Here is a 115,343-nt window from a genome sequence, read left to right as displayed (position 1 = left end):
ATGAGCTGCGCCCATCCCGCGAGCCCCGCCCGTCACCAAAATGACTTTGTTGTTCACACGTCCCATGACGGATCCTTGCTGCCTGCCGTTGATTAGTGACGGTGCAGCGTCTTCCAGGCATCGAAGAGGACGCTGGGATCATGCTGGCCTTTGTAAAAGGGTGAGACCGGACGCTGGACGTCGAGTAGACCGAAAACAGCGATCTGCGCCGCGCGCACGGAATATTCGACGGTAAAGACTACGTCGTCGGGGACCTCGCAGAATTGGCCGATGAAGGCGAGATTGCGCGATCCGTTCGGAATGACCTCCGGTCGGTCAGACCTCGCGCGCGGCATGAACTGGGCCGTAACGTAAGGCATCAGCGACGTCATGACTCGCGAAGTGTCGAGAATGTGCGCAATGCTCTCTGTGAATCGCAGGTGCGAAAGCAACTCGGTGAGGATTTCACGCCCCGTGCACTCCGACATCGGCTTGTGCACGAAGTCACCCGGCTTGTCCGGGAGAAGTCCATATCCCCACCACACCCAGACATTCTTCGGCTGTTCGTAAAAGTGCGGTTGACGATTAAGGACAACGGTCAGTAGCCAACTGGAGTCTTTGATCGTTACCAGTCCGCCCGCGCCGGCTCGACTGCCGGAGAGGGCTTCAAGCCGGTTGAAGAAGCTCGAGTCGTCTGCAGTGACCGTAAATGATTCAAATTTGGACTGATCGATGTTGGAGACGAAAGCAGCGGGACGACCGAAGTCTGGGCTTTTGGCGGCCAGGCGCTCCCAAAGTTGGCAGGAGCCTCCGGCTCGCCGCGTGTTCAGCACCGGAACCGTGTCCATAGAACCGTAGCTGGTATCCGATGTCATTGACCCGATGGTGACGAACACAACATCCCGTTCGGCCAGTTCGATGGTGCAATCCTCACCGCCCTTCTGATAGTGCAACTGGGTCGCGGTCTTCTGCCCGCCCTCGACCACGACATCAATATCGGTCACTTCCGCCCTCATCTCGAGCCGCACGCCCCGCGCCTTCAACCATGCGACAATCGGGCGGACCATTGCGTCGAACTGGTTGAACTGCGTGCGGTAGATTCCCGCCATCGTATCGATCGTAGAGAACAGATGCAGGAAGCGTAGCGCTTGAACTCGACCGCACTATGCCAAGGTGCGAAAGCAAAGGTCGTGCACCAGATGAGCCAGAAGTTGCTGCGGAAGAAATGAGGTTTGAACCAGTCCTGGATTGTCCTGGCGCCGAGCACCGATTCTGGCGTCGCGCAAAGAGCGATCAGGTCGAGCCGATCTCTCTCGCCGAAACCCAGATCGGAGACGTCGACGATCTGGCCGCCGGAAACCAGGCGCGCCTTGTCGTTCCAGAAAAACTCCTGATGAAACTCCATCAGTTCGTCCTTGGCCGATTTCGTCGGGTCGGTAATAGAAGGAATGAAGGACAACAAATCGTAGGTGCAGCTGAACTTCTCCTCGAACATACGCCCGCCACGCATGACATATCCACCCTTCGGATCGCCATGTGCGTCGAGGCTTCCGCCGAACTGCTCCATTTGTTCGAAAAGGACGATATTTGGGCCCGACAGCCCGCCCTCCTTGAGGAGGTAGGCCGCTGCGGCTAAGGCGGCGATGCCTGTTCCTATCAAATAGGCGTTGCGAGGAACCGCCTGCTTCGTTGAATCCGGGCGGGAGAAGGAAGAGGCAGAGCACATAACTTTCTCCGGCATGTAGCGGTTGGAATATCAGTCAGTGCAATCGGCGCGCCGATAACGGCGCGCGCAAACAACGTTCGCGAAGCACAGCTCTGGGACAAATCACTGCAAAGATCATAAGTAGCAACTGCGCCGCGTTGATCGGGATCAATCAAAGCCATGTCAGCAGAGTTTTGCAGCACGCAACGGACCGATTGGTGGCCTTGCTTGAATACGGACTGGAAGCATGTCATGTCGGTTTTCCGACTTCACCGTCTCAACCGGACACGGGCGGCAAACCGACATCCATATACTGCCGGTGGCGCCTGTGCCGATAACTATACTAACGCTCCAGGGCGACCAGTTTGGCCGGTGCCGAGTAAGCCGGGATGTCGCCTATTCCTGCAACATTGCGCCATTGGGCGCGCTTACACCGAAGCGGCATCGCATACTAACTATCTGACGTTCCTGATATTGACTGCCTACAAGATTTGGCAGGGGCCTAGCTCCACCAGCTTATGTATATAGCCGAACCTCTCTCCCATATTTCGGCGCGGGGACAAGCGGCAGATAACGGAGGCCACAGATGGCGTACAAGAAACTTGTCAATCAAAGTGGGCTGACACTTACGGTGTTGCTGATCACGCGCGTCGGCTCAGAGCCGAACAAGTCCGGACCAATCGTCACAGCGGCGCTACCGGTGGGTGGCAAGCAGACGATTGAGTACGGTAATGCGCAGAATCCTTTCCTCAACGGGCTCGTAATTTCCTCATCGTCCGATGGCGCGTTTTCGAACGGGTCGCAGATCGTGACGATTCGAGGCAGCAGCTGGGATACCGTGCTAAACACGCACGATACCCTTACCTTTAGCGGAGTGGGTGGACTAAACGTGCTGGGCTCGAACACCTAACCCGTCACGCCCCGGCGATCCCGCAGCGGCGGCACTTGGCCGCTCGTGAATGACAAGCTGATGCTGGCGGCGTCACCGTCCTGCTCAAGTGGGTGTAGCAGATGGACGGAGAGGTACTCATGACCTTCGCACCCGTCCGCGGTGATCATCCGTACCGGCTGTTGATGGCCTTCGGCGAGGACGAGCCATGACGCCCTCACTTTGGCCGTACAGCCGGACGCCAGGGTTCTGAAGAAAGGCCGAAGAGTTCACGAAAGGACCGCGCGGCATCATTTTGGAATGACGGTATAGCATATGAGTACTAATCTTACGGTGCACGAGCCGCCCAACGCGCTGCGGCTGGTCACAGAGGCCTATACGAGCCTTCTCATCATCGGCCTCGCCCTGCTGCCCACTCAGTTCATCGCTTATCTTTATTTCCAGCAAGATCCCGCGCTGACGTTTGAAGATCACCTATTCCACGAGTTCGCCATTGCCGTCGCCACCCTTGAGGGGCTGTTCGTCACATATGTGACCTGGCGTTGCTACCGGTCTTCAGGCGAGCCCCTGTTGCGCTGGTTGACGCTTGGTTTTCTGGCGTTCGCGCTGATCTATTCGCTGCACGGTGCCTTCACCGGGATGGCACACCGCAATATTTGGCTATTTCTGCTCTATGGGCCCGCGTCGCGTCTGGCGATGTCGATTTTGCTCTTCGTCGGCCTGCTCAGCTACAATCAGCCGTCAGACGAGCTCGAGAAGCGTTCGGACGCACGCGCATGGCTGATGTGGATTGGCCTGTTCCTAACGATGGACATCGCCGTCGCTCTGCTTGCCTATTCTTCATATGCAGGGCACCCGGCAGTCCGCTTGTCCATGGAGGGCGGCGCATTGCTATTCAGTGTGCTGAACGTCTTGGTCATGCTCATGAGACGGATTCACTCGCCGCTCATGCTTGTTTTCGGCGTTTCCGTCGCGTGGTTTGCGCTATCGTCGCTCGCGTTCATTCTGGCGGCGCCATGGAATCATATGTGGTGGCTGGCCCACGCGATCTTTGCTGGCGGGTTCTTTCTGCTCAGCTATGGCGTTGTCCAGGCCTTCAGAACAACGCAATCATTCGCGACCATTTATAGCCAGGAAGAAATGACGGCTCGCCTCGCTCAATCGATGGCCGACACTCAAAAGGCGCTCCAGCAAGTGCAGCTGAGCAATCAAAGGTTGGAGCGGCTTGCCGCCACCGATCCACTGACTGGTGCCGGCAATCGGCGCCACTTCATAGAGCATATCGGCGCCGAGATCGCGCGGGCCAAGCGGACCGGTGCTCCATTGTCTCTGCTATCGCTCGATCTCGACCATTTCAAGGATATCAATGACTCACGCGGTCACAGCGTCGGCGATGAGGTCCTGCGCGTATTCGTGCGAAAGTGTCTGGAGGCGATTCGGCCTTACGACTCAGTCGCGCGCGTGGGTGGTGAAGAATTCATGGTATTGCTTCCGGGGGCGACGCTCGACGCGGCCAGTGCGGTAGCCGAGCGCCTCCGGTCCGCAATCGAACGCAGTGCATTCGACGTCGGCGCCGAACCGTCTGTTGGCGTCACCATCAGTGCTGGAGTGTCGGAGTTCGGGCGCGATGGAGACACGCTCGACGAGTTCTTGAACGTCGCCGACCAGCGGCTCTATCGCGCAAAATTTGAGGGTCGCAACCGTGTGGTTGTCGCTTAGGTTATCGTTGATCGCGCACTTCGCCTCAGAATCGCCTTGGCCCGACGCCGGTTCTCGCTGTCATTCTCCGAGTCAGAACCACAACGCTACCAACAACGGTCATGGTCCATCGATTGCACTGTTTGCAGGTGAGTTCGCACCGCCACAGGCTGCTGCCACTAGCCGCCGGCAGCTGCCATTCGTTGCTCGCAACGGGGCCGCTCGACAGCCTTTGGTCTGTCGAGCGCTTAGCTGGCGGTTGCCTCACCCGCCAAGGCGGCCCGGCCCGGGGGCGCGCCGCGATCACGACATCCGCTCGCCGGGGATTGCAGAAGGTCCGGATCATAGTGCACTACTCGCAGGAACCTAGTTGCACTGATCGTTATCGGCGTTCGTTGCGCGGCTGACCCAACTCGCACGCGAACTGGCGTTCGCTCTGGCCGCTCACGCTCCAGAGCGCTCGAAGTCTTGAAGCGGCATATTGAGGAGGTCACTCGTTGCTCCGGCTGTGTTAACGATACGCGAATTTGCTGGCCGCTCGAAAGAACTTTTTCATGCTACGGGTAAGAAGCTCACTGAACCAATCTGCATTAGCGAAGGTTCGACTGAGATGAGATTTTCAACACCACCATCGCGCATATTGCGCTTCGACTGGCGTAGTTCTGCTACGAGGGATTTCATTGCTCTCTTCGGCGGCCTCGTTCTCGTTTCAATCTTAGCGCATCACTATGAGCTCGGCCCTCGCCTGATTCAGCTGGGACGGGGCTTAGATTCGATATTCGACGATCTTGTATTCGTCATGCTCGTCGCGTTCTTCCTGAACGTTTCGCTTACAATCTTCAGTGTTCGGCGCTATCGAGAACTCGCCCGCGAAACTGAAGCACGAACCATTGCAGAAGGAGAAGCCCGCGATCTGGCGCGACACGATCCATTGACTGGCTTGCCGAACCGCCGCTGGTTTGATGAAGAACTTGATCTGTGCCTTGGCCTCGCCACCGAGACACACCAAATAGCCGTTCTGATGCTTGGCCTCGACGGCTTCAGGTCTATCAAGGACACGCATGGCCACGCAGCGGGTGACAAGGCACTCTGCGAATTTGCCAAGAGGCTTACCGACATCTTGCGCAAGGATGGCCTCCTGGCGAGGATCGGTGGTGACGAATTCGGGATCGTTCTGCCAAACATTAGCTCCCTCGAAGATCCCGCCAATCTGGCGCGCCGTATCGTGGCGTCCGCCGCCGACACTTTCGCGATCGAGAATGGCGCAGCCGAGCTCGGTGTTGGAATTGGCATCGCTATCGCTCCACTTGACGGCGTCAGTCCCCATGAATTGGTCAGGCGCGCAGAGCGCGCACTTTATCGCGCGCAAGGCGAAGGCAAGTCGCGTGTTCGCTTTTTCGAACCAGACATGGACATGCATGTCGAGCGGCGCATTCACATCGAACGTGAGCTTCGCAGCGCTGTCGCGGCGGATATTATCGAACCCCACTACCAGCCGCTGGTTTCACTTGAAAGCAAACGCATCGTCGGGTTCGAGGCCTTGGCGCGTTGGGAAAACAGGACATTTGGGCATATCCCGCCCGACTTGTTTATCCCGATCGCAGAAGAAACGGGCCTCATCAACGCTCTTGGAGATCAGCTTTTTCGCCGCGCCTGTTTTGATGCCAACGCGTGGCCGAAGACGTTTTCGCTTGCCTTCAACATTTCGCCTGTTCAATTGCGGGATTCCGCGCTTGGAGAGCGCATTCTATCGATCCTTGAGCAAACCGGTTTCAGTCCACGCCGCCTGGAGATTGAAATTACCGAGAGCGCATTCGTCGAGAAAACCGGCGTTGCAAAGACCGTGATTAACGAACTTCGTCAAGCCGGCGTCCGCATCGCGCTCGATGATTTCGGAACAGGTTATGCTACGCTTAGCCAGCTGCTTTCGTTTCGTCTTGATAAGATCAAGATTGACCGCAGCTTCGTGTCGCATCTCGGTGACCGTTCGGACAGCCGGGTGATCGTTCGTGCTATACTGGGCCTTGCTAAAGGATTTGGTTTGACGACCACGGCCGAGGGGGTCGAAGACGAAGGCCAGTTGGGCTATCTGGTGGCCAATGGTTGCACAGAAGGACAAGGTTACCTGTTCAGTGGTGCCGTTTCAGCCGCCGGCATCCCCGCGTTGCTCGATCGTGAAGCCGGCCGCGGAGCGGTTACTGAAGATGGACAAGAAGCCTACATGCGCCAGCCGACGCACTGAGTTCTTGAGGAGTTTATGCCACATGACGGTTTGCAAGCAAGTCATGCGCAATCTCCATGCGCAATCTCCTCCAAAGACATCTCCAGCGTGCTCGGAAAGCGCTTGACTTGTGGTTACGGGATCACCCTCCAGCCAGCCCGAGGCTCGGACATTGCACGAACGCTATCCGGTCGAGATGCTGCAGGAATCGCTGGCGGAAGGGATCGTCACCGGCCATCCGACCATATGCCCCAGTTCAGCTTCGAGCCGGACCAGGTGGACGACTTCATTCTGTTCTTGAAATCTCTCGAGCGGGGCCAAGCGGACCGTTGAGCCAGGTCAATGCGCGGAACGCACAAAGCCTCATTGTTCAAGCTTCAACACGGAGGTCCGACATGCGTGCGCATCAGATAATGACCAAGCATATCATCGCCGTCAGTCCGCACACGAAGATCCTGGATGCGGCCAATATCATGCTGCGATGTCACCTCAGTGGTCTGGCGGTGATGGACGAAGACGGCACGCTCAGGGGCATGGTGTCCGAGGGAGATTTCCTGGACCGCGCCGAGATCGGCACAGGACACAAGCGCTCGGCATGGCTGGAACTGTTCACCGGCGTGGGTCGCGCTGCGACCGATTTCGTGCACGAGCGCGGCCGCAAGGTCGAGGATGTCATGACGGCGAACCCGATCACCGTCGAGGAACAGACACCGCTCGACGAAATCGTGCATCTGATGCACAAGCATGGCGTGAAGCGGGTGCCGGTCGTGAACGGCAAGACCATGGTCGGAATCGTCACCCGGGCCGACATCCTGCAGGCCGTCGCATCGCTGGCGCGCGAAGTTCCCGATCCGACCGCCGACGACAGCCACATCGGTGAACGGATCCTTCGTGAAATTAACGCCACCGGCTGGCGGCCGGCCGGCTTCCAGGTCTGGGTACGCAACGGCGCCGTGCATCTGCACGGCCTAATCTTCGATGAACGAGCTCGCCAGGCCGCGATCGTCCTCGCTGAAAACACCGCGGGCGTCAGGGAAGTCCGCGATCATCTCTGCTTCGTCGACGGCTATTCGGGCTACTACGTCGAATCGCCGGAAGACATCAAGGCGGCCGGCTAGATCAGATCGAGGGGTCCAACATGGTACACTGCTTGTCGTCGCAGCCGTCTGTCTCATCTTTGCGCTCGTGCTCGCCGTGACCGATCGCAGCAGACGCGCTGGCTTCGGGAACAGGACGGGAATGGAGCCAGCACACGCGCTGCCTATCCCGACAAGAACGGGAGCTAGTCGGCTGTGAACAAGCCTGTAAGCGATTGAGCGGGAGTCTGTTTTTGGGATTTGACGTCGTTTGAGATTGCAGGGATTTGAGGCTTGGGCGCCGCAAACCTTGCAATTTCGTTTTGTGGATTCCTCTCCGTTGTGAACCGTGCTTCTGTGGCGCATCGGAGGGACGATGCGACCGAAGAAGCACAAGACGACGGGATCGAACGATCTGTTCCGGGCGCGACTGGACCAGATCATCAACATGAAGCACGAGCTGGTTCTGCTTGCCGGCAAGATCGACCGGGAATGGATCGACGCCGAGATCGCCCCGCTCTACAGCGAGAACGGCAGGCCGGGGATCGAGACCCGCTTCATGATCGGGCTGTTGTTGCTCAAGCACATTTACGGACTGTCCGATGAGGGGGTGTGCGAGCGCTGGGTGCACGATCCGTACTTCCAGTTCTTCACCGGCGAAGAGTTTTTCCAGCACGTTTTCCCGCACGAGCGTTCGGACCTGAGCCATTGGCGCAAGCGGCTCGGCGACAAGCTGGAGCGGTTGTTGGCCGAGAGTCTTCGGGTGGCGCACGAGGCCGGTGCGTTACGCAGCCAGGACCTCAAGCGGGTCACGGTCGACACCACAGTGCAACCGAAGGCGATCAGCTTCCCGACCGACGCTAAACTGCTGCATGCCGCGATCCGGGGGCTGAACCGCCTGGCGAGGAAGCACGGCGTCAGGCTGCGGCAATCCTGTTCTCGCGTGGCCAAAGCCGCGGCGATGATGGCGGGCCGTTACGCTCATGCCAAACAGTTCAACCGGCACCAGCGACAGCTGCGCATCCTGCACAGCCGGCTGGGCCGGATCATCCGCGACATCCGCCGCAAGATCGAGGGCCAGCCGGCACTGGAGGAGGCGTTCGCCCTCCCGCTTGGCCGGGCCACGCAGATCCGCTCGCAGCAGCAGCGCCAGCGCGGCTGGAAGCTGTATTCCTTCCATGCCCCGGAGGTGGAGTGCATCGGCAAGGGCAAAGCGGCCGCGCCTTACGAGTTCGGGGTGAAGGCCTCCATCGTCACCAACAATCGCCGCGCTCCCGGCGGCCTGTTCGTGCTGCACGCCAAGTCATTGCCCGACAACCCGTACGACGGTCACACCTTGCGGGACGTTATTGACCGCGCCGAGACACTCACCGGCTGCACGATCGAGCGGGCTTATGTCGACAAGGGCTACCGCGGCCACGACGCGCAAAATCCCCGCCGCGTCTTCATCTCCGGCCAGAAGCGCGGCATCTTCGGCGCCATCAAGCGCGAGCTGCGCCGCCGCTCCGCCATCGAACCTATCATCGGACATCTCAAAGCCGAAGGACACCTCGGCCGGTGCTACCTCAAAGGACGCGCCGGCGATGCCGCCAACGTCGTCCTCTCAGCCGTCGGCCGCAACTTCCGTCGCATCCTCGCCTGGTTCAGAGAACTTTTGTGCCTGTTGCTGGTCTCGCTATGGCGCACACTCAATTGTCCAGCTCGGCTTAATCCGCCTTCTTAACGGCCGACGAGCTAGCCTCGCCTCTCGACCAACGCGCCGAGCGACCCCTGGCGCGGCGGAGGCTCGTTGTCCGGCACCTACGTATAGATACGTAAGTGGCTTCTACTTAGGGGAAATATCCAAATTTCCCGATCCACGAGATGCGATCAATCTGCCTCCATCGATCTTCCCATTCATGGAGCGTCGCCATGCAGACCCAGAACGCCATTTCTTTCGAGAACAGCCGTCACCCGACCAGCATCCTCAGCCGGCGGGCGCGTGTTGAAGGACCCTTCGGCATGGTTGGGACGCCGATGCGGTTCGCCCGCAACAGCGAAATTTACGGCGAGGACGAGGCCGCGGAATACCTCTATCAGGTCGTTTCCGGCGCCGTCCGAACCTACAAGATTCTGGAAGACGGACGTCGCCAGATCGGCGCATTCTATCTGCCCGGGGATATTTTCGGCTTCGAGGCCGGCGAGACCCATATCTCCTCGGCCGAGGCCGTCTCCGAGACGCGGGTCATCGTGGTCAAGCGCGCCGCGCTCATGGTCCGTGCGACCCACGAAAAGGATCTGGCACGCCAACTCTGGGATGCGACGGCCCAGGAACTGCGTCGCTTCCAGGAGCATCTGATGCTGCTGATCTGCAGCGCCGAAGATCGCGTCGTCCGCTTCCTCCACGACATGGCCCACCGCGCCGTCAAGAATGCGGCGATCGAGCTTCCGATGTCGCGGCAGGATATCGCCGACTATCTCGGGCTGACGATCGAAACGGTGTCACGCACCTTTACCCAGCTCGAGCAGAACGGCGTGATCTCCCTTCCGACCTCGCGTCGGGTGGAACTGCGCAACCGCGCGGTGTCGAACCGGATCATGGCGGCGTAAGCGAAGGGCGAGCCAGGCTCCGATAATTGGCCGCAAGTGAGAGGCAAGGAATAGGATGCGGTCGAACCTGGCGATCATCTATGGGCAGGATAAACTGCCGCGCTACACCAGCTACCCCACGGCGCCGCATTTTTCCGCGGCGGTCGACGAGGCTGATTACCGGACATGGCTCAGGTCGATTCCAACTCGGCGGCCGGCCTCGATCTACGTGCATGTTCCGTTTTGCCGGTCGATGTGCCGGTACTCACCGCGTTGAGCCGTCCCAGAATGAACATGGCCATTGCGAAGGTGTTCAGTGAAATTCCAAGATCGCCCTGCTCGAGCCGATGAACCGTGGCTCGGGACGCCACCTTTTTGGCCGAGACCAGGTCGGGTCGCGTTGGCGAGTTGAGCTGGTTAGCTGTCATCTCAGAATCCTGGCGGCAAGTCGTGTGCAATGGGGCTACGGTTATACCGTGGCTTAAGAGGTCCGGGAGGGCACGCAAGTCCGCTATAAGGAACCCCATCGCGACACAACTGCGGATTGTAGGTCGGGTCCTCATTGAGCGTTTCCCTCCAACGCGCACGGAGTAGGTTGACTTCGCGCTGGAGGCGATCTCGCCGGTCGACCCGGTCGTCCTTGCCTCGACTAGCCGCTTCGGCGTGGATTAGCTTCGCGTGCGGCGTAAAGACGATGCGCTTGCCGGCTTGGCGTAACCGCAAACAATAGTCGACATCATTGAAAGCCACCGCAAAGCGCGCTTCGTCCATTCCACCTGAGTCTAGATAGTCGCTTCGTCGGGTCATGAGGCAGGCCGCAGTTACCGCGCCGCACTCGTGCGCTACTCGTAGCTGATCAAGGAAACCAGGATCACCACCCAGCCTGTCGGTAAAGGCGTGGGCTGCCGCAAAATTCATTCCCAACACGACACCGCCGTGTTGAACGACACCACCAGGCCAGGTTAACAATGCGCCGACCGCTCCGACATCTGGCTCGGCTAGCCGCGTGAGCATTTCTTCGAGCCAATCATCCGAGCTCGCCTCGATATCGTTGTTGAGGAGACATAGGACTTCGCTGTCAAGCATAGCGATAGCCTGATTGTTAAGCCTTGCGAAATTAAACGGGCCTTCAATCCGCAAAATCCGGATGCCACGTCGGGGCAGATTTGCCAGATAGTCAATCGTGCCTAGATCGGCGCTGCCATTGTCTACGACGAGGATATTGCCGCGGCTCCGCTGGACCGCGGGAGCAATGCTGTCAAGGCACACGCGCAAGAGCGACAAGCGGTCGCGCGTCGGGACAATTACGGTTACTCGCTCGCGAGGAAATGACCGTTTAATACGAACGGCTGGGAAGAGATTGCCCTGCTGCCGAGTCACTTCAGCCTCGATTCCACGAGCGAGGAGGTGCATGTGGCTTGCGGTAGCTAGGAGAGAGCTGGCAGCCGCTCGATTCAGCTTGGGCAACGTTGCCAACGCTCCCGGTAAGTGGAGGATGCGGGCCTGATGAGGGCCGGTGCGATCCAGCAGGCAATTGAAAAGACGATATAGATTGTCGGGGCGCGCCTCGAGCGCCATGAGCAGGACTTCTCGTCGGACTGCAAACAGGTGCGCGCAGTAACCCTGCTCAAGCATTCTCTCGTAGTCGAATGCTGGAAAGGCAATCGGCCAGAGACCACCATCATCGGTACGAAAATCGAGATCTCCGTACAACGCTGTAGTATCCGGATATCCATTGAAGGCAGCTCCGACGCGCGCTAAGGCGTGTCGCTCGAGCGAGACACCTGCCATAGTGACGACGACATGGTTCGCATCGGGTGCAGCATCTTCAAGAAATCCGACGATGGCGTCCCGATCAACGCAGAGCGGCTGTCCCTCGATCACACCAGCTGTCCAATGTTGATGGCTTTGCGTCGCTAATGTGGAGAGCGTTTGTTCAGCTCCGGCGGTTCCGGCAACAACTACAGCCAGTTGACCCGGACTTACGCGCGGCTCTGGCAGTGGGAAACGATCACGCCAATCCGCATAATCAGCAAGGGGGACGGAGGTAGGAACGAGCTGGTCATACAGTTTGGCACGCAGAAGCGCGGCACTATGGTCACCGGTGGTGCTGATTGTTTGTGCAAGACCATCGGGGAACGCGACAAAAACGGCCGTTGCAGGAACGTTGTCTCCGTCCTCTCTGCGCAGAGAGACTCCATGGACACGTCCGTCAGCAAACCGTTGGGGAACGTGGAAATCAAAGGCGCGGACATTGCGGTGTACTCGATCGCTAGCATCGCTGATCTGCGTCCAGGCCATAGTGCTGACCTGGACTACGACTTCCCCGTCAACGGACGCTTGAAGAACAGCAGTGGTTTCGCTGTCGATCCAGCCTTGGAAATGCAGTCCGCCCAACCAACGCAACTCGCATGTGGGGCGCCACTCGACAATAGTTGTTCGCCCGTTCTCCAGGTCGATTGGCTGCCCGATCGGCGTTTCTAGATTAGCCACGCGCGCCTCTAGAACGTTCGCGGCTCGGAGCAGATCTGGTTCAACGCTCACTGCAAAGCCGCAAGCACCATCCCCGCATTGATCCGAAAGTCCGGGGACGAAAACATCAGCATAGGCCGTTTGTAGAACCAAACCATCGAGCAGAACCTCGATAGTAAAGCGGCGCTCCGGAGTGCAAGGGTCGAACACGAAGCCCGACACCGTACAGTCGTGAGCCAACGCCAGCAGACTGACTAATTTCGAAGTGATCGACGGCTCTCTAGGTGTGTGACTAGGGGGCAACATGTTCACGCCCCTGCGATCCAGTTGACGACAGCGTCTACTAGTCCTAGCTCGTCTACATCAGCTGGAATGACAAGGTCGTCTTTGCGCGGCCTTAGCGATCCCCCTGCCCAGTCGCGATATGCGACAGGTCGCATGGCCCTTTTCACGGTCTCAATAAGCGGGTGGCCAAACACTGGTTGCTCAAAATCGGTAAGTAGCCAACCCGGATTATGTGGCGCCAGAACGTCGCCAAGCTCGTCGACTGCAATTTGCCCCGTTATGAAGACATTTGGGTACGACATCAGCCGATCGTCGCCACACGTTGCGCCGGCAATGATGACCGAAATCAACGGCTCGCGTCGGCGCAGACGATCTGCCAAACTTCGCATCAAGCAGAAGGACGAGGCAGAGGGGGTCAATGGCACGATGACGAGCGATTTGCTCGAATCGGATATCGGCGGCAGGCTGAGAAAACGAGGAGCCCATTCATCGAGGACGATCTTGCTTTTGGGCCAGTGGGCTTGAGCAAAGGCCTTTGCTACCTCATTTGGAACAAGAAGTTGCATGTCGCCCGAAACTGAGGTCGCGACTCCAAGGTTCCCTCTCACCACCCAGAAACTGACCTCAGAGGAGAGCTCTCTCATCAGTTTCATCAACACTGGCGGCAGAGTCCATTCCATGATTTCGATTCGCTTCGCCCCTAATCGCGCAAGAATTTCGGCGGCGTCCGCGATAGCTGCCTCGGTGCTGAGGCTCAAATCGAGTGCCTGCGGGATTGTTCCGTTGGCCGCTTTAAGCTGGAAGACATCGCGCTCCCACAGCAGGAGAACCACGCGCTCACCATGCTGGCTGAGATGACGCGCTCGCTCCTCGGCCATGGCAGAGCAAGTGCGATGATTCCCGACAATCAGAACGGATGGGTCTGACGACCAGGGCAAAGCGCGCTCAAGCCTCGCGCGCGCCGACCGCAAGGGATCGGCGACCTCAAAAGCACGGCATTCCGTTCGGTAGCTCGGAAATCGCTGATCCAGAAGCTCGAGATTGCGGAGCACCAAGCTACGCTTCTCCTGCTGGAACGATCGAGAGCCATGATGTCCGACATACACAGATGGTGCACAAACACTCCAGAAGCCTTTGGCTCGCGCCCGCAGACAGAGATCGACATCCTCAAGATAGCCCCGATCAAATGTTTCTGATAGCTGGCCGACGGCATCGAGACAGTCACGTGTGACATAGAGACAAAATCCGATGCCGCTCGGCACAGCAATTGCGTCGGCAGCATTGGCGATGGCCGCAACCTGATCGATCTCGAGCATTTGCTCATAACTTGGCATCGGATTGGACTCGTTCGGCCTCGGGAACGAAAAGATGTCGCCATTGTTGGAAAGGGGCGTGACCATCCCGATGTTCGGTGCTGAACGGGCTACCGCAGCCAATCTATCCGCGAAGCCTGGTGCTACAATGGTGTCGGAATTAAGCAGCACGACGTCACCGGCTGATACCTTCTTGAGAGCGCGATTGACCGCTCCTACAAAGCCTAGATTTATGGCATTTGACATGAGATCGATGTTGTTAGTGGCGGCAAGTTCGCGCAGATAACTCCGGATTTCCTTCTCTGGACTGGCATCATCGACGGCCAGAATTCGGAAGCTGTCTTTTCCAATCCCGCCCGCAGCCTTGGCCTTGGCTAAGCTTTCAAAGCAGTCGATCGTTGCGTGGAGGTCTCGATACACAGGAACGATAACGGTTGGCGCAATGGTGCTGGAGCGTCGTTTAGCTTTGGGACCGGCAACGTGTCGAAATTGTAATGGCTGCGATCGGTTGGGAGGCAGCCTTCGAGTGTGAAAGATCTCTTCGTCGCATTTCAACGTCAATGTCTGCGGGAGTCTGGATAGCGGACGCTTAAGGAGAAAGTTCTTTGCCCGGACGTCAATGCTGGCCAAGGGATGAAATATGTCGAGCTCCAATACGCTTGTTAGGAAGCTATCCTCAGTCGCAAGGGTGGCTTCGACAGTGGTCGCGTTGGTACAGGCGCCCCATCCAATCACGTGATTGTCAAACGCAGTGCACGCGGCCCATTGTCGATGCCCAGCCTGCCGGAGTTCCGCGATGGCAGCTCGAAGGATGGGCGGACTGCCATCGCGAGCAATTAGATTGAATGCCGCAGTTCGCCGCCGCTCGTCCGCGGCCCACGCAAACATCCGACGATTGGCACCAACATCGAGAGGGTCGACAATAAGCGCTTCGGCGAGATCGGCTAGCGCAGCTTGCTCGCGTCCAAGTCCCCAATTTGCTTCTGCTCGGAGAACGAAGCAGTGGGCGGCTGGCGGGATTCCGATGCGGCAGCGTCTGTCCGCGTATTTGAACGCCGCAATGAAGTCCCGAGCGGTGAGTGCCTGCGCTGCCAAGCGCTCAAGCACAATATCTGAACGAGATCCGACAAACGCAGGGGCAGCATTGCCCACGCTGCGGATCATGATGTCACCTGGCCAATTGTGGTCGCTTGCAGGCGGTCCTGAAGTCGCATTGTGCTGGTGGCTTTAGGAGGTTGAGCTCTCTTGGCGGAGCCGGCCGCGGAAGACCCGGAACCGCCGATATCCGGCGGGTCTTCGCCTCGTCGCGGAAGCTGCGATCTGTTCCGCGGCCGCCACTCGCTCGATGCCGATGCGGATACCTACTAAGGGTTGACGGTCGGTCGGCCTAGTCAGCACCACACGCTTGCCGACAGCTCGCATGATTGGTGAGTTCAAAAACGCAGCTTCTGCCACAAACTCCAGCTCCGCAGTACCATTCACTTCTAGGGCCAAGCCCGTGAGCGGCAGCGCCTGCCCGCGAGTACCGGCATAAGCACCGAGCGGCACCATTCCACCGCTACCCGTCTGGCCATCGGCGAATCGGACAGCATAGCGGATATCGACACCGATCGGCTTCTCCGGCCATTCCAAGGCGAGGCCCTCTACACGAGACGGTGCTGTGGGCCCCGCAATCCACGTATTGGGTCCAACAACGATGTCGCCGCGACTTGCCACGTGGCCAAGTACCTTTAACCGCTCGGTCGCTACAGTTGTATGCAAATCGGTGGACGCCTCTCGAGACCAGATCGGTTCGATTCGAAGCACGGCAGCCCGCGATCCTCCGGGCTTCATTTGCTGGACTTGGACGTGCAGCAAGCCCGGCGTATTGACTTTGACGAGCAAGCGGGAATTCGGCCCCCGAAGAACTGGTTCGCTGGTATCGGGGTGCAGGATGATTTCCATGCGATTTTCGTGGCCTGCGGCAGGAAACGCCGCTACCTGGGGTGGAGAGGCGGCGTCTTCCGCACTATGATAGTGCACGAAAAACAGTCCTCGGCGGAGGCCCACCGCTTTCACTTGCTCAGCATCGCTCATCATTTACCCCCGGGCAGATCCAGAACATTGCAATTCCTCTCAGCTTTCAACCGCCCGCTCTGCAAGAGCCAAGGCGGCGCCGTATCAAACCGGACCATGCTTCGCTCCGCGCGCAGAGTTCGCTGCGGGGCGTTGCCTCACGTCCACGCGGATTCCGCCGACATGCAAGGATCGGCTCTGCATAGCGGAATGGTGAGACTCCGATCTCAGGCATTTGCTTGTCATCTGGCATTACCGACCCTCGCGCCCCGAAGGCACATGCCGCTCGTCCCGTAGGCACATCCGCGAGATGCGCAACAACAACGTTCCGCGCGGCCGCTGACGTCACAAGTGTTTTTCCAGATTCCTTCCCAGCAGATCCTTAAGCGCCGCATTGTCGAGCATCGTATCCGTAAGCAGTCGCTTCAGCCGGCTATTTTCGTGCTCCAGCGTCTTCAGTCGCTGGACTTCAGAGACCTCCATTCCCCCAAACCTGGCTTTCCAATTATAGATGCTGCCATAGCTAACGCCATGCTTGCGGCACAAACTGGCGACCGACACGCCAGCCTCATGCTCCTTCAAAATTCCGATGATCTGCTCTTCCGAATAACGACGGCGCTTCATGGTCTAGTCCTCAGCCTGGATCAGAACGCACTTTCAAACCGGATTAAGCCGGCGAGACAGAGTCAGAGTCGTTCACCCCTGAAGCTGGCCTCTCTTCAGCCAAATACATCGTCGTCTTCCGCCGGATCGAGATAGAGCTGACCAGCCGCCTAGTTGCGGGCACACTGAGGCGCGGCCGGCGGGTCGGATTAGGTGATGAGCAGCACTTCCGGTAATCTTGGCCAAAGCAATGCAACAATCGTGCTACCTCCGGGCCGGACAGAACCCTACGCACCCTCCCCATGTCGCCAGCCTTCCAGCCGCGCGCGCACTACTTTCAATGGCAACGCGATCGGGAGTCAGAGATTAGCAGCGTCCACCCTTCGTCTTGTTTCCGACAGTGATTGACGCGTCCGGACCGCGATGTCTGATTTGCAGCACGCATTTTACGGTGCACTTCGCACAGCTCACTTTCTGCTGCTTTGCTTGGATTGAGCAACTGTTGGCACACCCGTTGCACGGCTCGTACAGCGCTCGCCCATTCGTTGCTCGGCTAGCTCAACCAACTTGTTCTGCTGGGCGAAGATCTAAACCTACACCGACAATATGAGGGCCCATGGCCGTAACATACTTAACCAAAACTGAGCTGGGGCAAGTCCTCCACCAAAACGGCAATCATATCGAGGCGAGCGTCAGAACAGCGCTGATTGACTCCCTTGAACGTAGTGGTGTTTTTCAGGATCATCCTGGGGATGGCACAAGAGCTTGGTTTCAGTCCGGGCCATTTCCTGGAGGCCAAGTCCCACCGACCGTCCAGATCCTCGACGTGTCGTCCTCCACGACGGTCGAGACTAATCCCGCTCTGAAAGCGATCATACTAGATGACGCCGGCGGCAGTACGCTAAATATCACCGGTGGCAATAACAGCGTGTTCGTCGCCTTGGGCCAAGGCTCCGATACTGTGAATTTATCCGATGCCGGCAACGATACCGTATACGGGGGGAACGGCGACGACGTTATCAATGCCGGTGCTGCGAACGGCAGCAACTTGCTGTTCGGCGGCGCTGGGAACGACAGCATCTATGGCGGTTCAGGCAATGACACGTTGGACGGCGGCGCCGGAAACGATTATCTGACGGCAGGAAGCGGTGCGCAGTGGCTTCTTGGCGGCGCCGGCGACGATAGTTTGTACGGAGGCACCGGGAATGACACGCTTGATGGCGGCGCTGGAAACGACAAGTTCTACATACAATCGCATACTGGAAACGACACGATCGTTGGTGGAACGGGCTACGATACCGTCATATTTGGAGATCGCTCATTCCATGATGCGACAATCGAGTTTGATGCGCGCACGTCGACCTACACGCTGGATTTTTATGATGACCAGACAATATCGGTGACGGAGGTCGAAGAACTCAGGTTCACGGATCAGGTTCTACATCTGCCTTAGTTGTTGCTTGGTTTGGTGCTCCCTTTTTGGCCGACATCCGCCACTACGGTATCGGAAGAGGCAGCGGCCTGCGCCGAGCAACTCGGCCGTAAGCTCGTGTTTTTGAGCGAGTATGCCAGAAATGGCACCAAGCTTGGTGCAGCTATCTGCGACAACGTGAACTGACATGGAAGCAGTCCGTCTATCTTCGTCGAAAGACTTCAACCGGCCGGCAATAGGTCCCGTCACCGCGGGCATCGATACATGGACGTGATCTTCAAAAGATACATGGACGTGATCTTCAAAGCGAGACTGAAAAGGTTTGTCGGCAACTCAACGCGGCAGGATGACTTACGGCGCCGAGGTCTCGCCCGATCTCATCAGCCGGGTGACCGACGCCGTCCTCGATGAGGTCCGAGAATGGCAGAGCCGGCCGCTCGACGCCGTGTACCCGACCGTCATTTTTGACGCGCTGCGGGTCAAGATACGCGACGAAGGGCTGGTCGAGAACAAGGCGGCCTACGTTGCGCTCGCCTACAACAGCGACGGCGAGAAAGACGTGCTCGGGCTCTGGATCGAGCAGACCGAGGGCGCCAAGTTCTGGCTGCGGGTCGTCAATGAGCTGAAGGCGCGCGGCGTCAACGACATCCTGATTGCCGTCGTCGACGGACTGAAGAGCTTCCCCGAGGCGATCACATCGGTCTACCCCTTCCATCGGACGCCAGCTGACGCCACACCCGCGGCTGCCGGAAATACCAGCCGAGGAATGCGGATTCGAGTCTGTGCGGACGTCGAAGGTTGGAAACTCATTAGATACAAAGTAGCCATCCACATCGTCCGACACGACGGCGAATGCGCCTTCGAACGACTTCAAGCGGCTATAGATGAATTGCCCAGACTTTATTCTGAAGAGCTGATCTGCCGCGATCTCCTGCCCGGAGACCGCCGCCCGCGCGATCATTCCGCGGCCGAAGCCGTAGATACCGGCGATCGGGTAACGCTGCTCTGGCAGAACGGTGTGCGGCTCTGGCGCGAATGACATCAATTCGCCAAGCGGCACCTTCGAGTGACCTGTCCTCATTTAGGATCGCTCCGCAAGCAACACCCGGAGCTCGTCGAGCATATTCAGTACCGCCTTCTCTTTGAGGAAAGCGCTTTCAATTATCTGATCTGGCGGGCGGTGATCTGCCCACGTCCAAAGCCCGCGGATTCTTCAGGTGTAGGTCGACGGCAGTCACGCGACCTTGCTCATCCCTCTTGATCAGATCTGGCCCGATGACTTTCCAGGCCCACGATCCTTCCTGCCGGTTTGACCACAAGGCACGGCAAGCTTGGAGCTCCTCATACTGGAGCGGGAGCGTCTTGGAGTATTTCCGTCGCCCCTCGGGCAAGGGCTGCTCCCATTACCAAATGTCACGCGTCGGGCCGGACGTATCGAAGAGAATGATGTTGGTTGGAATATCGGTGTACGGGGCGAACGTGCCTTCTGGCAGCCGAACGACCGTATGCAAATTGAACTGTTCTAACAGGTCGGCCTTGATGCGCGCCGCTATCCCATCCCCGAACAGAATGCCGTGCGGGACGACGACGGCGGCACGTCCATGCCCGCCGCGCTTCAGTCGGCGCATGATGAGCTGCAGAAACAGGAGTGCGGTCTCGGCCGTTCGGCGATCATCAGGGAAGTTTGTGAGAATGCCTGCTTCCTCTTCTCCGCCGAACGGAGGATTGGTCAGGATCACCTCGACGCGATCACGCTCGCCGATCTCTGTCAGCTTGAAGCGCAGCGCATTTCCGAACTCGATATCCGGCGCTTCCAACCCGCGCAGGAGCAGATTCATCTGCGGCAACAGCAATGGGAGCGATGAGCCCTCTCCGCCGCGCAATGTCGAGCGCTGCAGGACCTCGCGCTTCTCCACAGTATCGGCGCTGGGCCTCATGTGGTCGAAGGCAGCGGCAAGGAACCCTCCGGTGCCGCAAGCCGGATCGAGAACCGTTTCGCCCAGCTTCGGGTCGATGACCTCGACCATGAAGCGCACGACGGGCCGCGGCGTATAGAACTCTCCGTTCTGGCCCGCCGCGTCCCGCATCTCTCGCAGTAGCGTTTCGTACATCCGCCCGAGCGTCTGGATGTCCTCGGTGCCGTCGAAGTGGATGTCGCTGACGAGGTTGATCACGTCCCGCGGCACGTAGCCGCTCGTCGCGTAATTACGCAGGTCACGAAACACCGCTAAAACAACGTCACGGCGCTGTCGCCCTGCGCCATTCCCGCGAAGGCTCCGCAGATAAGCGAACAAGCCGGGGCCTTTCGTTCCGTCGGCTCGGATGGTCTGCTCCCCATTGATGAACGAAAGCAGATCCGGTCCCGTGATGCCCGCGGGATCGGAGGCCCAGTCCCGCCACCGGTATGGAGGGTCGATCAAGCTGCGATAGGTCTCGCCGGCAAGCACGGCCTCGTCTTCGTGGACCCGCTCCATGTCGTCCACGAACTTCAGCAACATCAGCCACGTCAGGGTCGGAAGGCGCGTTAGGTCGGTCTTCAGCTCGCGGTCCTTGCGCATCTTGTTGCGCGCGGACTTGATCACACTGTCGAGGCGCTGAGCCGTGATCTTCGGCGCCTTTTCCTTCTTTTCATGTGGCAGCATTCAGAGGTGCTTTCGTAAGCGGCATACAAGAGGCCGGACATTTCGTTCACGGCCGCGCGAAGCTTGTCCGGACCTCCGAAGCGTCGCGCGATTTCACTGGGATTGCCGAAGCCCGCAAGCGGCGGCACTTTCAAGATGCCGGGCAGCACGAACTGAGCCGCGCCATGGTCGGCATACTTCTGGAGCAGGGCTTCGAGCACGGCCCGTGCATCGGCACCGTACTGATCGAAGAAGTCCCGGCGGTCACGCTTGAGGCGTTCCGCACGCTCCCTTCGAGTCCTCAATGGCGCATTCCAGGCGAGTTGACAGAGCAGATCGAAGGCATCGTCGTCTGGACGGCCACCAGCAGCAGAAGAGCTTCGGCGATGCCTTCTACGAGAAGCACGCGCCCCCGAAAAGGAACGCCGGTTTGGTCATATCCAGATAGCGATCAATCTTGCGGCGCTCGATAGGATCGAGCGCTAGCGCCGCGAGCGGAATACAGCGCGTTTCGCTCCTCCCTCAACTGACCGGCAAAACCGGGTTCGGCGCAATCTCTGGCATGATCTCGGCAGGCACGCCGGCAAGCGGTTGCGGCCCCTCCTCGGCTGCTGCCGGCGCGGCTTCCGCTGGCACAGGAAGGAAAGAGCGGAAGAAGATGAGCTTCTTGCTTTCCACCCAGGCCGATAGATTTGGCGAATGGGTGGCCACGATCACCTGCAACTCACTCGCTGGTCCCTGGTGCCCAGCGCGCAGTTTGCGTGTTTTCTCCGCCTGCTCGTCAAGGAAGCTCAGCACTGCGGCCTGAAGCTGCGGGTGCAGATGCGCTTCCGGATCTCCTCCTTCGAGGAAGTGATTCAGAAGCGCGTAGATCCGGGTCGGATTGCCGGACGCCAAGGCGCGCTTCGCGTCACGCAACGGCGGCAGATACACATGCCGAACCATCTCATGGCAGCCCGGCTCCGGGCTTCCGTGCTGGTGTCCACCCCATAACATGGGCACAGGGAACCGGCCCGCGCTCTCGTCGTATTTAAGGCCAAGTATGCAGCCCGAAATTACCGCATCAGTCGCAGCCGAAATCATCCGGCCTCGCTGCGCAGGGTTCAGCTCTGTGAACGTAGCGCTCAGCTCAAACCTTCTGTTCGCACTTCCAAAGCGGATGTCCGTCGCTTCGCAATAGAGTTCACGGCGCCCGCCAAGGGGCGCCGTCAAGAGTCGTATCGCGTCGATGGCGTTGCTTTTGCCGCCGTTGTTTTCTCCGACCAGGATCGTCAGATCCTTGCAGAGCGGAATCTCTGACTGCCCGAATGAGCGAAAGTTATTGAGAACCAATTTTTTAAGATACATACCCCCTCCGGCCCCGACAAAACTACACCGAACGCCCCGAATCTTCGTGCTATTTGAACCGAGCCGTAGTCTATCGCCAACGGCAATCCACCTGAGAAATCACCGCGGCTGCCTATGTGGAGCCGACCGCACGTTCGACTGGCTGAAACCCCGTCCGCTGGTCTACCTGCGGTCAAGCTGAAGACTGCCCCGCTGGACCACCCCGCCATGAACAGCAAACCGCGCGTCCACCACTTCGTCGCAGTTCTGGATCAAGAAATTCATCAGCGCCGACGGCAAACTCGGGGGCTATGAGTGGAATGATGACCAGATCAAACAACGATCGTCGAAAGCGATGATGCAGGTCTTCGACCTGTACATGATTCAACCAGGCGGAGCAGATGATACGAGCTTGGAATCGAACGAACTCGGCATCGTTGACGCTGAAGGCGCCGGAGCTTTCGACCGTCTACTGAGTGGTGATCTTAGCGAAGCCACGAAGCTCGATCTCGCAACGTTCCTTGCTGCGCAGATCATGCGGGATCCCGGAACGCTTGCGACCTATCGGCCGCGCACCCAGGAATACGCCCTATTCCTGCTCGGCGCGGCAGACGCTCAAGACTACACCTCCTCCGCTGCGGACCTCAAAGCCCGCTTTCCCGGTGCAGATATTCGCGAGGATGCGGTTTCGGCCGACCCCTTCTGCGGGGCTAGCTGCCCCACATCGCCCCGCTGAGAGTAAGAGTGCGGTCGGATTTGCCGTGACGGGTTGAGGGCTGGGAGAGAGGCTCCCGGTGCCCGTCGCGGAGATCCGCGATGACCAAGCATCAGCGCAAGGCGGCTCACGATCGGGCGAGCCTCTACGACGACATCACCAAAGATCATCGGCGAGTTGGAGGCCGGCCGGCTGCCCTGGCTCCAGCCCTGGGGCACTGCGGCGGTGAAGGCGCCGTTGGCCATGCCGCGGAACGCCTCACCGGTCGGGCCTATTCCGTCGAGAACGATCGGGCGACGTACGTGACGCCCGTCATACATGTCGTCTTTCGACAGAGCGAATGCTTCCTCGGCCCAGTCGTCGGTTTTCGGGTTTTCCTGCTTACCGTTGCGTTTGCTGTTCCTTCGTTACGTGTCCAATGAGATCGGAGGCGATCGTCCGAGAATCCGGACCCAACCGGTCTGCGAATTCGGTGTCCCGGAAATGATGAAGATTGCCGACGCTCCCCCCCCCCCGCCGAAACCCACTTAGCGTCCAACGATCCGCATGACGAGCACGACTTTGGCAGCTTCGAGCTTGCAGGAGAGACGTTTTTCTGGAAGATCGACTGCTATGACGCGGCATGTGAAACGGGGTCGGAAGGCCCGGCCGATCCCCAAAAGACGACCCGTCTTGTCACGGTCATGCTTGCCTATGAATACTGATAGAACAAGAAGTAACCGCCGCCCGTCTAGGCACTACAGTCACCAACGAGACGATGAACGCGGCGCAGAGCAACGTAACGATGACATGATGGCTACGCTGCCACGATTTCATTCATCGCCACCCCCAACTTAAATCAGCCCGACGGGACGAGACCGATACAACGGTGTTGCCGCCGCATGGTTCATCGCCCCCGGTCTTGGTCGCTGCGGCGACGTCCATGGGCCGGCTAACATTTGCAGCCGGGCGGCATCTTGTCCGGAGCGACGGCATTCGACTTTCCGAAGGGCAGCAATGCTCGTTGAGGCGACGGCCGGAGGGCGTGGGGCAGATCGACGAGCTCCTGGTCGTGGTGTCGGGCACCCCGTTCATTTGAGCAGACCGCCTATCCGATCTCGCTCAAGAGGCCTTCATAATACTGGCGAAGATTCGCCGAACGCCGCATCGCCATCCTGCGCCCTGTCCGCGTACAGAAATTCTCGCCCAGGCCGAGAAGCTTGGTCCGGAAATGGTCCAGGGCATAGGAGATGTCATCGAGCTCCCTGCGGGTGCCCGCTGGGTCGTCGATGTCGTAGAGCGCCGTCTTCCGCAGGCCGGCAACGTAGAAGCACCGCGCCATACCGATACAGCCGATTGCATCCAGCCGGTCCGCGTCCTGAAGGATTTTCGCTTCGAGGCTGATGGGAGGAATAGCGGCGCAAAAGCTGTGCGCCTCTATCGCATGACGAACGCGGTCCTTGCGATCATCCGACCAACCGAGCGCGGCAAGAAGTTCGCTGGCTTTGTCCGCGGCGAGCCGCGACGCCTTGCTTCGTTCGGCCGACGCCTTGTCGACCCATACGCTATCGTGAAGAATGGTGGCGGCGACAAGTATTTCCGTGTCCCCGCCCTCGCCATCTGCGATTTTGACGACGTTACGCCACACACGCAGCAGATGCGCCTCATCATGCGCTCCATCGCGGACGTCGAATGCGTGAGGAAGCAAGGCCACAGCCAGTTCGGGATGAAGGAAGTGCTCGTGCAACATTGCGAATCTCGTCCGATGGTCCGTCGTCTCCTTAGCAGGTACCATCGCGTCGCAGATAGCCGGCATTCGGAGCAAGCCGGACGGTAGGCCGAGGGCAGCTTCAATGAACGCGATCGGCCTCGGTCGGGCTAACCGCTCGGCCCTGCTTGGCGGTGCTTTTTGCGGCCGGTGAATCCATCTCATGTGCGCGATTTACCTATGGCCGTCGGGTTCGAACTTGCTCGGTGACGATTGAAAGCGCTACGGGGACGCCGTCGCTTCACGGAGTAGGCCGCGCAGCTTCGGCGGCGTCAACGGCAAGAAGTCCGCCTTGACTCGGAATGGCTTCAACGCGTCCTCGATCGCGCTGGCGATGGCATATTCGGTAAAGGGTGACGGCGTTACAACGTGGCCAACACGGATATTCGGCGGCACGTCGTGGACACTGGGCAGAATGTAGTCGGCGAAGTTTGCGTTCAGCAGTTGGCCATCGTCGGCGTACTTATACTCTTCATAGATCGCTGAACCGATCCCCTGCGCCGTACCACCGCGAACATGGCCCGCGAGTGTAATCGGATTCACGATCGTTCCGCAGTCATGCACCGCGACATAGTCGAGAAACTTGACCTTGCCGGCCTCAACGTCAACCTCGACGACCGGCATGTGACACATATGGCCCATGATGGGATAGAAGATGCCTAGATCCCTGCGATCCTCCGATGGCATGGTGGTCAGCGGATGGTCGTAGGTGCAGGAAGCATCAAGTCCCGTGTCGAACTCTGGCGTATCAGGAAACGAGAGACGGAAGAAATGCGCCATCATTGCAAGATCGGCAATGGACTTTTCAACGCCTTGCCGCCCTTTGACCCTAATCTTTCCGTCGAACAATTCCATGTCGGAAGGGTCGGCGTCCAGCAGGTGAGCAGCGAGGAGAAACAGCTTCTTCCCGATCACTTGAGAGGCAGAGACGATGGCCCCGGCCACCATCACTGTGAAGCGACTTCCCCCCGGTCCGGTGCCCGCTATGCCACTATCGGTATCAGCGTACGTGACCGAGATATTTGCAGGATCCATGGTCAGATGCTCGGCCAAGAGCATGGTCGCCATGGTTTCCGGACTGTTGCCCCAGAAGGGAGCCTGAAGGGTAATCACGGCATTGCCGGTCGGATTGATCTTGACCTTCACACCCTCGGGCGATGAAGTCAGCGCAAAACCGGCCTCGTGGTTCAGCATCCAGAATTCAGTTGCCGAGAAAACCGACCGCTCCTGGCAGGTAGCAAGTCCGATTCCGATGTAGCGCCCCTCCTTGCTCGCGGTGGCGCCATCACGGTTTTTGGGCAGGTCGGCGAACTCCGGAACCAGACCCTTAGGGCGATAGACGAGGTCCGCTGCGGCAAGCAGAAACAGGGAATGTTCTTTCGGGTTCTGAAACCTTTTCTTTCAACGTACAAGTTAGGGTCCCCCGATCGCCCGTACACACCCACAGGTTGGTTTTGTTCCATGGCCTCTCCTCAAAATCTGCTGCCAGTTTACCAAACCTTCGATCTGCCGCTGAAATCTGTCCTCAACGAGGTACACGAAAATCGATGGGTTCTGCCGGCCATCCAGCGGGAGTTCGTCTGGAACGACGACCAGATTTGCCGCCTCTTTGATTCGATGATGCGCGGATATCCGTTCGGCACTTTTCTTTTCTGGCAGATCGAGCCCGGCAAAGCTTCCAAGTACAAGTTTTACGAGTTTATGCGGCGCTATCACGAGCGCGATACTCGCACGTGCAAAGAATTACCCACGCTTGGCGATCGTCAGGTACTCGCTGTACTTGATGGCCAGCAACGGCTGACAGCGCTCAACATCGGGCTCAGCGGTTCACGAGCGATGAAGCTTCCCAACAAGCGCCGCTCGAACGACCAAGCCTACCCGGAAACCTTCCTTTATTTGGATCTTCTCGGAGAGGTCGACGATCCAGAAGACGGCCTCCTTTACAATTTCCGCTTTCTCACGCGCGACCGCGCCAAGGAAATAACGGACCTCCCTCAGAACCGGCTGTGGTTTCGCGTCGGGGCCGTACTCAATTTGAGTGAAGGTTTCGGCATTCTCGAGCAAGTCAACAAGCACGAGCTGTCGAAGGAACAACAGAACCGTGCTTATCAACGCCTCGATCTCCTTCATCGGCTGGTCCACAAGACGCCACTCATTTCTTCCTACACGGAGCGGGATCAGGACCTTAACAGGGTGCTGGATATCTTCATCCGGATGAACTCTGGTGGCACCGTACTGTCTCATTCCGATTTGCTTTTCTCCATTGCGGTTGCGAATTGGCAGGAAATCGACGCGCGTTATGAGGTGAATGAGCTGGTCAACTCGCTCAACGGGATTGGCGGCGGGTTCACATTTTCGAAAGATTTTGTTCTGAAAGCGGGCCTGATGTTGGCAGAAATAAAATCGGTCGGCTTCAAGGTCGAAAATTTCGATCGCGAGAATATGGCTACTCTGGAAGCGGCGTGGCCCACTGTGAGCCAGGCGCTCCAGATAACGGCGCAGCTCGTGGCGGACTTTGGCTATACCAGCCACACCCTTCGTGCCGACAGCGCGCTGTTGCCAATCGCGTATTATTTGTACCGCCGCAAGGCGCAGAATGACTTCCTCACGCACGGACGCCACGCGGAGGACCGCGCTGCAATCCGGCGATGGCTGGCTCGATCCTATCTCAAGGCTTCTGGCATTTGGGGCTCTGGCCTTGATACGCTTTTAACATCGCTGCGAGAGGTCATTGCCCAGCGTGGCCAAAACGCTTTCCCCCAAGTTGAAATAGAGGAGGAGATGACCCGGCGCGGCAAGACTCTCTCATTTGCTGCTGATGAACTCGACGCACTCGTCGATTTGCAGTACGAAGAGCCACGTACCTTTGCCTTGTTGAACCTGATCTTTGATACGGTCGACACTGACCTGCCACTGAACTTTCATCCAGCGGCAGTTAGAGTCTCGGTGGTTTGTACGCCAAGTGGCGCGGGTGGAGCAACGGACGATCGGCGGAGCTGGTCGGGGTTGCGCAGCCGAGCGTCCGTTGCGGTGAGAGAGGCGGCGTAGGCCGCGGGCGTGAGGTATTGCAGCGAGGAATGGGGGCGTTCGCCATTGTAGTCGGCGACCCATGCCGCGAGTTTGGCCCTGGCATCGTCGAGACCGAAGAACAGCGTCTCATTCAGGAGCTCGTCGCGCATCCGGCCGTTAAAGCTCTCGACGAAGCCGTTCTGCATCGGTTTGCCCGGTGCGATGAAGTGCCAGTCGATGCCGGTTTCCTGGTTTCCTTGCACCAGGCCAGCATGGCGTTGCAGGTGAGTTCGGTGCCGTTGTCGGAGACGATCAGGCCGGGTTTGCCGCGCCGCGCGACAACCGTCGTCAGTTCCCGCGCCACACGCCGGCCCGAGATCGATGTGTCAGGAATGGCGCCCAGACATTCCTTGGTGACATCGTCGACGATGTTGAGGATGCGGAAGCGACGCCCGTTGGCGAATTGGTCGTGGACGAGGTCCAGCGACCAGCGCGCATTCGGCTTCGCTTCCACCAGGATCGGCACCCGGCACCCCGTGGCCTTGCGGCGAGCCCGCCGCTTGCGGACCGTCAGTCCTTCTTCCCGATAGATCCGGTGAATGCGGTTGAGCCCTGATGGCTCGCCCTCCTGTCGCAGCAGGACGAACAGCCGACGGTAGGCGAACCGTCGGCGCTCGTGGGCGAGGTCGCGCAGCCGGGCACGAAGCTCCGTATCCGCAGCGCGGCGAGATCGGTAGCGGATCATCCTCCGATCCGCGTCGACGATCATGCAGGCCCGTCGCTCCGACAGGGCCCATCACGGCCTTCAGGTGCGCCACAGCGGCGCGCTTGGCGGCGGGCCCTACCATTTTTTTGACAGAAGCTCGCGAAGGGCGGCCGCGTCGAGCATCTGCTCGGCCAAAAGCTTCTTCAGCTTCGCGTTCTCATCCTCGAGCGACTTCAGCCACTTGGCTTCGGAAGCTTCCATGCCGCCGAATTTGGCCTTCCAATTGTAGATCGTCGCTTCGGAGACTCCGTGTTTGCGAGCCAGGTCAGCTGTCGTCGCCCCAGCCCCATGCTCCTTCAACACTGCGATAATCTGCTCTTCCGTGAACCTTGCTCGCTTCATCTGTCCGTCCTTGCTCGGGCCGGACTCTAACTCCATCTGGAGGAACTACTCAGGGGCAGGTCAACACGACCAAGACCCTGCATGTCGACCATATCTTTCCCAATTCGTTGTTCAAGCGCCGGAAACTGCTCGCAGCTGGCATCGCTGAAAACGGAGTGGATGAGGTAATCGAACTCGCGAATACGCTTCCGAAGCTTCAACTAATGGAGGGCGCGATCAATCAGGAAAAGCTCACCACTATGCCGCTCGAATGGTTGAACTCGAGAGAGAGAGCAATCCATCCCGCCGGGAAAAGTACATCTTCCTACACATATTGGATGGGCTTCCAGACTCATTGTCGGAGTTTGAAGCTTTTTGCGACGCTCGACGCAAAGAGCTGAAGCACAGAATAGTTGCCTTGCTGGGTGCAAACCCGGCTGCAACCGCCGCAGATTAGGACAGCCGAAATGACAGCAACGGTTGCACAGCAGCCCCCAAATGGACCCGGTCCCGACCGCATCGTGCTGCTCGGGACGCGAGGCGGCCCGAACATCACCGGTTACTCGCCCAGCCCGCCGGCAAATCTGCTCGTTTATAAGGGGGTTCCGTACGTAGTCGACGCCGGTTACGGCGTCACCTTCAAGCTGGTCGATGCAGGACTGCGCTTGCCCCTGCTACGGTACATTTTCATCACGCACAACCTTCCGATCATAATCTCGAACTTGGCCCGCTGCTATACAATGCTTGGGCGGCCGGATTGCGAACGCCAGTCGACGTTTATTCGCCAGCGGGCCTTTACGCCATGCTCCCCGCTTACTGGGAGTCGAATCGTTTCGATATAGAGACGCGGATCGCCGATGAAGGCAGACCCGATCCACGCAAGCTTGTTGCCCCTCACGAACTTAGTGAGGGTTTGGTAATGTCTCGTGACGACGTTCGCGTGCTGGGCAGCGCGCGACAGGCGCTCTGCTGGCTCCACGAGTACAATCTCGATCTGCCGGTGAAGCAGACCAACGGCGACACGGCCTGGCGGCGACCAAACTACTCTGCCATCCACCGGGTCATTGAGAACCCGGTCTACGGCGGCGCCTATGCCTATGGTAAGACGGCTGTGGCGGCGGGATACAGCACCGCGGGCGTGAGCGTGAAGATCCGCCGCAAGGCGCGGAACGAATGGCTGACGCTGAAGCCCAACACTCACGAAGGGTATGTGAGCTGGAGAAGTTCGAGGCGATTCACACCATGGTCAGCAGCAATGTTCTCACCAGTCGGCATCACGGCGCGCCCAAGCATGGTGACGCGCTGCTGGCCGGTCTGATCCGCTGCAAGCGCTGCGGTCGCAAGCTCACACTCCGGTACTCCGGCATGGAAAACCATATCCCGCGCTACAGCTGCAGCCGCGCCTGGATGGACAATGGCGGGGCCCACTGCATCGCCTTCGGCGGACTGCGCGTCGATGATGCCATCGAGGAAGCACTGCTTGGAGTCGTCGGTCCGGGCGCTGTCGCCGCCGCAACCGCTGCCGCCAAGGGAGCCAGGGAACGGCGCGATCAGGTACGCGATGCTGTCAGTCGCGACCTCGAAGCGGCGCGCTATGCCGCCGACAGGGCTTTCCGGCAGTACGATGCCGCTGATCCCGCGAACCGGCTGGTGGCCAGTGAGCTGGAAGCCCGCTGGGCGCTCGCTCACGCGGCCGAGATCGAGGGCAAGATCGCCATGCATGATGTGGCGACGCCCGCACCCATTGCTGATCCAGCTTCGTTCGGCATTCTAGCCTCGAACCTCAAAACGGTCTGGGATGCGCCGACGACGGATGCTCGTCTTAAGAAGCGCATTGTGCGCACCCTCATTCATGAGGTCGTGGCCGACATCGACGACGTGGCCTCGGAGATCGTTCTCATCGTCAATTGGGTGGGTGGCGCCCACAGCGAGTTGCGCTTGCCGAGCCCCGGCGCGGACAGCGCAACAGCACCTCTGCCGACATCATCCAGGCCGTGCGTCAACTGGTGCTGATCGCCAGCGACGATCTGATTGCCGGCCTCCTCAATCGCAACGGCCTCAAGACCGGCAATGGCAATCGCTGGACCCGCGAGCGCATCACATCAATGCGCTCGAACTACCACATCCCGGTGTTCAAGCCCGCGGAGGACGGGATCGAGCCATGGCTCAACCTTGGCAATGCCGCAAAGCGCTTGAAGATCGCACCCAAGACGCTCCGGCTCGCCGTTGACGTCGACGAGATCGAATCCATCCATCCTCTGCCGGTGGTCCTTGGATCTTCGCCCGCACCTCGCTGACAACAACTGCTGCTCAATCTATCGCCGAACGAGCGCGACAGAACCCAAAATACCCCACGGGATCGCATCCCGCTCAACAAAATCTCTTCTCTTCAATCACATAGCCAGATGGGTGTTCTGATGCGCAGTTGTAATCGGCCTGCCAACATCCAAGTGCGACGCGGGCTTGTGCCAGTGACGTGAACAACGTCTCGTTCAACAGCTCATCCGTTCTGCATGGGCTTGCCCGGCGCGACGTAGTGCCATTCGACACGGCTCTGGTCGGCCCATACAGGATTGCGTTGCTGGTGAGTTCGCTGCCGTTGTCGCTGACCACCATTCTGGGCTTTGCCGCGCTCGATCATCAGCCGGTCCAGTTCGCGCGCCACACGGACGCCGGCGAGCGAGGTATCGGCCACCAGCGCCAGGCACTCACGGGTACAATCATCGACGACGGTCAGGATGCGGAAGCGGCGTCCGTCGGTAAGCTAATCCGACACAAAGTCGAGCGACCAACGGTCATTCGTAAGCGTAGCTGAACTGCCCTTCGTTTTGACCGGACACTGGCGTTAGCCGGAGGAGCTAGAAAAGCGGCGCGATGATTGACATAAGTGTCCCGAATACGACCGATCTCGGCGGCGTATTCCGAGAGCGCCACATCTTCTCCGTCGAACCAGCGATCTGCCGCCTCGCCAGCGGCAAGGCCGAGATACAGCGCATTGAACAGACCTTGCGCCGCGATCGGATCGAACGCAAGCGCGGCGTCGCCGGCGGTCAGCCCGTTTCCGCCGGCGGCGGTTTCGAGCCAGGCTCCCTGCGCCGCGCAACAGCCGCGTTCGCCTTGATCCCAGCCGGCATCATGCAATAGGCCTCCGAGCATCGGCAATCGTCGCGCCCTTGCAAGCAGGCGCGGGAGCGTTCGACCGTCACGGGCAGCCGGCGAATCGGCGTCGGTATGGAATGGCGCGCCTGCTCGGGTAGCGGCGCAGCGTACCACCAGCCGTCAGCTTGGGCTTCGACCTGCACGCAGCCGGCCGGCAGCGCGACGTTTCGAGCACGACCCATGCACGGGCAAGCTTGTCGTCGACATGATGAGCACCGGTGACAGCAGTGAACCGGCGCGCCCCTCGCCCGGCAACATCGATCAGGAGACGGCACTTGGCGCGATATGTCTTGTCCTGTCGTTCGAACGTCACCCGCCGGCCTTCTGTCCCGCGCTGGACACGCGTCGCGTTATCCCGCGGCTATGTCGTCCGGGGTCGCAAACCGCTTCGGGATACCGAAGTTTTCGAACTCCGCCAGCGTGCATGCTCATATCGGGCGTCGCCCCAATTTACCCGCTCAACAAGAAGACCGTCATGAGCCGTCACTTGCCTGCTCCGACCAATAGCATTTCGTCCAGACGATCAGCGCCTGACCACAACTCTGCGCCGAACTTGCCCGCGCAGGCTTCGATCGCGGCCAGCACCGGGATGACCCGCTCTTTCGCGCATTCGGGATGCAGCAGGGTCAGCTTCAGAGCTGCGAGACCCCGGTAAACTGTCTTCCCGATGACGGCGATTCGATCATTCCAGAGACGGCCAGGAAGCTGCCGATTGACCTCGTTGATGAGCGCCTCCGGCAGGCTCTGCCCAGCGGGTCGCCATCGGAACAATACGATATTGGTTTCGGGCCGGACCAGCAATTCGAGCTCCGTCGATTTCTCAATCTCCTCCGCGGCAAATTGCGCTTGCGCAAGCATCAGGTCGAGCAGTTCGCCCACACGTTCCCTGCCGAGCGCCCGCAGCGACATGAACACCTTCAAGGCATCGAACCGGCGCGTCGTTTGCAACGACTTCCCGACCAGATTCGGTCCGAGACTATCGGCCTTATCGCTCGGGCTGAGGTAAGCAATCGACCGGTCGAGGATCGATAGCGTCGCACGCCTGCGAACCATGAAGACTCCGCAGCTGATGGACTGGAACAGCAGCTTGTGGAAGTCGATTGAGACGGAATCGGTGAGTTCGACACCGCGCAAAAGCGGCGCGTGATCGCTCAGCAGCAGCGCGCCGGCGGCGGCAGCATCCAGGTGGACCCACACGTTCGCGCCGTGGGCCACACGCGTGCATTCCTCGATTCGATCGATTGAGCCGCATTCGGTGGTGCCGGCCGTCAGCACCAGCGCGATCGGACGATGACCTCGACCGGCCTCGGACCGTATCGCCCGGTCGAGCCGGTCCGCGCTCAACTTGCCATCGCGCTCGGCCTCGATCGGCACGACTGCGGATTCGCCGAGACCCAGGATGTGGGCACTTCTGGCGACTGAGAAGTGCGCGAGCTCCGAGCACAGAATGCGCCACCCCCGTGCCTCGGCCGGCAAGCCGGATATCCTCACAGTATTCTGTTCGCTCGCCTGGGCGTGATCGCGAGCCAGCATCAGCCCCATGAGATTAGCCTGCGTTCCTCCACTCGTGAACACGCCATCACCGGCCGCGCCGAACCCCACGAGATCGCTCAGCCAACGCACTACATGGCATTCCAAAGCCGTTGCAGATGGGCCTTGGTCGAACGAATCCAGCGACTGGTTGCTCGCGCTGATCAGAAACTCCGCAACCAACGACGGCAATATCGGCGCGGAATGCATATGCGCGACATAGTGAGGATGCGAGACTGAGACGAAGTGCGGCATGATCCGCTCGCGCACCTCCAGCATGACGGCATCGAGACCGCGGCCGGCGGCCGGGCACACTTCGAGCGACGCCAGCAGGTGCTTAAGCTGGTCAAACTTGATGCCGCTGGTCGGAGCGGATTGCTCGTCCCAACTTTCCATCACGTGATCTATGACGCGCTGCATGGCGTAGACGAAAGCGGCGCGGGTGCTTTCATTGGTCGGCGGGAGCAGACCCAAGTGATGCGCTTCACCGGTGCCGGGCACTGTCAGCTCCTTACTGAACGCTGGCCCATCGCAACAGGCGAGGAGGCATCCGTCATGTCGGCGGCTGTCGCGCCTTGACGCGGGCCCTGGAAAAGGTCGCACAGCGCAAGAACAAGGGATGAACGAACGGTCGCACGGAAACGGCTATTCTTGGGGTTGATCACCTGCTCCGTTTCGACGGTCTTGTCGTTGTCGCTGCTCATTCAATACTCCCTCTACTTTTCAGACGGCGTTTGCGGTAGTTGAGAAGGTACGGGCGACCGCACCACGCAGCGAAAGCCGCGATGACTGGTTGACGTATCGATCGGCTCGCGTTGCCGAGCCGCGGGGCGATAGCGCCCGCAGTAGTTCGGCGCACAGAGATGCGAGCCCCCCTTCAGGACCTTGCCTCCTGATCGCTGACTGGCAGGGATCGTAGCTCGCCGCCTCGCCGCCCCCGCGCGGGTTCTGCGAGATGCAGCAGGGCTTCGCGGCGTCGGCCTCATGGCGGGCCGACCACCAGTCGGCGGTCCACTCCCAGACATTGCCGATCATGTCGCATACGCCGTATCCGTTCGCTGGGAGTGCGGTCACCGGCGAGGTGCGATCGAAGCCGTCTTCGCAGAGATTCTGGATCGGAAAGCTGCCCTGCCAAGTGTTAGCCATGTGCTTGCCGCCGGGCGTCAGGGCATTGCCCCAGACGTACTCCTCGGCTTCGAGCCCATCGCGTGCAGCGAATTCCCATTCGGCTTCAGTGGGGAGTTCCTTGCCGGCCCATTTGGCATAGGCGAGCGCGTCCGAATACGCGACGTGGACGACGGGATGCTCGCCGAGCACATCGATGTTGCTGCGCGGACCGTAAGGACGGCGCCAGTTCGCGCCCCGCATAAAGGTCCAGCATGGGCCCAAGTCCCGCAGGTTGTGCACCCGGTGCGGCGGCTCAAACACCAGCGAGGCGGCGTAAAGCATATGCGGCAGCGCACCGGGATAGTGTGCCGGATTCGGTGCTGTCTCGGCCACCGTGATGTGGCCGGTCTCCTTCACGAACGAGCGAAACTGCGCGTTGGTGACCGGGGTACGGTCAATCCAGAAGCCGTCGACCCTGACCCGGTGCGACGGGGCTTCCTGCCGATAATGATGACCGGAGCCCATGCGGAACGTGCCGCCTGGAATCGAGACCATGCTGTCGGTCCGAATATCTCGCGAAGACTCAGCGCGCCCAAGGTCGATCTGGAAGATGGCGGTCCACCCGCATATGCTTATCGGGAACAATAATCCCAGAAGTCCTGCGTCTTGGACGGATCGGTGTAGTACCAGCACATGCCCGGCGCCGGCGGCGCACCCGCCCATGTCGCCGCAGCCGCAGTTCCGACAGAGCCAATCGCCGCGCCCGCCGACACTGCTCCCCCAATCGGCCAGCCATACCAGCCGGGTCGCGCCCACGGACCAGGCCGCGCGTTTTTTCTCGCCATTTTTCACCTGCCGCCCGGATCCATCTGTTCTCTCTATGACGCGCAAATTCTACGCGGATCACAAACACGCTGTTCACAGCGTTGAAAGTTAGCGGCGACGTGACAAGACGTCCGTCGGTATCGGCCGAGTAGGCGCCGTCCCTGCCTTATGTCACGCGCCGCTAACCTCACTGGCCAGCCACGGCCTCAACTTGCGATGGTAGCCATGCCTAAGGGAGGGAAGGTGCCCCAGGCACGTCGAGGGTGTGCATTGTTCGTGCCAGCGAATACTCGACAGTTAGCACCACTTTGTGCTCGCTTTGTCCGCATTCCGACATTTTCAGGTCTCGATCGTTGCACTACGGCTTATCCAGTGATTTCGACGCGCATGGTGTGCGATCACCGACCAGACCGACGGCGGAGACGGCACTTCAAATCTCCCGCGAGAATGCAGGCAGCGACGTCGGGCGTCGGATGCTACGGCCCTGAACGGCTGATCGCCAACAACCGTTTCCGAAAACTCGCGCCGGTGGAATCGGTCACGTTGAAGCCAACTTGGCGCGGGCTCACCGCACTCCGCCGGAATCGGCAGTCTCTCAAAACGAACGCGCATCAAGCGCGTGCCCCTTGCGGCAAGCGCCGCAAGACCACGTGCTGCTAGTGTTCTGTCCCGGAAATTCGTCGACAAAGTCGCGCGAGTATCTGGAGGATGGAATCCGCGTAGCGGTCTAAATGAAGGGACGTGACTTTGCATTGTGGGTGCGGATAAAGCGGTCGATTTTTGTGACGAAGTCCGTGGTGGAATCGAACGATCCTCGCCGGATGGCGCGTTGGGTGATGAGCGCGAAGAAGCGTTCGACCTGGTTGAGCCAGGAGGCGTAGGTTGGCGTGAAGTGAATGTGCCAACGCGGCCGGGGCGAGCCAGGCCCTGACCTTGGGATGCTTGTGGGTGGCGTAGTTGTCAACGACGAGATGGATGTCCAGTTGGTCCGGCACGTTAGCTTCGATGTGACGCAGGAAGGCGAGGAACTCCTGGTGGCGGTGGCGGGGTTTGCATTGAGCGATGATTTCACCGTCGAGCACGTTGAGGACGGCGGAACAAGGTGGTCGTGCCATGACGCTGGTAGTCGTCGGTGACACCTTCGATGTAGCCGAATCCCATAGGAAGCACGGGCTGGGTTCGTTCGAGGGCCTGAATTTGGCTCTTCTCGTCGACGCAAAGCACCACGGCTTTGTCAGGCGGATTGAGATAGAGCCCGACGACGTCACGCAACTTCTCGACAAAGAAGGGATCGGTCGAGAGTTTAAAACTGCGGGTACGGTGAGGTTGCAGACCGAACAGTTGGAACAGGCGATGAACCGTGCTTTTGGCAATTCCCGTCTGTTGGGCGATGGCGCGCACGCTCCAATGGGTTGCGGCTTTGGGCTTGCGAGCGAGTGTCTTGGTGATCAGCTCGGCCACAGCCTCATCCTCAACCATGCGGGGCCTGCCGGTACGTATCTCGTCGTAGAGACCCTCGATGCGATTTGCGATGAAGCGATTGCGCCATTTGCCGATCGTATGTGGACCGATACCAAGCCGCGTCGCCACGACGGGCGTTGCTCGGCTGACGTTCGCAGGCAAGCACGATCTTTGCTCGCAGCGTCGGCGCCGCAGGGAGCGACCGCGACCGTGTTATGGCCGTGAGCTGCGTGCGCTCGTCGCTGGAAATCGTCAGCATGGCCTTCGGGCGTCCGGTGCGTATCGGGTATCTCCTTCGATCGGGACACCCGAAACACATGCAATTATTATGCTACGAACTAACGGGACAGAACACTAGCAGCGCGCTTCAACTTAGGGATTTTCCCGATAGCCCAGGCGATCGGAGATTCACGACAAACTTTGTTCAGTCCGGCCTCGCAACCCAAATCACGAGCTGGCGTGCAAGCGCGCCGAACGTATGATCGAACGCGGCTGCCGCCTCGGACGGTGCGAGCGGGCCAATCGCTTCGGTTTTGTCAAAGAGCCTTGCAACGCAGGTCGATCAGGCGGCGCGATGCTTCTCTATACCGCTTTCGGCGCGCAGCGGCGTATGTGCGATGTCGTATTCTCGAAGCTCTGCAGCAGCGGCGCCTTCACCAGCGCCGGATGCACGCAGCTGCCTTCGCTATCCCTCGACGCAGCCGGAAATTGCGCTAATCTCGCAACTCACGGCGCAAGGAATAACGACGCCGAGGAAGCTTAAACAGACCCATGCGGTAAAGCAAGCGGTTCTGCCGCGCCTGCGTCGCGTGTAGGCTTGGCGCCGAACACGACTGCAGCGCCTTCTCGCAAATCCTGATATCGCCGAGAATGATCCGGATCGGCACAAGTCCACCAAGGCCGCGCGGCATTACATGGCCGTCGCTATGCGCGCGGAAGCCATCCTACGCCGCCTGATCGAAGGTTAAGTCCAGCCGCTCCGCAAGAGCTGCCGATAACCGTGTCTACTCATCCACTTGGCGCGGGAGAGATGGCTCTCATAGGCGCGGCGGGCGCGCTCCGGCTCGCGTTTGGAATCGATCTGCAGCACGACCTCCGCGACTTCCCGCCAGTCGGCACCGTCCGCATCCGCATCCAATAGACGCATGCAGGTAACGGCGTGCTCGCGGTCATACGGGGTCAGGGTCGGATCGCTCGGTGCGGCGTCGAATGGCATAGCAGTTTCCCGGCTCAAGCTGGCAAGGATCGCTGGAGATTGTGAGCTTTTTATAGTGTTCCCTACAGGTTCCCCATAGAGATTCCAGCCTCATTTAAAGCACTTGCTCGATCGCGTTGCGAGCGTTCCTTTATCTCGATCGTGCGGTGTGCTGATGGATTGTGTGTCGACCCAAATAGTTGGCTTATAGCCAGTGGTTTAAATATCCGGGCGCAGACATGATCGGCGCATGAAAGCTCGTGCTCTAGTGGCCCTAAATGTGCGTCGGATCCGCGTGGATCGCGGTATTTCGCAGCAGAAGTTGGCTTATGAGGCTGGGATTGACCGCTCCTACTTGGCGAGCCTCGAGCGGCAGTCGAAAAGCCCGACAATTGATATCCTCGATCGCATCGCCGACGCGCTGGGTGTTCATCCATTCGAATTGGTTGTTCAGCATTCCAAACGCGCCAAAGCTCCAAATATGTTGCATGAAGGTCGTAAGCGCGCGCCTCTTAAACCGCCGAGGAGAGGATAGTTGATCGACACTTGGTCGCGCTCAGTTTCCGGCGAATGCCGCCTTGCGCGGTGTGATGGAGAATGCCGAAGGTCTCTGGGCTGGAAGTTGTCTCAAAGGTTCCGCAGGCGTGCCTCGCTGTATCGCCGCTTCTGCGGCTCATCGGCTAGACGAGCGTTCTGACGTTGAATTGGACGCTGGCACCTACGATCTTGCTCAGCAAAGCTTCCGAGGAAGTCCAGCACTCCGAAAGCCTGCAATCCATACTCATTTTGCCAGCAAGATTGAGGTCCCGATCAAGGCCTCATGGGCCTTTCGCGGGCGGCTAGCTCAGGTGATGGACGAGATAAACGACACCGTCTTCCTTAGAGAACGGAGAGATCGATTGCGTCTCCGAGCGCTGCAAAATCGAACGGTATGACGGTGCAAGTCTTTTCTGATCTCGGCAGCCTGCATAAGCGCCGTGTGCGCGCGCTTTTGAGTTAGCCGCGCTTTCCCGTTTGGTTGGCCTATATGCAGATCATCCCTTTTTTACATCTTGCAGCCGTCTCAAGCAGGCTCAGTCTCGTGGGTTCGGTTGGCTGTGGTCGAGTTCAAGAGCGGAATCACCTCTCTGCCGAACGCCGGCAGCTCGTCGGTGAAATTCAGGAAGGCGCAGAGGATCATGTCGACGCCGATCGCTTCATAGGCACGGATACGCTCCGCGATCAGCTCGGGAGGACCGAACAGACGGGTCTTGAAGCCGTCGTTGGGTTGAACCAGGTTGGCGTGGCTCGAATCCGCCCACATCCCGATCCTCTCCACCGTCGATGCGCCAGCCTGCTTCACCTGGTCGGCGAAGGCCTGCACGATCTCGGGGTCGGCGCCGGCGATGATCGCCTCGAGCTGCTCGAGCGCTTCCCGCTCGGTCGGCCGCTGGATGATGAAGCCGTTGAGCCCGAACTTGACGGTGCGGCCTTCCGCCTTGGCGAGCGCGCGGACCTCGTCGATCTGCTGCTTGGCGCCCTCCACCGTGGTGCCATTGAGAAAATACCAATCCGAATATTTCGCGGCCATCCGGCGCGCGGCCTTGGAATTGCCGCCCTGGAAAATCTCCGGATGCGGTTGCGAGATCGGCCTCGGCTTCAACCAGGCGTCGTTGATGCTGTAGAAGTCGCCCTTGAAGGTGAAACGGTCCTGTGTCCAGAGACCCTTGAGCACCTGGATGAACTCTTCCGAGCGGCGGTACCGTTCGTCATGTTCCAGCCAGGGCTCGCCGAAGGCGCGAAACTCGTCCTTGAACCGGCCGGTGAGGATGTTGATCGCAAACCGCCCCTTGGAATAGACGTCGATCGTGGCCCCCACCTTCGCGATCATGGCCGGGTGCCAGAAGCCGGTGTGAATCGCGCTGATGAGCTTCAGCCGCTTGGTCTGGGCGGAGAGCACTGCCGTGCAGGTAAGGGCTTGGCTATGCCGTCCTGCTGCATCATCCCGAGACCGAGCAGAGCTACACCGGTCGACCACTCGCCGTGCGCCGTATCCGCGGATCGACGCGCCGCTATGACGTCGTGCTGGCGCAGTCGTCCCATCTCCGACACTCACGCCGAAACGAAATGCTCAAACGCTTCTGTCTGTCATGCTTCGATTCCAACAAAGGAGGGATCATTCCGGCCCAAGCTCTTCGTCCCTGAGCCGGCCTCTTCTATGAAGACTTCAGCGCAGGCACAGATACGTGAGTACCTCGAGGCTATCATCAGCGACTAACCCGCGTCGCCCGCTTTACTGCGTGTCCCTCGGCGGAAGATAGGGCGCGTCGTCGTCATCATCCTCGACCGTCCGCTGCTGGAGGCGACCAGCGCGCCACGCGCCTATCTGGGCTCCTTGGAATTAGCTCTCTGCGACAGGCGTCGCCATCCTTTTTTGTTCACGGTCGCTTCACCTAATTCGTTGCGGCGTTTGTGAAAGAGAACGATGGTCCGTTTTGGCATTGTCGCGCTATTTCTTAGGCAACTCGGATGACCAGCGGTTTGCACGAAGGAAGCATCTCGCCAGGCGTTGCTCCCAATCTGTGCAATCGTCGGGTCACCTGTTGTTCCGCGAAGCGATCTGCTCACATGCTTCAATGGCTCCAATAAGCGCCGTTGTAACACGGTCGATCGGTAGCCACGCATCGATTGTGCGTAGTAGTCCCTTGGCGGCGTAGTAGTCGATCAGCGGCCGCGTCTGGTTGGAGTAGGCTGTCAAGCGCACACTGAGTGCCTTTTCATTATCGTCCGCACGTACCGTTTGGCCGCTCGCCTTCGCCTGCATGGCGCGCCCGAGGATCCGGTCGAGCACCTTCTGCTCGTCGACCCTCAGTTCCAGCACGCAATCGAGCTCATAGTGGTCGGCGGCGAGCAGCTTGTCGAGGCTTTCAGCCTGCGACACCGTGCGCGGAAAGCCGTCGAGGATGAATCCTCTGCCAGCATCCGGTTGCGCGATCCGCTCGATAATAACGGCGACTACGAGATCGTCGGGAACGAGTTCGCCGCGTTCCATGATCTCCGCCGCCTTGCGTCCGATCGCCGTCCCCGCTGCAACGGCGGCGCGCAGCATGTCGCCGGTCGAGAGCTGCGGGATCGCCAGGATCTGCGATAGCTTGAACGCTTGCGTCCCCTTGCCGGCGCCCGGCGGTCCCAAAAGCACAAGTCTCATTTCAGTCCTCCATTAAACAGATTTGGCATGCGCGGCACGCGCGACTGCCGCCTCGATCAATTGGCCCGCTTCGTCGACATGGCCCCAGCCGGCGAGCTTCGACCATTTGCCCGGCTCGAGATCCTTGTAGTGCAGGAAGAAAATGCTTGATCTGCTTCCAGGTGATCTCGGGCAAATCGGTATAGGTCTGCAGGTGTTGATAGTGCTGGGTCAGGCGCGACGACGGCACGGCGATGATCTTCTCGTCGCCGCCGCCGTCATCCTCCATCTTCAACACGCCGATCGGCCGCACGTTCATGACGGCGCCCGGAATGATCGGGCGTGTTGGCAACCAGCACATCGATCGGATCCCCGTCGTCAGACAGTGTGTGCGGCACGAAGCCGCAATTACCGGGATATCGCATCGGCGTGTACAGGAAACGATCGACGATGAGCACACCGGACGCCTTGTCCATCTCGTATTTGATCGGCTCGCCGCCGAGCGGCACCTCGACGACGACGTTGACATCGTCGGGCGGCTGATGGCCGATCGCAGCCGCATCGATGCTCATGGGCGCCGCCTATCGTTTGTTCTGCCGGTTCTTGACGAGATCATCGACCACGGCGGGCTCGGCGAGCGTCGAGGTATCGCCGAGGCTGCCCGGCTCGTCCTCGGCGATCTTGCGCAGGATGCGGCGCATGATCTTGCCGGAGCGGGTTTTCGGCAGGCCGGGCGCAAACTGGATGAGGTCCGGCGAGGCGATCGGGCCGATGTCCTTGCGGACCCAGGCGACCAGCTCCTTGCGCAGCGCTTCGCTCGGCTCCTGGCCCTGCATCAGGGTGACATAGGCGTAGATGCCCTGGCCCTTGATGTCGTGGGGATAGCCGACGACGGCCGCCTCAGATACCGCCGGATGCGCCACCAGCGAGCTCTCGACCTCGGCGGTGCCCATGCGATGACCGCTGACATTGATGACGTCGTCGACGCGGCCGGTGATCCAGTAATAGCCGTCGGCGTCGCGCCGGCAGCCGTCACCGGTGAAATACTTACCCTTGTAGGTCGAGAAGTAGGTCTGCTCGAACCGGGCATGGTCGCCATAGACCGTGCGCATCTGCCCGGGCCAGGATTTGGCGATGCAGAGATTGCCCTCGGTCGCGCCTTGCAGCGTCTTGCCCTCGGCATCGACGATTTCCGGCACCACGCCGAAGAACGGCCGCGTCGCCGAGCCCGGCTTCAACTTGGTCGCGCCCGGCAATGGCGTGACCAGGATGCCGCCGGTCTCGGTCTGCCACCAGGTGTCGACGATCGGGCAGCGGCCCTCGCCGACGACGCGGTGATACCACTCCCAGGCTTCCGGATTGATCGGCTCGCCGACCGAGCCGAGCAGGCGGAGCGAGGCGCGCGAAGTCTTCTTCACGGGCTCGTCGCCGCCCTGCATCAGCGCGCGGATCGCGGTCGGCGCGGTGTAGAAGATATTGACCTTGTGCTTGTCGATGACGCTCCAGAACCTGGAATTATCAGGATAGTTCGGCACGCCTTCGAACATCAGCGTGGTCGCGCCATTCGCCAGCGGTCCGTAGAGAATGTAGCTGTGGCCGGTGACCCAGCCGACATCGGCGGTGCACCAGTAGATGTCGCCGTCGTGATAGTCGAACACGTATCGATGCGTCATCGCGGCGAACACGAGATAGCCGCCGGTCGAATGCACGACGCCCTTAGGAGCGCCGGTCGAACCCGACGTGTAGAGGATGAACAGCGGGTCCTCCGCCTTCATCTCCGCGGGCAAACATTGCGCCGACACCTTGGCGGTTTCCTCGTGGTACCAGACGTCGCGGCCGGCATTCCACGCCACGTGTCCGCCGGTGCGCTTGACGACGATCAGCGACTTCACGGTATCGCCGGTCTTTTTGATGGCTTCGTCCACATTGGACTTCAGGGCCACCTTGCGACCGCCGCGCAGCCCCTCATCCGCCGTGATGACGACCTTCGACCCGCAGCCCTCGATACGGCCCGCAAGCGAATCCGGCGAGAAGCCGCCGAAGACCACGGAGTGAACCGCGCCGATCCGTGCGCAGGCCAGCATCGCGTAAACCGCCTCGGGAATCATCGGTAGATAGATGGTGACGGTGTCGCCCTTCTTGAGGCCATGCGCCTTCAGCACGTTGGCGAATGTGGCGACTTCCCGCGCCAGCTCGGCGTAGGTGATTTGTTTTGACTCGCTGGGATCGTCGCCCTCCCAGATGATCGCGACCTGATCGGCGCGCTTCGGGAGGTGGCGGTCGATGCAGTTCCAGGCGACGTTGGTCGTGCCGTCCTCGAACCATTTGATCGAAATGTTGCCGGACTCGAATGAACAGTTGCTGACCTTGGAGAAGGGCTTCATCCAGTCGATGCGCTTGCCGTGCTCGGCCCAGAAGCCGTCGGGATCACTGACCGATTGCGCGTACATCTCGCGGTATTTGGCGTCGTCGATCCAGGCCCGCTTCGACCACTCGGCAGGCACGTCGTAGACAGACACCCCGGAATTGCCGTCAGACATCTAACTCTCCCTAAGGTTGTGATTGCAGGCAAACGCTCCACGAGCGCGCACCTGCCTTGGTTTGCATCAGGAGCGGTTCAGGACCGCCGTCGTCAGAGATTGTCGGGCTCAGGCCCGTCGACGGGCCTGACGCGGTCTTCGATGTAACGCCGCAGCGCTGCGGCGGCGTTCAGCATATGCGCCCGCATCCGGCGTGAGGCCGTCTCGCCGTCGCCTTCGGCGATCGCCTGCATGATGGCATCATGCTCGTCGCGGGACTTCCGGATGCGATCGCCCTGCCGCAATTGCGTGCGGCGGAAGGCGCTCAGTCGCGCACGGACATCCTGCGCCTGCTCGGCCATGAACGAGTTGTGCGTCGCGCTGTAGATGCATTCGTGGAACACCCGGTTGAAGGCATCATAGGCATCGACGTCGTTGGCCTCGACCATCGCACGCGAACCTTCGTGCAGCTCGATCAGGCGACTGCGCTCCAGCGGCGTTATGCGATAGGTTGCAAGCCTGACGCACATGGCCTCCACCTCGGCGCTGGTCTCGAACATGTCCATGATCCGTTCGGGTGTCATCCGTGCCACGACGACCCCGCGACGTCCGCGCACCTCGACGAGTCCACTGACAGCAAGCTGCCGGAGAGCTTCCCGCACCGGCGTGCGGGAAGCCCCGAAGCGATCGGCAAGCTGCTGCTCTTCCAAAGCCGAGCCGGCAACGAGCGCACCGGACGCAATCTCGTCCGTGAGCGCATTGCGGATGCGATCGGAGAGGAGGCCGCCATCTTCTTCTGCTTCGGCTGCGACTTTGAACAGACCTGCCATTCAGCTTCCTATGATTGCGCGCACCGTGAAATAGAGGATGGACGGTGCGACCAGGCATCCGAGGCCCGTGTGAAACGTCGCGGTCAGCGCGCCGTAGGGCACGAGGCGTCGATCGGTCGCCGCCAGCCCGCCGGACACGCCGCTGACCGTTCCCATCAAGCCGCCGAACACCATTGCGCTGCGCGGATTGTCGAGGCCGATCATCTTCGCAACGAAGGGCGTGCCGATCATCACGATCACCGCCTTGAATACACCGGTCGCGATCGAGAGCGCAATGACCGGCGATGACGCACCGATCGCTGCCCCCGTGACCGGACCGACGATGTAGGTGACCGCACCGGCGCCGATCGTCGTCAGCGATTCGGCATCAGTGTAGCCAAACGCCGCGGCGACGAACACGCCCAGAATGAACGGAACGACCGTTCCCAGGCCGAGCGCGACCGCACCGATCAGTCCGGCCTTGCGCGCATGGACCACATCGACCTCGAAGGCGGTGGCGACGATGGCGAAATCCCGCAGCATCGCGCCGCCCATCAGGCCGATTCCGGTCAGCGCCGGCAGGTCGGCGACGCCCTTTTCGCCGCCGGTGGCAAGCCCGCCGAAAAAGGCCAGCACGAGACCCAGCATGATCGCGATCGCCGAGCCGTGAATGCGGCCGAAGGTGAGGTATTTCGAGATCGCCCCCGAGATCCACATCAGGATCCCGACGGCGGCAAACGCCGTGATCAACGCATTGGCTGCGAGAATATGAGAGATCATGGTCATGCGACCCTCCCGGATTTGAAGTGGGGCACATTCGCCTCGATCGCCTCTCGGGCCTCGATCTCGTCCATAGTCTCGACGCGGCCACTGAGCCGGCCGATCAAGGCCACCATCGCGAAACACACCGCGACTGCGCCGGCGCCCGCGATAACGACGATCGGACCGCCCTTTGCCGCGGCGACAACGTTCTGCTGCGCGGCCATGGCGACCACGATCGGAATGTAGAAGCTGCCCCAGAACTCGACGCCGGTATTGAGCCCGCGGCTGAGCAGGCCGTGCCGCACCAGCCAGAGCCGGGCGGCAATCAGGAACATCATCGCAATGCCGACGCCGCCGACATTGGCCTTCACACCGAGGGCAACGCCGAGCAGGTCGCCGAGCAGGCCTCCAAGCAGCGTGCAGATCGCGAGCAGAGCTACGCCGGAAATGGTCACGGGCGCCTCCCCTCTGCGAGCGGGGCGCGAGCCCCTGGATACGGGCTTTCTGTATGCATTCGCATCATAAATTCCCTCCTGTGTATGCGAATATCCTTCGCTTATGCCAATACGTATACACTAATTGACATTATAACGCAATACGCATACATTCGACCTCATCGAAGACCAACTTCGCATGCCAAGGAGCCGAAATGAGCGATTGGGGTATGCAAAAGGCCGCCCTGGGCGATCGCCTCGCGGCCGGCCGACAGCACGCCAGGGGGAAGGTCGTTCCGATCCCGAACCTTCCCGCATTTCTGAAGGCGGTCATCCGGTCAGGCGACCGGGTGTGCCTGGAGGGCGACAATCAGAAGCAGGCCGATATCCTCGCCTCGGCGCTCGCGAACCTCGATGCCCGGGATGTCCATGACCTGCACATGGTGCAATCGGGCGTGGTCCTGCCCTCCCACCTCGACATCTTCGAGAAGGGCATCGCGCGGCGGCTCGACTTCTCCTATTCGGGCCCGCAATCGGCGCGCATCGCGCGCATGCTGTTCGGCGGCAAGATCGAGCTCGGCGCGGTCCATACCTATCTCGAGCTGTTCGCGCGCTACTTCATCGACCTCACGCCGAACGTCGCGCTGATCGCAGCGGTCAGCGCCGACAAGGACGGCAACCTCTATACGGGACCGAACACCGAGGACACGCCGACGGTGGTCGAGGCGACCAGCTACAAGAACGGTCTCGTCGTGGCGCAGGTCACCGAGATCGTCGACAAGGTGCCTCGCGTCGACATTCCCGGCGACCTCGTGCATTTCGTGGTCGAGGCCGGCCGCCCCTTCTATGTCGAGCCGCTCTTCACCCGCGATCCCGCCGCCATCACCGAGACCCAGATCCTGACGGCGATGCTCGCCATCAAGGGCATCTACGCGCCCTACGGCGTGCGTCGGCTCAATCATGGCATCGGCTTCAACACCGCCGCGATCGAGTTGCTGCTGCCGACCTATGGCGAGAAGCTCGGCCTCAAGGGCAAGGTCTGCACCCACTTCGCGCTCAATCCGCATCCCACGATGATTCCGGCGATCGAAGCCGGATGGGTGGAGCAGATCCATTGCTTCGGATCGGAAGTCGGCATGGAGGATTACGTCGCGGCGCGCCCGGACGTGTTCTTCACCGGGCCCGACGGCTCGCTGCGCTCCAATCGCGCCTTCTGCCAGACCGCAGGCCTCTATGCCTGCGACATGTTCATCGGATCGACGCTGCAAATCGACCTCGAAGGCCACAGCTCGACGGTGACGACCAGCCGCATCGCCGGGTTCGGCGGCGCGCCCAACATGGGATCCGATCCGCGCGGCCGCCGCCACCCGAGCGAACCTTGGCTCAAGGCCGGCGCGGAGGCGGCGCCCGATTCCGACGCCGCGCTGCGCCGCGGCCGCAAGCTGGTGGTGCAGATCGGCGAGACCTTTGGCGAGCGCAACGCGCCGCTGTTCGTCGAGCGGCTCGATGCGCTTGAGCTGGCAAGCGCGCTCAAGCTCGATCTCGCGCCTGTCATGGTCTACTCCGATGACGTCACCCACATCGTCACCGAGGAAGGCATCGCCAACCTGCTGATGTGCCGCACCAAGGACGAGCGCGAGCAGGCGATCCGCGGTGTTGCCGGCTACACCGACATCGGACGAGGACGCGATGCGAAGCTGGTCGAACAGCTCAGGCAACGCGGCGTGATCCAGCGCCCCGAAGATCTCGGCATTGATCCGCTCGACGCCGACCGCCGTCTGCTGGCCGCCCGCTCGATCAAGGATCTCATGCTGGCTTCCGGTGGCCTCTATCGTCCGCCCAGCCGCTTCCGCAACTGGTGAGGAGTTTTGCATGGAAACGCTCAGCTTCAGACTATCTGCCCCGACACGTGCCGGCGGCACCCGCATGCAGGCGATCGTCGGCGTCGTCGCCTCCGGCAATCTCGAGGTGCTGCTGGAACGCGCTTCACCGGTCGACACCTGCATGATCGACATCACGACTGCGGCCCACGGCTTCGGCGCGGTGTGGGACGCCGTCGTTCGCGACTTCGTCGCTCGCCGCCCTGCCGGCGGCTTGCGCATTTCCATCAATGACGGCGGCGCTCGGCCGGACACAGTCGCCCTGCGCCTCGCCCAGGGGATCCGCAAGATCGAGGAGCCGGAATGATGACGCAGGTGGCAGCCAACAATGTTTCGCTGAGCTGGTACGAGGCGAGTGCACGGCAACGTATCGACGCGCTGGTCGATACTGGCAGCTTTGCCGAATTTATCGGTCCCGAGCAGCGCGAGATGAGCCCGCATCTGGCGATCTTCGACCTGCCGGAGCAGTTCGACGACGGCATCGTCATCGGACGCGGCCGCCTCGACGGCTCGCCGGTGCTCGTCGCCGCACAGGAAGGACGCTTCATGGGCGGCGCCTTCGGCGAGGTCCACGGCGCCAAGCTCACCGGCCTCTTACGCGCGGCCCGCGCGTTGCGCCATGACGTGCTGATCCTGTTCGACACCGGCGGCGTGCGCCTTCAGGAGGCCAATGCCGGCGAGCTCGCCATCGCGGAGATCATGCGCGCGATCATCGAGGCGCGGCGCGCCGACATGAACGTGATCGGACTGATCGGTGGACGCGCCGGATGCTATGGCGGCGGCAGCCTGATCGCCGGCACCTGCTCACGCCTGATCGTCTCCGAACAGGGCCGGATCAGCGTCAGCGGCCCCGAGGTGATCGAGACCAACAAGGGCATCGAGGAATTCGACTCGCGCGACCGCGCGCTGGTCTGGCGCACCATGGGCGGCAAGCACCGCTATCTGATCGGCGGTGCCGACACATTCGTCGACGACGAAGCGCTGGCGTTTCGCGAGGCCGCGATCGCGGCGCTCAAGACTGGCAGAGGATGCAACGTGGCGGCGCTCGAAGCCGAGCAGACACGCCTCGAGCGGCGGCTGCAGCGTTTTGGCGAGGCCGAGGACGCCGTCGAGATCTGGCAGGCGCTCGGCATCGACAATCCGACCGATGTTCCCGCACTTCCGACCGGCGCGTTCCTTCGCGTGGCCAACAACAGGGAGAACGCCGATGACGCTCGATGACATCCTGGCTGGTCTGTTTCCGAACGGCAGCAAGATCGACGTCGCCGGCACAACAATCACCGGAAGGGCGATCCTTGCCGGCGGTAAACCGATACACGTGCTCGGCATCACGCAAGGACAGCCCTTCGGCGTGGACGAAGCCATCGTGCTCGCTGGGCGCGTGATCGAGATCGTCAAGTCAGGAGATCGGGCGCCGATTCTCTTCCTGGTGGATTCCTCAAGCCAGCGCATGAGCAAGCGCGACGAATTGCTCGGCCTCAGCGAATATCTGTCGCATCTCGCCAAGGCCCTGCTGCTGGCCCAAGCCGAAGGACACAGTACCGTCGGCCTGCTCTACGGCGGCAGCGCCGCCGGCGCGTTCATCGCCACCGCGCTTGCGACCGGCACGCTTGTGGCGCTACCCGGCGCGCATCCCGCGGTGATGGATCTGCCGTCGATGGCGCGGGTCACCAAACTGCCGATCGACGTCCTCAAGGCCAAGGCGCAGGCGACACCGGTGTTCGCGCCCGGTCTCGACAACATGGTGCAAACGGGCGGCGTTCACGTTGTCTGGGACGAGGCCGCGCCGCTGGCGCCGCAGCTTTCGGCGGTGCTGCAGCAGGCGCAAGGACAAGATGATCGTGGCCGGCTCGGCGCTGAGCGCGGCGGACGGCGGAAAGCTGCCGAGATCGCCGACCGGGTCGTCACGCTCGCAGCGTCCGCACCGCTGGGAACGCAACATGGCTGACGCGCTGGATCGCCACACCATGGTGAAAGTCTCGGCCGCGGCATGGAGCGCTGCCATGCGCCGCTATCCCGAACTCGCCGATGAGCCAATCATCGCCGGCTGGGCGCGCGCGGATCGTCCGCTCATCGTCCGGCGGCCGGCTTGCAGCGATGCGGCCGGCACGATTCCGCTCGGCCTCCCGCTACCGCCGAGCCACGGCAAACGGCGCATCGCAGTCTCGCTCGCCGCGGTCGATATCGTCACGTCCGCGCCGCCGCCGTTGTTGGCCGATGCCGCCGTCGCGGCGCCCGCGGCCTGGCACGTGACCATCGAAAAGCTCCTTAAGCTTCTGCCGGAGACCCGCACCTATGGCAGCCTGGTCTGGCAGCACCTCACCGGCCTGCCCTATCTTTCGGACAGTTCGGATCTCGATCTGCTCTGGCCGCTGTCGTCGGTGAAGCAGTCGGAATCTCTGTTGTCCGACATCGCGCGGATCGCGAAAAAAGCGCCGATGCGGCTGGACGGTGAAATCACAGGTCCTGCCGGAGGCGTTCAATGGCGCGAGCTGACCGGCGCTGACACGGACGAAGTCCTCGTGAAGGGGCCGGCAGGCGTCACCACGACAACGCGCGCGGCCTTCATTGCAGGTCTGGTGTCATGACCCTTGCGCGCAAATGGCAATCACGGCCGGGATGCGCACTTGATGCGGAGCAGATTGGCCATCTTGCTTCACTTTGCCTGAAGCTCGAAGTCGAGACCTATCCGAAGCCCGGCCTTGTCAGCCATGTCGACAATGGCGCGCATCGCGACATGGACGCCGCCCTGTTGTGCCTGAGCGCCGCGACCCTGATGTCGTTCTTCAGCGAGCTCGCCGCGGCGGGCGCCGAGGGCGCGGGCATGAACCGGCTGCGCGCCATCGGCGTTGCCGCGGAGCGCGGGATGCTGGCTGCGACATGTGGCGTGAACACGCATCGGGGCGCGATCTTCGGGGTGGGTCTGCTCTGCGCCGCGGCCGGCTACCGGAATGCCGTCGGAATTCGCAAATCACTGGGCCGGCTGGTTGCGGAGCGTTGGGGCGAAGACATCCTGTCGGGCCCGGTATCGCTGCGCAGCCATGGCGCAGTGGCCGGGCGGCGGTACGGCGCCGGCGGCGCCAGGGCGGAGGCTGCCTGTGGTTTCCCCTCCGTCTATGACATCGCCCTCCCCGCGCTGCATGCGACGCGCGAGCTCTCGCCGCATGATGAGGAAGCCGTGCGCGTTCAGACCTGCATGAGGCTGATCGCTGAGGTCACCGACACCAACGTGCTGCATCGGGGTGGAGCGGAAGGGCTGCGCTTCGCGCGAGAAAGTGCCGCCAGCTTCCTTGCCGCCGGCGGCGTAGGGTCGTCGGATTGGCACCGGCGCGCGGCCGACATTCACAAGGCGTTCGTCGCCCGCAATCTCAGCCCTGGCGGCTCCGCGGACCTGCTGGCGATGGCGCTGTTCGTCGATCGGCTGGAAGTCTGATGTTGGCACTGCTCTGCGGCGGACAAGGTACGCTCTCGGACAAGATTTTCGATCTTGTCGCGGACCAGCCCGCTGCGGAGCCTGTTTTTGCTGCGGCAACCACCTTTCTTGGTGTGGATCCGCGGCAGTTCGTCAGGACGCGGGCCGCGGACGAACTCTCCTTCAATCATTCCAGCCAGATCCTGACCGTCACATCGGCTCTCGCGATCCACGCCTGCATCGCGGACCTGCTGACTGAGCAGACCGCCGTCACCGGCTACAGCGTCGGTGAGATGGCTGCCTGGAGCATCGCGGGAATTTGGAGCGCCGACGAAGCTTTGCGGCTCACGGATATCCGCGCCCGGCTGATGGAAAGCGCGGCGGGGCCCGATGGCCGCCTGGGTTATGTTCGCGGGCTCGACCGGGCTGCGCTCGAAGCTCTGCTTGCAAAACATCACTGCGAGATCGCGATCCGGAATCCCGACCTTCTCGTCGTCATCGGAGGCGCGGACCGGGATGTCATCGCGCTCTGCGCCGAGGCCGCCAAGGAGGGCGCGCGCGCGGGCCTTCTCGCCGTGAAGATCGCCTCGCACACCTCAAGGCTCGCATCGGCCTGCAAACCGCTTCAGCAGGCGCTCGATGCCAGCAGGCACACGCCCATCGCAAGTCAGCGCGTGCTGCTTGCTGGCGGCGACGGCGAGCGCATCTTCGCGGCCGAAGGCGCCACGGCGAAGCTGGCAAACCAGGTCGCCCATCCCATCGACTGGGCGACGACACTGGAGGCGCTCGCGGAGCTCGGCGTCACCGAGGTGCTGGACCTCGGCCCCGGCCATGCGCTGGCGGAGATGATGCGCGCCTCCCAGCCTTCCATACGCTGCTACGCCGCCGACGGATTTCGCACGGTCGATGGTTTGCGAAGTTGGTTTCGATTAGAATAGCCAAGGGCCGAAAATGGCCAGGTGCGTAGCTGCCAAACTGTTCCAATCGTGAATCGTGCGCATAAGGTCGAGGAAGCTCAGCACGAGCCGCGCGAGGCCGCTCGGTTGCAAGGCACCGCCGCCTATCCACAGGAAGTGCAACATCTAACGGTTTTGCTCGAGCGGCAGGACCATTCCGCGCGAAGAACTCGAACGGTGCGTGTTGGCCGGATTGAAGGACCGAATGATGGCGCCGGAGGTGGTTGCCGAGGCGACGCCTTGAGGTCGATGGTATTCGTGTTAAAGTCAATAAGGCAAGGAATTTTAGTGAAAGCTATGAGCACAAAGAAGAAACCTCCGCGCGATCGACGGCCGACCGGAACTGGAATCCAGCCGTCGGTTCGGCGTCGCCTTCCACCAAAAGCTCGCTCGGAAATGATCCTAAATGCTGCGATATCGTTCTTTGCCGAACGCGGCTTCGACGGTCAGCTCAAAGATCTGGCCGAAATGATCGGCGTCTCGCAGGCCCTGATTTTCTCCTATTTCGGAAGCAAGCAGGTACTTATCGAACGTGTCTATGAGAAGGTCTATGTCGCGCGGTGGAAGACCAGTTGGTACGATACCCTTATTGATCAGACCAAGCCGCTCGAGCAGCGGCTGAATGAATACTACAAGGATTATTTGGCCGCCATCGATGAACCAATTTGGATTCGCATAGTGCTTTATTCGGGGCTGGCCGGAAACGAGTTGACGCATCGTTACGTTTCTGGACGCGTGGAAAAGCTTCTCAGAGTGATCGTTTCGGAGATCTACAAGACGTTCCGTTTTTCCAAGAGAGACTTTCCGGAGAGCGAGCTCTACGAAGCCGTCTGGGACGTTCAGGCGTCGTTTCTTTACGGCCTGGTCCGGAAGCATGTTTGGAAGTTGCCGGTCATGGCGAATTCAGACCACCTCGTGGAGCTAAGAATCCGTCATTTCATCGAGGCACTGAGAGCCCGCGAGTTGGCGGCAATCGGCTCCAACGGCGCGTCCTCCCGTCTTCGTGGCACTCATGGGAAATTTGCCGGAGCCGGTGCCTCGTCCAAATAGAATCAATCGATCTTGGACGCGGCGGATTGGACCATCATGGCCCGGTGTTTATCTTTTCCTTCGGGGCCTAGTCGGCGAATGTGACCAACTGGAGTTCAATCGCCTTGCGCTAGGCCTCTCCAAACCACCAACTTAGTCACGCGACTCGCTCCAACCGCTGGCGACTATGATGGGCACGTACCGTACCTCTCCCCTATGCAATCGAAGAAATCAGCAAAGGATATACCGCTCCAAGACATCAAGCCCTCACTATTGAGCGGTAGCTCCGCCATCAACACGCAAACTGGTGCCTGTCACCATCCGAGCCGCGGTCGAAGCGAGGTAAACAATGGCTTCAGCAACATCTTCGCCCGTGGCAACGTGCTTCAACGGAATCGTGGCCATTGCAAACGCTCGATATGCCGGATCGGCCAAGAATGGGCGCGTCATTGGCGTTGCGACGATGGTAGGTGCGACGGCGTTGACGCGAATTTTCTGGGGTGCGAGCTCGATGGCCATCCCCTTCGCGAGCCCCTCGATTGCATGCTTGGTCATGCAGTACACCGAACGTTTTGGCGCCCTCACATGTCCCATCTGCGACGAAACGTGAATGATCGAGTCCCCTCGGCCCAGAGCAATCATCCGTAACGCCGCAGCACGCGATACTTGGAAGGCAGACCTGACGTTCAAGTTGAGAAGGAGGTCGAGCGTCTTGTCATCGACCTCCGCAAGATCTTGAAGCTGGTTCGTGCCCGCATTATTCACCAGAACGTCGAGCTGGTCCATTTTACCAATGGCCTCGACGAATTCCCGCGACGTCACGTCGAAGACCAGGGGTGTCAACGCACGCGGTGCTGCTGCCGCTTCACGTACCAGCTCGTCCAGGTCGGAGCGCGTCCTGCGAGACCGCCATGACCCTCGCCCCAGCGTCAGCACAGGCGAGCGCCGCGGCCCGACCTATTCCTCTTCCCGCCCCGATTATCAACACGGTCAGGTCGCGGAGCGGGACGGCGCGGTTCCGAGTTGACGGCTCGGAAGCGGCTCTTTGCTGTAAGCTTGTTGACGTTTCTTAAAACTACTATTTGTAGGATCCCTTGAGCGCGAGAATGGTGCGAGCTTCGTTGGGCATTGCGGTGTCGAATCTAGGCGACCGATAGATGCGTCGACATCGATGGCGTACGGATCGCCCCCGTCATGATGACCTTTCGATCGCCGGTCATGGCTGACGTTCCGCTTTGACTAGTCCAAGACCAAATCTGAGTTCGTCGAATCGATGATTGCGACTGCCCTGGTCCAACCCGCGGAGCCACCACGGATCTTCACGGGGAAACAGCAAACCTGGAAGCCTTTCGCGGGAAGACTCTCCAGATTGTGGAGCTTCTCGAGGTGGCAGTAGCCAATCTCCATGCCGGCTCGATGGCCCTCCCAGATGATGCTTGGATCTTTGGTTTTAGCGTAGCGCTCTGCCATGTACTTGAATGGCGCATCCCACCCCCAAGCATCAGTGCCCGTTAGCCGGACTCCGTGCTCCAGTAGGTACAACGTCGCCTCACGGCCCATCCCGATGCCGACATCAACATAGTCCGGAAAACCATACCGGGAGCTTGCGCGGGTGTTTACAAGGACGATATCGAGCGGCTCAAGCCTGTGATGAATCCGCTTCAATTCCGCTTTCACGTCCTCGGCCGTCACCACATACCCGTCGGGAAGATGACGGAAGTCCAGCTTTACACCTCGTTGGAAACACCATTCGAGCGGCACTTCGTCAATTGTGATCGCTCGTTTCCCTCGATCCATGGTCGTGTGGTAGTGATAGGGGGCGTCGAGATGCGTTCCGCTATGCGTCCGAAGCTTGACCGTCTCGTTGCTCCAACCTTCGCCGCCGGGAAGTTGATCCACTGTCAACCCCGGGAAGAAGCGAAGAATTTCCGGAACGTTGCTTTTGGGATCCTGATACTCGATCTTCGGCCCGAAGCCCGGCTGGTCAACGGGCGTGTCGTTGTCCAATGCGATCGAGATGTCGATGAATTGACGTGCCATTACCCACTCCTCTTGATGATGACCAAGTCCGCACCATTAGCGCCGGTCAGAAGCGGCTTCCCGGACGGCAGCAAGCGCCATCGACTTTTTCGTGAGCGCCTGGTCCTCGAGCAACCTGCTATCGAGGGATTGAATTGACCGTCCCTTGGTCTCAATGCCAAGGACAAGGAATGTGACGGCGGCTAATGCAAACCAAGCTGCGAGGTACAGGTAAGCCGGGACAATTGCCGCAACGGTGGCCTGAGGACTGACGACGTTCGATGAGCCCACAATCCACGCCAGGCCGAGCGGTCCGATGATCTTGCCAATTCCGCCAAAGCCATATGCCGATCCCATGCCGGTCGCGCGCAGCCAAGACGGCCAGACTTCGGCGGCATATGGCCCGACGACAGCAAATCCTCCGTCGATAAACACATTCGCCACGATGAGCGTTAGCCAGAATACAGACAACGGACCGAGAAACGCGTCGTGGAAGGAGGCCGCTAATGCCAGAGTGATAGCCGCGCCCAAGCCCAGCAACACTCCTGACGGGCGCCGCCCGATGTAATCAGCAAGCCAAGCGAAGAGAAGGCGACCCGCCAATCCGCCCAGGCTAATTGCCGCCATGTACCAAGCAGCCGAAGCCGGAGGAATCTGAAGAACCAGCACGAGGAGCGTCGGGGCCCACATCGTGAACCCATAGTTTCCGGTCTGCACACCGAGGTTTGTGATCCAAGAAAGCAGGAGACTGCGCGGATAACGCACGAGATCCCGCAAGCGCGCCGGAGGCTGCACGACCGATTCCGACGAAGCTACAGTCGGCGGCAACGTTTCAGGCTTAACAGCCAAAGCCCAGGCCACGCTCTCGCGCGCCTTTTCCGTGCGACCACGTGACAAAAGCCAGCGCGGCGACTCGGGTACCCAAGCACGAACCAGGAGAAGGAGGAAGGCCGGGGCCATGCCGAGGATAAATAGACCTCGCCATCCGATCAGTGAAGTTAAAGTTGCAGCGGCAAGTGAAGCCAGAAGCAAGCCGACAGGAATGGATGCCGTTACAAGACCCCCGACACGCCCGCGGAGGCGTCCTGGAACGAATTCCAGAACGAGGGGCACATCGACGCAGTACAGGCCGCCGGCTCCGAATCCGACAAAGAAGCGCATGATTGAGAGATAGAGCCAAGCACCATCCTGAGTGAGAACCATCGCGCCTGTTGCAACCGCGAAGGTCACAATCGTCGCCGAGAAGACAAATCGGCGACCGATCCCGTCGGCAAGCCTCCCCCAAAAGATTGCACCGAGCATCGCTCCGATGCCCGACGACAGCAGTACCGTCGCCGACTGACCGAACGTGAGCCCCCATGGCTTCACGATGAAAGCAAGCACGAAGCCGATAAGGAAGAGGTCGAAAAAGTCGAGCATGTTACCCGCAATGGCGGATCCAATCAGTTTGATCTGATTCCTCGTCAGTGAGCTTTGTCGCTCCAAACGCTCCAGCATGTGCCCTCCTCTACTCCCAAGGTCGCGCTTTTATTATTGAGTCGGTATATAATAACGATCAGGCAGGAGCAAGCATTACTCAAGTCAAACTCAATAAGGCAATAAGGATTGTGCGACAGGACGTTCGGCCCGGAAAAATGGGCGGCGGCGCAAGGTTACCGATTGATCCACATCAGGAGCGTACCTTGCCGCGGCTGGCGTAATCTGGCATCGCGGCCATAGATAGGAAGCATTGGGCACGACCGACTTCACGTCAGACACTGCGATGAACTCAGGGTCATCGGGGCGTACGGATCGAATGGTCGTCACGCTCACCCATGATCGCTGCCCTATGTGTTCTTCAGCGCGACGCGGAATTCGGCCTCGGTCTTGGCCTTGACCTCGTCGAGCGTGACGCCGTCGGCGAGCTCGATCAGCGCCATGCCGTCCTTGCCGTGCTTGTCGATGGTGAACACCGTCAAATCCGTGACGACCATGTCGACCACGCGTTCGCCGGTCAGCGGCAGGTTGCACTGCTTGAGCAGCTTCGGACCGTCCTTGGCGGAATGCTCCATCACGACCACGACGCGCTTGACGCCGGCGACGAGGTCCATGGCGCCGCCCATGCCCTTCACCATCTTGCCGGGGATCATCCAGTTGGCGAGGTCGCCGTTCTGCGCCACCTGCATGGCGCCGAGGATCGACAGATCGATATGGCCGCCGCGCACCATGCCGAAGGAATCGGCCGACGAGAAATAGCTGGTCGAGGGCAGCTCGCTCACGGTCTGCTTGCCGGCGTTGATCAGGTCGGCGTCGACCTCGTCCTCATAGGGGAACGGGCCCATGCCGAGCATGCCGTTCTCGCTCTGCAGGCTGACGTCGATGCCGTCGGGGATGTAGTTCGAGACCAGCGTCGGAATGCCGATGCCGAGATTGACGTAATAGCCGTCGCGCAACTCCTTGGCGGCGCGGGCGGCCATCTGTTCACGGGTCCAGGCCATGTGGCTCTCCTGAAGGATTATGTTTTAGGCGGCGGGCCGCGGACGGGTGTTGCGGAACTCGATCCGCTTCTTGCCGGTCCCGACCTCGACGATGCGTTTGACGAAGATGCCGGGGGTATGGATGTGGTCCGGATCGATCTCGCCGGCCGGCACCAAGTGCTCGACCTCGGCGACGGTGACCTTCGCCGCGGTGGCCATCATCGGGTTAAAGTTGCGCGCGGTCTTGCGGTAGACCAGATTGCCGGCGGTGTCGCCCTTCCAGGCATGGACGATGGCGACGTCGGCGAACAGGCCGCGCTCCATGATGTACTTCTCGCCGTCGAATTCCTTCACTTCCTTGCCCTCGGCAATCAGCGTGCCGACGCCGGTCTTGGTGTAGAAGGCCGGGATTCCGGCGCCGCCAGCGCGGATGCGCTCGGCCAGCGTGCCCTGCGGGTTGAACTCGAGCTCGAGCTCGCCGGCGAGATACTGTTGGGCGAACAGCTTGTTCTCGCCGACATAGGACGAAATCATCTTCTTGATCTGGCGGGTCTCCAGCAGCCGGCTGAGGCCGATGCCGTCGACGCCGGCATTGTTGGAGACGACGGTGAGGCCCTTGACGCCGGACTCGCGGATCGCGTCGGACAGGGTCTCGGCGATGCCGCAGAGGCCGAAGCCGCCCGACATGATCATCATGCCGTCCTTGAGAATGCCATCGAGAGCCGACTTGGCGTCGGGATAGACCTTGTTCATGTAACGCCACCTTGCGAGAGAAAGAAGCCGGGATTGTCGCGCATTCCAGACATGCCCCAGCAATTTGCGCTTTCACTAGCGAGCATTTTGGTCACACCGCGCGTACGCCATTCACGAAATTCTCAGCCTCCAGCTTGAGATAAAATCAACGCACGATCTTTTGACATTGCGAATTGTCTGTTCGCAGTGAGGGCGATTGCTTCATTCGAAACTGAATTTCGCTGATCGATTGGACCGAAGTGTCGTCCTCTCGTTGTAGGATCGGCCTCAACTCGATTAGGAAATCTTTCGAATCGATTTATGGTGAACGGTTAGCAACGATCAGGCCGGCGGCCGGCCAAAACGGAGTTGGCCCGCACTGAGAGAATCAGCTCTGGAGGACTTGAGGCAATGGAGCTACATACGAGGCGTCGATCGAGCCACCGGTCCGAGACATCGCGATCGAGGGGCAACGCAGTCGGTTTAGCAGTGCATTTGATGCCCCCGTAGATCTGTCTCTTGCGGGCGATATACCGATCGCCCGCAAATTCGCTTGAGACACTACCGGTTCACCATCGCCTGACGGATGAGGCCACGCAGCTTCGCCGGCGTCAACGGCAAGAAATCCGCCTTGACTCCGAATGGCTTCAACGCGTCCTCGATTGCGCTGGCAATGGCGGGCGGGGCGCCCATCCTGCCACCCTCGCCGCCGCCTTTGATGCCGTATTCGGTAAAGGGTGACGGCGTTACCACATGGCCGACGCGGATATTCGGCGGCACCTCGTGGACACTGGGCAGAATATAATCGGCGAAGTTTGCATTCAGGAACTGGCCATCGTCGGCGTACTTGTACTCTTCATAGATCGCTGAACCGATCCCCTGCGCCGTGCCGCCCCGAACATGGCCCGCGAGTGTCATCGGGTTCACGATCGTTCCGCAGTCATGCACCGCGACATAGTCGAGAAACTTGACCTTGCCGGTCTCAACATCAACCTCCACGACCGGCATGTGACACATATGGCCCATGATCGGATAGAAGATGCCCAGATCCTTACGGTCCTCCGACGGCATGGTAGTCAGCGGATGGTCGTAGGTGCAGGACGCATCAAGTCCCGTGTCGAAGTCCGGCGTGTCCGGGAACGAGAGACGGAAGAAATGCGCCATCATTGCAAGATCGGCGATGGACTTTTCAACGCCTTGCCGCCCTTTGACCCTGATCTTTCCGTCGAACAATTCCATGTCGGAAGGGTCGGCGTCCAGCAGGTGAGCCGCGAGCAGAAACAGCTTCGTCCTGATCACTTGAGAGGCAGAGACGATGGCCCCGGCCACCATCACTGTGAAGCGACTTCCCCCCGGTCCGGTGCCCGCTATGCCACTATCGGTATCAGCGTACGTGACCGAGATATTTGCAGGATCCATGGTCAGATGCTCGGCCAAGAGCATGGTCGCCATGGTTTCCGGACTGTTGCCCCAGAAAGGAGCCTGAAGGGTAATCACAGCGTTGCCGGTCGGATCGATCTTGACCTTCACCCCCTCGGGCGATGAAGTCAGCGCAAAACCCGCCTCGTGGTTCAGCATCCAGAACTCAGTTGCCGAAAAAACCGAGCGCTCCTGGCAGGTAGCAAGTCCGATTCCAATATAGCGCCCCTCCTTGCGAGCCTCTTCCTGCTTCTTCCGCCAGCCATCGTAATCGAGCATCTGCAGCGCCCTATCGAGCACGGCTGGATAATTGCCGCTGTCATAGAGATTGCCGGTGGGGATGAAATAGGGAAACTGCTCGGGCTTGATGAAATTCCTGCGCCGGAACTCCACTGGATCGAAGCCGAACTCGGCACACGCCGCGTCGACCATCCGTTCCATAACGTAGTTTGACACCTCCGAACCGAAGCCGCGATACGCGCCCTGCTGGCATTTGTTCGTCATGACGGCGGTGATATCGGCCTCGACACTGCCGATCTGATAAGGACCGGTGATCTGCGACAACGCGTTGCCATGGTGCCCGATGCCAAACTGGAAGTAGGCGCCGTAGTCGTCAATCACCTTGCAGCGCATCGATATCATATTGTCGTTTTCATCGAGAGCGAGTTCGCAATCGTAGAAACGGTCCGAGCCGTGATGGTCGCAAGCCAGGATGTTGTCGGCGCGGTCCTCAATGTATTTCACCGGTCGCCCGGTTTCGCGAGCCAGAACCGCCGAGATCACCGGCACCTTGTGAAGGAAAAGCTTTGAGCCGAAGCTGCCGCCAGCGATTGTGGGCACGATGTTGAGCTTGTGGACCGGCACACCCAGCGTGACCGCCAGAAGCCATCCCACATAATTGTACATCGAACTGTTCACGTGAATCGTGAACTTACCCGTCGCGCTGTCGTGCTCGCTGACGGCGCCGCAGGTCTCCAACGGCTGGGCACCCGATCGGGGCCAGCGGAGCGAGCGTTTGACAACCCGCTTTGCGCGGGCGAAGTCGCCCGCAACATCACCGAACGAGAACTTGCGGTGCATTGCGACGTTGGTGTCGCCACGCGCGGGATGCAGCACCCCCTCCCCCGTCGCGTGCATCGCCTTATGCGGATCGTTCATCGGTGGCAGCGGCTCGTACTCGACTTCGATCAGACGCGCCGCGTCCTCCGCGATATAACGACTGTCAGCCGCGATGATCGCCACCGGCTCCCCGACGTGACGGACACGGTCGACTGCAACACAGCGTTGTTCCACCGGCGGGTTTGAAAAACAGGGCAACGGTCCGGTCGATCTCGCCACGTCCTCGCCTGTCATCACCGCAACGACACCCGGCAATGCACGCGCCGCGGAAGCATCAATCGATATGATACGAGCGTGAGCGTGAGGGCTAGACAGAGTGGCCGCATGCAGCATGCCGGGCAGGCTCACATCGTCGGCATAGCGGCCCTGACCGGTCAGGAGGCGCGGGTCTTCGACGCGCTTCATGTCGGAGCCGATCCACTTTGTCTTTTGGCCTGGCTTTTCGCGCTGGCGGCTTACGGGGATACGTGTGGTCTGGTCGTTCATCTCACGCCTCCGCCTTTTGCGATTTCAGAAGTGTGGCCGCGTGCTCGATCGCGTCTACGATTGTCTGGTAGCCGGTGCAGCGGCAAAGATTTCCGCTGATCGCTTCGATGATGTCTTCCCGTTTGGGATTCGGATTACTGGCCAGAAACTCCTCGGCTCGCATCAGCATGCCGGGAGTGCAATAGCCGCACTGCAAGCCGTGTTTTTCCCAGAATGCTTGCTGGATCGGATGAAGCGCGCCTTGTCTGCCGAGGGCCTCCACAGTGCGAATATCATGTCCCTCTGCTTGTACTGCAAAGGTCAAGCAGGATCGTGCGGTCTTGCCGTCGATTTGAACCGTGCAGGCGCCACATACGCCATGTTCGCATCCGACATGGGTGCCGGTAAGCCGAGCGACCTGTCGAATGAAATCCGACAGAAGCATGCGGGGCTCAACCTGACCGGAATAGGTCGCACCATTGATCGTTAGCTCTATTTTCTGCGTCTGCATCGTGCCCCCCCCTACTTAACCGCTATCCTGACCGCGCCGGTCAGAACGCGACGCGACATGGCCCGCACAAGGTCGAGCTTGTACGTGGCATCGGCATGGATGTCGTCGTTTGGATCAGCATTGACGACCGCAAGTTCGGCCACCTCCGCCAAAAGACGATCGTTTGGAATGGCACCTTCCAGCCTCGCTTCCACCGCAGCCACCCTCCGCTTTCGGTCGCCGGCGCCGGTGAGGCCGAAACGCACATTCGACAAGCGTCCCTCCCGCATCGAGAGCCGGCAGCCAGCGGAGACGATGGCGAAATCGCCCTTGCGCTGTGACATCTCTTCAAAAGCATAGCCTTCGCCTGCGGCCTGGATCGGAATGCGGATCTCGGTTAGCATCTCGGCAGATCCGACTTGCGTTTCGAAGGCGTCGATGAAGAAATTGTCAGCCGGCACCACGCGTTCGCCACGCGCACCTCGGATGACCATCGATGCGTCAAGAAGCGTGAGAACCAGCGGCATTTCGGACGCGGGATCTGCGTGGCAAATGTTGCCACCAAGTGTCCCGCGATTGCGGATCGTGTGGTGTGCCACGCTCTGATACGCGACAATGAGCATCGGACAAGCCGATGCCGGGGGGCCCGCCCCCATGATGGCGTTGTGGGTCGCCAGCGCGCCGATCCGAAGAATCCCATCTTCGACCCGGACATACCTCAGATTGGCGAGATTCCCGACGTCAACGAGCAGGTCCGGCGTCGCCAGCCCCAAGTTCATCATCGGAATCAGACTTTGTCCGCCGGCCAGCAGTCGCGCCCCCTCTCCATGCCTGGTAAGTGCCGCGATGGCATCCTCGATCGAACTGGCACGATGATATTCGAATGGCGACGGCTTCATTCGGATCCTCCCGGCGATCTATTTATTGACCATCTGCTCATCAATTTTTCGCAATGTCAATATTTATTGACGCCTCCTTCACCAAGGAAGGATCAAGCACCAACCTCTGGAGGTCAGAGTCGCGGCAACCGCCCAACAAGAAATAGCCGCACCATCTGTTCGACATACGCGTCCTGGGCGGGCGCAGTCGGGGTTCTGAAGATGTGCTTGCGGATCAGGTAGTAGATGAACGTCGAGTGCAGCATCCAGACCTGCTCCATCTCCATAACGCCCACGCCCGCAGCAAGCGCCTCGCGCGACTCGTGGCGCAACTCCAGCGCGATCGCCTCCATCAGGAAAGAGACGTTGTCGCGGATATATTGGGAAGTCAGGTCATTTCCGGACAGACCGGAGAAAAGCGCTATCCGGATCCAGACATACTCATCCACGGTCTGAAGATACGACAGGTAGAACTCGAAAAGCCGCTTTTCCAAAGGCTCGGCCCTGTTCTTCAGCTTCCTTTCCCACTCCGGCCGCCACCGCTGGAGAAAGGTCGTTTCGTAGACCCGCTGAATCAGCCTCTCCTTCGAACCAAAGTACTTGAAGATCAGGCCCTGAGATATTCCGGAGCGCTTGGCCAGGTCGCGGATATTGGCTTCAAAGCCATGCTCGGCAAAAAAGCGCGTTGCATCATCAAGGATCATCCGCTCACGCTCGTGCGGCGGCAGACGGCTTCTGACCGACCGATTGGCCTCGTGATCTCCACTCTGGACAGAAGCGGCATCACGCGCGCGCCTGCCCTGCCGGGCAGAAGCTGCAGGCCGGCCCGCGGACCTAGCTTTCATCAGTCATCATCCTTGGTTTTTCGGCCGAACTTTCCAGCACTTGTCAACGCGCTGTCAATGGCCAACCAAAAACTATTGACCAAGTGCTCACTAACGAGTAGAGACACGGAAAGAGATACGAATTGCAGCAAGGGAGAAACCAGCCATGAGCGCGAACGGGAAGGTCATCATTACTTGTGCGGTGACCGGCTCAATTCATACGCCCAGCATGTCACCCCATCTCCCGATCACGCCGGACGAGATCGTGACGGACGCGCTGAAGGCCGCGGAAGCGGGAGCCTCGATCTTGCATCTGCACGCGCGTAACCCTCAGGACGGTCGGCCCGACCAAACGCCGGAGGGCTTCGCCCGCTTTCTGTCGCGCATCAAGCAAAGCACCGACGCCGTGATCAACATTACGACGGGCGGCAGCCCTTTCATGAAGGTCGACGAGCGCGTCCTGCCGGCGGCAACCTTCAAGCCGGAGGTCGCTTCGCTCAACATGGGTTCGATGAACTTCGGCCTGTTCCCGCTCCTGGAGAAATACAAGGAATTCAGATTCGACTGGGAACGCCAGCACCTGGAGAACACCCGCGACCTGGTGTTCCGCAACTCGTTCAAGGACATCGAGTACATCCTCGAGACCTGCTACGCGAACAACACGCGCTTCGAGTTCGAGTGCTACGACATCGCCCATCTTTATAACGTCAAGCATTTCGTCGAACGCGGACTGATCAAGCCGCCGTTCTTTGTGCAATCGGTCTTCGGCATCCTGGGAGGGATAGGCACCCATCCTGAGGACGTGATGCACATGAAGCGAACCGCCGACCGCCTGTTCGGCAACCAGTATCGCTGGTCGGTGCTGGGCGCCGGCGCGTCGCAACTGCGAATCGGCGCGATGGCGGTCGCCATGGGCGGCAACATTCGCGTGGGACTTGAAGACTCGCTGTGGGCCGGCAAAGGCAGGCTCGCTCAATCCAGTGCTGAACAGGTGAGCTTCGCCCGAAAGATCATCGAGGGCCACGGGCTGGAGGTCGCGACCCCCGACGAAGCGCGTGAGATGCTTTCGTTGAAGGGCGCGGACCGGGTGAACTTCTGAGTGATCGATGGAGAGTCCAATGCAGAAACCGGTGTCGAAGGAAGCAATCCATGAAGCGGCCGAAGTGCTGTCGAACTGGGGCCGATGGGGCGAGGACGATCAGCTAGGAACGATCAACCATGTCACGCCGGCCGACATCGTCGCTGCGGCGGGACTGATCCGTCGAGGCAAGGTCTTCAGCCTTGGCCTCTCCCTCAAGGAGAAAATCCAGTCTGGCCTTTTCGGCGTGCGCTGGAATCCGGTACATCTCATGCTTGCGACGGGCACCGATGCCCTCGCGGGAAACCAGACCAGCCCGAACATCCAATATGCGGATGATTCCATCTCCATGCCCTGCCAGGGCTCGACGCAGTGGGACGCGCTATGCCACGTGTTTCTCGACGGCAAGATGTACAATGGCTATTCGGCAGCGCTCGTGGACAGCCTGGGCGGCCGGAAACTTGGCATCGAGCACATGCGTAACAAGATGGTCGGGCGGGGTGTCTTGTTGGATATCGCGCGCTGGAAAGGAGTCGACTGGCTCGAAGATGGCTACGGCATAACCAGTTCCGACCTGAATGATTGTGCGAAGGCGCAAGGCGTGGAAATTCGCAAAGGCGATTTCGTGATCGTCCGCACGGGCCACCAGGAACGGTGCCTCTCGCAAGGCAGCTGGGTGGGATACGCGGGAGGCGATGCGCCAGGTCTGGCCTTCGAGACTGCCTATTGGATCCGGAAAACGGACATCGCGGCGATCTGCGCGGACACTTGGGGCTGCGAAGTCCGCCCGAACGAAACGACCGAAGCCTATCAGCCCTGGCACTGGGTCGTGATCCCGGCGATCGGCGTATCGATGGGTGAGATTTTCTACGTGAAGGAACTGGCGGAGGATTGTGCGATCGACAAGGTCTATGAATTCTTCTTTGTCGCTCCGCCGCTGCACCTTCCAGGTGGCGCCGGATCGCCCGTCAATCCACAAGCGATCAAATAGGCGCATGGCCTTCAATCTGGCGATAGACAAGGGAGGGCGACATGGAGTTGTGCGATGAAGTGGCGATCGACGCATCGCCCATGCACATCTATGCGGCCCTCAACGACGTTGAAGTACTCAAGCGGTGCATTCCCGGATGTGAAGAACTTCAACGGCTGTCCGGTACTGAACTGGAGGCGCGGGTTGTCCTTAGGATCGGCCCAATCAAGGCCCGCTTCAGCGGCACGGTCAAGTTGGATCAGAGCGGCGCGCCCGAGTCTTTTTCGCTGTCGGGGCATGGCAACGGTGGGCTGGCGGGTCACGTACGGGGCGGTGCACAAGTAACTCTTGCTGCTGATGGACCTGATCGGACCATCCTGCGATACGGAGCCCGCGCCGAGGTCGGCGGTAAACTTGCGCAATTGGGAGGTCGGATTGTTCAGTCTACGGCACGCGCAATTTCCGCACGGTTCTTCGAGACCTTCGCAGTCGTCGTCGGCGGAAAAGATCAGCTCAACCTGCCCGCTTCGGCCGAAATCGTAGGAAATTCCGCGCATCCCCAAGATTGATACATCGGGTTCGAAATCTTCGTTCGCGGCGCACCGGCGCGAGGCTATCCGTGCCCTTCATCGCCAAATCGGTCACCCACAAGCAGTTACTGATATCCAACGTATGGTGATGGATGCCGTGCAGATGGCACGCCGAGAGAGGTCGATCATGATGTTGAAATCGCCTTGGCCTCGTACGCCGATCATGATCGCTGCCGATACGGCGAGTGCCACACCCAATCCGAACTTGACCGACAGGGTCCATAGGCTCCCAGCGTCATCAGCACTCCGTGAGCGGTCGGCCTGAAGCAAATGAGGGCTGAGCGGTGCCAGCAAATGAAGTACCCCAATCCGGAAAACTGGTCACCGACAACTCGCCATAGGGCTTCGACCGTGCTGGTGGAATTGCGAGAGCTGCGCTGGGCGATCGTCGCGTCTCAGCACCGAAGCTTGCGCCAAGCCGCAGAGACGCTCAGAATCAAGCAGCCGACTCTCAGTCGTCGCCTGCGAGAGCTCGATTACAAGTTGGGCGTTCCCCTCTTCAAGCGCACTAACGGTGGCACGCGACCGACCGTCGAGGGGCAGGAATTCCTAGATGCTGCCCAACGCATCTTGGATGATACGGAAGCAATCGCGATTCGTCTCAAAAACCGCGCGCGTGGCGAGAGTGGTCGATTGACTATTGGCATCCACACGTCCCTCTCGGTCGGCAATCTACGGGCCACCCTTCTCGAGCACCGGCGCCGCTTCCCCGAAGTCGAAACGCATCTCGTTGACGGATTGAGCGACCATCTAATCTCCGACCTCGCGAGCACCGCCATTGACGTCGCCTTCGTGGCCGAGCCCAATCCAAGGTGGAGCGACAGGTCATTGTTGCTCTGGAGCGAGCGTATCGTTGCGGCTCTCCCCGCGAACCATCCGCTGACAGGCCGTGACGTGATTCACTGGGGCGAACTGAGGCACGAATCCCTGTTAATGTCACAGCGCGGCCCGGGACCGGAATTTCTGAATCTTCTCATCAGCAAACTGGGAACCTTCGACCCTTGCCCGCTGCTTTGCCATGATGTGGGGCTCGACCGCCTCCTCTCCTTGGTCGGCGTGGGTTGGGGCATTCTACTGATATTGGAAAGTGCGACTGGCGCAACCTATCCGGATGTCACCTTCCGCGGGGTGCATGATGCCGAAGGACCGACGCGCATGAGCTTCCGCGCATACTGGCGGCAGGCCAACGGCAATCCCTCGTTGCGTCCGTTCCTTGATCTGCTTCGCGAGCGCTATCCGGACCTCTCGGGTAAGCCAGGGACGAAATGAGCAGCATTCCGTCGGGCCTTCGCAAACGCTCGGTCGGCTGCCAAGAAATGCTCGATCATCGGCGCGATCAACTTGGCAGGGTCGGTCGGCGTCGTCCGCCTGCGCTTTGCGTCAGAGCGTCGGCGTAGCTTTTTGAGATCCCTAAAGACCGCCGCCAGCAGCTCGATCGTGAGCTTTACCGGCTTGTAGTTTTCAAACGACCCAAGCTTGATCTTCATCATGGTGTTCTTCCCTTCCAGTAGGGGGCCAGTACCGCATCGCGCGTTACAATCACGCGGACTGAGAACTCTGACTTGACGATACCGCTACAGAAGGCCAACGCATTGATGGGTCCTCATCGTAAATCTCGCAAAGATTCGAATCGGAGATGATAGCTCTTCCCTGCTTGGTAGGCTCCTTGCCACCATGATCGGGCTTGCGGCGTACGCGCGTGCTGATCTTCCTCCGGCTCGACGGTGCGATCACTTCGTATACATCGACAAATTTCAGAGTTTTATCACGCTCGCGCCCACAAACATGCTCTCGGAACTGCGCAAGTATCCGGCCGCCCATCAGCACCTGCATCAACTGGATCCAAACATTCGCCATACCGTTCTCGGCAACGTCGGGATTAATCATTCTTTCCGAGTCGGTGCCGAGGATGCGCCCTACCCTGCCCACGAATTTCAGTCCCGCTTTGACGCGGGTGATTTCCTCAACCTCGAAAATCATCACATGTATCTCAAGCTCATGATCAACGGCATGCCAAGCCGGCCATTCAGCGAGGTGACGATAAAGCGTAACAGTGAGGTGTTTCTGATATCATGACTTGAAGCGCAATCGTGTGATGTGCTCCATGCGCCGCCAAAACTATTCCACTATCTGAGGATACTTTGACGGCAACGACCAACTTCGCGACGATCAACTTCGTTGCCTCTAAAACTGCATTGGAGACTTTTCAGTGCGGGAACCGCTACTCGATCCGACCGTCGATGACATTGCGCCATCGGGTTCGAATCTGACCGTCTATGACGAGGAGCATTTGGCTACGTACTGGCGGCTGCTTGACGCCGAAACCGATGGCGTCGATTGGTGCGAGGTAGCGCGCATTGTTCTTCACGTTGATCCAGCCTGCGAATGGGATCGGGCTCGTCGCGCTTTTGATAGCCATCTCGCCCGAGCATCGGTTTCTCAAGCTCAAGCTCCGCTGCCCGTACATCAGGCCCGAGCTTAGCTCGGCAGTTTCGAAGCGAAGGTCTCTCAGGGGCGCGGTGTGAACCCAATCGATTCAAACGACCCATTCAACACGGATGCTTGGATGCAGGGGTAGTCGCCGCCGCTAACTGCGCGAGGGCGACGGAGGCGTTAGCCGCGAACGGGTTCGAGGTTGGCACCAGCAAATTACAAGCCATCGGCCGGCGATGTTGGGCATTTCCTTGTGCAGGGTCGGCTCTGCCATGCCGACCACTGGTTCGGTGTCCGGGCCGACGACCACGCGGGCGAACTGCCTCGCGGGTCGGCATCCACCAGGAGAACCCGCTGCCCGCCCTGGCGTAGCTCGCGGCTAGATTGATGGCGATGGCCCGATCGATTCGAGCAAACGCGTGGCGCATCACTTCGATCAGTCCGAACAGGTGCGCCGGCAAGGCCGTGGGCTGCCGGTCTCGATGGTCGCGCGCAAACGCTTGATATCCCTTTGCTACTGAAGAGCCGCTTCACAGCGCAAGGCCCCGATCCGCGAGCACCTTCTGCGTGAGCGGGACCATGATCTCGCGGGCGATTTCACGACCGATTTGGACTCAGAGCTGCCGCGCGGCATCAGCGTTGCCGGTCAGGTGATGTTCGGCCAGTCGTTGCCCCAGGCGGCTGTCGAACTCCCCGTCCATCGCATCGGCGAGCCGCTGCCGCATCGCTGCATTTTCGTCGGGTGCGATGCGGCGCACCACCGTCTCCCAGGGCTGCCAACGCGTTGCCAGATAATCGGCGAACCCCGCCGCCTCCTGGTTCCGCACCGACGTCTCGGCCGCGGCAACATCGTTGTCGCTGACGTGGGAGACGTCGAGGAAGCGCATGTCCGGGGCGATGTGCGACAGCTCCAGCGGGTCACGCAGCTGGTTCTGGTAGGCAAGATAGACCTCGATCTCGTCGATGTCGGCGTTCGGGTCGGCACGGCGGAGCGAGCTGACGGTCTCGCGCGCGATCCCGTCTAGTGGCTCTGCACAGTGATTTTGACGGGTTGCGTCTGGCGGTCAGAGTAGCTCCGGCAGGTGTTTTGGATCAACGAGGACCTCGATACTGCGAGGGGTCCTTGGCTGCCGTCTGATGAGGCCCTCCCGTTCCAGCGTCAGCACCATCTGGTGAACCGAGGGCGGGCTAACGCGGAAGTATTCCCGCATGTCGGCTTCCGCCGGGGGTCTGCGGTGCAGGCGCGTGTAGAGGTGGATGAAGGCCAGGTACTGCCCCTGTGTGGGCGTGAAGGGTTTTGCCGAAGGACTCACGCCGGCCATCCGATTCAGTTGTTGGTGCGTGCCTCGAACACGGAGGCATGCCATGAATGTACGCTATCGGGTCGACCTCAGCCAAATCGAGCGCACGGAACTCAAGGCGCTGCTCAGCGGCGGCAAGCATGCGTCCCGTAAGCTCAAGCGCGCGCAGATTTTGCTGGCTGCCGACACCGGCGGCAGCGATGAGGAGATCGCGCGGAGCGTCGGCGTGGGCGGCTCGACCGTGTACCGGACCAAGCGCCGCTTCGTGGAAGGCAATCTGGAGCGGGCGCTGAGCGATGAGCCGCGGCCCGGAGCGGAGCGCAAACTCACGGTCAAGGAAGAAGCCTTGTTGGTGGCGACGGCCTGCGCCAGTCCGCCAGAAGGCCGGGCCCGCTGGACGCTTGAGCTGCTGGCAGGTGCGATGGTCAAGCTCACCGAACACAAGAGCCTGTCGCATGAGACGGTTCGGCGGCGCCTGGCCGAAAATGGCCTCAAGCCCTGGCGCAGGGACATGTGGTGCATTCCGCAGATCGACGGCGAATACGTCGCCCGTATGGAGGACGTGCTCGACCTCTACGCCGAGGCGCCAGATCCCAAGCGGCCGGTGGTGTGCTTCGACGAAAGCCCGGTGCAGCTCATCGGCGAGGCGCGTCAACCGATTCCGGCCGAGCCCGGCCAGCTCGAACGTTACGATTACGAGTACCGTCGCAACGGCACGGTCAATCTCTTCGTATTCCTCGACGTGCATCGTCCCTGGCGCAAGGTCAAAGTCACTGAGCGGCGCGCGGCTGAAGACTATGCCTCCTGCATGCGCGACCTCGTCGACATCCATTATCCCGACGCCGAGATCATCCGAGTCGTCCAGGATAATTTATCGACCCACTCCGCCGGCGCCCTGTATCAGGCCTTCCCGCCCGCCGAAGCCAGGCGGATTTTGCGACGGCTCGAGTTCCACTACACGCCTAAGCACGCAAGCTGGCTCAACATGGTCGAGATCGAGATCGGCGTCCTGCGGGGCCAGTGCCTCAATCGCAGAATCGACGCCCCCAAGCGGTTGCGCCGCGAAATCGCCGCTTGGGAACGGAAGCGAAATGCCGCCCGCTCTCGCATCAAATGGATGTTCACAACAGACAAGGCCCGCACCAAAATGGGCCGCGCCTATCCCGCGACTTCCAAAGAGTCATAATCACTGTGCAGAGCCACTAGTGCCTCCAAACGGAACGTGACACGGCCGTGCTGGAGCAGTTCGTCGAGCCGATTGTCATAGACCCCGTCCTCGACATCAGCGTTCAGGCGCGCGGTCTGCATGCCATTCCAGGTCAAAGTGATGCGATCTTCGCATGTCTCGCTCGCATCGAGGGGCCAGCTGAAAGTACAGCTTGCGTAATGGCGGCCTGATCGCAGCCTGCCTCAGATCATCGCGCACCGCCTGCCGGAACGCCTCATTGCCATAGTTCAAGGTGCCGCGCAGCCTGTCGAGGAAGCGCGCGTATTCCTGGGCACCCGGCTCTTCGGCGAAGTCCTGCCAGGCGGTCCCCATCTCCGGCTCACCGACGAGCCAGTCCGCCACCGTCTCCGCCAGTGGCCGCGCCTGACCTTGCGCTGCTTCTCCTTCCATCGAGAAGAAGACGTCCGGGCCTTCATAGTCCTCGGCATTCAGAGCTGCCGCCACACTCGCCAGCACCGGCTCCGGTAGAGGATTAAGCTCCAGGGAAACCTCGCACTCAGAGCTGAGCTGCGTCAGCAGGGTCTCGGGCAGGCTTCTCAGTTGATTGTTCTCGACGTACAGGCGCCGGAGCCCGGCCGGGAGAGTCGCGGGCAGACTGGTCAGCTGGTTGTTGCCGGCGTCGAGCAGCTGCAGCCCGGCCGGAAGCGTCTCGGTCAAGCTTCTCAGCTGATTGCGGTCGACGTTGAGGAGCCGGAGTCCGATCGAAAGCTCGGCGGGTAGACTGGTCAGTTCATTGTCGTCAGCCCTCAACTCCTGGAGCCCGACCGGAACGGTCGCGGGCAAACTGGTCAGCCGGTTGTTGCCGACGTCGAGCTCCACGAGGCCTTGCGGGAGCATCTCGGGCAGGCTGGCCAACCGATTGCTGTCGACATTCAGCCCCTCGAGCTCAGCCGGGAGATCGGCGGGCAGGATCCTCAGCTCATTGCCGCTGGCATTGAGCACATGGAGCCCGGCCGGAAGGATCGCGGGCAAACTGGTCAGCCTGTTGCCACTGGCGTCGAGTCGCTTCAGCTCCGCAGGAAGGGCGTCTGGCAAGGTTGACAGGGACAGGCATGACAGATTGACCTATGCCAGACATATTGATTGTCTGGCCAGAGACAGGGAAGTCGGTGCAGACCGGATTGGATACCGGAACTGTCGTACTTGAGTCACTTCCCAGTATCGCGCTTCCCGCCCGATGCCCGCATTGCTCGCAAACGCATTTTTGGAAGCCTGTGGAGACTTGGGTTCACGAAGCAAGAACTCGCGGGCCGATTGATGCTGACTCGCGAAAAAAGCGATCAGGACAAGCCCGGTGACGCAATTGAGACCTATCAGCGGTGGGGATGGAGCGTTTCGAGTCATGCCCAGCATGTCATTCGACCGTTGGTTGGTTCTGGAACCACAGGACGGAACGGCCCCAGGGAGCGAAGGGGCCATCTCTGCACCCGACGCGTCCGGGGCCGCCGATCGACTATTCTCAGATGAATAGAGCAACAATTGCGATTGCTATGGGGACCAGCCCAAAAATGATGATGCCAGCGCGGATAAGGACTTCGGTCATGGCACAACCCCGACGAGCGCACCTTATCATAGTTTTCGGCGTGCGACCTTCTCAACAGCATCACAACTCGTCTGAGCGGTGATGGCCGTAAGGATCCAACACGATCCCAAGCGAAATTCTAGGACAGCCAGCACCTGCCCGCCATAGGTCTATTCGCGCGTGAGCGAGGCTGTCAGCTAAGCTGCGCGGGACGTATTGCTGGCGCTGCTTGGCATCCGCGCCTGGAAGAGACGAATGCGTAACGAGGGGGCGATGTGGTAAGGCGTCAGCATCGGTTCGTTTGGTACGCTTCGGAGATATCCGGTTCGAGCGGCGGATTTCCCACAAGCATCCTTGGGAGACCGCATTTTGCGATCGATGACGGGACTGGATTTACCTCCCTGCACTGGTAGCATTCGAAGAGTTTCACAACTTATTTCGCATCCGTAATCGGATTGTCGTACTCGCCCTCCAGACTGGGCGAAATTTTCGAGGTCCTCGCATGGCCGAAGCGCCCTCCACGACCGCCATTCCCGTAAAACCCACGGATTTTCAGCATCGGATGTTCACTCTGTCGGAGCGCTTGGCCGGCGCCGGCGCGATCAAGATCGTCGCCATAGGTTCGTCCACGACTGCCGGCGAAGGTGTCTGGCCGGACAGATCGGACTGGATGCCCGTGATGAGCGCAACTGGGATCACCGTGCCAGCCTGCACGACATAAAGGCGAGACCTTGGCCTCGAGCCGGTCCGGACTGGCCGTGCGCTTGGCGGTCGAAGCGTAGAGGAAGGAGGTCGTCCTGCGGTCTTGCATGTTCCAGGCGCCCGCCCGCTCGTCAGCACCTGGGCACCAAGTGCAAAACCGCCCGTTGGCGACAAACGTCTATAGAGTTTCTTGTTGGTGGTATTCCGGAAAATCCCGCAATCGGGTGCAAGTTGAGCTGACTGCACTTCAGCTTCGGATTGCCCTGCCTCAAGCTGGGTAAGGATGATCCCATCCCCCCTTCAGCATGGCTGCTTGATCGTGAATGTTCCAGATCAGGGGCGCTCCCAAATGCCTCTCGCGCTCATGGTTCGATCTCCCACCTCTGCCTCAGACGGCGTCCATGCTTCGCCCTTCTCCTGGCACCTTAGCGGTGAGTGTGATGATGGATTGGCGTATTATCCTCTTCAGCCATCCCCGCCGGCTCGATCGTGAATTCGATTTCTATGGTGCCGGCCTTTTCGAATTCCAACGTCCCTTTGACCATCTCTCCTTCCTTTAGTGCGCCGTGAAGTCCTTCAAACAGGATCCGCGCGCCACCGGGTTGAAGACGAACGAAACCACCAGGTTCTATTTGGAAGCCATGCTCATGGGTGGCGAACTTGGCTGGCCGTACGCCTGCATCGGCTTCCTGCAAGATCCCCTTCTCGCCCGAAAGCGAGGCCCCGAGCAACCGATCTGGCCTTGTGCCGCTGTTCTGAATTTCGATCACATAAGCCGTCGTCGTGGTATTGGTCGTATCCTTTGCAGCCACCCAGGGATGCTGGATCAGGAGTGTTCCGACCTCCAACTCATGGCTGACGGCGGTACTGTTAAAAAAAGCCAGGACGGCAACGCCGGCAATCGGCGAAAGCAATGCCCTTGCACTCGCCATCAACATCGTGGGTTTCCAAGGCATCATGGCCTCCTCTGTAATCTGCGTTCTAGCGCTTACCACTTTATGTTCGCGGGAAAGGTGGTCAGCGAACGTTTCCCGCAATTGCCGCTTTTGGAGGTGGGCTCAACCGGGCTGGATCAAGATCATTCCGCTGAATGACGGCGGCGCTAGCGACGGTCACTCGGGGGCTGATACGGGAAGGCGAGGTGAGATGCTCATCTTCTGACACTGATCCCCCATCCGAGCGCCCCAAAAGAGCTACCACCTGCTTGTCGACGCAGAATCTGCTCGCTACTATGATCATGGCTCGTCTCGGCCCGCGATCTTGCTGGCACCAGACCTGTCGCCGCGACAAATGATCGATTGAAACTCGCGGGGGGCACTGCGCTCGGCCAGAGCATTGATCGCGAGTGCGATCAGCGGGAGCCAGACAGCAATGAGGGCAAGAGCGGCCCGGACGCTAATGGTCATGAACGCCTCTCTTGTTGATCTCCGGTTCGGCTTGGAGCTGCGTAATTGCGTCGACCAGTTGCGAAGGCGATGCCAATCCCTCCGTCTCGTCCGAACGCCAGCGTGCGCGCACGAATCCGAATCTGTCGATAAGAAACTCGATTATCGCTGGAGGCGAATCGTTGTCATCGAAGCCGGGGTTCGCCGTTGTGCGCCGATAGAGATTCCACGCAGCGGCAATGCGATGGTCCATGTCGAACACGATGCAGGGATTTCCTGACTCACTTGGAGATGGGAACTCCTCGGAGTGAGACGGCATCACCGCGACGATCATTCCGCCTGCTTGCTCGATGGCGCGCGCGTGTTGCGTCAACTGATCTAGGCGCTGCGTTTGGATGCCATCTCGGAAGATCGGCACAAGTTTTGAGCGCCCATCGCTCCTATCTTTCAACTTCCCTCTCGGGCCGACGCCGCGGCACGTCGGAAAGTCGATCGCGTGAAGCCACGGCTGCCCCACCGATATTTCGGGACCAAGAACTCTTGCTTCATAGCCAAGCGATAGAGCCATCACGTACTCGACCACTCGCCACCTGTCCAAGTCCGACAGACTTTCGGCAAAGCCCGGCATCGCCGAGGATGGGAAGCCATGGCTCACCCACCAGTATATGTCTCCCATCGTATGGTCTCTCGTGTGCGGAGCAGTGAGATCGGCGGGCGGCGGCTTCAACTCTTTTGCCAACGGGCCGTCTCCTCTACCCCTCAGGCCGTGGCAAGCTACGCAGTTAGCAGCGAATACGTCCTGTCCCCGGGCAATCGCTTCGGCGTCATACGGTACCGGAACCTTTGAGTAGGTCGAAGGATACGCGGGCACTGATAACCCGGGCAGCGCGACAGCCCCTGCGACGCCAAGTCCAGCAACAGCCGCGATCGTCGCCCGCCGCCATCTTCCCATACGACCGAGCTCAAATGCGGCAATACTCCCAATCAACAGAGCAATGCAGCCACCAATGGCCAGAACGTGACTTCCCGGTACCGTCCCCCAAGCGACGGCTGGATCCAGACGGAACGAAAGCGGCCAGACTATCTCGACGTGTCTCGATGGAATGGCCTGGGACAGGCAGCCCGCAAATAGCGTGACCAGAAATGCGAAGGCTAGCTCGATCTTCAAGACCATCGCGAGTGGCTGAGTTGCCCCTTCGGTCCTTAGCAACGGCAATAGCCTTTGTCTGATGAACGCCGCGCAGATCAGGACCGGGCCGATGCAGGCGAACTTTCCTGTCAGGAGCCAGCCATATTCGGTCGCCACCAAACCCGGCCAAGTCCCTACGTTTTCGATTGCTAGAGCTGCTCCGGTTGCGACCAGGAGCAACATGAGCGGCAGCGCGACCGTCGAAAAGCCGCTCAGGAGCCCAGATTTACTTTCGGGCCTCTCCGCTGCCTGGCGAGCCATCGCGACAACGAGGGTTGACAGTCCTCCGAACCAGAGCGCCGCCGCGGCAACATGGATCATATTGATCGCGAGGTCTGCTATAGTGCCGCCAGCCGCCGAGTGGCTCGAGAACAATCCCACCAGCAGCGATAGTCCGCTGAAACTCGCGGCAAGACCTGGCTTGTGAAGAAGTCGCAAGCTCGCAACTCCGACTAGCACAAACCCGAGCGCCGCGACCTGAGCTCTCCCGAACCGCGTGTCCACAATGATGAAGAGCACGTCGCTGAAGCTGACAGCTAAGACCGGCTTGCCAAGGACGGCGCCGATCCGAACCGTCAAATACAAGAGGCCGGGGACGAGTCCTACGGACGCAGCGATGGAAGCCATCGTCGTGAAGCGCGACCGAGTGCCGCTTTCAAGACCCTCGCGCCACAGTTCCAAACCCCAGCAGAATCCGCCGAAAGCTGCCGTGGAGGCGAAAGAAGTCCCTCGCGCAAGTGAGAGGACCGTTTCCATCAAGGTCCTCGGTAGAGAAATGTAAACTTGCCTTCCGTGCGATGCCCATCAATCGAGACGACGCTCCAACTGACGGTATGGAGCCCGGCAGATAGATGAGGCAACGAAACATTCACGATTCGACCATTGCCGCTTAGCACGGGCTGCGAAAGCCCTGATACGGCTTTATCATCGCGAGACAGGGCGACATTGATGAGCCGCTGTTCGAGCGCTTCGGTGAAGTACAGGACCATCGGCCCGACCGGAGCCGAAATTTCGCTGCCGTCTTGCGGCGTCGATCGAATGAGATGCGCATGAGCGAGTACCGCGCTTGGCGTTCCGATCAGCACGGCCATCATGACGAGAACGAACCTTTTCATCGAAACAACTCTCCTTTACCTGTGGTTCGCCGAGGATAGCTCCCGCCCGATCGAGTATCGTCGCCGTGCCCACAGAAACGTTCCCACGGCACCTGACACTATGACCAGGAACCACGCCAGAAGACGTATCAGACTCCAGCCTCGCCCCACGTCGAATGGAAAGTTCGCCACGCTTTGCCCGCGACCCTCGATCGCCACCATGCCGACGTATCTGCCGGCTTTCTCGAAATTGACGTCGATCTTGATCGTTCCGTTCGGATACTTCCTTGGTGGAATGTAGAGGATGCTGGATGGTGTGTTCGTCATTTCCATCCTTTGTATGCCGTCATCTCTAACCAGGTTCACGCTTACCGGGATGTCTCGAAGGGACTCGTCGACGAAATCGAGAACAATGATCGTTCGCCCGACCTCCGGTATGTCCTCACAAAATTCGGCTCTCGAGCTCTGCGGCTGATAGCCAGTAAAATGCATGAAGTAGCTGTCCACTTTCAGCTTGCATTGGTCCGCCTCCATGGACACCGCTCCGTGCGCATGGCCTTCGCGGACGGCGCCAAGAATAAAGAGAGCGCCGAGCGCCATCACAAGGACCGCCGGGAGCGCCCCTCTTCCGCTCGCGTTCGTCCGCCACTGACCTCGCCGCAACATTCGCGCACCCAAGCTTACCTAAGTTCGGTGAATACGGGCACGATTGGTCCGCCTATCTCGGCTATGACGCGTTTCCCGTTCGGAGTGTAAAGGAGCAACAACCCGCCGAACTTGGAGTCGACGTCGGTGAGGAAGCTGACAAGGCGCTCCAATTCCCACACGGCGTCCGTTGCCTCGACGAGCACCTCTCTCGTCTCACCGGGATTTATCGGCGTATCACTACTGAGCTCAAGCCCTGTGCGTGCGATGAGATCCCTTGGGTATGTCGGATCTACATTGGCTATTGCTGCTGGGAGCCCCTGATTGAGGAAGCGGATGTTTGCGGTCGTAAGCTCGCCGATTGAAAGAGGTTCTGACCCTTTGTTCGCTATCCTGGTCGCTAACCTCATCGAACGGCCCGGCACGTCATAGGTGGCCGATATGACCTTGACCTCTGCGTCAGCAGGGCTTGCCGGGCGCGGCGCGACCTTATTCAACCCGCTCTGAAGGGGCACATTATATGGATATTCCTGATTGGCTCGGACGTAGCCGCCGAAGACCATGACGAGAACGATTGCCGCCACAATGATCCCGACCCCGGTGTCCCTCAACGAAACCAACAAATCCTCCCTGCCCTTCTGCAGAACAAGCCATCGAGGCAAAAACAGTGGACGAACCAACCAGATCAATAACCAAGCCGCAGCCACGGCCAGCCAGGCCACATGCCATCCGATCGCGTTAGTCAGCCCGAACGTCTGCAAGTCGTCGATTTGCAGACCAGTCATAGTCTTGATTGGAAACGCGAACGAATGCGCATCACCCGAGATATTTATCCACTGACCCGGTCCCACCAGAGGGCCAGATCCCTTGATCGAGATCGAGGGATGGATGTGGCTGCTGCCCGGTGTGCGCCCTTCAAGAACCATTCGAAAATCGTAGTCGCGGCCAAGTTCCAGCTTTGCGAAAGACTGCCTCGCTGGCTCACCGTTGAGGTATGTTTCCACCCTGGCAATTGTTGGCCCCGGCGACACGCTCGATACGAAGACAATATCCGGCGGAGTAACTGCGTCCGGCCAGTCCTCCATCAGCCTGAATTTTCCTGTTAGCTCGAACCGCTCGTTCACCTTCACGTCAGTTTTGGAAAAGTGGACATCGTAGAATTGTACCGTCCTGGTCCTCAAGTATGGCTCCTGAGCACGTTCGCCATGAGCGGCTGCGCTAGACACTCCGGTAGTGAAGGCGATAACCCAACCGGCAGCGAGTTTTATAAGTTTCGCCAACATACCCGTGTTCCCTGTGCTTATTCGCTTAGGCCGCTGGCCTGCTTTTCATACCCATGAGGGATTTGACGACATCGCCGTTCTTGAGGAACGTCGTCTGGGACGCAAAACGCCCAAGCTGCCACCAAAGTTGATGCATGAATATGCAGATGAAGCCCGCGAACGCGGCCGACACCCAACTAACCGAGCTACCGAAAGTCCGGAGCGTACCGCGCTCGATGATACGCAGATACTCAGGCATGTTCGAACGCGGAAATGTGTAACCGATCATGTCGGCCAACGATGCGACCATTCCTTGGTGCTCGACTGGGAGATAGAACGGAGCCAAAGCGGAATAATTCGATGGCCAGAATATGAATCCGAACGCAAAGCCCGCGAAGATGGATGTGAACAGGCTATTGCGAAGGACGATTAACGCCATATCCATCAACAATGCGCCGGCGATCACCTGTGACGGCACGCCTTCCGTGAACGGGAATCCTGTCCATATCCACCAATTCGCGTAACGTCCGAGCCACGTGGTGATCAGCAACACTGTCGCGCCCAGCGTCGCGCCGATGGGCAAACGGAAGTTGACCCAGAAGATCGCCTGCAGAGCAGCAGGAAACATGATCATGGAGATGGGCGTGACAAGGGGCCAATATTGCCGGTCTTTCCAGTCGACATACATATCCCAATCACCGACCGTGAGCATCACGTGCAGATGGAATGCTCCCGCAAAGAGGGGCACCACCGCCGCCACGACCAAGAAGTCGAATACGCGGGAGTATCTTGCTGCCTTGGGAGTTAGACCGGAGACAGAAATGACCGTCTCAGCCTTGGGGCCAGCTTTCCTTTTCGGAATCGCCACTGCATCGATGTCGGTAATTTGGGGTGACTCCTCTCTCCCTAGGGTTTACTTGCAGTTCCCGGACTGCGATCACTGTCCCGGGAATGGCTGTTGTCTTGTATTATTGTCGCACGGCTTCCCCCACCGCGCTTTTTTCGGCGTGTAGCCAACGTGGGGTCCGTCACGCGCTCGCTGCGTCCTGCTCGAATACAATCGGAACGAGTTCTCTAAATCGTCCGACGATCTGCATCAGGACGCCCGCCAGCGCGAGTGCGCACCATCCAAGAACCACGAAACCCCAATGCAGCGGATGCGAGAAGATTTCCTCAGTGAGCCAGTAAGCATGCCCCCATTCGTTGAAACCGAGATTCGGCAAAATGAGGAAAGGCCCCACTACGGCGAAGACATGCATGAGCGAGATCCCCCTGCAGAAGGCCGGAATGCGGGTCATTGCGTAAACAAAGCTGCCTACGCCAAAGAAGAGATAGATTGGAATGGTTGCATAGAACAGAATTATATGACTGGGAGTAAACGGCGTGTCTCTGAGGGTCGTCTGATGCCAGACTCCATCTCCATCGGCGAAGAAGCTGCCCGTCCAGAAGATACAGAAGCTGTACACGACGAGCCACATGGTCAGATAAAAGTAACTGCGCAATTCGGCCGCGGGCGTGATGGCCTCAATGTTCTTGTCACGCGTCAGGAAGAGATAGATCCAGCAGAGCGCGCCCGCGCCATACAAGACCGGTAATTCGATCTTGAAGAGCGTCATCCAGTATTCGCCAAATTCTGGTGAACTCGCATCGAGCCCCATGGAGAAACCAAAAGCCTGCTGATACAGCCGCGCGCAGATGTAGAGGATCGTCAGCGCAACGATCGCGAACGCGAACAGCCCGTAGTCTATGCTAAAGGTCTTGGTGCCCGTGACATTCGGTGTGCGATCTAACGCAGCGTCAGACATTATTCCCCCTTAGTTTTGTCCTAGTACCTCGATACTGAGGTTTTGTTTGATTGGTTTCGGATTCCAAGACGGGTAGCTGCTCAGGAGGGGACCAGCACTTCGATGCTGCGCGGCGATCCGGGCCCGCGCCTGATGAAGCTCGCGCGTTTCGGCAACACTATCTTGGTGGACGAAGTTGCCAAGCCGTCGCACCAATGCACCGACGTTGAAGCATTTTTCTTGATACGCTGGCCGACAATGAGTGCATATCCCAGTCGGGCATCAGTGCGCTTTCCAGGAATATTCATCCTACCATGCGGACGCGCCGAGGATGCTCGCCTTAACGATTCGGAGTTGCCTTCGAAGTCGAACAGTGGACCGGCGCCCAAAACAAAGGCCCGCCTGTCGTGGAACGTCCCTCGACCGTGAGGCCGGCCGCGTGAGTTGCATCGAAATAGGGACTACTCTTATTGAGCACGTAACCGGTATTCCGAAAATGGCCGGCCGGTCGATCACCATTCGGGAGCGGGCTCCGCTGTTGCATATCTATTCCATCTGCCAAGCTGCGCCCCGACCGCTTTAGAGAGCGTGAAGGACAAGCGGACGACCTCGGACCGAATGGAGGCTCTGTACAGCATCCACCGAGTTCGATCGGCCCCCTCGCTCAAGCCTACTTAACACCGGCTACATGGCTTGGGCAGCTACCAAGTCAGGTAGTTCCAGAGCACACCAGAGTATGTTTCATCCGCTTGGATGGTAGCGGCTGGATCCATCCTCAGTAGCTCCCTTGGCGGTCGGTAGTGTTCGGCCTTTCCTAGATGCTCGTCTGCGCTCATGACGAGATAATGCGCGGGAAGGAGTAGGTATTCATGAGCTAGGGCCACCCCACAATCAAAGTGGCTCACTGGGATGCGCCGGCCAGTTATCTCGAATAGAAACCATTAGTTCGATGTCCGATTGCCTATCATGGCGGAATTCGCTCGGGAACTCGTTCACCATCGTTGATGTGACAGCGGACGACTCAAAAACTCAAGTTTGGATTGCGCCGGCCAAGCCAAGCCAGGCGCTGACATTGGTCCTCGCCGCAGTCTCGGAAGGATGGACTGCGGAAGTGTTGGACGTCGCGCTGACCGTTGAGCAGCAGCGAACGTTCGAAGAACTTAAGCTCGAACCCTGCGACGTTTACAAAGTGGCCGAGTAGCGAGCGCGGCCTGTTTCCGGAGCGGCCACTCTGGATAGCAAAGGCTTTCCTCGCCAAGTTGTAGGCTGCCTAGGCAGGCTTACGCCGCTCGTTCTCAGCCCTATTCGCAGCCTTGAGCCGGCCTTCGATGTAGTAAGGATGAAGCTGGTGGCTGGCTAGCCTAACCATTTCAAGCCGATGGCCGTTCCTACGATGGCGCCCCGCGGGTATTGATTTCTGCAATACAGAACTGCTTGTGACCCAGCAAGGCCTGGATCTCCCGAAGGTCGTCACCGTTTGCGAGGACGCGTGTAGCGGATGCGCTCCTGAGAATGCGGCGTCAACTATCTCTGCTCAAGGAAGGCCTGCCGCTGCGTCGGCCTCCATAATCTCCCGTTCGACCGATCGGGATGTCAGATGCCTCCCATCGTCTCTGGCTGAATGAAGGAGCTACAAACTGGAACTCGTCCCGTATTCCAGCGCCAGACGTCTCAGCGGACGCACCATTAAAGGCTGGTGAAAGCATCTGCTGTGTGACGGACACCTGCCCAAGAGCTACATCTCGGGGCAGTCGGGTGCCTCGAGGAAGCACGCACATCGAATAAGTGACGGGGTCAGATCGCTTTAGTTGTGGTTCGGTCAATATTCTGCCAAATGCACGAGCCGGAGTGTCGAGAGGCATCTTGGGTCGGTTCGACCTTAGGTAGTCCACAGCATCAGCAGATGGACTTTCAGCACACGAATGCGTTTGGGTACGGTGCCGCCGCCTTCTTGGATTGCCGTGGTTCTTAAGAACGACTGACGATCCAGACGAACTTTAACGCGGTACATCATGGACGGATCTCTGATCCTAGAAGGCAAACGATCCTCGATTTGACGGACAGGTCACCAAAATGAACAGATCAGCAGCAACGAAGATGAAGCAGCGCAGTGCCGGTAAGCCTGACATCGAGTTGGGCAAGCGGATCCGCCTGCGCCGTGTCGAGCAGAAGATCTCGCAGGCCGAACTCGGCGACAAGCTCGGCGTCAGCTTCCAGCAGGTGCAGAAGTACGAGAAGGGCGTCAACCGTGTCGGCGCCGCCCGCCTTCAGCAGATCGCGAGCGCGCTCGATGTGCCGGTCACCTTCTTCTACGACGGCGACAACAAGGCCCGCGAAGTCGAGAGCCTGCTGCTCCTCGACAGCGCATTCAGCCTCCGGTTGCTGCGCGCCTACAGCAAGATCAAGGATCAGACCGTGCAGCGGCAGCTCGTGTCGCTGATGGAATCGATCGCCGCCGAGGAGGACTGAGCGGCAATCGAGGTCGGATCGCGGCACCGCCAACCCAGATGGCGTTGAATCCGGAGTGAGAAGCATCAGGGAAGCCTGGCGGGCGGCCAAACAGGGCGTTCCGGCGGATCAATACGCGCACGGTCATCCGGCTCTGACAACCGCCTTGGCGACATTCTTGTGGGGCCACCGGAATCTGGGGAAGAACGCTCGATGAAGACGTCCGCCGCTCATCGGCGGAAATGCCCCGCCCATAAACAACGTCGGCTCCCAGAACGCCGCCGGCGATCGGTCGCATGGCTGCGCTGCGCGCCTCCCTTCAAAGCGGACACCGTCACGAGACGTCCTCGCCTATCGAATGAATGTCGGCAACATCGAACCCCGACGCGTAGGAGAAAATCAGTCAATTTGGAGGGTACGGGGGGCCGAAGCGAATGAAGGGATGATGTAGTGCAAGCAAATGGAATAGGCCAATCAAGAAAACACTCGGTCACAGCAACTCGCCACAGGGCCTCGACCGTGCCAGTGGAATTTCGAGAGCTGCGTTGGGCAATCACCGCGTCCCAGCACCGGAGCTTACGCCAAGCGGCAGAGACGCTCAGAATCAAGCAGCCAACCCTCAGTCGTCGACTGCGAGACCTCGAATACAAGCTGGGCGTCACTCTCTTCGAGCGCACAAACGGCGGCACGCGACCGACCATCGAGGGACAGGAATTCCTAAATGCCGCGCGGCGCATCGTGGATGATACCGAGAGAATCGCGGCTCGCCTCAAGAGCCACTCGCGCGGCGAGAGCGGTCGACTGACCATCGGCATCCACACCTCCCTCTCAGCCGGCAATCTACGGGCCACCCTCCTTGAGCACCGGCACCGCTTCCCCGAAGTCGAAACGCATCTCGTCGACGGAGCGAGCGACCATCTGATCTCGGACCTCATCAACTCCGTCATTGACGTCGCCTTTGTAGCCGAGCCCCATACAACGTGGAGCGACAGGTCATTACTGCTCTGGAGCGAACGTATCGTCGCCGCTCTCCCCGCGAACCATCCGCTGACAGGCCGTGACGTGATTCACTGGGGCGAATTGAGGCGCGAACCGCTTTTAACGTCACAGCGCGGCCCCGGACCAGAATTCCACAAGCTGCTCATCAGCAAATTGGGTTCTTCCGATCCTTGCCCGCTTCTTCGCCATGATGTAGCGCTCGACCGGCTTCTTACCTTGGTCGGCGTGGGCTGGGGTATCTTGCTGGCATTGGAAAGCGTGACGGGCGCTGCATATCCGGGCGTCATCTTCCGCGAGGTTCACGATGCCGACGGGCCGACGCGGCTGAGCTTCCACGCATATTGGCGGCAGGCCAGTTGCAATCCATCGCTGCGTCCGTTCCTCGATTTGCTTTGCGAGCGCTATCCGGACCTCTCGGCTGATCCGGAGACGAAATGAGGAGCATTCCGTCGTGCTTTCGTCAAGGCACGTGTGCCTTAGGTCGGCCCAAATCAGCTTCTCCATCCTCCAGAAACTGGCGTGCCTTTGCTCACGCATTTCCGGGACAGAGCATCGCTTCGGAATCAGTCGGGCTGCGCAGGACCCAGGCCGACGTAGCAGCAGTTGCTCCATTCAGTGAATTTTTGGAGGGTTCGGCTGTCCTGTTGTCGTATGACGGCCTCATCACGAGTTTCCGGATGAAGCAGACGGCTGCAAACCTTGTCGCGAAAGGTCCAAGACTCTTCAAAACGATGAACCTGCTACGATGCTTCGACCCTGAGGGCGACCATCGTTCCAGCGTTGGACGCTAATCGGGTCCGGAGCTCCCCAAGCCCACACCGAAGAGGTTCTTACCAATCTGATGGAAAGGCGCGGCCTGCGGCTTACAGCAGCGCGCTGCGACGATCTCAGGTGGCACGAAATCGACAGCACCGGATTTGGCTATCGCAGAACGCTTCTTCACAGGAGCGTGCGCCCTCGACCGAGCCGGGCTCCGGAATGAGCTGAGGGTCCAGCGCTAACGCACCCTCCGTATCCAGCAAATGCCGCGAGACCGACGCAGCTGAGCACGCTGTCCTTCACACGCGACGGCTTTCGCCACGTTCTCCTCGGCGTCGGCAAATACTTAAGCGAAATCTCGGAACAATTCTCCATGGTGTCTCTACAGATCGGCCCGCCACGCGGCTGGCCACCCGTCTCTCTTTCCTGGTTGCTGGGTTCGTCACCGCGTGCTGGGCAACCCCTTGTTCCTTTCGCAAAGGCTTGCCTCGGTCAGGACGATGCACACTTGGCACCTTGCTCCTGTGCATTCGGGCCAAGGAGACGAAAAGATTATGCGTAATCAATGATGATCCGGAGTTGCCCTGGTCGGCAACCGTGGCGCATCATTTTGGGAAGCTGTCGAGGGCCTATCGGTTGCTCGGTCTCGTCCGCCTAAAGGGTAAGCCTGCGCGATTTGGGTTGCGGCGAAGTTAGCTGGCGATAGTCACGTGCGCGACGAGCCGTTCAGATATTGACCGCTTAATTGCTTGGACCGACGCCGCTACGGCGCAGCGCCGAGCACACATTCAAGCGCCGCCCGTGATCTTATTCCATATGCGAGGCGCTCCAAACCCTGAGGGCCCGGGGTGCCAGGCTGGTATCGACTAGTTTGCTCCAGGACTTGCCTACTTCGATCCAGCGGCATTTTCGCGCGGGCAAGGTCTGCAGCATTTTTTGGGCAATAGGTGCAAGACTCGCAGCTTCGGAGATTGGGTCAAGGCCAGCATCTTCAAGGATTCTCACAGCGGCCTCTTTGGATCGCATCCACGCCGCTTCGGTGAACCTGCTCTCCGAGAAATACTCAAAACAGGTGCGAAACGTCAGAGCGCGGCCGATGACCTTATGGTTTTGTAGTCCCGTCTCACTCAGCCATCGGCGCAAATGGTCACACCACTCCTCGCTGCTGAAATCGAGAAGATTGGCACCTTCGAAAATCAAAAGCGCCGCCATGCCGGCGATTTCGCATCGCACATCTTCATCTTGTTTTTCGAACCAGTCGCGGATTGCCCGCAAGGGCGGCGCCGGCCGATTTGCGGCCGATCTCTCCGTCGAGCTGGTCCGATTGAACGGGACGACGTTTTCCAGTTGGGGCATGCGCGGCCAAGGCTTCCCCTTTGCGTCCCATAAGACCCAACGCTCTGCGATCGCTTTTGCTTCTTCCGGTGACCTGGTTCGCCAAAGCTCCTTGAGCGCCTCGTCGACGTAGTATGAAACATCCGCCTTCAGGCCACACGTACGCGCGATTGCTGCTAGGCGTCCCGCGTCAAGGAGCCGGGCCGCGAAGTTGTTCTCTGCGTTCATTTTCCGAGGTCTTTCGCGCCCTCTCCAGCGCGTCCCGTTCATTCTGCTCTAGGCGCACTACAAACACCCTATTCACGCCGTTGAAAGTTAGCGGCGACGTGACAAGATGCCCGTCGGTATCGGCCGAGCGGTCGCCGTCTTGCCTTATGTCACGCGCCGCTAACCTCAGTGGCCAGCCACGGCCCTCAACTTGCGATGGTAGCCATGCCTGGGATGCCCCTAGGCATTGCTAGGCTGTGCATTCTTCATGCCAAGCAATAGTCGACAGTTTGGATGACGTTTGTGTTGAGTTTGTCTGCTTCGCGACATACCAAGGTCTCGATCGTTGCAGTCGAGCTTGTCCGCAGCGGACTCATCTTGATGCTGCCGTCTCCGCAACCATCGACCGCGCGAGCGAACCTCGCTGATGGATCAAAAGCCCCTTCTGTTTTCGCTATCGGCGCTTTTGAATCGGCCCCCCAGCAGCAAGGTTGACGTGATTCGATATCCCCAGGCTTGGCGCCAAACACGACTGCAGCGCCGATCCTGATATCGCCGAGAATGATCCGGATCGGCCCAAGTCCACCAGGGCCGCGCGGCATTACATGGCCGTCTCTATGCGCGCGGAAGCCGTCCTACGCGGCCTGATCGAAGATTAAGTCCAGCCGCTCCGCAAGAGCTGCCGATAACCGTGTCTGCTCATCCACTTGGCGCGGGAGAGATGGCTCTCATAGGTGCGGCGGGCGCGCTCCGGCTCGCGTTTGGAATCGATGTGCAGCACGACCTCCGCGACTTCCCGCCAGTCGGCACCGTCCGCATCCGCATCTAACAGACGCATGTAGGTAACGACGTACTCGCGGTCATACGGGGTCAGGGTCGGATCGCTCGGTGCGGCGTCGAATGGCATAGCAGTCTCCCGGCTCAAGCAGGCAAGGATCGCTGGAGATTGTGGGCTTTTTATAGTGTTCCTACAGGTTCCCCTATAAAGCACTTGCTCGATCGCGTTGCGAGCGTTCCTATATCTCCGATCATGCGGTGTGCTGGATGGATCGTGTGTCGACCCAAATAGTTGGTTGGATTATAGCCAGTGGTTCAAATATCCGGGCGCAGACATGATGGGCGCATGAAAGCTCGTGCTCTTGTGGCCCTAAATGTGCGTCGGATCCGCGTGGAGCGCGGTATTTCGCAGCGGAAGCTGGCTTATGAGGCTGGGATTGACTGCTCCTACTTGGCGAGCCTCGAGCGGCAATCGAAAAGCCCGACAATTGATATCCTCGATCGCATCGCCGACGCGCTGGGTGTTCATCCATTCGAATTGGTTGTTCAGCATTCCAAACGCGCCAAAGCTCCAAATACGTTGCATGAAGGTCGTAAGCGCGCGCCTCTTAAACCACCGAGGAGAGTTAAACCGCCGAGGAAAGGATAGTTGATCGACACTTGGTCGCGCTCAGTTTCCGGCGAATGCCGCCTTGCGCGGTGTGATGGAGAATGCCGAAGGTCTCTGGGCTGGAAGTTGTCTCAAAGGTTCCGCGGGCGTGCCTCGCTGACATGCTCGGCCGTATCGCCGCTCCTGCGGCTCATCGGCTAGGAAGCTGTTGATATTGTCAAAGCGATCCATCCGATGCTCCTCTGCCAGATCTGGGCAAATCGAGCCGGACCTGTCAGTCTACATAGAGCGGCTCCCATGCTATGAGCCTTAGCTGTCGATAAGCTGACGAGTCCCAGAGCAATTCACAATGCAGGTCTTGCACAGCACGTCTCGTGTAACGCCGTTCGGGTGTCGCTCCGAGACGGCGCTCGCACCCAAACGATCGATGCCCGAAGGCCGTCTGGCTCCAGCGGCTGAACCTCCGAAGGACACGGGTCTACTTGTCGAAAACCCCTGGCAGGATTCCCGTCCGGTTTTCCGCGGACGTGGTGTGCTGCCATCACCTCGCAGTCGCCGCGCTGGTGTCGATTAACGTGGAAACGCCCGCCGCTTTGACGAATGTCGTGTCATTCGAGGCGAGAGGCGTTGGTGCACGAAATGCGCCAATCTGCAGCCGCGACGACACGTTCGAGCGAATGACCCGTGCCCACGGACCCGCGCCGGTCGAAGAGCCTGACATACTCCCTAATGGATCAACGTGGACACGGGGCGCTTTGCGCCCGGCCGCTTGTGCTCTCTTGTGGTCGAGCGCGACGACGCAGGCTCGTGCATGCGAGCTCGGGGGAATAGTCGTAGCTCCCCCACCCGAGCATGGTCACCTTGCAGGTGCGCGCGAACTGGTTCGCCGTCGCTCACTCTTCGTTGGCGGCGATCGATTCCATCAGCGACACCAGTTGCCGCTGCACGGTCACGTCTTTGATCTGGCTGTAAGCGCGCAGCAACCGCAGGCTGAAGGCGCTGTCGAGGAAAAGGAGGCTGTCAACCTCGCGGGTCTTGTTGTCACCATCGTAGAAGAAGTTGACTGGCACATCGAGCGCGGTCGAGATCTGCTGCAGGCGGGCGGCGCCGACGCGATTGACGCCCTTCTCGTACTTCTGAACCTGCTGGAAGCTGACGCCGAGCTTGTCGCCGAGTTCGGACTGCGAGATCTTCTGCTCTACACGCCGCAAGCGAATCCGCTTACCCAACTCGATGTCGGGCTTGCCGGTGCTGCGCGGCTTCATCTTCTTTGCTGCTAATCTGTTCATTCTGTTAATCGGGATGTCCCTGCGGATAGATTGGGGATTCGTCCGTGATATGCCGCGTTAAACTTCGTGTGGACCGTCAGTTGTGGGAATTCCGGTCTTCAAACGCATTTGCGCGCTCGTAGTAACCTTGGCGATACCGACGCGATCGATAGCCTGAGGCCGAACGCGTCAAGGCGTCTCTCGGCGCGCCGCGCTCCTCCTTTGGCAGAATATCAACCGCACCACAACTGTCACGGGTCAGGTTCTGGCGCGCATGCTTACCGGCGGCGGCCCTGACCCATTGCCGTAGTCTTACGGGTTGGCTGCGATATTCATGTTGGCGCTTCTGGCAAGATAAGATCGGCACTGCTGTGCATTGGGTGGTCGGAGGCGCGCCTTCAGTATTGTCGGAGGAACGAACTGGAGGTGAGCGTCGGTTTGTGTCCGACGCAACATTTCGGCTATCCGGATTTCGGCGTTGGATTCGAAACCAACCGACGTTTTTCCGAACTGAGCTGCTTGGCTTGGCCAATGCCCAATTGGCCGGGCAATGAGCCCGTCTCGTCGACGTCGGCCAAGCCGTCGCACCGCGATGCCGCCGGCTAGGCGGCCTCCGGGATCCGAGGCAGTAAGCCTGGGATGCGGGCGGCGAACGCCAATCTTCGCCGCTTTGGTGGCCCGGTAGACCTCCTCCCAGCCCTCGGCTTCGGCGGGCAGCGCGAGATCCTTCCGCAGGCCATCGCGCCACCCTTCATCGAAGATCGGGAGGAGGTCCTTAAGCTTTGCGCCTCCCGCGATGCCGCGGCGGGGGATTTCTATGGCGGAGGCACACGCATCGGGTGCCTCGAACGCCAGATTACCGATCATGGTGGAGTACGCTCTACGCACCTCGGCCACTGTGATCCCGGCGAGGTTCGCCTTGCGACAAAGCATTGCGATCAGGCGATTACGCGCCCAGTAGTTCAGCGTCCGATTGAGAGCGCGGGCCGGTCCGGTGCTGCGCAGCTTGCCGAGATCGTCTTCGACCGCGATCGTCGCCGCGCCGAACTGCCGCGCCATCGCGATCGCGCGCCCGCAAACGCAGGCCAACATCTCGGTGAGCTTTCTCGCGAGACGCCCGGATTGGCCGCCAACTCAATCAATGCCCAGTCGAGCGGCCTCGTCTGGTCGAGGTGGGCGGGATCCCCAACTTCTCCACTGCGGCGATGCCGACCCAACCAGGATTGAAATCGAGACCGACAGCCCGCGTTTTCATGCGAACCGCCGGCCGCCGCCGTTCCGGATGATCCGGCAAAGCCTCGGGGTCGATGGTGACGTGGAGCTTGGCGTCATCGATCCGGAAGGTGACGTTGATCTTCCGCGCCGCGGCCAACACAGCGGCCTGGCGCAGTACTTCGCCAGCGTGGAAGGACCTGTGCCACTCCTTGGCTCTAGCAACAGAAAGAGGCCCAGAGAACCGCCCACTCAGATCAATCCGTTCTATTGACGGTTACACTACTTGGAGCACTTTGCGGCGATCGATTGCTCCCGATCTCCGCGCAAACTTTGTACGGCATGGACGAACGAGCCCACCCTTCCGGCAAGAAGCTTAACGGTACGTTTCGTACCGGAGCGCTCGCGACGCCATTGTCGTATTCGTAGTCCCAACGCACTATGCGGCGAGCGGCGAGCGGCGAGCGGCGGCGTGTCGCATAGACTTGCTAGTGTCCTTCGAATCCGAAGTTCGCTAACCTACCCACCGCAGAATGAAGCGAAGTTCGGATTCGGAACACGCGCGCACTGGTCCAGTCCAACCATGGCACTCGCACCGCTGATCGCCTACGCCCAAGTCGGGAAGAGCTTTGCCAACGGTCGTGGCGCAGAGCGCGTGGCAGCCGTCGACGATGTCTCGCTCGATATAGCCGCGGGGGAACTCCTGGCGATCGTGGGCGCCTCCGGCTCCGGCAAATCCACCCTACTGCGGCTCACCAACCGCCTGCTCGACCCTGACAGCGGCCGCGTCATGGTGGAGGGCGAGGACGTGCGCGACGTCGATCCGGTGCGCTTGCGCCGGCGCATGGGCTACGTGTTCCAGAGCGGCGGGTTGTTTCCGCACATGTGCGTCGTCGACAACATCGCAATCACGCCGAGACTGCTTGGCTGGCCCGCCGCCGAGATCGCCGCGCGCGTCGATGAGCTCCTCGACCTGGTGCGGCTCGATCGCTCCCTCCATCGCGATCGCCTTCCGCATGAACTATCGGGAGGGCAGCAGCAGCGTGTAGGCGTGGCGCGAGCGCTCGCCGCCCGTCCCCGCATCATGCTCATGGACGAACCCTTCGGAGCGCTCGATCCGCTTACCCGCGATACCCTCGGCGAGGATTACCGCGCCCTGCATCGCAAGCTCGGCTTGACCACAGTAATGGTCACCCACGACATGACGGAGGCCTTGCTGCTTGCCGATCGCATCGCGGTGATGCGGGCCGGACGGGTTGTGGCGCAAGGCCAGGCAGCCGAGCTAGCAAACAACAACGACCCCTATGTGGCGGAGCTGTTGCGCACGCCGAGGCGCCAAGCCGAACGGCTGAACGCCCTGCTCCCGGGAGCAAGCACGGAATGAGTTTCCTGTCCGACCCTCGATTGCGCGACGCAGCGGCGCACTTGCCGGACTATCTTGGCAGCCATGTTCAGGTCAGCCTGGCGGCACTCGCGCTCGGGCTCGTGATCAGCCTGCCGCTCGCGATCCTTGCGCGCAACCATGCCGTGATCCGCGGCATCCTGTTGGGCCTCGCCAGCGTCGTCCAGACCGTGCCGGGGCTGGCGCTGCTCGCGCTGTTCTACCCGCTTCTGCTTGTCATTGCGTCGTTGACGCTTCGTTGGTTCGCCTTCGACTTCTCCGCGTTCGGATTCTTGCCCGCCATGCTGGCGCTGGCGCTTTATTCCATGCTGCCGGTGCTGCGCAACACCATCACAGGACTGAATGGCGTCGATCCCGCGCTGCTTGAGGCGGCGCAAGGGGTGGGCATGACGCCGCGGCAATCGCTGTTCACGGTGGAATTGCCATTGGCGCTGCCGGTGATGATGGCCGGCATCCGCACCGCGGCGGTATGGGTGATCGGGACCGCGACATTATCGACCCCGATCGGGCAGACCAGCCTCGGCAACTACATCTTCGCCGGATTGCAAACCCAGAACTGGGTGCTCGTGCTGTTCGGCTGCGTCGCCTCGGCGCTGCTGGCGCTCGCGGTCGATCAACTTTTAGCGCTGATCGAGCGCGGGTTGCGCGAGCGCAAACGCCTCCGCACCATGCTCGGCAGCGTCGGGATCGCCGCACTGGTCGCGGCCACACTGATCCCTTCGATGGCACGGGCGCCATCGACCTACGTCGTCGGCGCCAAAACATTTGCCGAGCAATATGTGCTCTCCGCGCTGATCCAGCAGCGGCTGCAGGCGGCGGGATTGCAGGCCTCGACGCGCGAGGCTCTCGGCTCCAGCGTGATTTTCCAGGCACTCGCGGCCAACAACATCGACGTCTATGTGGATTATTCCGGAACGCTGTGGGTCAACCAGTTTCACCGCACCGATATGCCGCCGCGCGAAACATTGCTCGCCGATTTGACGGAGATCCTGGCAAAGCAGGACATCACCCTGCTCGGCGCGCTGGGTTTCGAGAACGCTTATGCGCTGGTGATGCCTCGGCAGCGCGCCGATGCACTTGGCATTCATTCGATCGCCGACCTGGCTGCGCACGCGGCGACGCTGTCGATTGCGGGCGACTACGAGTTCTTCTCGCGCCCGGAATGGGCTGCCCTGCACAAGGCTTACGGACTCTCATTCCGCACGCAACGACAGATGCAGCCGGATTTCATGTATGCGGCAGTGGCGACGTCGACGTCATCGCGGGCTATACCAGCGAGGGGCGGATCAAGGAATACGACCTGGTGACGCTGGCCGATCCCGAGCATGCGATCCCGCCCTATGATGCAGTCCTGCTGCTGGCACCGCGGCGCGCGCATGATGCGGCATTGCAGGCTGCCCTGAAGCCGCTGCTTGGCCTGATCGAGATCGCGACGATGCGCGAAGCCAATTTGCGCGCCAGTGGCAGCAATGCGAACTCCTCGCCCGCCGCAGTGGCGCGTTGGCTGTGGCAGAGGATCGGCGGCGGGTAGTAGTAGTAGTAGTAGTAGTAGTAGTAAACGACGACGTGGTGGGCCCGCCTGGATTCGAACCAGGAACCAGACCGTTATGAGCGGCCGGCTCTAACCGTTGAGCTACAGGCCCCGCCGCCTCGCAGGCCTCGCAGGGCGCGGCCGGCAGCGATGCCGGTCCCGTTTACAGGGTGACCGGCATTCCGGCAATGGCGCTTCGCGACCGCCGGAACCTCAAACTCTCCCGGTTGGCGCCGATCAACTTTAGCAATCCTCAGCCTATGGACGACCGTGCGGCGCACGCCACGCCAGCGTTGTCTTGTAGAAAGTATTCAGCGCAAGCAAGTCCCAGAGAACCTCAAAGCTCCGTTCCACCCTCTCCTCTTCCTGACGAGAGCTAGCCTGCCATCCCGAGTGGGCTTAAACGTGGCAGCGCCGCCGCGTTGTCCGGGCGCCGTAGGAGATTGAGCACGTGACGTTTCAGATGAACGAACTCGCTCTCAGTAACAAGCTCAGAGTTCCGCGGCCGGCCAAATGGCACGCAGATGTCGTCGATCGTCCGTCCTGGTCTCGCGCTCATGACGATGATCCGATCAGCCAGAAACAGCGCTTCCTCGATATCGTGCGTGACGAACACGGTAGTCGTTGGAATTTTGGTCCAGATGTCGAGCAACACCTCCTGCGCCACGCTGCGGGTCTGCGCGTCCAGCGCACCGAACGGCTCGTCCATCAACAGGATCCGTGGCTGGTTGATCAGGACCCGCGCGATCTCGACCCGCTGCTGCACGCCGCCGGAAAGTTGAGCAGGATAGAAGTGCTCGAAGCCTTCAAGGCCTACCAGCCTGAGGATCTCGTCCGCGGCACGGCGCCGCGCGGCCTTGCCGATTCCGCGCATTTTCGGTCCGAACAAGACATTGTCGCGGACCCGTTTCCACGGGAACAGGGTGTGCTGCTGAAACACGATTCCCCGGTCCGGACTTGGATCCCGGACCGGGCGATCGTCCACGGTCAACTGGCCCTGCGTGACCTGGAGATGACCGGCAAGTGCGCCGAGCAATGTCGACTTGCCGCAACCGGACGGACCGAGAATGCAGACCAGTTCGCCTGGGTCGATCGTGAAGTGGAGATCTCTGACGGCTTCGAAGGCATCTGCCCCCTCACCGAGTGAGATTGCTACGTGCGCGACGTCAATCCGCCCGACTGCCCGCGTCGAAACGTCGGAAACCCTGATGTTCATCGCGCGACCGTCAGCCGCCGCCACGGCATCAAGGACTGTCCCAGCGTCGTCACCAGAAAGCTGCTGCCTAATCCGAGCAGGCCGATAACCAGCATGCCGACGATGATGTCGGCATAGTTTTGCAGCGTATAGGCTTCCCACGTGTAATAACCGATCCCGAACTGGCCGGAGATCATCTCCGCGGTGACGAGGCAGAACCAGGACGTGCCCATCCCAATGGCGAGACCGGTGACGATGCTTGGCGCCGCGCCCGGCAGCACGATTTCGCGCAGGATTGCCCGCGATGTGCCGCCCAGGCTGCGTGCGGAGGCAATGAGCCTGCGGTCGATATTGGCCACGCCATGCACGGTGTTCAGGATGATTGGGAACAGCGCGCCGATGAAGGTAATGAAAATCATCGACAATTCGGACGACGGGAAGGTAAGGATCGACAGCGGTATCCAGGCGACCGCTGGAATCGGCCGCAGCAACTCGAGCGGCGGCAGCAGTAAATCACTCGCCGTCCGCGAGCAACCGATCGCGAAGCCGCAGGCTACTCCGATCAGCACTGCCGCACCATATCCCGCGAACACTCGCCAGAGGCTGCTCGTGACATGTGCCAGGAGCTTCGGTGACTTCACCAGGACAACGGCCGACTGCGCAACCTCGGTGGGCGGAGGCACATTGCGAAACGTCACGACCCCGAGTTGCAGATGCAGCGAAGAAGCGACCTGCCAGAGTGCGACGCAGGTGAGAATGGAGCAGCCGCGAAGCAGCCACCGCACCCCGACCAACCGATCGCCTGCCTGTGCTGACGCCATCACTCACCGGCTCGCGACAAGCGCTTCGCGCGCGCCGGCGTAGTCGAGCACTTGGCCGCCGTGCTCTCTCGCCCATTTCTCGGCACCGTCCTTTAGCAGGAAGGCATTAAGCTCGCCTTTCGGCGAGTGCACGAACCACGCCTGGCTCGCGAACAGCTTGATGCCGCTCTCGCGATCCTGGGCATAGACCACACGGATCGCCTTGCCCTCCTTCTCCAGCACCGCAAGCGCCTTCAAGGCATTTTCCGGCGATCCGTAATGACGGACATGAGACTCGCCCTTGACCCAGATCTGCGCAACTCGGCTGAACTCCGCGATATCCACTCCGGTCGCTGCATCCTTTGCCTTGAGAGGAAGCTGCGCGTAATTCGTGAACTGGGCGTCGTAGTCGCGGCCGGCCTGGGAAAGCGCCGTACGGATGAATTTGTCGGTCACGAACTGGTTGATGTCGAGATCGGCGTCGGCGCGCTTCAGATATTTCAGCGTCTTGATCGAGGCCGCAACCGCTTGGCGGTACTCGGGCTTCCAGGTCACATCACGGGTTTGCAGGCCGAGCGGACCGTGAAACAGATAGACGACCTCCGTCTCGATGCCGGTCACTTTGCCGATCAATTCGCTGTACGTCTCGGGCTCTTCCGCGATCACGCGATCCGCCTCAAGGGCGGCGCGAAGATAAGCGACGACGATCTCGGGATACTTCTCCGCATACTCGGCGTCGACCAGTGAACCGTGAAAGGTCGGCGTGTTTATGCTAACAAAACAAGAACGAGGCGATTAACTGACTGATATTGCTCGTCTCCGCTCACAAAGAATAGAACGACTTTGACAGTAAGAACGGGGCGATTAGCGTTCTTTTGCTTTAGGAACGGATCGATACCCTTAAGACGTTGAAAAGACTGTGTGGTGCGACCAGCCACTTGAGACTTCCCTGCACCATGGCATGGCTGGCGAGGCCAGCCATGCCATGTATCCTCGTCGCGTCCTATCAGCCCATCAGACCGGCTTCACGAGCGGTTTGCCTTTCTCCACGATGTAATTGATCAAAAGCCTGGTTTTGGTCTCCGAGGGTTTGCCGCCGGCGTGCGGCGTCTCGGGCGGAATCTGGAATGCGTCGCCAGCTTTGATTATGCGCATCGGCTGCCCGTCGACCAGAAGCTCCCTGCCATCACCTTCCATGACGTAGCTCGACTCGATCCCCGGATGGGTGTGGCGTGCGACCGCCACACCCGGCTCTATGGTAACGTCCATTACTATGGTCGTGTAGCCCGGGACGGGGCCGTCAATCTGCGACAAGATCTTGCGCATAACACCACCCGACGACGACGCTGATTGAGTGCCCTGCGCGGAAGCATCGCTCGCCATGAATCCACCAAGTCCGCAAATCGCGCAAGATGCGATTCCGGCGAAACCTCTACGTGTTAGCATGAATGACCTCCTAAAATACGCCGCTCAATGCAATACCTGCCGGTACAGAGCCCCGGCAAAACAGCTGAGTAGATGTGGACTCCGAAATATCTGGAGCCAGAGGTGGGACAATTCTGGCCGCCTAAGTGGACGGCTTCGTCTCTTGCCCCTCGCGGGAGCCGGCCCGATGTGTAACGGGAGATCCGACGTTATCTCAATCTTGCGAGAAAGTCATTGTTTCAAATGGTGCAGAATTTTCTCGAAAAGAGAGTTTCTCAAACAACTGGGCTCGGTAGTATTGACAGATGACGCGCAGCTATCGGCGCGAACGTTTGTACGCAACAGACCAACTGTGCATGCGCCCCTTGGGCGTGCTCCAACTGTATCATACAGGGGCGATGCGTACAGCATGAACTAAAATGCGCGCCGCAGCGATTGGCTCAACTCATCAAATCGATAGCCGCCAAACTGACAGTGACGGTCGCAATGGCTTTGAGGCTGTTTGCCGATCATTCGGCTACCTCGACGACCATCTCAACTTCCACAGCGCTATTGGACGGAAGTCCTGCCATCCCGACAGCCGATCGCGAGTGTTTCCCAAACGCCTCTTCGAAGACCTCTACCATCAAATCTGAAAATCCATTGATTACTTTCGGCTGGTCACCAAAACCTTCAGCCGAATTGACCATTCCAAAGAACTTGACCACGCGCTTCACGCGATCGAGGCGACCAATTGCGACGCGCACCTTCGCCAACATGATCAACCCGACCTGACGCGCCGTGTCATAGCCTTCTTGCACAGTTAGATACTTACCCACCTTGCCTTTGTACTTCCAATTAGCACCCGCTGTGTTTCCCGCGAGGAATAGCAAGTTACTGACCCGAACGGCGTCGACGTAATTGGCCGACCGGCGGTGACACGTCCGGCAGCTAGTAATACTCAGATCTTTCAGCCGCGCCTCAGCCGAAGGCGCGTTCTGCGCCAACGCGGACGCCGAAACCGACAATCCACATAACCAATCCAAGCGCGCATGCGCCGCCCCCGGACATCATCGCGCGGACCATATGAGTCATGTGTCATAGATAGTGATCGACGCGCTCCGACTCTCGCAGATTGCGTGAATGTCAATCGGCAGCCTTTCGGCTGGGCCATTCCGGCTGTCGATCGTTCTGCGGGTAATTGCTTAGCTGATCCGTGCGATGGCAACCGCCGTTGGTGACGCCGGGGTCCGGTTAGACGCGCGACTGCGCGACTCAAAAGAACGTCACTCGATTGTAAAGAGCGGCGACGAGGCTCCGTCCGAAGCGGACGGAACTATTGCTTTCATAGTTCTCCATTCCAGCTATGTTTATGCTTGTGATGCGTTGATTTAGTCTCCGCGACAAATTCAGAACCTCAGAATTCAGGTAGCTGACTCGAATAGCACAAGAGCCGTATTCCATAACCGCACGGTCTGAGGGCGCGGCGGCGGCTAATGCGATTCCAACACCACTTTCATTTACTAAGAGGCCTTCATTTGATTGCTGAAGCGATGCCGCAGCATACGCTAAAGGACTTTGCGTGGATCAGCATCTTGAGTAAGAGAGTAACGTTTTATGCGTGGCTTTCGTTTGTCACACAACGGCACTGTAGCTATCATGCCGCCGTTGCGACGATCTGCGCTACGCTCATCGTCCCGTCGGTGACCAAGCTAGTGCCCAATGCACCGCACAAGACGTCTTGCGCAACCAGTTGAAGCCCAAGCAGGCGCCGCCCCCTACTCCGGTGCATCGAGGCTTAATCAGATCTGCCGCCGACGCCGCGGTTTGGAAGAAAATTACCCTGGGGACTTTTGCTAGTCCTTTGTCCCTTCGAGAGGCGCTTGATGCCGTCGGCTGCAATGTTGGCGGTCTAGCCGGCGAGATCCTCGCTCGACCGACCTTCACTGTAAGCACCACGAAAGGAACCATCGAGCTCTTTGCGGTATCGCCGGAAGAACTCGGCTTTGATACTGATACCGTGCGGTTAGCGGCACTTTATGCTCGCGCGCGCCAGCTAGGCTTCGAACTCGCGACAGCAGAGGTGGCTCCGCAGTTGAGGCTGCAATATTTTGAACAGCCCATGGGCGAATTTCTCATTATTGGAATGGAGCCAATCAAGACCTGGAGCGGCGCGCCGGTCATTCTGAACGTAGCGAATGGCGGAGCCGGACTACTCCTCATTGGTCAAGACGGTCTGCCCGATGCGGAAATCCCAGTCACCTCCCGCTTTGTTTTCCTGCGGGGTCTTGAAGTGGCGCCAGGCCGGGGCATCGAAGATGCCGCAGCACTCTCCCGCCGCTGATAAGACTGCGTCCAAGGCCGCGGCGCCCTACGGCGCTACTATGCCCCAAATGGGAGGTGACCCCGCAATCCAGCCGTCCGATGATTACCGTCGGTTAGGGTCGTGGATGCTGCCGGCAAGGCCACTGCTCAAAAAGGTGCGTTCAAGGGAATGAGTGCGGAGAAATTGATGATGAGGGACTTTGGGAGATTGACCTCCCTTTGTTTGGTGATCTGTGCGTCAACATTTGGACGCACGCAGGCACAGAATCCCTCATGCGCGGAGGTGCGCTTGAGGGAGAAGAACAGCACGTTGCCGGCCGAGGCCGCACTTCGGCCCTTTAATTGCGTTGTCGGCCATCGATCTTCCCGACGATATCGCCCGCTGTTGCGAAGCGAGTTGGCGAAGGGTGAACTGAGGAAGCAGCGGATGTCGCCATGGCGCGACGAGTGCGGCCATCACGAAGGTTCGTATGAAGCTTCCGTCGCTCCTGAGGCGGGGCGCAACTCGTCGGGGAATTGACTGTGCAAAACTTCATGAATCGAATTAGCGCGCGCCAGCCGCCTACGGCGGTCATTGGCGAAGCGCTCGAGCTCTCCGCAAAAACTTTGTACGTTACGTACGAACCTGTGCGCCTTCTGCAACAGCATGCTAATGAAGCAAGATGCCCGTGTCGTCCTGTCATGGCCCGACGCCATTACCGATTACTAGGTCTCAAAAACCAACCCGTCTTGCCGAGCAAATGGAGGCGACACGCATTGTGTCCATCGAATCCAATGTTCGACGGGCTGCGCATTTGCGCGGCTGGAGGGAAAGAGCTGTGTCGCCTAGACAGCTTCTGATAAGTATGACAGTAACTCTGTGGCTCGTATTGGGCATTGGCAAGGAAGTCGGCCTCCCTCCAGGCGAGCATCCTTCTTCGGCGATGGCAACACTATTGGTGCCGAGCAAGAAGGACGGGCAGTAGAAATGGCTCTGCGATCATTCGATGTTTTACGATTTTCTCTTCGACCGTTATTCGCGCGCGACTATCAAGTTACTTGCTGATCGGGAAATCCGCTCGCGCATCGTGGGTACCTATCTCGGACTTGGTCACTACGTCGTAGTGCCGCTCCTGATGCTCCTGATCTACTCGTTCGTCTTCAGCCAAATTTTCACGATGAGCTGGCCCGGGGCGACCGGACGCTATTCTGATTTCGTCCTTCGCGTTTTCATCGGACTCATCGTCTTTCAGTTCGCTGCGGAGTTGCTCAATCGCGCGCCGGGCTTGGTCCTGGAAAACCCAGCTTACGTAAAGAAGGTGGTTTTTCCGCTGGAAGCCCTGGTTCCGATTGCGATCACCGTGGCGTTGTTTGCAGCTATCGTGTCGTTTGGAGTTTTCCTGCTTGGCCACTTTATTATTGTTGGACTGCCACCAGCGGCAATCTTCTGGGTGCCGATTATCTTGCTTCCGCTTGTCTTGTTGACGGCTGGCCTGGGGTGGGCTCTCGCCTCCCTGGGGGTGTTCCTTCGTGACCTGCGCCAGTTGGTCGGGGTGCTCGTCTCATTGCTCACGTTCCTATCACCGATTTTCTACCCGCTTTCGGCCGTGCCGCCAACGTTCCGCGCCGTCATCGCACTCAACCCGCTGACGCAAATTATCGAAATGACCAGGTCGGCCATCTTTGACCATCAATCGCCCTCCTTTCTTCCGCTTCTGTTGCTTTATGCGGCGACCGCGGCCGTAGCGCAGCTCGGTTACTGGGGCTTTATGCGTACGAAGAAGGCGTTTGCCGATGTCGTCTGACGTCAAGCCGAACCCACTCGACGGCACCGACACTGCAATTCGCGTACGGAACGTTACGAAGCGCTATCTTTCGTTCGCGCGCCCCGTAGATCGTCTCAAGCAGATGATCTGCCGAAATCGGCAATTCTATCAAGAAATCACTGTTCTTCAGAATATCAGCTTCGCAATTTCCGAAGGCGAAACCGTCGGCGTCATAGGCCGGAATGGTGCGGGCAAGTCGACGTTGTTGCAGATCTTGGCTGGAACACTAACCCCATCGGACGGCGACGTTCAGGTCAAGGGCCGCGTGGCTCCGCTCATCGAGCTCGGTGCTGGCTTCAACCCCGAGTTCACGGGGCACGACAACATCATGGTATACGGCCAGTTGCTCGGAATGGGCCGCGAGGAAATCGAGCGCAAGTACGATGATATCATCCGCTTCGCGGACATCGGATCCTATATTGAGCGCCCTGTAAAAACCTATTCGAGTGGCATGTATGCCAGGTTGGCCTTCGCGGTGGCCATCCATGTCGATCCGAAAATCCTTATCGTCGACGAAATCCTGGCCGTCGGCGACGCACCATTCCAGCAAAAGTGTCTAAACCGCTTCTATGAGATCAAGGAAGCAGGTTGTACGATCCTGCTTGTCGCGCATGACCAATATCTCGTGAGGTCAATGTGCGACCGAGCTGTCTACCTCAAGAACGGACAACTAATAGCGTTCGGTACCGCCTCGGAGGTCACTGGTCAGTACTTGGAGGATATCCAGCCTTCGGAGAATCCGGTCGTCTCTGAAAGTTCTGAGGATATTTCCGCACAGAGCGCGGCGCCGTCTACCACGTCAGCGCCGGAGGGTGGTGACGGCATCGGTTCTCAAGCATCCGGAGCGGCCGACGAACCAGTTAGACATCCGCCTGGGAAACTGTTCGAAATCACCGACGTCTCGCTGCATACCGAGGACGGAACGCCCGTCGAGGCGATGCACTCGCACGATACGGTCAAGCTGACGATGCGCTTCCGCGCCACGACCGAAGCCCAGGTAGATGGAATCAGCTTCGTATTCAATCTGTACCGGCATGACGGTCTGTATGTTTGTGGATCCACAACTCTGATGGAGGGAATGAGTTCACACCGGAGTGGCAAGGAAGGATGTGTTACCGTCACATTCCCGAACTTGCCGCTGTTGGCAGGAAAGTACATGTGGCGTGTTGCCATCAACGACCATGGTGGCGTTCTCGTTCATACTGATGCAAAAGGTGTCTGTCCCTTCCGAGTTATCGACAACTTCCGATCCGTTGGATTGGTAGATCTGGATCGCACTTGGGACGTGACGATCGATGGCGCGGTCGGTCGAGAGACGCAGCGCAAAGAAGAGCATCGAAGCCGACAAGAGCCGCTAACCATGGAGCGTACCGACTCGTGATGGAAAGGCTAAGCCTCTCAACGGAAACACAATACAGTGCAATTGAGGCGTCAATTCATGTCGCGCGCTATCTGCTGGCCAAACAACACGTTGTCGGCAAGCGCGTTCTCGATGTCGCCTGTGGAGAAGGTTACGGCGCATTCTTCATGAAGTCCTGGGGCGCCTCCTCCGTGCACGGGATTGATATATCCACTGAAGCCGTCACGGCTGCGCAATCCCAATTCGCGGCGCCGGGTATCAGTTTTGATCAATTCGACGCCACTCGCATTGATGAGAAATTCTCCGCCGAAGAGTTCGACGTCATCGTCTCGCTCGAAACCATCGAGCACGTGGACAATCCGGAGGCGTTTCTCATCGCCCTCAAGAAAGTGGCCACGTCGAACGCCATCTTCGTCATCTCCTGTCCCAATGACCACTGGTATTATCCAGACTCGTCCTCCGGAAATCCCTTCCACAAGCGAAAGTATTCGATCGGTGAATTTCAAGCCCTGACCTCCAGGGTGCTCGGACCGAACGTACAATGGCTGGTCGGCAGCGCGATGATCGGGTTCGGAACGGTACGTGTGCCATCCCGTTCGAATTCCTCGCTGGGACAAGCTGTGATGATCGAAAGAACCGAAGCTGGGGACGCTGCAATCGTGCCGGCCAAGTCGGACGAGGAACTTGGACCCGAGACGTGCAGCTATTTCGTCGGTATATGGGGGGCTCAAGCTACTCAACCGCAGTCGGCAGCGACGTTCCCGATCTCCATGAGCAATTACGCGATGCTGATGGGAGCCGAAGAGCGGATTGGCATGCTTCAATCGGAGTTGGACCAACGGGCCGATGAACTTCGCGGACGGCTCGAAAAGGCCAAGGAAGCAGACTCGGATATTGTTGCTCTGCGCTTGCAGCTGGAGACGACTATCCGCCAACAGGAAGGACAGCTTGGCGAGCTTCGGATTGAACGCGATCGCTATCGCATAAAGAGCGTGGCCTTACAACGCGAGATCGAGCTTCTCGGCGAGACATTGCAGGAAAGAACATCGAATCTAACGACTTCACAGACCCAACATCAAGCGGATATCGGTCGATTGGAGAAGCAGATCGAGAGTGCCCGGGCTGATCGTGACATTGTCGATGAGCAGTTGCAGGAACGCACAGAGGCCGCGCGCCAACTGCAGGATCAGATCGCAGAGCTTCAGGTAGAGCGGGATCGCTATCGCATTAAGAACGTCGCGCTGCAGCGGGAATGGGAAATAGTCGGGGAGCGATTGCAAGTCGCAACGACTAGGCTCGCTGAAGCGGAGTTGCGTTACGAGTCGGCCCAGCAATTCGAGGAGAACGTCCGGCAACTGGAAGCGAGCGCCCGGCAATCCGAGGACAATGCCCGACAACTGGAAGCGAACGCCCGGCAATTCGAGGATAATGCCCGACAATTGGAAGCGGACATCTGGCAATTGCGTGAGATTGTGTCTTCCGCCCAATCGGAACGGGACAGCTGCAGAACTCAAATCGCGAGCCTCGAACGTGAACTTGAGGCCATCGCCCGACGCACGCCCAAGGGACTCATTCGTCGCGCAGCTCGCAGCGCGAAACCCATGATCCCAAGGGCCGCGATGCCATACCTTATCGGCGTCGCAAAGCGGCTTAGATTTTAAGAATTCTATCACGGCTAGGCGGATGGCAGTCAGATGACGATTATTTCACCCGGTCTCCGGTCGACCCGTTATTTCTACGACGAGCGGCACTCCGTCCTGAGCGATGCTGCGCCATCAAGCTATGGGCCAAACATCGGAACGGACGGGCATAATCTCACAATTTCCTTTCTATCGCTAAACCGAGCGGGCCTTTCGATCAAACTCCTCAAGTCGATTGCGACGAACCTTGTGAACTTTGCCGGAGAAGTGTTGATCGGCGACAATGGCTCGAACCTGGAAGAGCTTGAGCAGTTGAAGGCCTATCTCGCCGAGTTCCCGTATCGCCATCGTCTGCTCGAGTTCGGAAACAATTTCGGCGTGGCGGGCGGCCGCAATCGCATCATGCAGAACGCGCACACCGATTGGGTGATCAGCGTCGACAACGACATATTCTTCGTCTCCAATCCGATACGGCAGATTCAACGGGAGTTGGCGCTGCTCGGCTGCCATTTCATGAGTTTCCCGCTGCTCAATCCCGATTTGAAGACACTATTCTCGCACGGTGCCTGCCTACAGTCTGTCATCCAGGGGGGGAGTCCACGCCTAACAATCAATCCCATCATTGTCCCGGGAAGCGGCGTTGAGGCCGATGCGGACGGCACAACCGACACGGCCTTCTTGAGTACTTTCCTGTTCGGCGGAGCCTCGATCATCAACCGCATTTCGTTCCAGCGGCTCGGCGGCTTCGATGACAACATGTTGATCGGTTTCGAGGACATCGATTTCTCGCTGCGCATCTTCCGTGAAGGCATGAAGATCGGCACAAGCGCGCTCCGGTTTCTCGTACATGATCACCCGAAAGCCGAGACGTCCGGCGACGCCGACTACGAGCGCACGCGCTTCTCGCGGAAGACGTTGTACGACTCCGCCCGCTATCTTGAAACCAAGACGGGCTTCAAGATATGGGGTGACGAAGTCGAAAGCTGGATGCGCACGAACGAGCAGAAACAAGGGTGGCTCCCTGCAGGCGACCTCGGCTCTGCAGCGGACGGAGAAAAGTCCGCCGCGGTGGCGGCGCCGCGTCGGCCGCGTGTTGCGCTCCTGACCGACACAGATTCCTGGGCGTTCGCCAATATCTCACGGCAACTAGTCCGAAACTTGTCTGATAGATACGAGTTCGAGATCTTTCCGCTTACGACATTAGGAGAAATCGAGCACAGCCGGTGGCTGGCGGACAATTCGACGGGGTTTTACGCAGAGGGTGGCGCGAGTGCCCTCGGTCTTGCGCTCGTTGCTGCCGAAGACTTCGACATCATCCACATCTTTTGGCGAGAGTTCCTTACGATTATCGATACGCCGTTGCTCGAGGACTACGCGCGTCGGATTGGCTTCACTTACCCCGAGTTCCGGCGTCGCTTCATCGAAAGCAAGACCATCTCGATCAGCGTCTACGACCACCTTTTCCTTTCATCGGAGGACATGTCCGCCCGGGCGAAAATCTTCAACGTTCTTGCCTCAGGGTACTATGTCTCTTCCGAACGGTTGCGACTTATATACGAGGATGTCGGCAGCATCCCACGTCCGGACGCAGTTCTTCCGGATGGCGTAGACCTCACCGTCTTCGGTCCAAGGAATCTGGAACGGTTCCGTGACATGGGAGATCGTCCAGTTAAGATAGGCTGGGTGGGACATAGCGGCTGGGCTTCTTCTCTTGAGGACTTCAAGGGCGTCAATACCATTCTCAAACCGGCTATTGAAGGACTGCAGAGTGAAGGGCTTCCCCTCGTCACGCAGTTTGCCGACCGCAAGGAACGGTTCATTCCACACCTGCAGATGCCCGACTATTATGCGGGCATCGACGTGCTGGTGTGTACGTCGAAGATCGAGGGCACGCCGAATCCGGTCCTCGAAGCGATGGCCTGCGGCGTACCGGTGGTGACAACTGATGTTGGAATCGTACCTGAGGCGCTCGGCCCCCTTCAAAGAGAGTTTATTCTGCCGGAACGGTCCATTTCAGCGCTGAAGGAGGCGCTCCGCCGACTCGTAGGCAATCGCGAACTATTCGCCCGGCTGTCCGGCGAAAGCTTGGAGTACGTCAAGACCTGGGACTGGTCGGAGCGCACGAAACCTTTCGCGCAATATTTTGACGGATTATTGCAAAAGGCGCGGGTCGCTGATGGCGAAGCCCGGACCAAGATGTGCATGCTGCCATTCTCCAATCCCAGCATGGAACCAGATGGGAGCATCCGGCTCTGCTCGGCGTCGAGTATTTTCGCCTACTACGACGAGACCAACATGGGGAATTGCCAGACCGATGGCTTGGCGTCCGTCTGGCAGGGCGAGCGATATCAGGCCGTCCGCCGCGGTCTCCTTACCGGACACGCGCTCAAGCCCTATTGCGAGAAATGCGAGTATCGCCACGATGGCCCCTCATGGCTGATGCAGATCCATCTGGCGCTGCATGCGTGCCATAATGGCACCCGCACCCCATCGATCTTGGCCCTTCTTGGACGCCGTGCAGATCGCTACGAAGAGTATCGGGAAACCGCCCCATCGCGGGGACTCAATCCCCTTCCCATGGATGCAGAACTCCGCGCTGCCGCGCAAGCGGCCTTTGCGGAGCAGCAGCGGACCTCGGGACAGCCGATAGAGGCGCGCCTGGCTCCGGAGCCGTTGGTGACTGGGGCGGATCTGCCGATTTACATGGACTTCAACACGCTCAATCGCTGCAATGTGTCCTGCACAATGTGCCCGCCCGCCCTCCGGTTCGACGTGCAAGGCAAAAAACGCGATCCGTACTATCGTCTTACGCTCTCCGAATACAAGAAGATCACCGATGGCGCGCGCGTGAAAACGGCGCACTTCGTTGGAGCCTATGCCGAGCCGCTACTCAACAAGGAGATTTTTGACCTCGTCGCCCATGCCAACTCGAACGGAGCATTCACGGCAATAACGTCGAACGGGATGGCCTTGAACGAGGCGTTCGGCAATCGGCTGCTGGACGCTGGATTGGACATGATAACAATCTCGCTGCATGGCGCGACCAAGGAAGTCGCCGAAGGCATCATGCTGAAGAGCAATTTCGAGCGCGTGGTGGCCAATATCCGCAGCTTCCAGGAGTTGAAGAAACGACGCGGGTTGAACAGGCCAGAGATCTATTTCAATTACGTCGGACAACGTACCAACGTCCAGGACATGCCTGCCTTCATCGAGTTGGCGGTCGATCTTGGCGTTCGGTTCGTGAACTTCATCCACCTCATCGACGGTGACGCGGCGGTCGATAAGACCGAAAATCTGATTCACTATCCCGACATTCTGGCGCCAAACGTACTCAAGGCCAAAGAGAGAGCCAAGCAGCTGGGCATCTATCTGTCCGTAAGCCCGGCGTACGAAGAGGTCGTTGCGAGCTACTATCGACAACCGCAATCAGTTGCAGCGACTTGAGTGGCGAACTGGGGACCATGAACGCTCGGTCAAGCCAATGGAGCAGATTTGCAGGCGGTTTGGCTCGAAACAAATCGCGAATGCCCAACATGCCCGGTCGGGCTGGGGCAACCCTCCAGCGCCGTTGCGGGACCATGAGGAGCGATCATGACCAAAGCCGTGTTGGGGATCATCGGTGGATCGGGGATCTACGACCTCCCCGGCCTGGACAACGTCCGCGAGAAGGCGATCACAAGCCCCTGGGGCGAACCGTCCGCGCCGCTCCGCCGCGGCGAGATGGCGGGACTGCCGATCGTGTTCCTGCCGCGCCACGGGCAGGGACATGCGCTGTCGCCGTCCGACATCAACTACCGCGGCAATATCGACGTGCTGAAGCGGGCCGGGGTCACCGATCTGGTCGCGCTGTCCGCGTGCGGCTCGTTCAAGGAGGAACTGCCGCCCGGCACTTTCGTCTTCGTGGACCAGTTCGTCGATCGCACGCACAAGCGCGAGAGCTCGTTCTTCGGCAAGGGCTGCGTCGCGCATGTGTCGATGGCGCATCCGGTATCACCCTTGCTGGCGAAGCATCTGGCGGCCGCCGCCGAAGCCGAAGACATCGCATTCGCTCGCGGCGGAACCTACCTCTGCATGGAAGGGCCGCAATTCTCCTCGCTCGCGGAAAGCCTGACCTACAAGGCGCAGGGCTATTCGGTGATCGGCATGACCAACATGCCGGAAGCCAAGCTCGCCCGCGAGGCCGAGATCTGCTATGCTAGCGTGGCGATGGTCACCGATTCGACTGCTGGCATCCGGCGCATGATGCGGTGACGGTGCAGGATATCATTCGTGTGCTGAACTCGAATGCCGAGAAAGCCAAGGCGCTGGTCGCGCGTCTGGCTCGGGATTTCCCGCGCGAGCACGAGCCGTGTCCGGTCGGTTCGGATCGTGCGCTGGACACCGCGCTGATCACGGCGCCCGCGGCCCGCGATCCGCAGTTGCTTGCCAAGCTCGATGCTGTCGCCGGACGGGTGTTGCAGCCATGAAAGTCGCCGGACGACATTTTCGCAGTATCTGGCTCGAGCCCGACGGCTGGTCGGTCGGCGCGATCGATCAGCGGCGGCTGCCGCATGAATTCATCGTCGCCAAACTTACGACTGCCGACGAGGCCGGCGAGGCGATCCGCTCGATGCTGGTCCGTGGCGCGCCGCTGATCGGCGCAACCGCCGCCTATGGCATGGCGCTCGCGATGCGCGCCGCCCCATCTGACGCCGAACTCGACCGAGCGGGAAAAATGCTGCTGGCGACCCGGCCGACCGCGATCAATCTGAAATGGGCTGTTGACGAGATGCTGCGCGCCCTGGCGCCGCTTGCGGCTTCGGCCCGCGCCGACGCGGCTTATGCCCGCGCGCGCGAGATCGCCGATGAGGACGTCGAGATCAACCGCGATATCGGCCGCCACGGCCTGACCCTGATCGAGACAATCGCGGCGACCAAGAAGCCGGGCGAGCCGGTGAACGTCCTGACGCATTGCAATGCCGGCTGGCTTGCAACCGTGGATTGTGGAACGGCGACATCACCGATCTATCAGGCGCATGACCGCGGCATTCCGGTCCATGTCTGGGTCGACGAGACGCGGCCGCGCAATCAGGGGGCATCGCTCACCGCCTGGGAACTCGGCCACCACGGCGTGCCGCACACCGTGATCCCCGACAACACCGGCGGCCATCTGATGCAGCATCGCATGGTTGATCTTGCGATCGTCGGCACCGATCGCGTCGCCGCCAATGGCGACGTCTGCAACAAGATCGGGACCTATCTGAAAGCGCTCGCGGCACGCGACAACGGCGTGCCGTTCTATGTTGCGCTGCCGTCGCCGACCATCGACTTTCGTATCGACGATGGCGTCAGGCAGATTCCGATCGAGCAGCGCGCGGCCAGCGAGGTAACGCACCTTACCGGGCGGACGGCGGATGGACGGATCGAGACTGTGCGCGTGGTTCCGGACGGCTCGACGGTCGCCAATTTCGGCTTCGACGTCACGCCGGCACGGCTGGTGACCGGATTGATCACCGAGCGTGGCGTGCTCAGCGCGGATCGTGCTGCACTTGCGAGCGCGTTTCCCGAGCGATCCAAGTTCCAAGGTTAGCTAAAGGCTGCTTGACGATGCTCGATGTGTTTCGAGCTGGAATGAGTGGGAACGAATAACAGCCGTGGCCCATTCCAATGCCGACAGAGCGGGAAGCAAGAAAAGCCTCAATGCCCGTCGAACGCCATCAGCGTGCGCACCGGAACGTCCATCGCACGCAGCTTTGCGGCACCACCAAGGTCGGGCAGGTCGACGACGAAGCAAGCGGCGACCACATTGGCGCCGATCTGGCGCAGCAGCTTCACCGCGCCCTCCGCGGTGCCGCCAGTTGCGATCAGATCGTCGACCAGGATCACGCGTTCGCCAGGCTGCACGGCGTCGGCATGCATCTCCATCTCGTCGATGCCGTATTCCAAGGAGTAGGCGATCCGCACCGTGGTGTGCGGCAGCTTGCCCTTCTTGCGGATCGGCACGAAGCCGGCGGAGAGCTGATGCGCCACCGCACCGCCGAGGATGAAGCCGCGGGCCTCGATGCCCGCGATCTTGTCGACCTTGGCTCCGGCCCAAGGATGCACCAGCTCATCGACCGCCCGGCGGAAGGCCCTCGCATCCGTGAGAAGCGTCGTGATATCGCGAAACAGGATGCCCTTCTTCGGGTAATCCGGGATGGTGCGAACGGTCGTCTTGATGTCGTGGTCGAAGGTCATTTGATCTCGCTCTGACTGTCACTCGGGCCCTAACTTATCGGAGAGGACGGGACAACAAACTCATTTCAAGTATAGCGTTGATATTTTCCAGGTATAAGAGAGCGCTGCGAGGAAAGCGGCGCATCAAATTATTGACCCAATAGCCCCTCTGGATCGATGGATCCGCCGCCAGGCGCTCCTTCTCTTCCCGTTCGTACGTCTCGAATGCAGCCTTCACCTGATCCGCAACTGCAGAACGATCAGTATTTTCGGCGTCATTCAACGACGCTATCCATCGTTCAAACTGGGCCGACGACTCCGCCCAGGAGGGCCACTGCAACGCCGTTTCCCTCGCGCCACTTTTAAGCGTGTGCAACAGGTCCTTGTCGTGCATCAACCTCGTGATGGCCTCCCGAACCTTCGCTTCGTCTCGATCGGCAACGACGATCGCATTCTCGTCGTCGCGTATGTATTCCTCGTGTCCTGTTACGTTCAGAACAACGGCAGTCCCTCCGCAGTGGAACATCTCCAGAGGAGGGCCAAACATCCCTTCTACGGTGCTCAGCTTCACCAATACGTCGCATGATCGATAGACCCGAGCCGCAACGTTGATCGGGACTTTTGAGAAGACGCGCCGAACTCCCGGGATCCACCGGACAGGAGATCCGGTCAGCAACCAAATGTCTTTCGCCCCCGCTCTTCTTGCCAGAGAAACGGCACGAGCAGTGTTCTTGAATGGAACGCGGAAATGGCCTTCGACGAGCACTCGGGGTGAGTCGTCTAAGCGTTCCTCGATCGGCGATATAGCCTCGGAATAGATGTCTTTTCGAATGCCGTTGCGGACGAGCGCAGCCTTTCGTCCGCAGTCCGATGCGAGACTGTCCTTAATCCATCCTGCTTCGGTGACGAAGTTCACGGGCAATCCATATGTCGCATCGACCAAGCGACGCAGTGGCCCCTCACTTTCCGGATAGAAACGGGACTCGATCGATTGTACGAAGTATCCGAACCTCTCGGCATTGAAGCCCGGAAGCGCTAAGGCGGTCTTCCACCAAGTCGCGATCACCAGATCGAACGTTTGCTGGCTTGCCACTTCAAGGCTGACGCACGTCAGCGATCCTGCGGCATCATGCCACGAGATTGTTTCGGGGATGAATGGTTCCTGAGCTGCTATCAGGACATCATGGCCGCTCGCCACCAGATGTGCGGCGTGCTGAAAGATGACGTACGTGCCGCCGCTGATGGCCAGCGAGCCGACCAGGAAGCAGATCCTCATCCAAGAATGCTCCCGGGAAGACGCGCCTGCCACATTCTGTAGCAGCCATACAGAAATGCGGCTCCCGGGACAGCGCGTCGTCGTATCGTCAGATACGGCCAGAAGCCCCCTTCCGTCAGCTTGCGGCGTCGAATCAAATCCAAAGTAAATCGAATGCGTCCAATGAAATTCGTGTCCCCCTTCACCATCAGCCTCGATTGCTCGAACACGCCGAAGTTCTCGAAGTGCCAAATCGAGCCTATCCAATCCAGCTCGGCCGCGGTGGGACGAAATACCAGGCGCTTGTGAAAATGAAGCGTCAACGCCATGACTTCAGCTGTCGTGAGACCCATCTCGGCATGCAATTCGCGGATGAGGTCGACGGTCGACATGATCTCCCGGGCAACCGGAGAGATAATCCTTTCGACCAACTGCCGTTCGACGAATTCATCGTATACGATAGCGCAATTGCCGACCGTATCGAGGGTATATCGGCTCGGTGCGCCGTGGTCAGCGGGAAGCATAATTTCGAAGAGCGATCTATTCTCGTTGAAAACAGGAAACGAGGGCGTCGAACGGTCACGATGGGAGAACAGCAGACCGTGCTTCTCGTTTCGTGGGTGGACATGACCTGGGGCCGCGAGCCCGAGGTAGTGACCGGTGATGTGAACACCGCCCATCGTGCGTTCGAAACATGAGAAGAGATTGTCTTGAATGGTTCCCTTCCATCCCACGTCCACGACGTGCAAGCGCCTTGGAGGTGGTCCACCAAAGGCGTCGAAAAGATATTCGGTGAACGCTGCCACCCCCTTTGATCGCGCAGCATCATAGATTTCAGCGAACCGCTCGGACTTCACGAGTGCAGCGAACTCGGGTGAAGTAGGAAGATCATCCACGGTCTCCTCAAGCTCATCCCTGGACTTCCGCAGGTCCGCAGCAATCACGTCGATGTTGTCGTCTAGTGAAAGACTCCTAAGGAAGGCAGCAAGGGAAATCCTTCGATATTGCCGGAATAGGTTCGCAAATGTCTCTTCCCCGAGGGGGCCACAAGAGAGCAGGAAGGTCGACTTGCGAGAGACACGACAGTAGAACGTCCGGACAACTTGGGAGGTCTGTGCCGCCGATGACAGCCTGTGGGCGTCAAACAACTCCTTGAGCGGCTTTCCCTCTCGAGAAAGGAACAGTACATGGTCGGCGCCCGACCTGGCGATTGCTGCGTCCAGATGCAAGACAAAGGTATAGAGAGACCAGGCCAGGTCCCGAAAAGGGATCTCGCCTCGTTCGCGGCGCCTGTATTCTGTGGCGGCCCTCTGAAGACGGTTCGTCATCATCAACGCCTCACGCGACGGTCACTAACAAGGGTCGTCCCCCGCAACGATTTCTCATGCAGACTCTCGCATCGCATTTCGATTTGGACGACATTCAGCGACCTCGACGCAGCCGGGCGCGTTGATACGCAACGTTTCCGCGTTTGTAGAACTTCGCCAAACGGAGCAACATCGAGGCCATAATCCGATGCAGCCTCGACATTCCAGGATGCTGCGCGATGCTCGGCTCCCACTGCGTTCGTCTCAAATATAGAATGACGTCATTCCGATACGTTCTGTTCAAGACGCCAAACAGCATCTCTTTGAGGGATGGCACGCGACCCCGATCGAAGTGTCCACCAAAGCCAAATACGTCATGCTGAGGCACCTCGAGAAATGATCGAACCAGGCCGGCCGGGGGTGATTGCGAAAGGTGCATCCACAGTCTTACGCCGAGTTCTTGCATCTCCTCCGACGAAACGGCGTATTGCGACAACATCGGGCCCCATTCCCCGGCCGCGAATACGACGCCGTCCTGAAAGTCTTGCGGAAAGTCATCAAGGGCTGCCTTCGGATGAATTGATTTGACGGGGACCACGACGTCGCCGTCCTGCCGATAGTCCTCTGTACTTCCGCTCCTCGAACTGCAAATCACCTCGATTGGCTCAAATGAGTCCAGCAGCGCTATGCCGTCCCCTCGCCGTTCATCGACGCCATATGCGTGTTTCTGGACGTTGGCAGGCTGAGGGTTGAGAAATTGCCGAAGCCCCAGATAATAACCAACGAGTTCTGTATCGGGGTACAGACGGGCGAGGTTGTCCTGAATCGTCCCGCGCCAGCCAACATCGACCAATCCGACCTTTCCTCCTCGACCGAACCCCTCTTGGGCCAGATAGCGAACAAGAAGTGCACGCCGGTTCCTGGACTGACGTGACGCGGCCTCCTGGAACGCAGGCGCCTCAATCAAGCAACGAATCCGAGGGTCATTCTCTGGATGGACGACGAGCTCATCTTCCGAAAGATCGAGAGCCTCCAGCAATTCCAGGAACTCCCCTGCTTCCAGCCCGCAGACCCTAAACAGCGTCGAGACCCGTTGTTGCCAGTGCATGCTCCAGACGAGCTTGAGATGCTCATGCTCGATGGCTCCCGAGAGCGACGGCGAAAAGGTCGAAATTCGGCTGACTGCCAATTGCTTGGAATCGGGGATAGGCATTCCTGCCAACGTCTTTCTGGGAAAAGTCTCAGAAAAGACCCGGTGCAGAAAATCTCCTTCTTGGGAGAGAAAATAGAGGCGATCGACATTGTCACGAACGGCGCGCTCGGCGACGTAGTGGCAAAAGCCCAAGAACAGGGGGGCTGCCCTGACTCCTGCGCGGAAAGCAGCAGAGCGCGCCGCAGGCGCCGTTGCTGTGAGCTTGCGGGCAGCTTGCTCTGTCCCGACGGCCAAATGCTCGAACAGCGCCTCGCGGGAGCCAAAGGCGATCTCGTGGATGTTCCGGAGCTCCGCAGCCCACGCCGGAGAGTAGTGGACCACGGTAATGCCGAGGCGCCGAGGAACGTCCACGTCCGAGTATGCGTTGTCGCCGATATGGACATGCTCCGCGGGGGCAACGTTATGAGATTTGTGGACGTGATCGAATAAGCGGCCGGAGCGCTTGTTCTTACGCACGTCGCAGGACACGACCCCGTTTCGGACTAAGACCCCGAGCCCCTTGGAACCAAGCAAGCGGGCCAGCATCTCCGACGACATATAGAAGTCGGAAAGATATATCGTCTCGTCAGCTGGATATGCGCTCAGAACGCTGACGATGCCCGGATCGACCTGCGAGCATTCCTGCTCACAAGACAGCTCGAACTCCGCAAGGTCGTGCGCCAGCTTCTCGGCATCAACGCCGTCCTTGACCTTCGTAATCCTGCCGAGCCATTCCCGCAGCACATGGACCAACTCGTACTCATCGTCCAAGCCGGCCACCGCAGACCTGCAGGCGATCTCCCGCTCGACGTCCAAACGCGCACGGTAGAGCTCCCAATGGCTTCCCGTTGGCTTGGACAGCCTCTCTCCAAGCCGGAGAGACGTATGTCTGGCCAACTGCAACTTGATCGCTTCGGGGTGACAACTGCGCCGGAGGAGCGTGTCCCAGACGTCGATGCTTCTGAGCTTAAACTTGGACAAACTAACGCTTCCAAACGTCGCTAAATCGGCGCATGAAGTTCGTCGGAGGGGTGTGACGATGGTTGATATCCATTCGGATTGTGCAATTGCCATCGCCAATGGTCGGCGCACATTTGACTAAGAGATTTTGTTGATTTCCATCCGAGGAGATTGGCCGCGAGTGTCGGATCTGCATAGCATTCAGCAACATCACCGAGCCGTCGCTCACCGATCGTATGTGACACAGCAGCGCCGCTTACAGCCTCAAACGCTTGGACGATCTGCAGCACGCTGGTGCCTGTGCCGGTACCGAGATTTGCGGTCAGAATGCCCGGATTGTTTAGGTGATTTAGCGCGCACAGATGCCCTGATGCGACGTCGACGACATGGATGAAATCGCGAATTCCGGTCCCATCGAGTGTTGGATAGTCGTTTCCCAAGACGATCAGCCGCTCTCGCTTTCCAATGGCGACCTGCGCCACAAGCGGCAACAAGTTGTTGGGCACGCCGGATGGATCCTCACCTATGTGACCGCTGTCGTGCGCCCCCACGGGATTGAAATAGCGGAGGATCGCAATCGCCCAATCGTTGTCGGACCGATGAAGGTCTCTGAGCATTTCCTCGATGAAGTACTTCGTCCGCCCATACGGATTGGTCGGGGCAAGGGAGTGGTTCTCGTCGATCGGCAAATAAGCGGGATTTCCGTAGACCGTAGCCGACGAACTGA

General features: G+C 59.7%; 95 protein-coding genes, 1 tRNA gene and 15 pseudogenes (2 of these 111 cut by a window edge). 44 read left to right on the top strand and 67 right to left on the bottom strand.

The features are described 5' to 3' along the window. Both ACVIYL_RS22500 and ACVIYL_RS22495 read right to left on the bottom strand, forming a co-directional pair. Window positions 1–66 carry the beginning of a glucose 1-dehydrogenase gene (locus ACVIYL_RS22500; RefSeq protein ID WP_456779806.1) on the bottom strand. The gene continues 693 nt to the left of window position 1, outside the view, so only the first 66 of its 759 coding nucleotides appear in the window; its start codon is at window positions 64–66; its stop codon lies beyond the left edge, outside the window. Window positions 67–92: 26 nt separating this feature from the next. Continuing rightward, a pseudogene (locus ACVIYL_RS22495) lies at window positions 93–1,705 on the bottom strand (oleate hydratase). A 565-nt stretch (window positions 1,706–2,270) separates the two neighbouring features. Here ACVIYL_RS22495 and ACVIYL_RS22490 point away from each other — a divergent pair. From ACVIYL_RS22490 to ACVIYL_RS22460, 7 genes and pseudogenes are all read left to right on the top strand, one after another. Then, on the top strand, window positions 2,271–2,594 hold the full coding sequence (locus ACVIYL_RS22490) for a hypothetical protein (RefSeq protein ID WP_456779805.1): 324 nt from the start codon (window positions 2,271–2,273) through the stop codon (window positions 2,592–2,594). A gap of 294 nt (window positions 2,595–2,888) precedes the next feature. Beyond that, window positions 2,889–4,292 carry a GGDEF domain-containing protein gene (locus ACVIYL_RS22485; protein ID WP_456779804.1) on the top strand — a complete coding sequence of 468 codons (1,404 nt, stop codon included), beginning with the start codon at window positions 2,889–2,891 and terminating at the stop codon, window positions 4,290–4,292. Window positions 4,293–4,881: 589 nt separating this feature from the next. Continuing rightward, window positions 4,882–6,513: a putative bifunctional diguanylate cyclase/phosphodiesterase gene (locus ACVIYL_RS22480; protein ID WP_456779803.1), complete on the top strand. Its 1,632-nt coding sequence runs from the start codon at window positions 4,882–4,884 to the stop codon at window positions 6,511–6,513. Window positions 6,514–6,649: 136 nt separating this feature from the next. Next, window positions 6,650–6,825, top strand: a pseudogene (locus ACVIYL_RS22475) (c-type cytochrome); the annotation flags it as partial. A 62-nt stretch (window positions 6,826–6,887) separates the two neighbouring features. Then, complete coding sequence (locus ACVIYL_RS22470) at window positions 6,888–7,610, top strand: CBS domain-containing protein (RefSeq protein ID WP_456779802.1); 723 nt, start codon at window positions 6,888–6,890, stop codon at window positions 7,608–7,610. A gap of 334 nt (window positions 7,611–7,944) precedes the next feature. Further along, window positions 7,945–9,291 (top strand): IS5 family transposase, encoded by a 1,347-nt coding sequence (locus ACVIYL_RS22465; protein WP_456779801.1) that lies wholly within the window; start codon window positions 7,945–7,947, stop codon window positions 9,289–9,291. Window positions 9,292–9,479: 188 nt separating this feature from the next. Beyond that, window positions 9,480–10,157: a helix-turn-helix domain-containing protein gene (locus tag ACVIYL_RS22460; RefSeq protein WP_456779800.1), complete on the top strand. Its 678-nt coding sequence runs from the start codon at window positions 9,480–9,482 to the stop codon at window positions 10,155–10,157. Between the two features lie 170 nt (window positions 10,158–10,327). On the opposite strand, the gene ACVIYL_RS22455 is transcribed toward ACVIYL_RS22460, so the two are convergent. The 5 genes and pseudogenes from ACVIYL_RS22455 to ACVIYL_RS22435 form a co-directional block, all read right to left on the bottom strand. Then, window positions 10,328–10,564, bottom strand: coding sequence for a hypothetical protein (locus ACVIYL_RS22455; protein ID WP_456779799.1), 237 nt, complete (start codon window positions 10,562–10,564; stop codon window positions 10,328–10,330). 1 nt (window position 10,565) lies between these two features. Continuing rightward, a complete protein-coding gene (locus ACVIYL_RS22450; RefSeq protein WP_456779798.1) occupies window positions 10,566–12,830 on the bottom strand; it encodes a glycosyltransferase family 2 protein in 2,265 nt (754 codons plus the stop codon). 86 nt (window positions 12,831–12,916) lie between these two features. After that, window positions 12,917–15,370 (bottom strand): glycosyltransferase family 2 protein, encoded by a 2,454-nt coding sequence (locus ACVIYL_RS22445; RefSeq protein WP_456779797.1) that lies wholly within the window; start codon window positions 15,368–15,370, stop codon window positions 12,917–12,919. Between the two features lie 63 nt (window positions 15,371–15,433). Beyond that, a complete protein-coding gene (locus ACVIYL_RS22440; protein ID WP_456779796.1) occupies window positions 15,434–16,282 on the bottom strand; it encodes a hypothetical protein in 849 nt (282 codons plus the stop codon). 339 nt (window positions 16,283–16,621) lie between these two features. Continuing rightward, window positions 16,622–16,885, bottom strand: a pseudogene (locus ACVIYL_RS22435) (transposase); the annotation flags it as partial. A 595-nt stretch (window positions 16,886–17,480) separates the two neighbouring features. On the opposite strand from ACVIYL_RS22435, the gene ACVIYL_RS22430 reads away from it, so the two are divergent. Then, a complete protein-coding gene (locus ACVIYL_RS22430; RefSeq protein ID WP_456779795.1) occupies window positions 17,481–18,317 on the top strand; it encodes a calcium-binding protein in 837 nt (278 codons plus the stop codon). A 331-nt stretch (window positions 18,318–18,648) separates the two neighbouring features. After that, window positions 18,649–19,005: pseudogene (locus ACVIYL_RS22425) on the top strand (IS256 family transposase); the annotation flags it as partial. A gap of 694 nt (window positions 19,006–19,699) precedes the next feature. Here the strand turns inward: ACVIYL_RS22425 and ACVIYL_RS22420 are convergent. The 3 genes and pseudogenes from ACVIYL_RS22420 to ACVIYL_RS22410 all read right to left on the bottom strand — a co-directional run bounded on the left by ACVIYL_RS22420 (window position 19,700) and on the right by ACVIYL_RS22410 (window position 22,264). Continuing rightward, a complete protein-coding gene (locus ACVIYL_RS22420; protein ID WP_456779794.1) occupies window positions 19,700–20,938 on the bottom strand; it encodes an N-6 DNA methylase in 1,239 nt (412 codons plus the stop codon). Window positions 20,939–20,955: 17 nt separating this feature from the next. Beyond that, window positions 20,956–21,282: pseudogene (locus tag ACVIYL_RS22415) on the bottom strand (type I restriction-modification enzyme R subunit C-terminal domain-containing protein); the annotation flags it as partial. Between the two features lie 157 nt (window positions 21,283–21,439). Next, window positions 21,440–22,264 (bottom strand): ATP-dependent nuclease, encoded by an 825-nt coding sequence (locus ACVIYL_RS22410; RefSeq protein WP_456779793.1) that lies wholly within the window; start codon window positions 22,262–22,264, stop codon window positions 21,440–21,442. A gap of 337 nt (window positions 22,265–22,601) precedes the next feature. Between ACVIYL_RS22410 and ACVIYL_RS22405 the strand changes: the two genes are divergently transcribed. The 3 genes from ACVIYL_RS22405 (at window position 22,602) to ACVIYL_RS22395 (ending at window position 23,662) form a co-directional block, all read left to right on the top strand. Then, window positions 22,602–22,979, top strand: a complete 378-nt coding sequence (locus ACVIYL_RS22405; protein WP_456779792.1) for a hypothetical protein — start codon at window positions 22,602–22,604, stop codon at window positions 22,977–22,979. Window positions 22,980–23,059: 80 nt separating this feature from the next. After that, window positions 23,060–23,380, top strand: coding sequence for a hypothetical protein (locus tag ACVIYL_RS22400; protein ID WP_456779791.1), 321 nt, complete (start codon window positions 23,060–23,062; stop codon window positions 23,378–23,380). A 39-nt stretch (window positions 23,381–23,419) separates the two neighbouring features. Then, window positions 23,420–23,662 (top strand): DUF3768 domain-containing protein, encoded by a 243-nt coding sequence (locus tag ACVIYL_RS22395; RefSeq protein WP_456781868.1) that lies wholly within the window; start codon window positions 23,420–23,422, stop codon window positions 23,660–23,662. A 383-nt stretch (window positions 23,663–24,045) separates the two neighbouring features. On the opposite strand, the gene ACVIYL_RS22390 is transcribed toward ACVIYL_RS22395, so the two are convergent. Then, entirely contained in the window at window positions 24,046–24,687 is a 642-nt protein-coding gene (locus tag ACVIYL_RS22390; protein WP_456779790.1) for an HD domain-containing protein, read from the bottom strand. Between the two features lie 240 nt (window positions 24,688–24,927). Then, window positions 24,928–26,007: a xanthine dehydrogenase family protein molybdopterin-binding subunit gene (locus tag ACVIYL_RS22385; RefSeq protein ID WP_456781867.1), complete on the bottom strand. Its 1,080-nt coding sequence runs from the start codon at window positions 26,005–26,007 to the stop codon at window positions 24,928–24,930. Window positions 26,008–26,076: 69 nt separating this feature from the next. On the opposite strand from ACVIYL_RS22385, the pseudogene ACVIYL_RS22380 reads away from it, so the two are divergent. After that, a pseudogene (locus ACVIYL_RS22380) lies at window positions 26,077–26,955 on the top strand (DUF262 domain-containing protein); the annotation flags it as partial. A 671-nt stretch (window positions 26,956–27,626) separates the two neighbouring features. Here the strand turns inward: ACVIYL_RS22380 and ACVIYL_RS22375 are convergent. After that, window positions 27,627–28,822: pseudogene (locus ACVIYL_RS22375) on the bottom strand (IS3 family transposase). Between the two features lie 736 nt (window positions 28,823–29,558). Here ACVIYL_RS22375 and ACVIYL_RS22370 point away from each other — a divergent pair. The 3 genes from ACVIYL_RS22370 to ACVIYL_RS22360 are packed head-to-tail and all read left to right on the top strand — an operon-like array spanning window position 29,559 to window position 31,098. Beyond that, window positions 29,559–30,119: a recombinase family protein gene (locus tag ACVIYL_RS22370; RefSeq protein WP_456779789.1), complete on the top strand. Its 561-nt coding sequence runs from the start codon at window positions 29,559–29,561 to the stop codon at window positions 30,117–30,119. Next, window positions 30,044–30,814, top strand: coding sequence for a zinc ribbon domain-containing protein (locus tag ACVIYL_RS22365; protein ID WP_456779788.1), 771 nt, complete (start codon window positions 30,044–30,046; stop codon window positions 30,812–30,814). The genes ACVIYL_RS22370 and ACVIYL_RS22365 overlap by 76 nt, the downstream gene beginning before the upstream one ends. After that, the gene (locus ACVIYL_RS22360; RefSeq protein WP_456779787.1) at window positions 30,796–31,098 is read left to right on the top strand and encodes a hypothetical protein; all 303 of its coding nucleotides are present in this window, start codon (window positions 30,796–30,798) and stop codon (window positions 31,096–31,098) included. Before ACVIYL_RS22365 ends, ACVIYL_RS22360 begins: the two co-directional genes overlap by 19 nt. A gap of 112 nt (window positions 31,099–31,210) precedes the next feature. Here ACVIYL_RS22360 and ACVIYL_RS22355 read toward each other — a convergent pair. The 7 genes and pseudogenes from ACVIYL_RS22355 to ACVIYL_RS22325 form a co-directional block, all read right to left on the bottom strand. Next, window positions 31,211–31,601, bottom strand: a pseudogene (locus tag ACVIYL_RS22355) (DDE-type integrase/transposase/recombinase); the annotation flags it as partial. Beyond that, on the bottom strand, window positions 31,535–31,942 hold the full coding sequence (locus tag ACVIYL_RS22350; protein WP_456781981.1) for an NAD(P)/FAD-dependent oxidoreductase: 408 nt from the start codon (window positions 31,940–31,942) through the stop codon (window positions 31,535–31,537). The gene ACVIYL_RS22350 and the pseudogene ACVIYL_RS22355, both read right to left, overlap by 67 nt. Window positions 31,943–32,443: 501 nt before the next feature. After that, on the bottom strand, window positions 32,444–33,991 hold the full coding sequence (locus tag ACVIYL_RS22345; RefSeq protein ID WP_456779786.1) for a pyridoxal phosphate-dependent decarboxylase family protein: 1,548 nt from the start codon (window positions 33,989–33,991) through the stop codon (window positions 32,444–32,446). Between the two features lie 2 nt (window positions 33,992–33,993). Further along, entirely contained in the window at window positions 33,994–34,194 is a 201-nt protein-coding gene (locus ACVIYL_RS22340; protein ID WP_456779785.1) for a hypothetical protein, read from the bottom strand. Between the two features lie 12 nt (window positions 34,195–34,206). Continuing rightward, window positions 34,207–35,152, bottom strand: a pseudogene (locus tag ACVIYL_RS22335) (formylglycine-generating enzyme family protein). 926 nt (window positions 35,153–36,078) lie between these two features. Then, window positions 36,079–37,166, bottom strand: a pseudogene (locus ACVIYL_RS22330) (IS630 family transposase). A gap of 681 nt (window positions 37,167–37,847) precedes the next feature. Then, the gene (locus ACVIYL_RS22325; protein ID WP_456779784.1) at window positions 37,848–38,099 is read right to left on the bottom strand and encodes a DNA -binding domain-containing protein; all 252 of its coding nucleotides are present in this window, start codon (window positions 38,097–38,099) and stop codon (window positions 37,848–37,850) included. A 229-nt stretch (window positions 38,100–38,328) separates the two neighbouring features. On the opposite strand from ACVIYL_RS22325, the gene ACVIYL_RS22320 reads away from it, so the two are divergent. Continuing rightward, window positions 38,329–38,613 carry a helix-turn-helix domain-containing protein gene (locus ACVIYL_RS22320; RefSeq protein ID WP_456779783.1) on the top strand — a complete coding sequence of 95 codons (285 nt, stop codon included), beginning with the start codon at window positions 38,329–38,331 and terminating at the stop codon, window positions 38,611–38,613. Between the two features lie 528 nt (window positions 38,614–39,141). Here the strand turns inward: ACVIYL_RS22320 and sfnG are convergent. The 7 genes and pseudogenes from sfnG to madL all read right to left on the bottom strand — a co-directional run bounded on the left by sfnG (window position 39,142) and on the right by madL (window position 45,789). Then, window positions 39,142–40,095 carry a dimethylsulfone monooxygenase SfnG gene (sfnG, locus tag ACVIYL_RS22315; protein ID WP_456779782.1) on the bottom strand — a complete coding sequence of 318 codons (954 nt, stop codon included), beginning with the start codon at window positions 40,093–40,095 and terminating at the stop codon, window positions 39,142–39,144. A 558-nt stretch (window positions 40,096–40,653) separates the two neighbouring features. Continuing rightward, window positions 40,654–41,265: an adenylate kinase gene (locus ACVIYL_RS22310; RefSeq protein WP_456779781.1), complete on the bottom strand. Its 612-nt coding sequence runs from the start codon at window positions 41,263–41,265 to the stop codon at window positions 40,654–40,656. Between the two features lie 12 nt (window positions 41,266–41,277). Then, window positions 41,278–41,816, bottom strand: a pseudogene (gene ppa / locus ACVIYL_RS22305) (inorganic diphosphatase). Window positions 41,817–41,825: 9 nt separating this feature from the next. After that, window positions 41,826–43,784, bottom strand: a complete 1,959-nt coding sequence (gene acs / locus ACVIYL_RS22300) for an acetate--CoA ligase (RefSeq protein WP_456779780.1) — start codon at window positions 43,782–43,784, stop codon at window positions 41,826–41,828. 92 nt (window positions 43,785–43,876) lie between these two features. Next, on the bottom strand, window positions 43,877–44,593 hold the full coding sequence (locus tag ACVIYL_RS22295) for a GntR family transcriptional regulator (protein WP_456779779.1): 717 nt from the start codon (window positions 44,591–44,593) through the stop codon (window positions 43,877–43,879). Further along, complete coding sequence (gene madM / locus ACVIYL_RS22290; protein WP_456779778.1) at window positions 44,594–45,358, bottom strand: malonate transporter subunit MadM; 765 nt, start codon at window positions 45,356–45,358, stop codon at window positions 44,594–44,596. Then, window positions 45,355–45,789, bottom strand: a complete 435-nt coding sequence (gene madL / locus ACVIYL_RS22285; protein WP_456779777.1) for a malonate transporter subunit MadL — start codon at window positions 45,787–45,789, stop codon at window positions 45,355–45,357. Before madL ends, madM begins: the two co-directional genes overlap by 4 nt. 194 nt (window positions 45,790–45,983) lie before the next feature. On the opposite strand from madL, the gene mdcA reads away from it, so the two are divergent. The 8 genes from mdcA (at window position 45,984) to ACVIYL_RS22245 (ending at window position 53,066) form a co-directional block, all read left to right on the top strand. Further along, window positions 45,984–47,630 (top strand): malonate decarboxylase subunit alpha, encoded by a 1,647-nt coding sequence (gene mdcA / locus ACVIYL_RS22280; RefSeq protein ID WP_456779776.1) that lies wholly within the window; start codon window positions 45,984–45,986, stop codon window positions 47,628–47,630. Window positions 47,631–47,640: 10 nt separating this feature from the next. Beyond that, a complete protein-coding gene (gene mdcC, locus ACVIYL_RS22275; protein WP_456779775.1) occupies window positions 47,641–47,955 on the top strand; it encodes a malonate decarboxylase acyl carrier protein in 315 nt (104 codons plus the stop codon). Continuing rightward, window positions 47,955–48,869 (top strand): biotin-independent malonate decarboxylase subunit beta, encoded by a 915-nt coding sequence (locus ACVIYL_RS22270; RefSeq protein ID WP_456779774.1) that lies wholly within the window; start codon window positions 47,955–47,957, stop codon window positions 48,867–48,869. The genes mdcC and ACVIYL_RS22270 overlap by 1 nt, the downstream gene beginning before the upstream one ends. Then, entirely contained in the window at window positions 48,856–49,596 is a 741-nt protein-coding gene (gene mdcE, locus ACVIYL_RS22265) for a biotin-independent malonate decarboxylase subunit gamma (protein WP_456779773.1), read from the top strand. The genes ACVIYL_RS22270 and mdcE overlap by 14 nt, the downstream gene beginning before the upstream one ends. After that, on the top strand, window positions 49,484–50,236 hold the full coding sequence (mdcG, locus tag ACVIYL_RS22260) for a malonate decarboxylase holo-[acyl-carrier-protein] synthase (protein WP_456779772.1): 753 nt from the start codon (window positions 49,484–49,486) through the stop codon (window positions 50,234–50,236). The genes mdcE and mdcG overlap by 113 nt, the downstream gene beginning before the upstream one ends. Beyond that, window positions 50,233–51,081, top strand: coding sequence for a triphosphoribosyl-dephospho-CoA synthase MdcB (mdcB, locus tag ACVIYL_RS22255; protein ID WP_456779771.1), 849 nt, complete (start codon window positions 50,233–50,235; stop codon window positions 51,079–51,081). The genes mdcG and mdcB overlap by 4 nt, the downstream gene beginning before the upstream one ends. Then, complete coding sequence (locus tag ACVIYL_RS22250) at window positions 51,081–51,998, top strand: acyltransferase domain-containing protein (RefSeq protein WP_456779770.1); 918 nt, start codon at window positions 51,081–51,083, stop codon at window positions 51,996–51,998. Before mdcB ends, ACVIYL_RS22250 begins: the two co-directional genes overlap by 1 nt. Window positions 51,999–52,313: 315 nt before the next feature. Next, window positions 52,314–53,066, top strand: coding sequence for a TetR/AcrR family transcriptional regulator (locus tag ACVIYL_RS22245; protein WP_456779769.1), 753 nt, complete (start codon window positions 52,314–52,316; stop codon window positions 53,064–53,066). A 249-nt stretch (window positions 53,067–53,315) separates the two neighbouring features. Here the strand turns inward: ACVIYL_RS22245 and ACVIYL_RS22240 are convergent, their stop codons facing one another. From ACVIYL_RS22240 to ACVIYL_RS22200, 9 genes are all read right to left on the bottom strand, one after another. Further along, window positions 53,316–53,888 carry an SDR family NAD(P)-dependent oxidoreductase gene (locus tag ACVIYL_RS22240; RefSeq protein WP_456779768.1) on the bottom strand — a complete coding sequence of 191 codons (573 nt, stop codon included), beginning with the start codon at window positions 53,886–53,888 and terminating at the stop codon, window positions 53,316–53,318. A 396-nt stretch (window positions 53,889–54,284) separates the two neighbouring features. Further along, window positions 54,285–55,085 carry a cyclase family protein gene (locus ACVIYL_RS22235; protein ID WP_456779767.1) on the bottom strand — a complete coding sequence of 267 codons (801 nt, stop codon included), beginning with the start codon at window positions 55,083–55,085 and terminating at the stop codon, window positions 54,285–54,287. Between the two features lie 36 nt (window positions 55,086–55,121). Further along, window positions 55,122–56,561 carry an MFS transporter gene (locus tag ACVIYL_RS22230; protein ID WP_456779766.1) on the bottom strand — a complete coding sequence of 480 codons (1,440 nt, stop codon included), beginning with the start codon at window positions 56,559–56,561 and terminating at the stop codon, window positions 55,122–55,124. Between the two features lie 329 nt (window positions 56,562–56,890). Beyond that, window positions 56,891–57,541 (bottom strand): 3-oxoacid CoA-transferase subunit B, encoded by a 651-nt coding sequence (locus ACVIYL_RS22225; RefSeq protein ID WP_456779765.1) that lies wholly within the window; start codon window positions 57,539–57,541, stop codon window positions 56,891–56,893. A gap of 24 nt (window positions 57,542–57,565) precedes the next feature. Further along, the gene (locus ACVIYL_RS22220) at window positions 57,566–58,273 is read right to left on the bottom strand and encodes a CoA transferase subunit A (RefSeq protein WP_456779764.1); all 708 of its coding nucleotides are present in this window, start codon (window positions 58,271–58,273) and stop codon (window positions 57,566–57,568) included. 540 nt (window positions 58,274–58,813) lie between these two features. Beyond that, window positions 58,814–61,276, bottom strand: coding sequence for a xanthine dehydrogenase family protein molybdopterin-binding subunit (locus ACVIYL_RS22215; RefSeq protein WP_456779763.1), 2,463 nt, complete (start codon window positions 61,274–61,276; stop codon window positions 58,814–58,816). Window position 61,277: 1 nt separating this feature from the next. Then, a complete protein-coding gene (locus ACVIYL_RS22210; RefSeq protein ID WP_456779762.1) occupies window positions 61,278–61,766 on the bottom strand; it encodes a (2Fe-2S)-binding protein in 489 nt (162 codons plus the stop codon). Between the two features lie 11 nt (window positions 61,767–61,777). Continuing rightward, a complete protein-coding gene (locus ACVIYL_RS22205; RefSeq protein ID WP_456779761.1) occupies window positions 61,778–62,644 on the bottom strand; it encodes an FAD binding domain-containing protein in 867 nt (288 codons plus the stop codon). A 113-nt stretch (window positions 62,645–62,757) separates the two neighbouring features. Then, a complete protein-coding gene (locus tag ACVIYL_RS22200) occupies window positions 62,758–63,468 on the bottom strand; it encodes a TetR/AcrR family transcriptional regulator (RefSeq protein WP_456779760.1) in 711 nt (236 codons plus the stop codon). A gap of 145 nt (window positions 63,469–63,613) precedes the next feature. Here ACVIYL_RS22200 and ACVIYL_RS22195 point away from each other — a divergent pair, with 145 nt between their 5' ends. From ACVIYL_RS22195 to ACVIYL_RS22180, 4 genes are all read left to right on the top strand, one after another. After that, on the top strand, window positions 63,614–64,546 hold the full coding sequence (locus ACVIYL_RS22195; RefSeq protein WP_456779759.1) for a 3-keto-5-aminohexanoate cleavage protein: 933 nt from the start codon (window positions 63,614–63,616) through the stop codon (window positions 64,544–64,546). 19 nt (window positions 64,547–64,565) lie between these two features. After that, window positions 64,566–65,516: a cyclase family protein gene (locus ACVIYL_RS22190; protein WP_456779758.1), complete on the top strand. Its 951-nt coding sequence runs from the start codon at window positions 64,566–64,568 to the stop codon at window positions 65,514–65,516. 41 nt (window positions 65,517–65,557) lie between these two features. Beyond that, on the top strand, window positions 65,558–66,064 hold the full coding sequence (locus ACVIYL_RS22185; protein WP_456779757.1) for a CoxG family protein: 507 nt from the start codon (window positions 65,558–65,560) through the stop codon (window positions 66,062–66,064). 315 nt (window positions 66,065–66,379) lie between these two features. Next, on the top strand, window positions 66,380–67,354 hold the full coding sequence (locus tag ACVIYL_RS22180; RefSeq protein WP_456779756.1) for a LysR substrate-binding domain-containing protein: 975 nt from the start codon (window positions 66,380–66,382) through the stop codon (window positions 67,352–67,354). Here ACVIYL_RS22180 and ACVIYL_RS22175 read toward each other — a convergent pair. Both ACVIYL_RS22175 and ACVIYL_RS22170 read right to left on the bottom strand, forming a co-directional pair. Further along, a complete protein-coding gene (locus tag ACVIYL_RS22175) occupies window positions 67,318–67,575 on the bottom strand; it encodes a DUF2274 domain-containing protein (protein WP_456779755.1) in 258 nt (85 codons plus the stop codon). The two genes, ACVIYL_RS22180 and ACVIYL_RS22175, sit on opposite strands and share 37 nt — an antisense overlap. A gap of 49 nt (window positions 67,576–67,624) precedes the next feature. Further along, window positions 67,625–68,065 (bottom strand): hypothetical protein, encoded by a 441-nt coding sequence (locus ACVIYL_RS22170; protein WP_456779754.1) that lies wholly within the window; start codon window positions 68,063–68,065, stop codon window positions 67,625–67,627. 229 nt (window positions 68,066–68,294) lie between these two features. On the opposite strand from ACVIYL_RS22170, the gene ACVIYL_RS22165 reads away from it, so the two are divergent. Next, window positions 68,295–68,567: a DUF2285 domain-containing protein gene (locus tag ACVIYL_RS22165; protein WP_456779753.1), complete on the top strand. Its 273-nt coding sequence runs from the start codon at window positions 68,295–68,297 to the stop codon at window positions 68,565–68,567. 565 nt (window positions 68,568–69,132) lie between these two features. Here ACVIYL_RS22165 and ACVIYL_RS22160 read toward each other — a convergent pair. Next, window positions 69,133–69,537 (bottom strand): annotated as a pseudogene (locus ACVIYL_RS22160) (NEL-type E3 ubiquitin ligase domain-containing protein); the annotation flags it as partial. 45 nt (window positions 69,538–69,582) lie between these two features. Beyond that, window positions 69,583–69,840: a LexA family protein gene (locus ACVIYL_RS22155; protein WP_456779752.1), complete on the bottom strand. Its 258-nt coding sequence runs from the start codon at window positions 69,838–69,840 to the stop codon at window positions 69,583–69,585. Window positions 69,841–69,883: 43 nt separating this feature from the next. Here ACVIYL_RS22155 and ACVIYL_RS22150 point away from each other — a divergent pair, with 43 nt between their 5' ends. Next, window positions 69,884–71,005, top strand: a complete 1,122-nt coding sequence (locus ACVIYL_RS22150; protein ID WP_456779625.1) for an IS630 family transposase — start codon at window positions 69,884–69,886, stop codon at window positions 71,003–71,005. Here ACVIYL_RS22150 and ACVIYL_RS22145 read toward each other — a convergent pair. Both ACVIYL_RS22145 and ACVIYL_RS22140 read right to left on the bottom strand, forming a co-directional pair. Beyond that, a complete protein-coding gene (locus tag ACVIYL_RS22145; protein ID WP_456779751.1) occupies window positions 70,978–71,142 on the bottom strand; it encodes an NEL-type E3 ubiquitin ligase domain-containing protein in 165 nt (54 codons plus the stop codon). The two genes, ACVIYL_RS22150 and ACVIYL_RS22145, sit on opposite strands and share 28 nt — an antisense overlap. Continuing rightward, the gene (locus ACVIYL_RS22140) at window positions 71,102–72,019 is read right to left on the bottom strand and encodes an NEL-type E3 ubiquitin ligase domain-containing protein (RefSeq protein WP_456779750.1); all 918 of its coding nucleotides are present in this window, start codon (window positions 72,017–72,019) and stop codon (window positions 71,102–71,104) included. Before ACVIYL_RS22140 ends, ACVIYL_RS22145 begins: the two co-directional genes overlap by 41 nt. Window positions 72,020–73,071: 1,052 nt before the next feature. Between ACVIYL_RS22140 and ACVIYL_RS22135 the strand changes: the two genes are divergently transcribed. Next, window positions 73,072–73,290 carry a hypothetical protein gene (locus tag ACVIYL_RS22135; RefSeq protein WP_456779749.1) on the top strand — a complete coding sequence of 73 codons (219 nt, stop codon included), beginning with the start codon at window positions 73,072–73,074 and terminating at the stop codon, window positions 73,288–73,290. A gap of 406 nt (window positions 73,291–73,696) precedes the next feature. Here the strand turns inward: ACVIYL_RS22135 and ACVIYL_RS22130 are convergent, their stop codons facing one another. The 9 genes from ACVIYL_RS22130 to ACVIYL_RS22090 all read right to left on the bottom strand — a co-directional run bounded on the left by ACVIYL_RS22130 (window position 73,697) and on the right by ACVIYL_RS22090 (window position 82,644). Next, window positions 73,697–74,227, bottom strand: coding sequence for a copper chaperone PCu(A)C (locus ACVIYL_RS22130; protein WP_456779748.1), 531 nt, complete (start codon window positions 74,225–74,227; stop codon window positions 73,697–73,699). Window positions 74,228–74,506: 279 nt separating this feature from the next. Further along, window positions 74,507–74,677: a hypothetical protein gene (locus tag ACVIYL_RS22125; RefSeq protein ID WP_316395602.1), complete on the bottom strand. Its 171-nt coding sequence runs from the start codon at window positions 74,675–74,677 to the stop codon at window positions 74,507–74,509. Continuing rightward, window positions 74,667–76,430: a CopD family protein gene (locus ACVIYL_RS22120; protein ID WP_456779747.1), complete on the bottom strand. Its 1,764-nt coding sequence runs from the start codon at window positions 76,428–76,430 to the stop codon at window positions 74,667–74,669. Before ACVIYL_RS22120 ends, ACVIYL_RS22125 begins: the two co-directional genes overlap by 11 nt. A 170-nt stretch (window positions 76,431–76,600) precedes the next feature. After that, window positions 76,601–76,960, bottom strand: coding sequence for a copper resistance CopC family protein (locus tag ACVIYL_RS22115; RefSeq protein WP_456779746.1), 360 nt, complete (start codon window positions 76,958–76,960; stop codon window positions 76,601–76,603). A gap of 15 nt (window positions 76,961–76,975) precedes the next feature. Then, entirely contained in the window at window positions 76,976–77,473 is a 498-nt protein-coding gene (locus ACVIYL_RS22110) for a hypothetical protein (RefSeq protein WP_456779745.1), read from the bottom strand. A 146-nt stretch (window positions 77,474–77,619) separates the two neighbouring features. Next, a complete protein-coding gene (gene amoB / locus ACVIYL_RS22105; protein WP_456779744.1) occupies window positions 77,620–78,867 on the bottom strand; it encodes a bacterial ammonia monooxygenase, subunit AmoB in 1,248 nt (415 codons plus the stop codon). A 25-nt stretch (window positions 78,868–78,892) separates the two neighbouring features. Continuing rightward, the gene (locus ACVIYL_RS22100; protein WP_456779743.1) at window positions 78,893–79,714 is read right to left on the bottom strand and encodes a methane monooxygenase/ammonia monooxygenase subunit A; all 822 of its coding nucleotides are present in this window, start codon (window positions 79,712–79,714) and stop codon (window positions 78,893–78,895) included. Window positions 79,715–79,874: 160 nt separating this feature from the next. Next, the gene (gene amoC, locus ACVIYL_RS22095; RefSeq protein ID WP_456779742.1) at window positions 79,875–80,651 is read right to left on the bottom strand and encodes a bacterial ammonia monooxygenase, subunit AmoC; all 777 of its coding nucleotides are present in this window, start codon (window positions 80,649–80,651) and stop codon (window positions 79,875–79,877) included. Between the two features lie 1,858 nt (window positions 80,652–82,509). Further along, window positions 82,510–82,644, bottom strand: coding sequence for a hypothetical protein (locus ACVIYL_RS22090; protein WP_456779741.1), 135 nt, complete (start codon window positions 82,642–82,644; stop codon window positions 82,510–82,512). Between the two features lie 59 nt (window positions 82,645–82,703). Between ACVIYL_RS22090 and ACVIYL_RS22085 the strand changes: the two genes are divergently transcribed. Then, window positions 82,704–83,099: a helix-turn-helix domain-containing protein gene (locus tag ACVIYL_RS22085; RefSeq protein WP_456779740.1), complete on the top strand. Its 396-nt coding sequence runs from the start codon at window positions 82,704–82,706 to the stop codon at window positions 83,097–83,099. A gap of 498 nt (window positions 83,100–83,597) precedes the next feature. Continuing rightward, a complete protein-coding gene (locus tag ACVIYL_RS22080; RefSeq protein WP_456779739.1) occupies window positions 83,598–84,515 on the top strand; it encodes a LysR substrate-binding domain-containing protein in 918 nt (305 codons plus the stop codon). Window positions 84,516–85,643: 1,128 nt separating this feature from the next. On the opposite strand, the gene ACVIYL_RS22075 is transcribed toward ACVIYL_RS22080, so the two are convergent. Both ACVIYL_RS22075 and ACVIYL_RS22070 read right to left on the bottom strand, forming a co-directional pair. Beyond that, the gene (locus tag ACVIYL_RS22075; protein ID WP_456779738.1) at window positions 85,644–86,399 is read right to left on the bottom strand and encodes a hypothetical protein; all 756 of its coding nucleotides are present in this window, start codon (window positions 86,397–86,399) and stop codon (window positions 85,644–85,646) included. A 634-nt stretch (window positions 86,400–87,033) separates the two neighbouring features. Next, window positions 87,034–87,285, bottom strand: a complete 252-nt coding sequence (locus ACVIYL_RS22070; protein WP_456779737.1) for a DNA -binding domain-containing protein — start codon at window positions 87,283–87,285, stop codon at window positions 87,034–87,036. Between the two features lie 216 nt (window positions 87,286–87,501). On the opposite strand from ACVIYL_RS22070, the gene ACVIYL_RS22065 reads away from it, so the two are divergent. Next, complete coding sequence (locus ACVIYL_RS22065; protein WP_456779736.1) at window positions 87,502–87,804, top strand: helix-turn-helix domain-containing protein; 303 nt, start codon at window positions 87,502–87,504, stop codon at window positions 87,802–87,804. An 854-nt stretch (window positions 87,805–88,658) separates the two neighbouring features. Here the strand turns inward: ACVIYL_RS22065 and ACVIYL_RS22060 are convergent. From ACVIYL_RS22060 to ACVIYL_RS22050, 3 genes are all read right to left on the bottom strand, one after another. Next, the gene (locus ACVIYL_RS22060; RefSeq protein WP_456779735.1) at window positions 88,659–89,054 is read right to left on the bottom strand and encodes a helix-turn-helix domain-containing protein; all 396 of its coding nucleotides are present in this window, start codon (window positions 89,052–89,054) and stop codon (window positions 88,659–88,661) included. A gap of 291 nt (window positions 89,055–89,345) precedes the next feature. Continuing rightward, window positions 89,346–90,092, bottom strand: coding sequence for a hypothetical protein (locus tag ACVIYL_RS22055; protein ID WP_456779734.1), 747 nt, complete (start codon window positions 90,090–90,092; stop codon window positions 89,346–89,348). Between the two features lie 79 nt (window positions 90,093–90,171). Further along, a complete protein-coding gene (locus tag ACVIYL_RS22050; RefSeq protein WP_456779733.1) occupies window positions 90,172–90,405 on the bottom strand; it encodes a hypothetical protein in 234 nt (77 codons plus the stop codon). A 423-nt stretch (window positions 90,406–90,828) separates the two neighbouring features. Here ACVIYL_RS22050 and ACVIYL_RS22045 point away from each other — a divergent pair, with 423 nt between their 5' ends. After that, window positions 90,829–91,629 carry an ATP-binding cassette domain-containing protein gene (locus tag ACVIYL_RS22045; RefSeq protein ID WP_456779732.1) on the top strand — a complete coding sequence of 267 codons (801 nt, stop codon included), beginning with the start codon at window positions 90,829–90,831 and terminating at the stop codon, window positions 91,627–91,629. After that, window positions 91,626–93,178 (top strand): annotated as a pseudogene (locus ACVIYL_RS22040) (ABC transporter permease/substrate-binding protein). Before ACVIYL_RS22045 ends, ACVIYL_RS22040 begins: the two are co-directional and overlap by 4 nt. 36 nt (window positions 93,179–93,214) lie before the next feature. Here ACVIYL_RS22040 and ACVIYL_RS22035 read toward each other — a convergent pair. The 6 genes and pseudogenes from ACVIYL_RS22035 to ACVIYL_RS22010 all read right to left on the bottom strand — a co-directional run bounded on the left by ACVIYL_RS22035 (window position 93,215) and on the right by ACVIYL_RS22010 (window position 97,584). Beyond that, a tRNA-Ile gene (locus ACVIYL_RS22035) sits at window positions 93,215–93,290 on the bottom strand. A 264-nt stretch (window positions 93,291–93,554) separates the two neighbouring features. Further along, window positions 93,555–94,394, bottom strand: a complete 840-nt coding sequence (locus tag ACVIYL_RS22030; RefSeq protein ID WP_456779731.1) for an ABC transporter ATP-binding protein — start codon at window positions 94,392–94,394, stop codon at window positions 93,555–93,557. Beyond that, window positions 94,391–95,194: an ABC transporter permease gene (locus ACVIYL_RS22025; protein WP_456779730.1), complete on the bottom strand. Its 804-nt coding sequence runs from the start codon at window positions 95,192–95,194 to the stop codon at window positions 94,391–94,393. The genes ACVIYL_RS22030 and ACVIYL_RS22025 overlap by 4 nt, the downstream gene beginning before the upstream one ends. 3 nt (window positions 95,195–95,197) lie before the next feature. Then, window positions 95,198–95,941: pseudogene (locus tag ACVIYL_RS22020) on the bottom strand (ABC transporter substrate-binding protein); the annotation flags it as partial. Between the two features lie 246 nt (window positions 95,942–96,187). Next, a complete protein-coding gene (locus tag ACVIYL_RS22015; protein WP_456779729.1) occupies window positions 96,188–96,556 on the bottom strand; it encodes a cupin domain-containing protein in 369 nt (122 codons plus the stop codon). Between the two features lie 551 nt (window positions 96,557–97,107). Beyond that, window positions 97,108–97,584 carry a RidA family protein gene (locus tag ACVIYL_RS22010; protein ID WP_456779728.1) on the bottom strand — a complete coding sequence of 159 codons (477 nt, stop codon included), beginning with the start codon at window positions 97,582–97,584 and terminating at the stop codon, window positions 97,108–97,110. Window positions 97,585–98,318: 734 nt separating this feature from the next. On the opposite strand from ACVIYL_RS22010, the gene ACVIYL_RS22005 reads away from it, so the two are divergent. From ACVIYL_RS22005 to mtnA, 7 genes and pseudogenes are all read left to right on the top strand, one after another. Continuing rightward, window positions 98,319–98,921 carry a hypothetical protein gene (locus ACVIYL_RS22005; RefSeq protein WP_456779727.1) on the top strand — a complete coding sequence of 201 codons (603 nt, stop codon included), beginning with the start codon at window positions 98,319–98,321 and terminating at the stop codon, window positions 98,919–98,921. A gap of 967 nt (window positions 98,922–99,888) precedes the next feature. Further along, a complete protein-coding gene (locus ACVIYL_RS22000) occupies window positions 99,889–100,686 on the top strand; it encodes an ABC transporter permease (protein WP_456779726.1) in 798 nt (265 codons plus the stop codon). After that, window positions 100,676–102,088, top strand: coding sequence for an ABC transporter ATP-binding protein (locus tag ACVIYL_RS21995; protein ID WP_456779725.1), 1,413 nt, complete (start codon window positions 100,676–100,678; stop codon window positions 102,086–102,088). Before ACVIYL_RS22000 ends, ACVIYL_RS21995 begins: the two co-directional genes overlap by 11 nt. Next, entirely contained in the window at window positions 102,088–103,728 is a 1,641-nt protein-coding gene (locus tag ACVIYL_RS21990; RefSeq protein ID WP_456781866.1) for a methyltransferase domain-containing protein, read from the top strand. The genes ACVIYL_RS21995 and ACVIYL_RS21990 overlap by 1 nt, the downstream gene beginning before the upstream one ends. A gap of 33 nt (window positions 103,729–103,761) precedes the next feature. Beyond that, window positions 103,762–107,151, top strand: coding sequence for a glycosyltransferase (locus ACVIYL_RS21985; protein ID WP_456779724.1), 3,390 nt, complete (start codon window positions 103,762–103,764; stop codon window positions 107,149–107,151). Between the two features lie 147 nt (window positions 107,152–107,298). Beyond that, window positions 107,299–108,173: pseudogene (locus tag ACVIYL_RS21980) on the top strand (S-methyl-5'-thioadenosine phosphorylase). Further along, window positions 108,170–109,276: an S-methyl-5-thioribose-1-phosphate isomerase gene (gene mtnA / locus ACVIYL_RS21975; protein ID WP_456779723.1), complete on the top strand. Its 1,107-nt coding sequence runs from the start codon at window positions 108,170–108,172 to the stop codon at window positions 109,274–109,276. Before ACVIYL_RS21980 ends, mtnA begins: the two are co-directional and overlap by 4 nt. A gap of 107 nt (window positions 109,277–109,383) precedes the next feature. Here the strand turns inward: mtnA and ACVIYL_RS21970 are convergent, their stop codons facing one another. From ACVIYL_RS21970 to galE, 5 genes are all read right to left on the bottom strand, one after another. Then, complete coding sequence (locus tag ACVIYL_RS21970; RefSeq protein ID WP_456779722.1) at window positions 109,384–109,923, bottom strand: adenine phosphoribosyltransferase; 540 nt, start codon at window positions 109,921–109,923, stop codon at window positions 109,384–109,386. A 34-nt stretch (window positions 109,924–109,957) separates the two neighbouring features. Further along, window positions 109,958–111,178, bottom strand: coding sequence for a glycosyltransferase family 4 protein (locus ACVIYL_RS21965; protein WP_456779721.1), 1,221 nt, complete (start codon window positions 111,176–111,178; stop codon window positions 109,958–109,960). After that, entirely contained in the window at window positions 111,175–112,488 is a 1,314-nt protein-coding gene (locus ACVIYL_RS21960; RefSeq protein WP_456779720.1) for a hypothetical protein, read from the bottom strand. The genes ACVIYL_RS21965 and ACVIYL_RS21960 overlap by 4 nt, the downstream gene beginning before the upstream one ends. A 91-nt stretch (window positions 112,489–112,579) precedes the next feature. Further along, window positions 112,580–114,637, bottom strand: coding sequence for a hypothetical protein (locus ACVIYL_RS21955; RefSeq protein WP_456779719.1), 2,058 nt, complete (start codon window positions 114,635–114,637; stop codon window positions 112,580–112,582). Window positions 114,638–114,657: 20 nt separating this feature from the next. Continuing rightward, window positions 114,658–115,343: the 3' portion of a UDP-glucose 4-epimerase GalE gene (gene galE, locus ACVIYL_RS21950; protein WP_456781865.1), read on the bottom strand. It continues 358 nt past the right edge of the window; only the last 686 of its 1,044 coding nucleotides appear in the window; its start codon lies beyond the right edge, outside the window; the stop codon is at window positions 114,658–114,660.

It is taken from the genome of Bradyrhizobium sp. USDA 3315 (assembly GCF_054056795.1).
The sequence above is the reverse complement of the archived record's forward strand: the minus strand, read 5'-3'. Positions and strand labels throughout refer to the sequence as shown.

Excerpts from the sequence above, each read along its gene's own strand:
- ACVIYL_RS22490 (WP_456779805.1), top strand. The coding sequence starts at position 2,271 with ATGGCGTACAAGAAACTTGTCAATCAAAGTGGGCTGACACTTACGGTG.
- ACVIYL_RS22485 (WP_456779804.1), top strand. The coding sequence starts at position 2,889 with ATGAGTACTAATCTTACGGTGCACGAGCCGCCCAACGCGCTGCGGCTG.
- ACVIYL_RS22480 (WP_456779803.1), top strand. The coding sequence starts at position 4,882 with ATGAGATTTTCAACACCACCATCGCGCATATTGCGCTTCGACTGGCGT.
- ACVIYL_RS22470 (WP_456779802.1), top strand. The coding sequence starts at position 6,888 with ATGCGTGCGCATCAGATAATGACCAAGCATATCATCGCCGTCAGTCCG.
- ACVIYL_RS22465 (WP_456779801.1), top strand. The coding sequence starts at position 7,945 with ATGCGACCGAAGAAGCACAAGACGACGGGATCGAACGATCTGTTCCGG.
- ACVIYL_RS22460 (WP_456779800.1), top strand. The coding sequence starts at position 9,480 with ATGCAGACCCAGAACGCCATTTCTTTCGAGAACAGCCGTCACCCGACC.
- ACVIYL_RS22455 (WP_456779799.1), bottom strand. The coding sequence starts at position 10,564 with ATGACAGCTAACCAGCTCAACTCGCCAACGCGACCCGACCTGGTCTCG.
- ACVIYL_RS22445 (WP_456779797.1), bottom strand. The coding sequence starts at position 15,370 with ATGATCCGCAGCGTGGGCAATGCTGCCCCTGCGTTTGTCGGATCTCGT.
- ACVIYL_RS22440 (WP_456779796.1), bottom strand. The coding sequence starts at position 16,282 with ATGAGCGATGCTGAGCAAGTGAAAGCGGTGGGCCTCCGCCGAGGACTG.
- ACVIYL_RS22430 (WP_456779795.1), top strand. The coding sequence starts at position 17,481 with ATGGCCGTAACATACTTAACCAAAACTGAGCTGGGGCAAGTCCTCCAC.
- ACVIYL_RS22420 (WP_456779794.1), bottom strand. The coding sequence starts at position 20,938 with ATGCTGCCACATGAAAAGAAGGAAAAGGCGCCGAAGATCACGGCTCAG.
- ACVIYL_RS22410 (WP_456779793.1), bottom strand. The coding sequence starts at position 22,264 with ATGTATCTTAAAAAATTGGTTCTCAATAACTTTCGCTCATTCGGGCAG.
- ACVIYL_RS22405 (WP_456779792.1), top strand. The coding sequence starts at position 22,602 with ATGCAGGTCTTCGACCTGTACATGATTCAACCAGGCGGAGCAGATGAT.
- ACVIYL_RS22400 (WP_456779791.1), top strand. The coding sequence starts at position 23,060 with ATGACCAAGCATCAGCGCAAGGCGGCTCACGATCGGGCGAGCCTCTAC.
- ACVIYL_RS22390 (WP_456779790.1), bottom strand. The coding sequence starts at position 24,687 with ATGTTGCACGAGCACTTCCTTCATCCCGAACTGGCTGTGGCCTTGCTT.
- ACVIYL_RS22365 (WP_456779788.1), top strand. The coding sequence starts at position 30,044 with ATGGTCAGCAGCAATGTTCTCACCAGTCGGCATCACGGCGCGCCCAAG.
- ACVIYL_RS22340 (WP_456779785.1), bottom strand. The coding sequence starts at position 34,194 with ATGAGCAGCGACAACGACAAGACCGTCGAAACGGAGCAGGTGATCAAC.
- ACVIYL_RS22325 (WP_456779784.1), bottom strand. The coding sequence starts at position 38,099 with ATGCCATTCGACGCCGCACCGAGCGATCCGACCCTGACCCCGTATGAC.
- ACVIYL_RS22320 (WP_456779783.1), top strand. The coding sequence starts at position 38,329 with ATGAAAGCTCGTGCTCTAGTGGCCCTAAATGTGCGTCGGATCCGCGTG.
- ACVIYL_RS22310 (WP_456779781.1), bottom strand. The coding sequence starts at position 41,265 with ATGAGACTTGTGCTTTTGGGACCGCCGGGCGCCGGCAAGGGGACGCAA.
- acs (WP_456779780.1), bottom strand. The coding sequence starts at position 43,784 with ATGTCTGACGGCAATTCCGGGGTGTCTGTCTACGACGTGCCTGCCGAG.
- ACVIYL_RS22295 (WP_456779779.1), bottom strand. The coding sequence starts at position 44,593 with ATGGCAGGTCTGTTCAAAGTCGCAGCCGAAGCAGAAGAAGATGGCGGC.
- madM (WP_456779778.1), bottom strand. The coding sequence starts at position 45,358 with ATGACCATGATCTCTCATATTCTCGCAGCCAATGCGTTGATCACGGCG.
- mdcA (WP_456779776.1), top strand. The coding sequence starts at position 45,984 with ATGAGCGATTGGGGTATGCAAAAGGCCGCCCTGGGCGATCGCCTCGCG.
- mdcC (WP_456779775.1), top strand. The coding sequence starts at position 47,641 with ATGGAAACGCTCAGCTTCAGACTATCTGCCCCGACACGTGCCGGCGGC.
- ACVIYL_RS22270 (WP_456779774.1), top strand. The coding sequence starts at position 47,955 with ATGACGCAGGTGGCAGCCAACAATGTTTCGCTGAGCTGGTACGAGGCG.
- mdcE (WP_456779773.1), top strand. The coding sequence starts at position 48,856 with ATGACGCTCGATGACATCCTGGCTGGTCTGTTTCCGAACGGCAGCAAG.
- mdcG (WP_456779772.1), top strand. The coding sequence starts at position 49,484 with ATGATCGTGGCCGGCTCGGCGCTGAGCGCGGCGGACGGCGGAAAGCTG.
- mdcB (WP_456779771.1), top strand. The coding sequence starts at position 50,233 with ATGACCCTTGCGCGCAAATGGCAATCACGGCCGGGATGCGCACTTGAT.
- ACVIYL_RS22250 (WP_456779770.1), top strand. The coding sequence starts at position 51,081 with ATGTTGGCACTGCTCTGCGGCGGACAAGGTACGCTCTCGGACAAGATT.
- ACVIYL_RS22245 (WP_456779769.1), top strand. The coding sequence starts at position 52,314 with ATGAGCACAAAGAAGAAACCTCCGCGCGATCGACGGCCGACCGGAACT.
- ACVIYL_RS22235 (WP_456779767.1), bottom strand. The coding sequence starts at position 55,085 with ATGGCACGTCAATTCATCGACATCTCGATCGCATTGGACAACGACACG.
- ACVIYL_RS22230 (WP_456779766.1), bottom strand. The coding sequence starts at position 56,561 with ATGCTGGAGCGTTTGGAGCGACAAAGCTCACTGACGAGGAATCAGATC.
- ACVIYL_RS22225 (WP_456779765.1), bottom strand. The coding sequence starts at position 57,541 with ATGGCCTGGACCCGTGAACAGATGGCCGCCCGCGCCGCCAAGGAGTTG.
- ACVIYL_RS22220 (WP_456779764.1), bottom strand. The coding sequence starts at position 58,273 with ATGAACAAGGTCTATCCCGACGCCAAGTCGGCTCTCGATGGCATTCTC.
- ACVIYL_RS22215 (WP_456779763.1), bottom strand. The coding sequence starts at position 61,276 with ATGAACGACCAGACCACACGTATCCCCGTAAGCCGCCAGCGCGAAAAG.
- ACVIYL_RS22210 (WP_456779762.1), bottom strand. The coding sequence starts at position 61,766 with ATGCAGACGCAGAAAATAGAGCTAACGATCAATGGTGCGACCTATTCC.
- ACVIYL_RS22205 (WP_456779761.1), bottom strand. The coding sequence starts at position 62,644 with ATGAAGCCGTCGCCATTCGAATATCATCGTGCCAGTTCGATCGAGGAT.
- ACVIYL_RS22200 (WP_456779760.1), bottom strand. The coding sequence starts at position 63,468 with ATGAAAGCTAGGTCCGCGGGCCGGCCTGCAGCTTCTGCCCGGCAGGGC.
- ACVIYL_RS22195 (WP_456779759.1), top strand. The coding sequence starts at position 63,614 with ATGAGCGCGAACGGGAAGGTCATCATTACTTGTGCGGTGACCGGCTCA.
- ACVIYL_RS22190 (WP_456779758.1), top strand. The coding sequence starts at position 64,566 with ATGCAGAAACCGGTGTCGAAGGAAGCAATCCATGAAGCGGCCGAAGTG.
- ACVIYL_RS22185 (WP_456779757.1), top strand. The coding sequence starts at position 65,558 with ATGGAGTTGTGCGATGAAGTGGCGATCGACGCATCGCCCATGCACATC.
- ACVIYL_RS22180 (WP_456779756.1), top strand. The coding sequence starts at position 66,380 with ATGAAGTACCCCAATCCGGAAAACTGGTCACCGACAACTCGCCATAGG.
- ACVIYL_RS22175 (WP_456779755.1), bottom strand. The coding sequence starts at position 67,575 with ATGATGAAGATCAAGCTTGGGTCGTTTGAAAACTACAAGCCGGTAAAG.
- ACVIYL_RS22170 (WP_456779754.1), bottom strand. The coding sequence starts at position 68,065 with ATGATTTTCGAGGTTGAGGAAATCACCCGCGTCAAAGCGGGACTGAAA.
- ACVIYL_RS22155 (WP_456779752.1), bottom strand. The coding sequence starts at position 69,840 with ATGGCCGGCGTGAGTCCTTCGGCAAAACCCTTCACGCCCACACAGGGG.
- ACVIYL_RS22150 (WP_456779625.1), top strand. The coding sequence starts at position 69,884 with ATGAATGTACGCTATCGGGTCGACCTCAGCCAAATCGAGCGCACGGAA.
- ACVIYL_RS22135 (WP_456779749.1), top strand. The coding sequence starts at position 73,072 with ATGGCCGAAGCGCCCTCCACGACCGCCATTCCCGTAAAACCCACGGAT.
- ACVIYL_RS22130 (WP_456779748.1), bottom strand. The coding sequence starts at position 74,227 with ATGCCTTGGAAACCCACGATGTTGATGGCGAGTGCAAGGGCATTGCTT.
- ACVIYL_RS22125 (WP_316395602.1), bottom strand. The coding sequence starts at position 74,677 with ATGACCATTAGCGTCCGGGCCGCTCTTGCCCTCATTGCTGTCTGGCTC.
- ACVIYL_RS22115 (WP_456779746.1), bottom strand. The coding sequence starts at position 76,960 with ATGAAAAGGTTCGTTCTCGTCATGATGGCCGTGCTGATCGGAACGCCA.
- ACVIYL_RS22110 (WP_456779745.1), bottom strand. The coding sequence starts at position 77,473 with ATGGAGGCGGACCAATGCAAGCTGAAAGTGGACAGCTACTTCATGCAT.
- amoB (WP_456779744.1), bottom strand. The coding sequence starts at position 78,867 with ATGTTGGCGAAACTTATAAAACTCGCTGCCGGTTGGGTTATCGCCTTC.
- amoC (WP_456779742.1), bottom strand. The coding sequence starts at position 80,651 with ATGTCTGACGCTGCGTTAGATCGCACACCGAATGTCACGGGCACCAAG.
- ACVIYL_RS22090 (WP_456779741.1), bottom strand. The coding sequence starts at position 82,644 with ATGATGTACCGCGTTAAAGTTCGTCTGGATCGTCAGTCGTTCTTAAGA.
- ACVIYL_RS22085 (WP_456779740.1), top strand. The coding sequence starts at position 82,704 with ATGAACAGATCAGCAGCAACGAAGATGAAGCAGCGCAGTGCCGGTAAG.
- ACVIYL_RS22075 (WP_456779738.1), bottom strand. The coding sequence starts at position 86,399 with ATGAACGCAGAGAACAACTTCGCGGCCCGGCTCCTTGACGCGGGACGC.
- ACVIYL_RS22070 (WP_456779737.1), bottom strand. The coding sequence starts at position 87,285 with ATGCCATTCGACGCCGCACCGAGCGATCCGACCCTGACCCCGTATGAC.
- ACVIYL_RS22065 (WP_456779736.1), top strand. The coding sequence starts at position 87,502 with ATGAAAGCTCGTGCTCTTGTGGCCCTAAATGTGCGTCGGATCCGCGTG.
- ACVIYL_RS22060 (WP_456779735.1), bottom strand. The coding sequence starts at position 89,054 with ATGAACAGATTAGCAGCAAAGAAGATGAAGCCGCGCAGCACCGGCAAG.
- ACVIYL_RS22055 (WP_456779734.1), bottom strand. The coding sequence starts at position 90,092 with ATGGCGCGGCAGTTCGGCGCGGCGACGATCGCGGTCGAAGACGATCTC.
- ACVIYL_RS22045 (WP_456779732.1), top strand. The coding sequence starts at position 90,829 with ATGGCACTCGCACCGCTGATCGCCTACGCCCAAGTCGGGAAGAGCTTT.
- ACVIYL_RS22030 (WP_456779731.1), bottom strand. The coding sequence starts at position 94,394 with ATGAACATCAGGGTTTCCGACGTTTCGACGCGGGCAGTCGGGCGGATT.
- ACVIYL_RS22025 (WP_456779730.1), bottom strand. The coding sequence starts at position 95,194 with ATGGCGTCAGCACAGGCAGGCGATCGGTTGGTCGGGGTGCGGTGGCTG.
- ACVIYL_RS22015 (WP_456779729.1), bottom strand. The coding sequence starts at position 96,556 with ATGGCGAGCGATGCTTCCGCGCAGGGCACTCAATCAGCGTCGTCGTCG.
- ACVIYL_RS22000 (WP_456779726.1), top strand. The coding sequence starts at position 99,889 with ATGTTTTACGATTTTCTCTTCGACCGTTATTCGCGCGCGACTATCAAG.
- ACVIYL_RS21995 (WP_456779725.1), top strand. The coding sequence starts at position 100,676 with ATGTCGTCTGACGTCAAGCCGAACCCACTCGACGGCACCGACACTGCA.
- ACVIYL_RS21990 (WP_456781866.1), top strand. The coding sequence starts at position 102,088 with ATGGAAAGGCTAAGCCTCTCAACGGAAACACAATACAGTGCAATTGAG.
- ACVIYL_RS21985 (WP_456779724.1), top strand. The coding sequence starts at position 103,762 with ATGACGATTATTTCACCCGGTCTCCGGTCGACCCGTTATTTCTACGAC.
- mtnA (WP_456779723.1), top strand. The coding sequence starts at position 108,170 with ATGAAAGTCGCCGGACGACATTTTCGCAGTATCTGGCTCGAGCCCGAC.
- ACVIYL_RS21970 (WP_456779722.1), bottom strand. The coding sequence starts at position 109,923 with ATGACCTTCGACCACGACATCAAGACGACCGTTCGCACCATCCCGGAT.
- ACVIYL_RS21965 (WP_456779721.1), bottom strand. The coding sequence starts at position 111,178 with ATGAGGATCTGCTTCCTGGTCGGCTCGCTGGCCATCAGCGGCGGCACG.
- ACVIYL_RS21960 (WP_456779720.1), bottom strand. The coding sequence starts at position 112,488 with ATGATGACGAACCGTCTTCAGAGGGCCGCCACAGAATACAGGCGCCGC.